At 53.0% G+C, this 115,343-nt stretch carries 104 protein-coding genes and 1 tRNA gene (2 of these 105 running past the window's edge); 52 read left to right on the plus strand and 53 right to left on the minus strand.

Translation table 11 applies throughout. The features are described from left to right. Window positions 1-834, plus strand: partial view of a PA0069 family radical SAM protein gene (locus EDD53_RS02135; RefSeq protein WP_123791550.1) — the 3' portion only. The gene continues 270 nt to the left of window position 1, outside the view; 834 of the gene's 1,104 nt are visible here — the last part of the coding sequence; its start codon lies off the left edge, out of view; the stop codon is at window positions 832-834. A gap of 52 nt (window positions 835-886) precedes the next feature. Here the strand turns inward: EDD53_RS02135 and bmt are convergent, their stop codons facing one another. Next, the gene (gene bmt, locus EDD53_RS02140) at window positions 887-1,897 is read right to left on the minus strand and encodes a betaine--homocysteine S-methyltransferase (RefSeq protein WP_123791551.1); all 1,011 of its coding nucleotides are present in this window, start codon (window positions 1,895-1,897) and stop codon (window positions 887-889) included. A 189-nt stretch (window positions 1,898-2,086) separates the two neighbouring features. Then, window positions 2,087-4,150, minus strand: coding sequence for a phosphatidylglycerol lysyltransferase domain-containing protein (locus EDD53_RS02145; RefSeq protein ID WP_123791552.1), 2,064 nt, complete (start codon window positions 4,148-4,150; stop codon window positions 2,087-2,089). An 80-nt stretch (window positions 4,151-4,230) separates the two neighbouring features. On the opposite strand from EDD53_RS02145, the gene EDD53_RS14760 reads away from it, so the two are divergent. Continuing rightward, window positions 4,231-4,404 carry a hypothetical protein gene (locus EDD53_RS14760; RefSeq protein WP_170162660.1) on the plus strand — a complete coding sequence of 58 codons (174 nt, stop codon included), beginning with the start codon at window positions 4,231-4,233 and terminating at the stop codon, window positions 4,402-4,404. An 8-nt stretch (window positions 4,405-4,412) separates the two neighbouring features. Here the strand turns inward: EDD53_RS14760 and EDD53_RS02150 are convergent, their stop codons facing one another. Beyond that, on the minus strand, window positions 4,413-4,715 hold the full coding sequence (locus EDD53_RS02150) for a DUF1476 domain-containing protein (protein ID WP_123791553.1): 303 nt from the start codon (window positions 4,713-4,715) through the stop codon (window positions 4,413-4,415). 268 nt (window positions 4,716-4,983) lie between these two features. On the opposite strand from EDD53_RS02150, the gene purC reads away from it, so the two are divergent. The 6 genes from purC to EDD53_RS02180 all read left to right on the plus strand — a co-directional run bounded on the left by purC (window position 4,984) and on the right by EDD53_RS02180 (window position 10,811). Then, window positions 4,984-5,742: a phosphoribosylaminoimidazolesuccinocarboxamide synthase gene (gene purC, locus EDD53_RS02155; protein WP_123792363.1), complete on the plus strand. Its 759-nt coding sequence runs from the start codon at window positions 4,984-4,986 to the stop codon at window positions 5,740-5,742. Window positions 5,743-5,809: 67 nt separating this feature from the next. Continuing rightward, a complete protein-coding gene (gene purS, locus EDD53_RS02160; protein WP_123791554.1) occupies window positions 5,810-6,040 on the plus strand; it encodes a phosphoribosylformylglycinamidine synthase subunit PurS in 231 nt (76 codons plus the stop codon). A gap of 32 nt (window positions 6,041-6,072) precedes the next feature. Then, window positions 6,073-6,741 (plus strand): phosphoribosylformylglycinamidine synthase subunit PurQ, encoded by a 669-nt coding sequence (gene purQ, locus EDD53_RS02165; RefSeq protein ID WP_123791555.1) that lies wholly within the window; start codon window positions 6,073-6,075, stop codon window positions 6,739-6,741. A gap of 171 nt (window positions 6,742-6,912) precedes the next feature. Next, window positions 6,913-8,682, plus strand: a complete 1,770-nt coding sequence (locus EDD53_RS02170) for a sensor histidine kinase (protein WP_123791556.1) — start codon at window positions 6,913-6,915, stop codon at window positions 8,680-8,682. Window positions 8,683-8,782: 100 nt separating this feature from the next. Then, entirely contained in the window at window positions 8,783-10,120 is a 1,338-nt protein-coding gene (locus EDD53_RS02175) for a sigma-54-dependent transcriptional regulator (protein WP_123791557.1), read from the plus strand. Further along, entirely contained in the window at window positions 10,113-10,811 is a 699-nt protein-coding gene (locus EDD53_RS02180; RefSeq protein WP_123791558.1) for an HAD family hydrolase, read from the plus strand. Before EDD53_RS02175 ends, EDD53_RS02180 begins: the two co-directional genes overlap by 8 nt. Before the next feature lie 106 nt (window positions 10,812-10,917). Here EDD53_RS02180 and EDD53_RS02185 read toward each other — a convergent pair whose 3' ends face one another. Further along, window positions 10,918-12,135 (minus strand): glycerophosphodiester phosphodiesterase family protein, encoded by a 1,218-nt coding sequence (locus EDD53_RS02185; protein ID WP_123791559.1) that lies wholly within the window; start codon window positions 12,133-12,135, stop codon window positions 10,918-10,920. A gap of 669 nt (window positions 12,136-12,804) precedes the next feature. Here EDD53_RS02185 and EDD53_RS02190 point away from each other — a divergent pair. From EDD53_RS02190 to EDD53_RS02230, 9 genes are all read left to right on the plus strand, one after another. Next, the gene (locus tag EDD53_RS02190) at window positions 12,805-15,921 is read left to right on the plus strand and encodes a ribonuclease E/G (RefSeq protein ID WP_123791560.1); all 3,117 of its coding nucleotides are present in this window, start codon (window positions 12,805-12,807) and stop codon (window positions 15,919-15,921) included. Window positions 15,922-16,097: 176 nt separating this feature from the next. Then, window positions 16,098-16,847: a cytochrome c biogenesis CcdA family protein gene (locus EDD53_RS02195; RefSeq protein ID WP_123791561.1), complete on the plus strand. Its 750-nt coding sequence runs from the start codon at window positions 16,098-16,100 to the stop codon at window positions 16,845-16,847. A gap of 69 nt (window positions 16,848-16,916) precedes the next feature. After that, entirely contained in the window at window positions 16,917-18,152 is a 1,236-nt protein-coding gene (locus EDD53_RS02200; protein WP_123791562.1) for a SoxR reducing system RseC family protein, read from the plus strand. Beyond that, the gene (locus EDD53_RS02205; RefSeq protein ID WP_123791563.1) at window positions 18,149-19,516 is read left to right on the plus strand and encodes a cytochrome P450; all 1,368 of its coding nucleotides are present in this window, start codon (window positions 18,149-18,151) and stop codon (window positions 19,514-19,516) included. Before EDD53_RS02200 ends, EDD53_RS02205 begins: the two co-directional genes overlap by 4 nt. A gap of 146 nt (window positions 19,517-19,662) precedes the next feature. Further along, on the plus strand, window positions 19,663-20,694 hold the full coding sequence (locus EDD53_RS02210; protein WP_123791564.1) for a cysteine synthase A: 1,032 nt from the start codon (window positions 19,663-19,665) through the stop codon (window positions 20,692-20,694). Continuing rightward, window positions 20,694-23,159: a DUF3772 domain-containing protein gene (locus EDD53_RS02215; RefSeq protein WP_123791565.1), complete on the plus strand. Its 2,466-nt coding sequence runs from the start codon at window positions 20,694-20,696 to the stop codon at window positions 23,157-23,159. Before EDD53_RS02210 ends, EDD53_RS02215 begins: the two co-directional genes overlap by 1 nt. Continuing rightward, complete coding sequence (locus EDD53_RS02220; RefSeq protein ID WP_123791566.1) at window positions 23,156-23,872, plus strand: alanyl-tRNA editing protein; 717 nt, start codon at window positions 23,156-23,158, stop codon at window positions 23,870-23,872. The genes EDD53_RS02215 and EDD53_RS02220 overlap by 4 nt, the downstream gene beginning before the upstream one ends. A gap of 104 nt (window positions 23,873-23,976) precedes the next feature. Continuing rightward, window positions 23,977-24,066: transfer RNA gene (locus EDD53_RS02225), tRNA-Ser, on the plus strand. A gap of 540 nt (window positions 24,067-24,606) precedes the next feature. Beyond that, on the plus strand, window positions 24,607-26,637 hold the full coding sequence (locus tag EDD53_RS02230) for a TonB-dependent receptor domain-containing protein (RefSeq protein ID WP_246002156.1): 2,031 nt from the start codon (window positions 24,607-24,609) through the stop codon (window positions 26,635-26,637). A gap of 269 nt (window positions 26,638-26,906) precedes the next feature. Here the strand turns inward: EDD53_RS02230 and EDD53_RS02235 are convergent, their stop codons facing one another. The 13 genes from EDD53_RS02235 to EDD53_RS02295 all read right to left on the minus strand — a co-directional run bounded on the left by EDD53_RS02235 (window position 26,907) and on the right by EDD53_RS02295 (window position 42,161). Further along, window positions 26,907-27,761: a TonB family protein gene (locus EDD53_RS02235; RefSeq protein WP_123791567.1), complete on the minus strand. Its 855-nt coding sequence runs from the start codon at window positions 27,759-27,761 to the stop codon at window positions 26,907-26,909. Continuing rightward, window positions 27,758-28,156: an ExbD/TolR family protein gene (locus tag EDD53_RS02240; protein ID WP_123791568.1), complete on the minus strand. Its 399-nt coding sequence runs from the start codon at window positions 28,154-28,156 to the stop codon at window positions 27,758-27,760. The genes EDD53_RS02235 and EDD53_RS02240 overlap by 4 nt, the downstream gene beginning before the upstream one ends. Window positions 28,157-28,158: 2 nt before the next feature. Further along, window positions 28,159-28,536, minus strand: coding sequence for an ExbD/TolR family protein (locus tag EDD53_RS02245; protein WP_123791569.1), 378 nt, complete (start codon window positions 28,534-28,536; stop codon window positions 28,159-28,161). Then, the gene (locus EDD53_RS02250) at window positions 28,536-29,486 is read right to left on the minus strand and encodes a MotA/TolQ/ExbB proton channel family protein (RefSeq protein ID WP_123791570.1); all 951 of its coding nucleotides are present in this window, start codon (window positions 29,484-29,486) and stop codon (window positions 28,536-28,538) included. Before EDD53_RS02250 ends, EDD53_RS02245 begins: the two co-directional genes overlap by 1 nt. A gap of 420 nt (window positions 29,487-29,906) precedes the next feature. Further along, window positions 29,907-30,113, minus strand: a complete 207-nt coding sequence (locus EDD53_RS02255; RefSeq protein ID WP_123791571.1) for a formate dehydrogenase subunit delta — start codon at window positions 30,111-30,113, stop codon at window positions 29,907-29,909. Beyond that, window positions 30,103-30,978, minus strand: coding sequence for a formate dehydrogenase accessory sulfurtransferase FdhD (fdhD, locus tag EDD53_RS02260; protein WP_123791572.1), 876 nt, complete (start codon window positions 30,976-30,978; stop codon window positions 30,103-30,105). The genes EDD53_RS02255 and fdhD overlap by 11 nt, the downstream gene beginning before the upstream one ends. After that, window positions 30,929-33,823 (minus strand): formate dehydrogenase subunit alpha, encoded by a 2,895-nt coding sequence (gene fdhF, locus EDD53_RS02265; protein ID WP_123791573.1) that lies wholly within the window; start codon window positions 33,821-33,823, stop codon window positions 30,929-30,931. Before fdhF ends, fdhD begins: the two co-directional genes overlap by 50 nt. After that, window positions 33,820-35,340 carry a formate dehydrogenase beta subunit gene (locus EDD53_RS02270; RefSeq protein WP_123791574.1) on the minus strand — a complete coding sequence of 507 codons (1,521 nt, stop codon included), beginning with the start codon at window positions 35,338-35,340 and terminating at the stop codon, window positions 33,820-33,822. Before EDD53_RS02270 ends, fdhF begins: the two co-directional genes overlap by 4 nt. Beyond that, window positions 35,337-35,813, minus strand: coding sequence for a formate dehydrogenase subunit gamma (locus tag EDD53_RS02275; RefSeq protein ID WP_123791575.1), 477 nt, complete (start codon window positions 35,811-35,813; stop codon window positions 35,337-35,339). Before EDD53_RS02275 ends, EDD53_RS02270 begins: the two co-directional genes overlap by 4 nt. Window positions 35,814-35,900: 87 nt before the next feature. Continuing rightward, window positions 35,901-36,788 (minus strand): LysR family transcriptional regulator, encoded by an 888-nt coding sequence (locus tag EDD53_RS02280; RefSeq protein WP_123791576.1) that lies wholly within the window; start codon window positions 36,786-36,788, stop codon window positions 35,901-35,903. 96 nt (window positions 36,789-36,884) lie between these two features. Beyond that, a complete protein-coding gene (locus EDD53_RS02285; RefSeq protein WP_123791577.1) occupies window positions 36,885-38,606 on the minus strand; it encodes an OFA family MFS transporter in 1,722 nt (573 codons plus the stop codon). Window positions 38,607-38,861: 255 nt separating this feature from the next. Continuing rightward, window positions 38,862-40,808, minus strand: coding sequence for a sensor histidine kinase (locus EDD53_RS02290; RefSeq protein ID WP_123791578.1), 1,947 nt, complete (start codon window positions 40,806-40,808; stop codon window positions 38,862-38,864). Between the two features lie 3 nt (window positions 40,809-40,811). Further along, window positions 40,812-42,161 carry a sigma-54-dependent transcriptional regulator gene (locus EDD53_RS02295; protein WP_123791579.1) on the minus strand — a complete coding sequence of 450 codons (1,350 nt, stop codon included), beginning with the start codon at window positions 42,159-42,161 and terminating at the stop codon, window positions 40,812-40,814. A 349-nt stretch (window positions 42,162-42,510) separates the two neighbouring features. Here EDD53_RS02295 and dctP point away from each other — a divergent pair, with 349 nt between their 5' ends. The 4 genes from dctP (at window position 42,511) to EDD53_RS02315 (ending at window position 46,622) form a co-directional block, all read left to right on the plus strand. Continuing rightward, the gene (gene dctP / locus EDD53_RS02300) at window positions 42,511-43,497 is read left to right on the plus strand and encodes a TRAP transporter substrate-binding protein DctP (protein WP_123791580.1); all 987 of its coding nucleotides are present in this window, start codon (window positions 42,511-42,513) and stop codon (window positions 43,495-43,497) included. A 69-nt stretch (window positions 43,498-43,566) separates the two neighbouring features. Next, window positions 43,567-44,115: a TRAP transporter small permease gene (locus EDD53_RS02305; protein ID WP_123791581.1), complete on the plus strand. Its 549-nt coding sequence runs from the start codon at window positions 43,567-43,569 to the stop codon at window positions 44,113-44,115. Next, window positions 44,115-45,431 carry a TRAP transporter large permease gene (locus EDD53_RS02310; RefSeq protein WP_123791582.1) on the plus strand — a complete coding sequence of 439 codons (1,317 nt, stop codon included), beginning with the start codon at window positions 44,115-44,117 and terminating at the stop codon, window positions 45,429-45,431. Before EDD53_RS02305 ends, EDD53_RS02310 begins: the two co-directional genes overlap by 1 nt. A 177-nt stretch (window positions 45,432-45,608) precedes the next feature. Next, the gene (locus tag EDD53_RS02315) at window positions 45,609-46,622 is read left to right on the plus strand and encodes an aldose epimerase family protein (protein ID WP_123791583.1); all 1,014 of its coding nucleotides are present in this window, start codon (window positions 45,609-45,611) and stop codon (window positions 46,620-46,622) included. A 56-nt stretch (window positions 46,623-46,678) separates the two neighbouring features. Here the strand turns inward: EDD53_RS02315 and EDD53_RS02320 are convergent, their stop codons facing one another. From EDD53_RS02320 to EDD53_RS02345, 6 genes are all read right to left on the minus strand, one after another. Next, window positions 46,679-48,211, minus strand: coding sequence for a tryptophan halogenase family protein (locus tag EDD53_RS02320; RefSeq protein ID WP_170162661.1), 1,533 nt, complete (start codon window positions 48,209-48,211; stop codon window positions 46,679-46,681). A 16-nt stretch (window positions 48,212-48,227) separates the two neighbouring features. After that, on the minus strand, window positions 48,228-49,586 hold the full coding sequence (melA, locus tag EDD53_RS02325; RefSeq protein WP_123791585.1) for an alpha-glucosidase/alpha-galactosidase: 1,359 nt from the start codon (window positions 49,584-49,586) through the stop codon (window positions 48,228-48,230). A gap of 89 nt (window positions 49,587-49,675) precedes the next feature. Beyond that, window positions 49,676-51,286 carry an ABC transporter ATP-binding protein gene (locus EDD53_RS02330; RefSeq protein ID WP_211331574.1) on the minus strand — a complete coding sequence of 537 codons (1,611 nt, stop codon included), beginning with the start codon at window positions 51,284-51,286 and terminating at the stop codon, window positions 49,676-49,678. Beyond that, a complete protein-coding gene (locus EDD53_RS02335) occupies window positions 51,279-52,424 on the minus strand; it encodes an ABC transporter permease (protein WP_211331575.1) in 1,146 nt (381 codons plus the stop codon). The genes EDD53_RS02330 and EDD53_RS02335 overlap by 8 nt, the downstream gene beginning before the upstream one ends. An 11-nt stretch (window positions 52,425-52,435) precedes the next feature. Continuing rightward, the gene (locus EDD53_RS02340; protein ID WP_123791587.1) at window positions 52,436-53,449 is read right to left on the minus strand and encodes an ABC transporter permease; all 1,014 of its coding nucleotides are present in this window, start codon (window positions 53,447-53,449) and stop codon (window positions 52,436-52,438) included. 78 nt (window positions 53,450-53,527) lie between these two features. Next, window positions 53,528-55,540, minus strand: coding sequence for an ABC transporter substrate-binding protein (locus EDD53_RS02345; protein WP_211331576.1), 2,013 nt, complete (start codon window positions 55,538-55,540; stop codon window positions 53,528-53,530). A 191-nt stretch (window positions 55,541-55,731) separates the two neighbouring features. Here EDD53_RS02345 and EDD53_RS02350 point away from each other — a divergent pair, with 191 nt between their 5' ends. Next, the gene (locus EDD53_RS02350; RefSeq protein ID WP_123791588.1) at window positions 55,732-56,595 is read left to right on the plus strand and encodes a helix-turn-helix domain-containing protein; all 864 of its coding nucleotides are present in this window, start codon (window positions 55,732-55,734) and stop codon (window positions 56,593-56,595) included. A gap of 6 nt (window positions 56,596-56,601) precedes the next feature. Here the strand turns inward: EDD53_RS02350 and EDD53_RS02355 are convergent, their stop codons facing one another. The 6 genes from EDD53_RS02355 to EDD53_RS02380 are packed head-to-tail and all read right to left on the minus strand — an operon-like array spanning window position 56,602 to window position 62,206. Then, window positions 56,602-58,506, minus strand: a complete 1,905-nt coding sequence (locus tag EDD53_RS02355) for a beta-galactosidase (protein ID WP_123791589.1) — start codon at window positions 58,504-58,506, stop codon at window positions 56,602-56,604. Beyond that, window positions 58,503-59,432 carry an SMP-30/gluconolactonase/LRE family protein gene (locus EDD53_RS02360; RefSeq protein ID WP_123791590.1) on the minus strand — a complete coding sequence of 310 codons (930 nt, stop codon included), beginning with the start codon at window positions 59,430-59,432 and terminating at the stop codon, window positions 58,503-58,505. The genes EDD53_RS02355 and EDD53_RS02360 overlap by 4 nt, the downstream gene beginning before the upstream one ends. After that, complete coding sequence (locus EDD53_RS02365) at window positions 59,429-60,037, minus strand: 2-dehydro-3-deoxy-6-phosphogalactonate aldolase (protein ID WP_123791591.1); 609 nt, start codon at window positions 60,035-60,037, stop codon at window positions 59,429-59,431. The genes EDD53_RS02360 and EDD53_RS02365 overlap by 4 nt, the downstream gene beginning before the upstream one ends. Then, complete coding sequence (locus EDD53_RS02370) at window positions 60,034-60,948, minus strand: 2-dehydro-3-deoxygalactonokinase (protein WP_123791592.1); 915 nt, start codon at window positions 60,946-60,948, stop codon at window positions 60,034-60,036. The genes EDD53_RS02365 and EDD53_RS02370 overlap by 4 nt, the downstream gene beginning before the upstream one ends. After that, complete coding sequence (locus EDD53_RS02375) at window positions 60,945-61,712, minus strand: SDR family NAD(P)-dependent oxidoreductase (RefSeq protein ID WP_123791593.1); 768 nt, start codon at window positions 61,710-61,712, stop codon at window positions 60,945-60,947. Before EDD53_RS02375 ends, EDD53_RS02370 begins: the two co-directional genes overlap by 4 nt. Beyond that, window positions 61,712-62,206 carry an IlvD/Edd family dehydratase gene (locus tag EDD53_RS02380; RefSeq protein ID WP_246002159.1) on the minus strand — a complete coding sequence of 165 codons (495 nt, stop codon included), beginning with the start codon at window positions 62,204-62,206 and terminating at the stop codon, window positions 61,712-61,714. The genes EDD53_RS02375 and EDD53_RS02380 overlap by 1 nt, the downstream gene beginning before the upstream one ends. Before the next feature lie 439 nt (window positions 62,207-62,645). Between EDD53_RS02380 and EDD53_RS02385 the strand changes: the two genes are divergently transcribed. After that, on the plus strand, window positions 62,646-63,440 hold the full coding sequence (locus EDD53_RS02385; RefSeq protein WP_123791594.1) for an IclR family transcriptional regulator: 795 nt from the start codon (window positions 62,646-62,648) through the stop codon (window positions 63,438-63,440). A gap of 52 nt (window positions 63,441-63,492) precedes the next feature. On the opposite strand, the gene EDD53_RS02390 is transcribed toward EDD53_RS02385, so the two are convergent. The 11 genes from EDD53_RS02390 to EDD53_RS02440 all read right to left on the minus strand — a co-directional run bounded on the left by EDD53_RS02390 (window position 63,493) and on the right by EDD53_RS02440 (window position 73,267). After that, complete coding sequence (locus tag EDD53_RS02390) at window positions 63,493-64,278, minus strand: alpha/beta hydrolase (protein WP_123791595.1); 786 nt, start codon at window positions 64,276-64,278, stop codon at window positions 63,493-63,495. A 13-nt stretch (window positions 64,279-64,291) separates the two neighbouring features. Beyond that, window positions 64,292-64,909 carry a TetR/AcrR family transcriptional regulator gene (locus EDD53_RS02395; RefSeq protein ID WP_123791596.1) on the minus strand — a complete coding sequence of 206 codons (618 nt, stop codon included), beginning with the start codon at window positions 64,907-64,909 and terminating at the stop codon, window positions 64,292-64,294. After that, complete coding sequence (gene ppk2, locus EDD53_RS02400) at window positions 64,909-65,793, minus strand: polyphosphate kinase 2 (protein WP_123791597.1); 885 nt, start codon at window positions 65,791-65,793, stop codon at window positions 64,909-64,911. The genes EDD53_RS02395 and ppk2 overlap by 1 nt, the downstream gene beginning before the upstream one ends. A gap of 156 nt (window positions 65,794-65,949) precedes the next feature. After that, on the minus strand, window positions 65,950-66,912 hold the full coding sequence (locus tag EDD53_RS02405; RefSeq protein WP_170162662.1) for an alpha/beta fold hydrolase: 963 nt from the start codon (window positions 66,910-66,912) through the stop codon (window positions 65,950-65,952). Continuing rightward, window positions 66,887-67,810 carry a homoserine O-succinyltransferase gene (locus EDD53_RS02410; protein WP_123791599.1) on the minus strand — a complete coding sequence of 308 codons (924 nt, stop codon included), beginning with the start codon at window positions 67,808-67,810 and terminating at the stop codon, window positions 66,887-66,889. Before EDD53_RS02410 ends, EDD53_RS02405 begins: the two co-directional genes overlap by 26 nt. 101 nt (window positions 67,811-67,911) lie before the next feature. Continuing rightward, the gene (locus EDD53_RS02415; protein WP_123791600.1) at window positions 67,912-68,766 is read right to left on the minus strand and encodes an ATPase; all 855 of its coding nucleotides are present in this window, start codon (window positions 68,764-68,766) and stop codon (window positions 67,912-67,914) included. A gap of 70 nt (window positions 68,767-68,836) precedes the next feature. Continuing rightward, window positions 68,837-69,751 carry a DMT family transporter gene (locus EDD53_RS02420; protein ID WP_123791601.1) on the minus strand — a complete coding sequence of 305 codons (915 nt, stop codon included), beginning with the start codon at window positions 69,749-69,751 and terminating at the stop codon, window positions 68,837-68,839. A 146-nt stretch (window positions 69,752-69,897) separates the two neighbouring features. Then, window positions 69,898-70,791: a DMT family transporter gene (locus EDD53_RS02425; protein ID WP_123791602.1), complete on the minus strand. Its 894-nt coding sequence runs from the start codon at window positions 70,789-70,791 to the stop codon at window positions 69,898-69,900. Continuing rightward, window positions 70,788-71,066, minus strand: a complete 279-nt coding sequence (locus EDD53_RS02430; protein WP_123791603.1) for a putative quinol monooxygenase — start codon at window positions 71,064-71,066, stop codon at window positions 70,788-70,790. The genes EDD53_RS02425 and EDD53_RS02430 overlap by 4 nt, the downstream gene beginning before the upstream one ends. A 157-nt stretch (window positions 71,067-71,223) precedes the next feature. Further along, on the minus strand, window positions 71,224-72,786 hold the full coding sequence (gene guaA / locus EDD53_RS02435) for a glutamine-hydrolyzing GMP synthase (RefSeq protein WP_123791604.1): 1,563 nt from the start codon (window positions 72,784-72,786) through the stop codon (window positions 71,224-71,226). Between the two features lie 187 nt (window positions 72,787-72,973). Beyond that, entirely contained in the window at window positions 72,974-73,267 is a 294-nt protein-coding gene (locus EDD53_RS02440) for a DUF6477 family protein (protein WP_123791605.1), read from the minus strand. Window positions 73,268-73,638: 371 nt separating this feature from the next. On the opposite strand from EDD53_RS02440, the gene EDD53_RS02445 reads away from it, so the two are divergent. Next, entirely contained in the window at window positions 73,639-74,799 is a 1,161-nt protein-coding gene (locus tag EDD53_RS02445) for a DUF6456 domain-containing protein (protein ID WP_123792367.1), read from the plus strand. Between the two features lie 80 nt (window positions 74,800-74,879). Here EDD53_RS02445 and EDD53_RS14715 read toward each other — a convergent pair whose 3' ends face one another. Both EDD53_RS14715 and EDD53_RS02450 read right to left on the minus strand, forming a co-directional pair. Further along, complete coding sequence (locus tag EDD53_RS14715) at window positions 74,880-75,221, minus strand: hypothetical protein (RefSeq protein WP_148087091.1); 342 nt, start codon at window positions 75,219-75,221, stop codon at window positions 74,880-74,882. Between the two features lie 110 nt (window positions 75,222-75,331). Then, window positions 75,332-75,877, minus strand: a complete 546-nt coding sequence (locus EDD53_RS02450; RefSeq protein WP_123791606.1) for a peroxiredoxin — start codon at window positions 75,875-75,877, stop codon at window positions 75,332-75,334. Between the two features lie 238 nt (window positions 75,878-76,115). Between EDD53_RS02450 and lipA the strand changes: the two genes are divergently transcribed. Both lipA and EDD53_RS02460 read left to right on the plus strand, forming a co-directional pair. Further along, window positions 76,116-77,069: a lipoyl synthase gene (lipA, locus tag EDD53_RS02455; RefSeq protein ID WP_123791607.1), complete on the plus strand. Its 954-nt coding sequence runs from the start codon at window positions 76,116-76,118 to the stop codon at window positions 77,067-77,069. 105 nt (window positions 77,070-77,174) lie between these two features. Beyond that, the gene (locus EDD53_RS02460; RefSeq protein WP_123791608.1) at window positions 77,175-78,311 is read left to right on the plus strand and encodes a THUMP domain-containing class I SAM-dependent RNA methyltransferase; all 1,137 of its coding nucleotides are present in this window, start codon (window positions 77,175-77,177) and stop codon (window positions 78,309-78,311) included. 4 nt (window positions 78,312-78,315) lie between these two features. Here the strand turns inward: EDD53_RS02460 and EDD53_RS02465 are convergent, their stop codons facing one another. Together EDD53_RS02465 and EDD53_RS02470 are read right to left on the minus strand one after the other, a co-directional pair. After that, a complete protein-coding gene (locus EDD53_RS02465) occupies window positions 78,316-79,206 on the minus strand; it encodes a c-type cytochrome (protein ID WP_123791609.1) in 891 nt (296 codons plus the stop codon). Between the two features lie 95 nt (window positions 79,207-79,301). Next, a complete protein-coding gene (locus tag EDD53_RS02470; protein ID WP_123791610.1) occupies window positions 79,302-79,484 on the minus strand; it encodes a hypothetical protein in 183 nt (60 codons plus the stop codon). A gap of 170 nt (window positions 79,485-79,654) precedes the next feature. Here EDD53_RS02470 and EDD53_RS02475 point away from each other — a divergent pair, with 170 nt between their 5' ends. Further along, window positions 79,655-80,101, plus strand: coding sequence for a type II toxin-antitoxin system RatA family toxin (locus tag EDD53_RS02475; protein WP_123791611.1), 447 nt, complete (start codon window positions 79,655-79,657; stop codon window positions 80,099-80,101). Between the two features lie 97 nt (window positions 80,102-80,198). Here the strand turns inward: EDD53_RS02475 and EDD53_RS02480 are convergent, their stop codons facing one another. The 4 genes from EDD53_RS02480 to EDD53_RS02495 form a co-directional block, all read right to left on the minus strand. Next, window positions 80,199-81,380, minus strand: a complete 1,182-nt coding sequence (locus tag EDD53_RS02480; RefSeq protein WP_123791612.1) for an ammonium transporter — start codon at window positions 81,378-81,380, stop codon at window positions 80,199-80,201. A gap of 168 nt (window positions 81,381-81,548) precedes the next feature. Continuing rightward, on the minus strand, window positions 81,549-82,058 hold the full coding sequence (locus EDD53_RS02485; protein WP_123792368.1) for a CinA family protein: 510 nt from the start codon (window positions 82,056-82,058) through the stop codon (window positions 81,549-81,551). A gap of 5 nt (window positions 82,059-82,063) precedes the next feature. Beyond that, the gene (locus tag EDD53_RS02490; protein WP_123791613.1) at window positions 82,064-82,573 is read right to left on the minus strand and encodes a phosphatidylglycerophosphatase A family protein; all 510 of its coding nucleotides are present in this window, start codon (window positions 82,571-82,573) and stop codon (window positions 82,064-82,066) included. Between the two features lie 15 nt (window positions 82,574-82,588). After that, window positions 82,589-83,749 (minus strand): bifunctional 2-C-methyl-D-erythritol 4-phosphate cytidylyltransferase/2-C-methyl-D-erythritol 2,4-cyclodiphosphate synthase, encoded by a 1,161-nt coding sequence (locus tag EDD53_RS02495; RefSeq protein ID WP_123791614.1) that lies wholly within the window; start codon window positions 83,747-83,749, stop codon window positions 82,589-82,591. A gap of 167 nt (window positions 83,750-83,916) precedes the next feature. Between EDD53_RS02495 and dusB the strand changes: the two genes are divergently transcribed. The 9 genes from dusB (at window position 83,917) to hflX (ending at window position 96,036) form a co-directional block, all read left to right on the plus strand. Continuing rightward, on the plus strand, window positions 83,917-84,897 hold the full coding sequence (gene dusB / locus EDD53_RS02500) for a tRNA dihydrouridine synthase DusB (RefSeq protein ID WP_123791615.1): 981 nt from the start codon (window positions 83,917-83,919) through the stop codon (window positions 84,895-84,897). Further along, window positions 84,894-85,979, plus strand: a complete 1,086-nt coding sequence (locus tag EDD53_RS02505; protein ID WP_123791616.1) for a two-component system sensor histidine kinase NtrB — start codon at window positions 84,894-84,896, stop codon at window positions 85,977-85,979. The genes dusB and EDD53_RS02505 overlap by 4 nt, the downstream gene beginning before the upstream one ends. Window positions 85,980-86,054: 75 nt before the next feature. After that, window positions 86,055-87,425, plus strand: a complete 1,371-nt coding sequence (locus tag EDD53_RS02510; protein ID WP_123791617.1) for a response regulator — start codon at window positions 86,055-86,057, stop codon at window positions 87,423-87,425. Window positions 87,426-87,582: 157 nt separating this feature from the next. Next, window positions 87,583-89,805 (plus strand): sensor histidine kinase NtrY-like, encoded by a 2,223-nt coding sequence (locus tag EDD53_RS02515; protein WP_123792369.1) that lies wholly within the window; start codon window positions 87,583-87,585, stop codon window positions 89,803-89,805. A 14-nt stretch (window positions 89,806-89,819) separates the two neighbouring features. Continuing rightward, window positions 89,820-91,223, plus strand: a complete 1,404-nt coding sequence (ntrX, locus tag EDD53_RS02520; RefSeq protein WP_123791618.1) for a nitrogen assimilation response regulator NtrX — start codon at window positions 89,820-89,822, stop codon at window positions 91,221-91,223. Between the two features lie 157 nt (window positions 91,224-91,380). Next, complete coding sequence (gene trkA, locus EDD53_RS02525; RefSeq protein ID WP_123791619.1) at window positions 91,381-92,757, plus strand: Trk system potassium transporter TrkA; 1,377 nt, start codon at window positions 91,381-91,383, stop codon at window positions 92,755-92,757. A 17-nt stretch (window positions 92,758-92,774) separates the two neighbouring features. Beyond that, a complete protein-coding gene (locus tag EDD53_RS02530) occupies window positions 92,775-94,328 on the plus strand; it encodes a TrkH family potassium uptake protein (RefSeq protein ID WP_246002160.1) in 1,554 nt (517 codons plus the stop codon). A 181-nt stretch (window positions 94,329-94,509) separates the two neighbouring features. Further along, complete coding sequence (hfq, locus tag EDD53_RS02535) at window positions 94,510-94,743, plus strand: RNA chaperone Hfq (protein WP_123791621.1); 234 nt, start codon at window positions 94,510-94,512, stop codon at window positions 94,741-94,743. Window positions 94,744-94,767: 24 nt separating this feature from the next. Further along, on the plus strand, window positions 94,768-96,036 hold the full coding sequence (hflX, locus tag EDD53_RS02540; RefSeq protein ID WP_246002162.1) for a GTPase HflX: 1,269 nt from the start codon (window positions 94,768-94,770) through the stop codon (window positions 96,034-96,036). 68 nt (window positions 96,037-96,104) lie between these two features. Here hflX and EDD53_RS02545 read toward each other — a convergent pair whose 3' ends face one another. From EDD53_RS02545 to EDD53_RS02555, 3 genes are read right to left on the minus strand one after another with little or no spacing between them, the layout of a single operon-like run. Continuing rightward, entirely contained in the window at window positions 96,105-96,404 is a 300-nt protein-coding gene (locus EDD53_RS02545; protein ID WP_123791623.1) for a hypothetical protein, read from the minus strand. A gap of 1 nt (window position 96,405) precedes the next feature. After that, window positions 96,406-97,431, minus strand: coding sequence for a zinc transporter ZntB (locus tag EDD53_RS02550; RefSeq protein ID WP_123791624.1), 1,026 nt, complete (start codon window positions 97,429-97,431; stop codon window positions 96,406-96,408). A gap of 34 nt (window positions 97,432-97,465) precedes the next feature. Then, on the minus strand, window positions 97,466-99,946 hold the full coding sequence (locus EDD53_RS02555; RefSeq protein ID WP_123791625.1) for a penicillin acylase family protein: 2,481 nt from the start codon (window positions 99,944-99,946) through the stop codon (window positions 97,466-97,468). A gap of 93 nt (window positions 99,947-100,039) precedes the next feature. Here EDD53_RS02555 and EDD53_RS02560 point away from each other — a divergent pair, with 93 nt between their 5' ends. From EDD53_RS02560 to EDD53_RS02610, 11 genes are all read left to right on the plus strand, one after another. Continuing rightward, window positions 100,040-100,912 (plus strand): NAD(P)-dependent oxidoreductase, encoded by an 873-nt coding sequence (locus tag EDD53_RS02560; protein ID WP_123791626.1) that lies wholly within the window; start codon window positions 100,040-100,042, stop codon window positions 100,910-100,912. A 64-nt stretch (window positions 100,913-100,976) separates the two neighbouring features. Then, window positions 100,977-101,417, plus strand: coding sequence for a tellurite resistance TerB family protein (locus EDD53_RS02565; protein ID WP_123791627.1), 441 nt, complete (start codon window positions 100,977-100,979; stop codon window positions 101,415-101,417). A gap of 121 nt (window positions 101,418-101,538) precedes the next feature. Continuing rightward, entirely contained in the window at window positions 101,539-102,243 is a 705-nt protein-coding gene (locus EDD53_RS02570; RefSeq protein WP_123791628.1) for an RlmE family RNA methyltransferase, read from the plus strand. A gap of 14 nt (window positions 102,244-102,257) precedes the next feature. Continuing rightward, entirely contained in the window at window positions 102,258-103,355 is a 1,098-nt protein-coding gene (locus EDD53_RS02575; RefSeq protein ID WP_123791629.1) for a hypothetical protein, read from the plus strand. A 70-nt stretch (window positions 103,356-103,425) separates the two neighbouring features. Continuing rightward, window positions 103,426-104,295, plus strand: a complete 870-nt coding sequence (locus EDD53_RS02580; RefSeq protein ID WP_170162663.1) for a DUF2059 domain-containing protein — start codon at window positions 103,426-103,428, stop codon at window positions 104,293-104,295. 297 nt (window positions 104,296-104,592) lie between these two features. Further along, complete coding sequence (locus tag EDD53_RS02585) at window positions 104,593-105,252, plus strand: 50S ribosomal protein L21 (protein ID WP_123791631.1); 660 nt, start codon at window positions 104,593-104,595, stop codon at window positions 105,250-105,252. Window positions 105,253-105,274: 22 nt separating this feature from the next. Beyond that, window positions 105,275-105,544 (plus strand): 50S ribosomal protein L27, encoded by a 270-nt coding sequence (gene rpmA, locus EDD53_RS02590; protein ID WP_123791632.1) that lies wholly within the window; start codon window positions 105,275-105,277, stop codon window positions 105,542-105,544. A 194-nt stretch (window positions 105,545-105,738) separates the two neighbouring features. Further along, window positions 105,739-106,296 (plus strand): GNAT family N-acetyltransferase, encoded by a 558-nt coding sequence (locus EDD53_RS02595; protein ID WP_123791633.1) that lies wholly within the window; start codon window positions 105,739-105,741, stop codon window positions 106,294-106,296. Between the two features lie 185 nt (window positions 106,297-106,481). Further along, window positions 106,482-107,528, plus strand: a complete 1,047-nt coding sequence (gene obgE, locus EDD53_RS02600; RefSeq protein WP_123791634.1) for a GTPase ObgE — start codon at window positions 106,482-106,484, stop codon at window positions 107,526-107,528. Then, on the plus strand, window positions 107,516-108,616 hold the full coding sequence (proB, locus tag EDD53_RS02605) for a glutamate 5-kinase (RefSeq protein WP_123791635.1): 1,101 nt from the start codon (window positions 107,516-107,518) through the stop codon (window positions 108,614-108,616). The genes obgE and proB overlap by 13 nt, the downstream gene beginning before the upstream one ends. After that, window positions 108,613-109,878, plus strand: coding sequence for a glutamate-5-semialdehyde dehydrogenase (locus EDD53_RS02610; protein ID WP_123791636.1), 1,266 nt, complete (start codon window positions 108,613-108,615; stop codon window positions 109,876-109,878). The genes proB and EDD53_RS02610 overlap by 4 nt, the downstream gene beginning before the upstream one ends. Before the next feature lie 76 nt (window positions 109,879-109,954). Here EDD53_RS02610 and EDD53_RS02615 read toward each other — a convergent pair whose 3' ends face one another. Next, window positions 109,955-110,554, minus strand: a complete 600-nt coding sequence (locus tag EDD53_RS02615) for a histidine phosphotransferase family protein (RefSeq protein ID WP_123791637.1) — start codon at window positions 110,552-110,554, stop codon at window positions 109,955-109,957. Between the two features lie 36 nt (window positions 110,555-110,590). On the opposite strand from EDD53_RS02615, the gene EDD53_RS02620 reads away from it, so the two are divergent. From EDD53_RS02620 to olsA, 3 genes are all read left to right on the plus strand, one after another. Next, window positions 110,591-110,770, plus strand: coding sequence for a DUF3553 domain-containing protein (locus EDD53_RS02620; RefSeq protein ID WP_123791638.1), 180 nt, complete (start codon window positions 110,591-110,593; stop codon window positions 110,768-110,770). A 208-nt stretch (window positions 110,771-110,978) separates the two neighbouring features. Beyond that, window positions 110,979-111,758 (plus strand): L-ornithine N(alpha)-acyltransferase, encoded by a 780-nt coding sequence (gene olsB, locus EDD53_RS02625; RefSeq protein WP_123791639.1) that lies wholly within the window; start codon window positions 110,979-110,981, stop codon window positions 111,756-111,758. Then, window positions 111,755-112,594: a lyso-ornithine lipid O-acyltransferase gene (gene olsA / locus EDD53_RS02630; protein ID WP_170162664.1), complete on the plus strand. Its 840-nt coding sequence runs from the start codon at window positions 111,755-111,757 to the stop codon at window positions 112,592-112,594. Before olsB ends, olsA begins: the two co-directional genes overlap by 4 nt. Before the next feature lie 47 nt (window positions 112,595-112,641). On the opposite strand, the gene EDD53_RS02635 is transcribed toward olsA, so the two are convergent. Next, window positions 112,642-113,271, minus strand: a complete 630-nt coding sequence (locus EDD53_RS02635) for a thiamine phosphate synthase (protein WP_123791640.1) — start codon at window positions 113,269-113,271, stop codon at window positions 112,642-112,644. Between the two features lie 156 nt (window positions 113,272-113,427). Here EDD53_RS02635 and EDD53_RS02640 point away from each other — a divergent pair, with 156 nt between their 5' ends. Both EDD53_RS02640 and ctaA read left to right on the plus strand, forming a co-directional pair. After that, on the plus strand, window positions 113,428-114,204 hold the full coding sequence (locus tag EDD53_RS02640) for an RNA methyltransferase (protein ID WP_246002164.1): 777 nt from the start codon (window positions 113,428-113,430) through the stop codon (window positions 114,202-114,204). A gap of 198 nt (window positions 114,205-114,402) precedes the next feature. Beyond that, window positions 114,403-115,343, plus strand: partial view of a heme A synthase gene (gene ctaA, locus EDD53_RS02645; RefSeq protein ID WP_123791641.1) — the 5' portion only. Its footprint extends 214 nt past the window's final position; the window shows 941 of its 1,155 coding nt (coding positions 1-941); the start codon lies at window positions 114,403-114,405; its stop codon lies beyond the right edge, outside the window.

The following is a 115,343-nucleotide window of genomic DNA, read 5'->3' on the forward strand; positions in this document are numbered from 1 at the left end:
AGCTATTGCTTTGCGCGACCGACTCATGCCTATTTGGGGCTGTCTGCAGGGCTTGATTTCGAGACGCATCTGACACGCAAAAAGGGCGCTGCCGATGTTTTGGCGCGCGAATTGTCGGCGCGGTCTTATAGTGCGCAGCCCATCGCGATTGGCACAAACACCGATCCCTACCAACCGATCGAAAAACGTGACCGCGTGATGCGAGATATTTTGCAAGTCTTGAGTGACCATAATCACCCAGTTTCCATCACCACCAAAGGCACTTTGATCGAACGCGATATCGACCTTTTGCGCCCCATGGCACAAAAAGGTCTGGCCCATGTGGGGATTTCTGTCACCACTTTGGGATCGGGTCTGTCGCGTCAATTGGAACCGCGCGCCCCTGCGCCTGCACGGCGTTTGAAAACCATCCGCATGCTGAGTGACGCTGGAATCCCTGTGCGCGCCATGGTCGCCCCCGTTATTCCTGCTTTGACCGATCACGAACTCGAAGCCATTGTTGCGGCCTGCGCGCAAAACGGGGCCAAATCTGCGACCTATATTATGTTGCGTCTGCCACTCGAAGTTGCGCCTTTGTTTCAAGACTGGCTGCACAGCCATGTGCCTGATCGGGCGGCGCGGGTGATGAAGCGCGTGCGTGAATTGAACGGCGGCAAAGACTACAACTCTGATTTCGCCACCCGCATGAAAGGCAAGGGGGAGTGGGCTGATCTGATGGCGCAGCGTTTTGCGCTTGCGCTGAGCCGCAACAATTTGACCACGGACTTGCCACGGCTGCGCTGCGACATGTTTCGCGTGCCCGCCAAGGCTGGCGACCAATTGTCGTTGTTCTGACGATGCGGTGCTGCGCGACCAAGACAGGGCCATGACGCGGTTCTCCGATGCTTTAACGGCGACGACGCGAGGATCGATCGCGTTTTGGACCTTTGTCATCTGTGCCGTCTGAAGGCGATGAAAATCCGCCCAGTTTTTCTACGATGGCTTCCAAGGTCGGGCGCGCATTTTTAGGACGCGTTTCCAAAGCTTCGCGCATGGCACGCAGGTGTTCGGGGGTGGTGCCGCAACAGCCGCCAATGATCTGCGCGCCTGCATCGCGTGCCAGACAGGCATAATCGGCCATCAATTCTGGTGTGCCATCATAGTGGATGTGGCCTTCGTGATATTTCGGGATGCCCGCGTTGCCTTTGGCGATGATCGGACGGCCCGTTGCTTGGGCGGAAAATCCCAAAACTGTACGCAACAAATCTGATGAGCCCACACCACAATTCGCGCCGTAAGCCACGGGCGGGTTTTCGATTTTCTCAACCAAGTTTGCCAATTCTGACGATGTGACGCCCATCATTGTGCGCCCAGCTGTGTCGAAAGACATGGTGCCTGCCCATGGCATACCTGCCAAACGCGCGCCTTCTGCTGCGGCACGGTATTCTTCGGGGGCTGAAATTGTTTCGATCCAAAGCACATCAGCGCCACCTGCTTTTAGACCTTCGGCTTGTTCGTGGAACATTTCGACCGCATCGGAAAATGTCAAAGTGCCAGTGGGTTCCATGATGTCGCCTGTTGGCCCAACGGAGCCTGCGACCACAACGGTGCGACCAGCTTTGTCAGCCACATTGCGACCGATTTCGGCAGCAGCTTTGTTGAGTTCATGGACACGCGATTGCGAGTCGTGCAGTTTTAATCGTGATGCATTGCCACCAAACGAATTGGTAAGAAAAATATCAGAACCAGCGTTCACCGCGCCTTCGTAAAGCTTTACGATGTTTTCAGGCTTGTCGACATTCCACAGTTCAGGGGCGTCGCCAGACTGCAACCCCATGTTAAACAAGGCTGTGCCCGTTGCGCCATCAGTTAAAAGCCAGTCACGTTCGTTAAGAAGTCGCGTCAATGCGTCTGTCATGGGTCTATCCGGTCATTTGGGCTGCGATTAAAACGCAGGCGAGAAGGGGCGCACAGCTTAGGGCGGCACCCGCATGATTTTGCAAGGGTTTGCCAGATGTAAGCCTGTGAAGCAAATTTATTCAGATCATAAAGATTATGAATTTCGCACAGCAATGACCTTGGGCAAGAAAAAGCCTCTGTGCGACGACTATTTTCTGCTTTTGCGATGAAACAAGCGCAAGGTGCCATGGGTCGCAAATTTGCTGGCGCGCATTGAATTGCCACGCGGCGCACGGGGCGGGGCGGTGACGCGGCGCAAAATATCCATCGCCCCCACCACAAGGGCAAGACCGGACGGGGCGACCATATACAAGGTTTCCCAATTCGGGCCAAAGGCGGATTTAAATTGCTTCAAGCCCTGAGCGCCTGATTTTTGCAAAAACTTCTTGCGAATAGTGGATATAATATAGTTTGAATCCTTGCCAGCCCAAGGCACTGCGGCCAAGGACAAGCGGGGACAGCCATAGGCCGCGGCCGCTTCAATCGCTGCGACGATCAGCATTTGGATTGTGCCATCTGGTGCCTGTTGCGTGTTGCGCATCAGATCAAGGGTCATTTCAGTGCGCGTCTCGTGCAGGGTAATAAAGGCAACCAATACATCGTCTTGATAGGCCAAGAAAACGCGCTGGCAGGTGATGTAATCACGATCATAGGTCCCCATTGAAAATCCACGTTCGCCCCCCCGCAAACTGCGCCATTCTTTGGCCACGTGATCCATGTCATCCAGCGGCAACACGCGTCCGCCTTCTTTTATGCTGATCCCAGCATCTTGGGCTTTGCGCAGGACGCGGCGCAATTGGCGGCGTTTTGAGCCCTCGACCGTAAATTCGGCAGGAACAACCCATGCTTCATCTGCTGTGGGAACCACTTTCCAGCCAGATTTGCGCGCAAACCCAGCCATACGCGCCCCGCATTTATATATGACGGGCATGCGGTATTTGGCACGCGCGGCTTGGGATAAGGCTTTCAAAACAGCGTTATATCGCGTTTTGGGCACCAAAGGGTCAGACAAAACAACCAAGGATTGGCCAATCGGGGCCGCCAGCGCTAGATGTTGACCTGATGTGGCGGTGAGCAAAGAAAAATCCCGTGTGCGCAAAAGATTGGTTTCGGCGCGCGGGGCGGAAAACAGCTGCACTTCAAGCTGCGGAGTGAGATAGGGGGAGTCCTTCGTTTTGGTGATCTGAGCTTCTTTCGACAGGTTGCAGCGATATGGGCCAATCAAAAGGATCACGGCAGAGAGCGCCGCAGGAAACGCGTAATACACAATGCGGTATGCCACGACAGCGCCCAAAAGGGGTTCGAGAGGCACAGTGGGCAAAAGCGATGCAAGCATGGCCTCAAACGGGCCGATGCCCCCTGGCGTGGCACCGACAAGGCCCGCGCCCAAAGCAAAAAGATAGGCAGAAATCAACTGGCTGGCAGCAATATCAATTTGGGGGGGCAGCAAAATATATAACGTCGCGCCCGCAAGGATGGTGTCAATCGCGGCCAAAAGCACAACCGTACCCATGGTGCGCAAAGATGGCCAAGGCAGGCGCGCCATGAAAGCAGGGGGAAAGACAGAAATGGCAGCCATGCCGCCCGCAAGTGCGATGGCGAGAATGGCAAGGGGTTTGACCCATGGAATATCGGGGTGCAAAAGCAAAACTGCCGCAGCAGAGACCACCGCCCAGCCTGCCAAAAACGACAAGGCGACCGCTCCAGACAGGCGCGCCGCCTGCCACAGGGTCAATTCAGGTAACATACGCCAACGGATAAGTGTGCCTGTTAAGGCGCCAAAGCCCAATGATTGCGATAAGCCGATGGCCGCAATGCCTGAACGGCGCGCAGATCGGCGTGAAATGCCTGTGCCCAGTTGCGCGTGTAAAACGCTGTCATATTTGCCCACAGCCCAAAAACTGCCAGCCGTGGCCAAACCCGCCAAAACCCATTGACGCGGCGTGACATTAGAAACGGTCGCAAGGATCGCTGAGACATCTAAATTGGCGACTTTATCCCATAAAAGCCACGCAATGAGCAGGGTCATCGCAAGGGGAAGAACCTGTTTGATCGCAAGGGTGTTGAGGCCCGTGGATTTTTCGGGGGTGTCCTGAGGCGGTATTTTGGCCGAGGTTTCAGGATCGGTAGATGTAATGACACTGTGGCGCATAAGGGCGATAGGGACCTTTGAGGCAGGCGCGAGGGGCGCTTTGCGGGAATTTAAGGTCATTGTTTAGGTCCTAGGTGCCAATATAGGGTTAATTGTCGTGTTATTTGTACACTGATGGGGGGCCGCAGGGGGCAAACCTCTTGATTTGGGTAATTCCATTTGGGGCTTTTACTCATATAGAGGCCGAATGGATTTTAGAAACCTCTGTGCATGAAAAAGCTGTGCATGAAAAAGCCGACAAACTGCACAGGGGCAGATCGTCGGCGGCTTGCGTCACAGGGCGTACGTCACAGGGCGTGCGTCACGATGCCTAGGCAGCGTTTTAGCCTTTGGCGAGCTGACCTTTGGCGACGATCAAGCATTCAGAACGTTTTGCGCGCACAGTTGCTTCGTCAGATTTATCGCCCAAGTCTGCGACCACTTTGCGGATCACATCGTCATGGCCTGCTTCTTCGAAGTCAGATTTGATCACTTCTAAAGCATATGCATCTGCGTCTTTGCCCATCAAAGCGGCTGCCCAGTGGCCCAACAATTTATTGGCGCGCGCTTCGGCTTTGAATTGCATTTCTTCGTCATGAGCGAATTTGTTTTCGAATGCGGATTCGCGTTCATCAAATGCAGACATGGGGTATCCTCCAATATATGTTTGATCTAGATATGACGCCCCGCGCGCTGAGCTTCAAGGGCGAATGATCTCTCCTGTGCAATATGCGGGGCGCAATCTGGGTGCAAACCCTGTGAAATGACGCTTGGTCTTTTAAATATGACGTTTCGGTTACAGAATTGAGCTTGGCGGGGGCGCTGATCTTGCTTGGGCGTCTCGCTTGCCCTAAAGAGCGGGTTAAAGAGGCTGGATGAATGATTCCCAGCCCCCATATCTGTTTGGAGATCCCATGGCGCGTGGTAAAAAAATCTACGAAGGCAAAGCAAAGACACTTTATGAGGGTCCAGAGCCGGGAACATTGATCCAGTATTTCAAAGATGATGCCACCGCTTTTAATGCGGAAAAGAAAGCTATCGTGGATGGCAAAGGTGTTTTGAACAACCGTCTGTCTGAATTCTTCATGGAAGGATTGAACAGTATCGGCGTGCCGAACCACTTTATCAAACGTCTGAATATGCGTGAGCAATTGATCCGTCAGTGCGAAATCGTGCCTTTGGAAGTGATCGTGCGCAATTATGCAGCGGGCTCTATGTCCAAACGCTTGGGCATCGAAGAGGGCACACAATTGCCACGCCCTATTATCGAATTTTCCTACAAAGACGATGATCTTGGCGATCCTTTGGTGCCTGAAGAATACATCATCGCCTTTGGTTGGGCATCGCAGCAAGAAATGGATGATATCGTCGCCCTTGCGTTGCGTGTGAACGATTACCTGTCTGGCGTTATGTACGGCGTTGGCATCAAACTGATTGATTTCAAAATCGAAATCGGTCGTGTTTTCGAAGGTGATTTCATGCGCTTGATCGTGGCGGATGAAATTTCACCCGACAGTTGCCGTTTGTGGGATATCGAGTCTGGCCAAAAACTGGACAAAGATGTGTTCCGCCGCGATCTGGGCAATTTGACCGACGCCTACACAGAAGTGGCGCGTCGTTTGGGCGTTTTGCCAACCAATGGTCCTGCTGCGGCCAATTCCGTGATTAACTAAAACGCGATACCCTGCGTTTATTTAAGATTTGCAAAGACTTAAACGTCGAAAGAAAGGCCCGATCGCTATGAAAGCCCGTGTAAATGTAATGCTGAAAAACGGTGTTTTGGACCCACAAGGGGCGGCCGTGCGCCACGCGCTTGGCGCGATGGGGTTCGAGGGCGTCAACGATGTGCGTCAAGGTAAAGTGATCGAATTGGATGTGGCTGATGGCACAACCGAAGAAAGCATCAAGCAAATGTGCGAAAAGCTTTTGGCCAATACGGTGATTGAAAGCTACACAATCGAGCTGGCGTAAGCCCAACCTTTTGACGATCTAAGGAGTGCGCTATGAAAGCTGCTGTTCTTGTCTTCCCTGGCTCAAACTGTGACCGCGACATGGCTGTTGCTTTGCGCAAGTCGGGGGCCGATGTCACCATGGTGTGGCACAAAGAAACGTCTTTGCCTGAGGGTTTGGATGTTGTCGGTGTTCCTGGTGGATTTTCTTACGGCGATTACCTGCGCTGTGGTGCGATTGCGGCCAATTCGCCGATCACCCGCGCTTTGAAGGCGCATGTTGAGCGCGGCGGATATGCTTTCGGCATCTGTAACGGTTTCCAAGTTTTGACCGAAGCGGGCCTATTGCCGGGCGCATTGCTACGCAACGCTGGCTTGAAATACATCTGCAAAACCACGCCTTTGGAAGTTGCGACCACCAATAGCGCCTATACCGCCGATTACACCTTAGGTCAGACCATTGGTGTGCCAATCGCCCATCACGATGGCAATTTTACCGCCGATGAAGCGACTTTGGATCTGCTTGAGGCCGAGGATCGCGTGGCCTTCCGTTACGGTGACAATCCAAACGGCTCTGCGCGCAATATTGCGGGCATCTTGTCGGAAAACCGTCGCGTGCTTGGCATGATGCCACACCCAGAGCGCGCTTTTGAAGCGGCCCATGGCAATGAAGACGGCAAAGCGTTCTTTTCTTCCTTGGTTTCTGCTGTCGTCCCTGCCTAAGGCAAGGGTTTGATTTTGTTTCGGTCTTTCTAAAGACCCTTGATGAAGCGCTGCCTGTTTGGGGGGCGCTTTTTTCATATCTGCCTTTCATAAGCTACATTCCGCGTAAGGGGGGAGGGCGGCTGTATCTGTGCTTGAGAGCACGTCATAAGCGGCGTAAACTGCGCCTATATGCTCAGTCGAGAAACGCCTCTTCCTGCTCCTCCCCCATCCCGTATCAGCACGCTGACATGGGGAGGAAGATTTGTACTTATTGGCTATTTTCTCTTAGCGATTTCAGTGATTTGGGTGACGAACGTCTTTTTGACTGAACGCTACACTGTCCAAACGCGCAACCGCGCTGAAGTGCGCCAAGCTTTGTATTCGGGCAACCTTTTGTCAGAAATTCAGCGCAATTCCATCGTGCCGATATTGCTGTCACGCGATCCTGTTTTGGTCAGCGCCCTCAATACCGATGACTATGCGCAAACTTCACAGCATTTGATTTCTTACATCGAAGAAATCGGCGCGGCTGCGATTTTGCTTTTGGATGAATCGGGCCGTGTGGTCGCGGCCACTGATAGGTCCTTGCTTGGAACAAACCGCCGCCAAGCCAATAGTTTTATTGATGCGCTTCGCTCGAGTGAAACGATATTTAACACCACGCAGCTGGACACGGGCGGCTATCAGTTCACTTATAGTCGCAAAATCGAAGTGGGCGGCGCGCTGGCGGGTGTTATCGTGGTGCAGGTGGATTTGGCCAAGTTTGAACAAAGCTGGGCGGGCATTTCTGATGCTGTGATCGTGGTGAACTCGCAAGATCAGATCATTTTGTCCACCGAGCCGCGCTGGCGCTCTAAGACCGAAAGAGAAGCCCTGACGGTCACGGATGCGCCCACGGCGATTGAACGCGCGTTGCGCGTGACGACAGATTGGAACAACGATCCAGGCGAGACCTATTTGGGCGGCGAAGCTGTGATGCGGTTGGAAAATCGTATACCGTTTCGCGGCTGGCGCATGGCGTCTTTCACCACCTACAGCTCTGTGCGTGAAAAAGTGAACGGCGTTTTGGCCTTGGAAATCATGGGATTTGCCATTCTTTTGGCGGGCGTTTTTTACCTGACATCGCGGCGCGCCTTGTCGCGGGCGGGATTATTCCAACAAGAGTCGGCAGGGCTTCGCCAATTGAACGCGGCCTTGCAGCGTGAAATCGCCGAACGTAAACGGGCTGAAAAAAGCTTGGAAGTGGCCGAACAAACCTTGTTGCAATCGTCAAAGCTGGCAGTTTTGGGCGAAATGTCGGCAGCTGTATCGCATGAGTTAAACCAGCCTCTTGCTGCGATGAAAACCTATCTCGCAGGGGCCAAGCTTTTGCTGCAACGGAAACGCCCTGATGAAGCGCTGGCCTCTTTCGGGCGTATCGACGATTTGATCGACCGCATGGGGGCGATTACGCGCCAGTTGAAATCCTATGCCCGCAAAGGCGCGGACACGTTAGAACCCATAGATATAAGGGATTGCGTGGCGTCAGCCCTGTCGATGATGGAACCGCAGTTGCGCCATTTGTCCGTTGAAATCACCCGCAGTCTGCCGATGGAACCTGTGGTGGTTCAGGGGGATCGGGTGCGGTTGGAACAGGTGCTTGTAAACCTGCTGCGCAATGCTTTTGACGCCTCGAAAAACGTGGCTGATCCGCAGATCGATATTCTGGTCTCTGGCGGGGATTACGCCTCGGTTATCGTGCGCGATAATGGCGAAGGGATTGCCGATCACGACAATCTGTTTGAGCCGTTTCACACCACCAAGGCCCCTGGCGAAGGGGTCGGTTTGGGGCTTGCGATCTCATCTGGGATCGTCAACGAATTGGGCGGACGCTTGACAGCCCGCAATTGGAGCAAAGGGGGGGCTGAATTTGAAATGATCCTTCCTATATCTCAACAGACCGATGTTGCAGCGCAATAAGACAAGCGCTGCAAGATGTGGCATAAAGCAACCGCGCAAGCGGAGCTGACAGTAAGTTTATTTGGGTGAGACCCGCAAAAGAAAGACCGAGGAGAAACTCATGGCCACAGCAATGAAAATCGCGATTGTCGACGATGAGCAAGATATGCGGCAATCCATCAGCCAGTGGTTGGCTTTGTCTGGCTTTGACACCGAAACATTTGCCAGCGCTGAAGAGGCGCTTAAAGCGCTCAGCCCCGATTATCCTGGTGCGATTATCAGCGACATCAAAATGCCGGGCATGGACGGTATGCAGTTTTTGCGCAAATTGATGAGTGTCGATTCAGGTCTACCCGTGATCATGATCACGGGGCACGGCGATGTGCCCATGGCGGTCGAAGCCATGCGGGTTGGGGCTTTTGATTTTCTGGAAAAGCCATTTAACCCTGATCGCATGACGGAACTTGCGAAAAAGGCCACAAATGCGCGCCGCTTGACCTTGGACAATCGTGCTTTGCGCCGCGAATTGTCTGATGGCACGGGGATCATGAAAAAGCTGATCGGCGCCTCACCTGTGATGGAACGCTTGCGCGAGGACATCTTGGATCTCGGCCAAGCCGATGGTCATGTGTTGATTGAAGGCGAAACAGGCACAGGGAAAACTTTGGTCGCCCATGCGCTGCATGCGGTTGGCGGGCGTGCCAGCAAGAAATTCGTGACGTTTTCATGTGCGGGGCGCGAAGAACATGAATTGGCCAAACGCCTGTTCGGCCCTGATCCCGACGGGCAAATCATGCCTTTGATCGAAGAAGCGCGCGGCGGTACTTTGGTGTTGGAAGACATCGAAGCCTTGCCTGTAGATCTGCAAGCGCGGCTTTTGTCGTGGATGGATGATCAAGGCACACCGCCTGAAACCCGCGTTGTGGCAATCTGTAACCTGCAAGAGCAGGGCAAAACCTGTGAGTCCACTCTGCGCCCCGATCTGTATTTCCGCTTGGCTGCAATGAAAATCACCCTGCCGCCCCTGCGCGCGCGAGGCGAAGATATTTTGCTATTGTTCACACATTTGTCGCAGCAGTTTTCCGAAGAATATGGCTGCGACACCCGCGAAGTTTCAGCCCAAGAGGCGGCGCAATTGCTACAAGCCCCTTGGCCGGGAAATATTCGCCAATTGATCAATGTGGCCGAACGCGCTGTGCTGCAAAACCGTCGTGGCTCTGGGTCAATCGCGTCTTTGTTGTTGTCTGAGGGTGACGACGTTGAACAGCAAACCATGACGACTGAAGGCAAGCCGTTGAAAGAATACGTCGAAGCTTTTGAGCGGATGTTGATCGACAATACGATGCGCCGCCACAAAGGTTCTATCGTCTCTGTGATGGAAGAACTGTGTTTGCCGCGTCGGACTTTGAACGAAAAAATGGCGAAATATAGCCTGCAAAGGTCGGATTACCTTGGATAATAGCGATTTTCAGCCTCGCCCGCCCAAGGGGTTCCTTTTCGATATGGATGGGTTGTTGCTGGATACAGAACGGCTGGGTCTAAAACTGTTTTTGCAGATTTGCGGTGGTCTTGATATCGCGGCAGATGCGGCTGAAGCGCAGTTTTTGGACCTGATCGGCGGATCGCGCAGCGTCAATAGTGCAAAAATCGAACGGTTTTTAAAAGGGCGGTTGGACCCCGACGGGTTTGAACGCGCATGGATCGACGGCAAAGACCAGATGTTGCAAGACAATGTGCCTTTGCGCCCCTATGTGCGCGAAGTGATTTCGGGCTTGGCGGCGCAAGGGGCAAAGATGGCTGTGGTCACATCCACCATAGGGTCTGTAGCGCGCTCCGAATTGGAAAAAGCCGACTTGCTGCGCCATTTTCAATGTGTGATCGCAGGCGATGAGGTCACTGCCAATAAACCTGATCCAGCGCCTTACCTGCAGGGCGCTGCGGCTTTGGGGTTTGATCCATCGGAATGCGCCGCATTCGAAGACAGCGATACAGGCATCACAGCCGCCATGCGGGCAGGGTGCCAAGCGGTGCAAATCCCAGACCTACGTGCCCCTGATGTGGCTTTGCCAGATCTAGGGCAAAAGATCGCAGCAGATTTACGTCAAGCTGTCGCTCTTTTCGGATTTCAGGTTCAAACCGAAACGGTTTAGACAACATAGGTCACTGTGCTTCGAAGCAGGGCAAAAGCGCATGGAAAAACGGGGCCTTTCGTCTAAGACCCCGTTTCCCTTTTTTGAACCAGATTTTGCGGCAGGCTTAGTTGAGACCCATGCAAGAGGCGTAGTAAGTGACCGTTGCAGGCCAATCAGAGAACACGCCCTTGACGCCAGCATCTTGTGCCAAAGCATCCAAGATTTCAAAGTAATCGCCATCTGTATTCACAGCATCGGTGACGGATTGAAAATACCAGCCGCCACCATTTGCCAAGGGGCCAGAGCGTTCCAGCGACCAAGTGATCAAATCAAGACCCGCCTCTTTCGCGGCTTTGGCATAGTTTGACGCAACGATGTCATCGCCCTCGGCCACGACCAACATGTTCATGGACGGCGCAAGATTGTTTACACCAGCGGCTTTCAGGCTGGCGAAATCTTGGTCCCAAGTGCTTTCGTCTTGCGGGTCAAACCCGTCGATTGGTTCGACAAGGTACACGGCATTGGCGCCAAAGTCTGGTTCTGCTTTGATCCAGTAGAGCACATCATCCAAGTCGAAAGACTGCGCAAAAACATCAGAGGCAGGGATGCCTGCGTCTTTATATTCGTTGATCAGCTTTTGGGCGTAATCTTCTTGAGTGAAGCCATCAAAAGGCATCTCAACGCTGGGGCTTTTCAATTCAGGTGTGAATTTCGCGCCCAAGGATTTGAACAGCTCAATCGAGTCTTTATGCGACAAAAGCGTGCCTTTTGTGGCGTAAAGGTCGGTGCGGAAGGCGGCTGTCGCATTCATATAGTCTTCGACTGTGGTTGCATCGGCATTGCCCGCATCCATCTTGCCGTTCAAGCTGTGGTATTCAGCCAAAGTGATGTCAGATGTGCGGCATTCGACCTGCGCTTTTTCATCCCCCATTGCGGGGGAAAACGGCGTGGTGCATTTCGCGCCCAAATCTGTGGCCAAAATGTTTGTTGTGGTGTGCAAATCATTTTGCGCGTGACGGCAGACCAATTCTTTGTCTGCTGTGAAAGCCACATCACATTCCATGATGCCTGCGCCCATCAAAGCGCCAGCGCGGTTGGCTTGTTCTGTGTGTTCAGGAAACATCAAAGGCGCACCGCGGTGCGCGATGGAAAAATCTGTGCGCACAGGTTCCATAGAGGCGCAGGCTTGTAATGCGTCTTTCAGAGGGCTCTCATCCATCATCGAAATCAAATAAGCAGGGCGTGGGCCCAATTCGATGCGCGCATCGTTGCTGTCTGCAGCAAAGGCTGGATAAGTCGCAGCGCAGGTAAGCAGTGTAATTCCAAGAGGAATGCGTTTCATAGCGGTGTCCTGTCTAACAGATTGACGATAAGATAAGCTGCTTCATCGTAGAGCTTCATGACATTGGCACAACAAATTTTTGACCGTTTGGTAACATAGCGAAAACTTCAACCCTCTCTATCTGCGGCGCAGGGGCAGGGTGCAAAGATTTCGAAGGGCTAACTTTTTGAGCAGGCACAACAATAACAAGCGCCGCTTTGCGCCAAACACGCGCGGCAGTTGAAATTCAATGTTGTAAAAAATTCCCAGCGGCTCTACTGATAGGGGATGCACTGGTTTTATCCGCATTGCGAATGGAACCGTGTTTAACAGATTCGCTGCAAACAAGCGTTGGGCAGGGCACCGATACAACGGCGTGCCGCCCGCTTGCACAGCAGACCGATAGCGTCGCGGGAATGACAAAACCACGCGACAGAGTAACGCCCAAACGCCACAACATGGCTATGGGATTTTGAATGGGTGCCGCACGGATTTGGTTAACGCCAAACTGATTGATGAGTACCAAGAAAGAAACGCGATGCAACGCGCAGAGGCAAAATTTGAGCTGAATGAGGGCGCCAGCGCCCCCGCTTTCTTGCCCGCACATGCCATCGCCCCCAACAATCACCCTCAAATTTGCTCGCCCACCTTAAACAGGGACGGGCCAATTGCGGGTGTTGAAAGATTACAATGGCTAAAAAGATGCTTATCGATGCCACCCACGCGGAAGAAACACGCGTAGTAGTGGTAGATGGAAACAAAGTTGAGGAATTTGACTTTGAATCCGAAAACAAACGCCAGCTAGCTGGCAATATATACCTCGCACGCGTCACGCGGGTTGAACCTTCGCTACAAGCGGCCTTTATCGATTACGGTGGAAACCGCCACGGCTTCTTGGCGTTTTCAGAAATTCACCCCGATTATTACCAGATTCCCATCGCTGACCGCGAAGCTTTGCTGGCCGAAGAATTGGCCGATGCCAAAGCGCAAGAAGAAGAAGACGAAAAGCCAAAACGCAGCCGCCGTCGTGGACGCTCACGCTCACGCAGCCAAGCTGAAGACACGAAATCAACAGATGCTGTGGCCACTGCTGAAGCGGAAATCGACAGCGCGGCTGATGAAGCTTCGACGCCTGAAGCGACTGTTTCGGGCATGGATGTCGTTGAACCTGAAAGCAGCCCTGCGGATGCCCTGATCGAAGAGGCGCAAAGCGATACGTCTTCTGAGGCGGCTATTGCGGCGGACCCTGTTGCGGCTGAGGAAGCTGAAGCGCCATCTGAGACACCAAAAGTCGCGGAAGACGCTGCAAAAGCGGAGGACGTTCAGTCAGATAGCACCGAGTCTGATGAAGCAAAAATCACAGATGACCAGCCTGCTGATGATCAAGGTGATCAAGGTGACGCGGTAGACTCAAATGATGACGACGCGAATGACGACGATGATGACGACGACGATGATGAGGCCGAAACGGCCGCAGAAAAAGACGACAGCATCGAAAACGTCGCTGATGATGACAGCCAAGAAGATATTCGTCCGCGCCGCAAACCACGTGCGCGCCGCTACAAGATTCAAGAAGTTATCAAAGTCCGCCAAATCCTATTGATCCAAGTGGTCAAAGAAGAGCGCGGCAACAAAGGCGCGGCCCTGACCACTTACCTGTCTTTGGCGGGTCGTTACTGTGTTTTGATGCCAAATACCGCACGCGGTGGTGGCATTTCACGCAAGATCACCAATATCGCTGACCGCAAAAAGCTAAAAGAAATCGCCACAGAAATGGATGTGCCACAAGGCGCAGGCCTGATCGTGCGCACAGCGGGCGCGCAGCGCACCAAGACCGAAATCAAACGCGATTACGATTACTTGAAACGTATGTGGGAACAGATCCGCGAATTGACGCTGAAATCTGTGGCCCCTGCGAAGATCTATGAAGAAGGCGACCTGATCAAACGCTCTATCCGTGATCTCTATTCAAAAGAGATCGACGAGGTGATTGTCGAAGGTGATGCGGGCTACCGCACCGCCAAAGACTTTATGCGGATGATCATGCCGACCCATGCGAAAAACGTCACGAACTACCGTGAAAACTTGCCTTTGTTTGCCCGCTATCAAGTGGAAAGCTACCTTGGGTCCATGTTCAACCCGACCGTTCAGTTGAAATCTGGCGGCTATGTTGTGATCGAAGTGACCGAGGCTTTGGTCTCTGTGGATGTGAACTCTGGTCGTTCGACCAAAGAGGGTTCAATCGAAGACACAGCTTTGAAAACCAACTTGGAAGCGGCCGAAGAAGTGGCACGCCAAGCGCGTTTGCGTGACCTTGCAGGCTTGATCGTGATCGACTTTATCGACATGGAAGAGCGCCGCAACAACACGGCCGTTGAAAAGCGTCTCAAAGACAAGCTGAAAACAGATCGCGCCCGCATCCAAGTGGGTCGTATTTCTGGCTTTGGCCTGTTGGAAATGTCGCGCCAACGTCTGCGTCCGGGTATGCTCGAGGCCACAACTCAGCCTTGTCACCACTGTCACGGCACGGGTCTGATCCGTTCTGACGACAATATGGCCTTGACCATTTTGCGCCAGCTCGAAGAAGAAGGCACCCGTCGTCGGTCGCGCGAAGTCTTGTTGAAAGCGCCCGTTGCGATCATCAACTACTTGGTGAATATGAAGCGCGAAAAGATTGCTCAGATCGAAGCACGCTACGGCATGGCCGTGCGTATGGAAGCTGACATGCATATGATTTCGCCTGATTTTACCATCGAAAAATTCAAAACCGCCACGCGTGTGATCCAAGAGGTGCAATCCAATGTTGTCTCAGCCTCGGCTGCGATGATGGATGAAATGGATGCGGAAGCTGATGCAGCAGCGATTGCAGCAGCAACCTCTGAGGTGACTGAAGATCAGTCCACTGACAGCCCTGCACCCACATCTGACGAGGGCGAAGAGCAGCCTAAAAAGCGTCGTCGTCGTCGCCGTCGTCGTCGCAAGTCTAGCGATCAGAATGAAGGGCAAGACAACGGGTCAGAAGAAAACGGGTCAGAAGAAAACGCGCCCAAGGATGCGGCTGACGCCACTGAGGATGCGTCAGACAAACCCGCCGAGGCGGCTGAGACAGGCGAAACTGAGGGGGATACAACCGCAGAAAAGCCCAAGCGCACGCGTACCCGCAGGTCACGTAGCAGCCGCAAAACGGCAGCCGCTGATGTCAGCGAAACCGATGCATCCGAGACAGCACCAGCCGATGCGGTGACTGGCGAGGCTTCTGAGGTGGCTTCTGACGTGGCAGAAACACCTGAACCTGTCGCTGAAAAGCCAAAGCGCACACGCACGCGTCGCAAAAAGTCTGAGGTTGCGCCAACAGATGGGCCGACAGATGCGCCAGCCGAAAGCGCGACGGATGACGCTGCACCAACTGAGGTTGCGGATGATGCTGTGGCCGAAAAGCCCAAACGCAAACGCCGCAAAAAGGCCGATGTTGAAGCTGTAGCGGCCGAAGCGGCTGAGGCAGAACAGCCAAAGCCCAAGCGCAAGCGCCGCACAAAAGCTGAAATCGAGGCTGATAAAGCAGCGAAAGCAGCCGCAGCCGCGCAGGCTGAAACGCCAAAAGACATAAGCGTTGAACCAGCGCCTGCCGCAACTCAAGTTGAAGCAAGTGCTGACGTTGCAGTCAAAGAGGCGCCCAAAGTTGAAGCGCCGAAAGCCGAAGCACAGGTCGATACACCAGAGCCTGAGATCGCAACAGCGCAAGCCTCCACGGCACAGCCAGAGGCACCAGCAAAACCCAAACGCAAAGGGTGGTGGAGCTTAAGCTAAGCTTTCATCCCGTTTCAAAGATTGAAAAGGCGGTTCCTAAATCCTTAGGGATCGCCTTTTTGTTTTATCTGTCACGGGCCGGCCCCGCGATTGTTACGCGGCAACCACATGAAAGTGACCGCGTGTTTGCCCTGCGCGACTTTCCAATAGGGCAGGTTTCATGGCATGAGTTTCATATGTTTGGAATCGACCTCTTTGATGCGACTTTGCTGCCTGCCATGCTGATTGCCTTGGCAGCAGGTATGGCGTCTTTTATCAGTCCCTGTGTCTTGCCGATTGTGCCGCCTTATTTGGCCTATATGTCGGGTATTTCCATGAGCGAATTGACGGATGAGCGCGGAAGCCGCAAGGCCATTTTTCCTGCTTTGATGTTTGTGCTGGGCCTGTCCACCGTCTTTTTGCTTTTGGGATTTACTGCATCGTTTTTGGGCAGTTTTTTCTTGCAAAATCAGGTGCTTTTAAGTCGTATTTCAGGTGTGGTGATTGTCATACTCGGCCTGCATTTTCTATCGGTCTTCCGCATTCCTATTCTTGACCGAGAGGCGCGATTGGATGCGGGCGATAAGGGCGGTAGTGCCTTTGGCGCTTATGTCTTGGGGTTGGCCTTTGCCTTTGGTTGGACACCCTGTATCGGCCCTCAACTTGGCGCGATCTTGTCGATTGCGGCCACGGACGGATCGGTTGGGCGGGGCACGACTTTGTTGGGGGTCTATGCCATCGGTTTGGGGGTGCCTTTCTTGCTCTCTGCCATTTTCATCACGCGCGCTGTGACCGTGATGAACCGTTTGAAGCGCCACATGGGATTGATCGAAAAAATCATGGGTGCCTTGCTGGTTTTCGTCGGTTTGATGCTTTTGACGGGCGCATTTTCGCGCCTGAGCTACTGGTTGTTGGAAAGTTTTCCAGCCCTTGCAACCGTCGGCTAGGTCACTAGGACTTGCGCAGCTGCAAAGGTCGCGTACTCTAGGGCAAAAGACCGCCAGCGGATGGATGAAATGACCAGTGACAAGAGTGATGCAGTGACGCGGCGCCGTGTGTTCTACATTCCGGGCTATGATCCTATTCCGCCGCGCCGTTACCGCGAATTATACCGTAAAGAAGGCGCGAAACAGGCCGAGGTTTCTGGCTATGACTTAACACTCAGCCCAAAGTCAGGACCGCGTTTTGGCTGGCAGGTGGTTAGTCAGATCGACGGGCAAGACTGCCATAGCGAAATTGATGTATTGGTCTGGTCTGACATTGTGCAATCCAGCATGGATGCAGGGATTTTCCAGACCTATTTGATCTTACTGCGCACTGCGTGGATCTACATTTCGACAGGGGCTTTGCGCGGGTTGATGAAACTGCGCCGTGGGCCTGTATTGGCAGCACTTTATCCTGTTGCGATCTTACTGGTGCAGCTTTTTATCGCTGTTTTGCTGGCTTGGGGGCTATTTGCACTGCTGGGATTGATATCCCAAACGCTCGTGTTTCAGGGCATTTCAGGTCTAGCGGCGCTGGCTTTGGGCTATGGTGTTTTACGCTGGTTTAAAAAGAAAGACGGCAAGTTTTTCGCCTATTACCTAATGCATGACTACGGGTTTTCCGCCCGATGGCGCGGGGCAGAGCCGCCTGAGTTATTGGAAAGATTAAAAGAGTTTCAAACTGATATTGCCCAAGCTTTGACCGAAGACTGGGACGAGGTCTTGGTCGTCGGCCATTCTTCTGGCGCGCATTTAGGGGTGTCGGTTTTGGCTGATTTGATCCGTTCGGGTGAGGTGCCAGAACACAGATCTGATCGGGGGCCAAAGCTGGCGTTTCTCACCCTTGGTCAAGTGGTGCCGATGGTCAGCTTTTTGCCCGAAGCCAAGCGTCTGCGCCGTGATTTGGCTTTTTTAAGCGCGCGTAACGACCTGTTTTGGCTGGATGTTTCTGCGCCTGGCGATCCTTGTTCTTTTGCGCTTTGCGATCCGATCAAAGTATCGGGCGTAGCGCCTATCGATCAAAAGTGGCCTTTGGTGATTTCTGCCGCCTTCACCCAAAGTCTTTCGCCTGAAGTCTGGGCCAAATTAAAGCGTCGTTTTTTCCGTCTGCATTTTCAATACCTTTGCGCCTTTGATCGTCCGATGGGCTATGATTATTTTAAAATTACGGCTGGAAATCAATATCTTGCAAGTGCATTTAAAGGTTATGCGCCAACGCCAAGCCGCATTGATACCCCCGCCAATCCCCATAAAGAGATGGCCGAATGATTGCCCCCAAACCAAAATCGCGGCCTGATAAAACCAGTCTGCGCGGCTATGTGAAACTGTTTCGCAAAGACATTTTATCGGCGCAGCCTGCCAAATTATACCGCGCTTGGATGGCCGAATTTCGCACGCCATTTTTCAGGTCATATCTGGTCAATCAACCTGATTTGATCAAGCGGGTGCTAAATGAGCGCCCAATGGATTTTCCAAAATCCGCACGTATCGCCGAAGGTTTGATCCCTTTGCTGGGGGAAGGATCGGTGTTTTTGACCAATGGCGAGGCGTGGAAGCGCCAGCGCCGCATCATTGATCCCGCGTTCGAGGGCGGGCGTTTGCGCGACACATTCGATGCTATGGTGGCGTCTGGGCAGATGGCCGTGGCGCGCCTTGACGCTGCAGCAGGGCCAAAAGCTGCGCCGATTGATTTGGAACCCCATACATCGCATGCGGCCGCAGATGTGATTTTTCGCACATTATTTTCAATCCCGATTGAGCATGAAATTGCGCGCGATGTATTTGCGCAATTCCAAGATCACCAGCGCGAACAGCCGATTTTGAACATCGCGGCTTTCATCCCATTGCCCAAATGGATGCCGCGGTTTCACAGCAAGCGCACCAAGCAGACGGCCAAAAGCATTCGCGCCTTGATCCGTAAATTGACCGAAGATCGGATGCGCGAGATCAAGGCTGGGACTGCGCCGAATGATTTGGCGACGAAAATCATGACCACGCCTGACCCAGAAACAGGGCAGGTGTTCTCAGCTGAGGAAATGGTCGATCAAGTGGCGATTTTCTTTTTGGCGGGGCATGAAACATCAGCCTCTGCGCTGGCTTGGGGCTTGTGGCTTTTGGCGGCCAACCCCGATGCGCAAGCGCGCGTGGCAGCAGAAGGCGCTGCCTTGGGGGATGCCCCGCAGTTTTCCGACCTCTCCAAGCTGCGTTACACAAAAGACGTGTTTCGCGAGACCCTGCGGCTCTATCCGCCTGTGCCGATGATGGTGCGTGAAACCACATGCCCAGAACATTTTCGCGCGCGCGACATTCCCAAAGGCAGTCAGATCGTGCTGTCGCCTTGGCATGTGCAGCGCCACGAACGGTTTTGGGATGATCCCGATGTGTTTGATCCTGAGCGCTTTAAAACCGAGAACGGCAAACAATGCCTGCGCGATGCCTATATTCCCTTTTCGTCAGGACCACGTGTTTGCACAGGGGCGGGCTTTGCCATGGTCGAAGGGCCGTTGATTTTGGCCATGATTGCGGCCAAATATCAGATGCGTGTCGTCGATGAGAAACGCCCTGTGCCCGTTGCACATTTAACCGTAAGATCACGGGATGGAATTTGGCTGCAATTGGAAAAACGCGCTTAGGATTTCGTTTGCGCTGTCTTATCGTTTGTTCTGATAGGGCTTTGATTTGCGAAACAACGTCCTTGAATGGTCTCACAAGGCTTGAGTGTGGGGAACCTTCGTTCTACACATCGGTCTAAACAAGAATTTAAAAGGAGCGCCCAGACATGCGCGTGAACCAAGATCTCATCGACACAATCGGCAACACGCCATTGATCCGCTTGAAAGGCCCGTCTGAGGCCACAGGCTGTGAGATTTTGGGCAAGGCCGAGTTCATGAACCCAGGCCAATCCGTGAAAGATCGCGCTGCGCTTTACATCATCAAAGATGCGATGGCCAAAGGTCTGTTGAAACCTGGCGGTACGATTGTCGAAGGCACCGCAGGCAACACAGGCATCGGTCTTGCGCTTGTGGGCTCTGCTTTGGGGTTTCGCACGGTGATCGTGATCCCTGAGACGCAAAGCCAAGAGAAAAAAGACATGCTGCGCTTGGCAGGGGCCGAGCTGGTGCAAGTGCCAGCCGCGCCTTACAAGAACCCAAACAACTACGTGCGCTATTCAGGTCGCTTGGCCGAACAGCTTGCCCGCGAAACCAATGAGGGTGTGATCTGGGCCAACCAGTTTGACAATGTGGCCAATCGCCAAGCCCATATCGAAACCACTGGCCCTGAGATTTGGGATCAAACAGACGGAAAAGTCGACGGCTTTATCTGTGCTGTAGGTTCTGGCGGCACAATGGCGGGTGTTGGCATGGCCTTGCAGCCCAAAGGTGTCAAGATCGGTCTGGCCGATCCTATGGGGGCTGCGCTTCACAGCTATTACACCACGGGCGAATTGAAATCGGAAGGCGGGTCGATCACAGAAGGGATCGGGCAGGGCCGTATCACGGCCAACCTAGAGGGGTTTAAACCCGATATGTCTTTCCAAGTGCCCGACGAAGAAGCGCTGCCAGTTGTCTTTGATCTTTTGGAACACGAGGGTCTGTGCCTCGGTGGATCATCAGGTGTGAACGTGGCGGGAGCAATGAAAATGGCACGCGAAATGGGGCCTGGTCATACGATCGTCACCATTTTGTGTGATTACGGCACGCGCTACCAATCCAAATTGTTCAATCCTGAATTCTTGAAAGAAAAGGGATTGCCAGTGCCAAAATGGCTCGACAGTGGCCCCCGCCCTCTGCCTGACGTCTACGAGGTATAATGCGCCAATTTTTTCTGACTTTTTGTCTTGTCCTGTCCCTATGTTTGCCACTGTCAGCATGGGGGCAAGATGCTGGCGCGCCTGATTATAAAGCTTGGGAAGACATCGCCAGTGCCACCGAACAATCCTTGCAAGATGGCGCACCTGATGATGCCGCATTAGAAAATGTTCGCAGTGATTTGGTTGAGTGGCGGTCGCAGTTCTTGGGGGCTCAATCTGCCAATTCGGCCCGTATCGATACATTGCGCGCGCAGATTTCCAGCCTTGGCCCCGAACCTGCCGAGGGTGAAGAAGAGCCTGAAAACATTGCAGAGCGTCGCAAGGAATTGGCCACGCAGTTGGAACTTGCTTTGGCGCCTGTGCGCAATGCCGAAGAGTCCTTTACACGCGCTGATGGTTTGATCGGCGAAATTGACCGTATTTTGATCGCACGCCAAACCGATGCCTTGATGGAATTGGGGCCAACCCCCTTGAATCCTGTCGACTGGCCGCAAGCGATTGCTGATCTGACCCAAACAGGGCTGACCGCTTGGTATGTGGTGATCGAAAACACCCGCGACCCCCGTGCGCAGGCCACGTTAAAAGCAAATGCCGCCACTATTTTCGGGCTGATCTTATTGGGCCTATTGCTTTTGGTGCGCGGGCGGTCTGTGTCGCTTTTTGTGACGGGCAAGATTAAATCATGGGTGCGCGGCAAAGCGGGGCGCGCGGTCTCTGATTTTATCAGCTCTATCGGTCAGGTTATTTTGCCCACCGCTGGACTTTTCGCACTGACAGAAGCGGCAAAGGTATCGGGGCTCTTGGGGGAACGCGGTGTCGCGATATTCGATGCGCTGCCCACCATCGGCCTGTGTTATTTCATTGCGCGCTGGCTGTCTGGCCAAGCTCTGTTTGACAGCGAAACATCCGATGCGGTCTTTGATTTGACCCCATTGCAAACCCGCGAAGCCAGTGGGCATTTGGGCTTTATGGCCGTGATGTATGGTATCAATCTTTTGCTGGCGAAACTTGCGGTGATAGATGGCTATGCGCCTGAAACTTTGAATGTTTTGCGCTATCCTTTGGTGGTGATCTCAGCCCTATCCTTGTTTCGTTTGGCGCTGATATTTGCCGCTGTTGATCGCGCACAGCAAGACGACGTAGACGTGATTGACGGCTCAAGCCCTACGTTTGGCTTTGTTACCTTGGTGACCAACACGGCCGTTAAAATCATGCGCGTGGCCGCGCCTTTGGCCATTATCTTGGGCGCTATTGGCTATATGTCAGCAGCCTCTGGGATCGTGTTTCCCTTTGTTTTGACGCTGTGGCTTTTGGCGCTTTTGCTGGTTTTATCGCGCTTTGTCTCTGATCTTTACAATGCCATCGCGCGGAATGAAGACGGCCAAACTGACGGGTTGATCCCTGTTTTGGTGTCCATTGTTTTGGTGGCCTGTTCCTTGCCGATTTTTGCGCTCATCTGGGGCGCGCGCGTTGAGCAGTTGTGGGAAATCTGGGCCCGCGTCAAACAAGGTGTGCCTTTGGGCGATGCGCAACTGTCGATCACCAATGTTCTGACTTTCTTGATCGTTTTCGCCATTGGCTTTGGCATGACGCGGCTTTTGAAAACGGCTTTGTCCTCGACCATTTTGCCCAAAACCAAAATCGATAAAGGCGGTCAAACCGCCATCGTGTCGGGCACGGGCTATGTTGGCATTTTCTTGGCGGCCATCTTTGCCATCATGGCCGCTGGGATTGATCTATCGGCCTTGGCACTTGTTGCGGGCGCGCTTTCTGTTGGGATCGGTTTTGGTCTGCAAAACATTGTTCAGAACTTTGTCTCAGGTATCATCTTGTTGATCGAACGCCCCGTGTCAGAAGGGGATTGGATCGAAGTGGGGGGGCAAATGGGCTTTGTGCGCAATATTTCCGTGCGCTCCACGCGGGTTGAAACCTTTGACCGTACTGATGTGATTGTCCCCAACGCTGACCTGATTTCCAACTCAGTCACCAACTACACGCGCGGCAATTCTTTGGGGCGTGTGACGCTGAAAGTGGGCGTGGCTTACGGCACAGATACACGTAAGGTCGAAGGCCTGTTACGGGACATTATCTCTGCACAACCTGGTGTGGTAAAGTCGATTGATCCGCAGGTCTTGTTCATGGGCTTTGGCGCGGACGCGCTTGATTTCGAAGTCCGCGCGATCTTGTATGACGTGAAAACATTGCTGAAAGTGACCAGCGATGTGAACCACGAAATCGCACAGAAATTCAGCGCTGAAGGCATTGAGATTCCCTTTGCTCAGCGCGATATCTGGTTGCGAAACCCCGAAGCCTTGCGCGGTGATACACCGCCCAAAGCGCCAAGTCAGCCACAAGAAAAAACCGCCCCTGAAATCACTTCACAAGACAACCAAGCAGAGATCCCGATTGAAGATCAGATCACCGTGGATGTGCCCGAAGTTGATGCCGATGGAGACATGACATGACCCAAGCCCTGTTTCGCGACGATGCCTATACCCAAGACGCAAATGGGGTGATCACCGCACATACGCCTGAGGGTGGCTTGATTTTGGATGCGTCGATTTTCTATCCCACGGGCGGCGGTCAACCTGGCGATAGCGGGCGTTTGGAATGGGCAGGCGGTGCGATTAGTATCGCCACTGCGCTCAAAGGCGATGGAGATGATATCATCCTTGTCCCCTCAGAACCCGCGGCCTTGCCCGCTGTTGGCACGCAAGTCGTGCAGCGCCTTGATTGGGGCCGCCGTCATAGACACATGCGTATTCACACCGCCTTGCACCTCTTGTCTGTGGTTATCCCTATGCCAGTAACAGGCGGCTCTATCGGGGCCGATAAGGGCCGATTGGATTTTGCCATGGATACGCCACCAGAAGATAAACAAGCGCTGGAAGAGGCTTTAAATGCGCTGATTGAGCAGGATTTGCCGGTGACCGATCAATGGATTTCAGACGAAGTCCTTTTGGCCGATCCTTCCATCGTCAAAACCATGTCCGTCATGCCGCCGATGGGGCAGGGCCGAGTGCGTTTGGTGCGAATTGGGGATGATGTGACGCAGGTTGATTTGCAACCCTGCGGTGGCACTCATGTGGCACGCACATCTGAAATTGGCCGTATCCGCTTTGGCAAGATCGAGAAAAAGGGGCGTATGAACCGCCGCGTTGCCATTCATTTGGACTAAGATAGGTCTTTTTGAGCCCACAAATCGCAAGCTGCGGAAAATATTCATTTTGTCGCGTTTGAGGGCTTGTTCCCGTCAAAACACTTCGTTAGAAACCCGCCAACGGACAGGTGGCCGAGTGGTCGAAGGCGCACGCCTGGAAAGTGTGTAGGCGGGAGACCGTCTCCAGGGTTCGAATCCCTGTCTGTCCGCCACTTACCCTTTAGACATTTGCTGTAATTTCCCTCTCGGGTGTCTTTATTGACGACCCGATGCAAGTGTTTGCGCTATGGATCTGGGGGCTCACAGGCATTTGGAGTATTCCGTTTGGCGCGCGGGGAAGGCCAGATTTGCATGCTCAGCGCAGAATGTCTTAGCTGAATTGCCCCTAGCATTACATGTGGTGAAAGGCGCGGCAGGAAACTGCGGCAGGGGCACAAATGATGCGCGTCGGAAACTGGGGTGTTGGGCTTTGAAATAGGCGTGAGTAACAGCTTTGTGAATGGATCTGGTGTATTTCCTGAGTGTTTTAATAGGATTACGGATTGCCAGTAAAAAAGATGAAGACTATGGTCCGTCACGCCAGCTAAACGCAAGCCTTACAGTCTAAACAAAATACAGTTCCACCACGCTTGCGATAGCAATTTAACAGGTTTCACTCAGGTCGTTTGGTAATGATTGCCGTGGTGGAACTGTCGTTTTTTCTTGGTTTTCGTGTGGGTTACAGGACTTAAACTCAACGGAGCCTCCCTCTCATGGCCAGATTATCGACAGTTCTTTACACAACGCTTTTGACCACACTTCCCGTCGCGCTTTTGGCGCAGGATATGACCTTTGATGAAGATGTCATGATGCTGGATGAAATCACAGTTTCAACCGCCTCAGGTATTGCCACGACAGTGCAAGACGCGCCTGCTTCGATCACGGTGATCGATCAAGAGATGTTAGCACAAGAGGGCGCGCGCGATCTCAATGACGTCTTGCGCCAAGTGCCTGGTTTGAACCTGACACGGGGCAATGATGGCACATCAAGTGTGTCTTTTCGTGGCATTTCATCCAACCGCACCCTGACGCTTGTTGATGGCAAACGGGTGAGCACGGGCAAAAGCTTTGCGCGGCATTATCAAGGTGACTTGAATGTTGTGCCAATTGACGCAATCGAACGTGTTGAAATTGTACGAGGGCCGATGTCGACGCTTTACGGGTCAGATGCCATGGGCGGGGTGATCAATATCATCACCAAAGAGGCACCTGGCGTTTGGTCTGGCTCTGTCTCCACGAATTTCGGCTTTGGCGAAGAGGCCACAACGGGCGATAGCCGTCAGGTTTCAGGCTATCTCAGCGGTCCTTTGAGCGAGACTGTGGATGTGGAACTTTGGGCTAAAAAATCCGAACGCGACGCGCCTGATGCTTTTACTTACACTGATGAAAACGATGTAGATCAAGAGGTCTACGGGTCTGAGGGATCAAACTCCGACGAGCTTGGCGCAAGGCTGAGCTGGCGCCCCAACGGCGAAATCGAATGGGGGCTTGAGGCGACCGCAGGACATGAAAACTATCTGGCTGCCGACGGGGGCGATGACACGACCAAGATCACCCGCGATAGTGTTGCATTAACCAATGAATGGCTGCTGGGGAACGGCAGTCTGTCCAGCTATTTGCGCAAAGAAACATCTTCAAATGCGGCATGGTCGGGGACCGAATGGAATGATCCGATCGAATATGACACGCTGACATTCGAGACAAGATTCAGCGCGGAAACGGCTGTGAATGGCCGCAGCTTGGCTTATACTTTGGGCGGCACATTGGCCAAAGATGAACTTGTAGACCCTGCGACCAACCGTGATGGCGCTTTGATCGCGGGCGAGGTTGTCACAGGCGCGCTTTATGCAGAAGGGCGCTATGATATTTCTGATCGCCTGACTGTGACGGGCGGTTTGCGCTATGATCACCACGAAAACTTTGGCGACCATTTCACGCCACGCCTTTACGCCAATTACGATTTGGGCAGCGGTTACATGTTGAAAGCAGGCTATGCGCAGGCTTTTGTCGCCCCCGATTTGCGGACTTTGAATCCCGATTACAAAATGTCGTCGCGGGGCAATGGCTGTAAACCTTATCCTGGCCCCTGTGTGATTTACGGCAACCCCGATATCGAACCTGAAACCTCAGACAATTACGAAATCGGCGTGAACTACCAAGGCGGTGTGTTGGATTGGGAACTGACAGCCTTTTACAACGATATCACCAATATGATCGGCGCACGCAAAACAGGTGAAACCGATGCAGGCAGTGGATTTGATGTCTTCGAGCGCACCAATCTGGAAAGCGGGACGACTGCAGGGATCGAAGGTGGTCTATCGTGGGAGGTCTCTGACACTCTAACATGGACCAATTCCTTCACCTTTTTGGCGAAATCCGAATTCCGCTACGAAGGATTGGATCATGCCTTCCCCATGGCCACAACGCCGAAACTGAACATCACGACAGGTGCCAATTGGCGCGCCACGGACCGTTTTTCACTCTCGGGCAGCGCGACCTATGTGGGCAAACAGGTCGGCTATATCACCGAAGGCGAGCTTAGCGATGAAGAAGCACAGGCCGTCCCAGCAGGTCAAAACAGCGATCCATATGTTTTGGTCGATGTTGCTGCCTCATTTAACCTCACGGACAATGCAAAATTAAACCTCGGGATCGACAATCTATTCGACCAACAACCTGCAGATGACACATCTTACCGTGAAAATGGGCGTCTGTTTTCAATCGGCCTGACGACCACATTCTGATCCGATCGCTATATCAATCATAGCTCAGGCGTAGATCATCCTTTGCGCCTGAACACATAAAATAAACGCGGCAGGCTTTGATCTTGCCGCGTTTTGCGTTTGGGCCATGGATAGGCAAATAGGTCAAACTGCTGCACTCAGGGGTCTTAAATGCAGGGCAACTGGGCCTGTGACACTTGAGTTTTCGACAGGCAAAATCCAAATCCTAACAATTTGGGGCAAAAGCGGGGGCAGGGTGCCACCACCCGCAGTCCAAAATGTAAGACGCTTTATTGAAAAGCAATCGGCAAGTTAAATGTATAGCTTGCCTCTGTCAGGCCTTTGGGGGCTGAAGGCATTTTGCCTGCGCGTGATACAGCTTGCAAAGCGGCGTCATCCAATGCGGCAATGCCTGATGATCCGCTCACTTGGGCCGCTGTAATTGTCCCTGAGCGCGCCACTGTGATGCGCAGGGTTGTGCGACCTGTCTTGGAGGCCCCATGTGGCGCGCGCTTTTTGCGATTGATCCGTGACCGAATTTGCGCGCCCCATTGAGCCATCAGGCTTGCCTGTTGCGATTTACTGAGGCTTGCGGCCGATGATTTTCCCGCTGTGCCAGCCGCTTGCCCGCCACCGCTGCCAGATGCCTTTTGTGCGTTTTGCCCCTGTGATGCTTTGCCTGTCTGGGTTGCATCAGGGGCGCTTGGCGCAGATTTGACGACGGGTTTCGGTTTTACAGCGGGTTTCGGCTTTGGTCTGGCTTTTGGCGCGATTTTCGGAACAGGTTGCGGCGCAGGTGCATCAACCACAGGGGGTTGGGGCGTGGACGTGGTCATATCAGGCAAAGCCACAGCCGCCGATTGGGACGGGGCCAGATCGGGCATCGCAGTTGGCGTCACCACAGGTGCTGCGTCTTGTGGTGGCGCAATCTGCGAAAGCGGCGCAACTGTTTGCGTCACTTCTACGGGTTTTTCCCAATCTGCGACCATCTGTTCGATCTGTGCGTTCGCAGCCTGCAAGCTCATCAAAGACGCGCCTTCATTACCTGCTGCTTCGGCCCCGTCGGTCGGCGCTTTGGTCAAAAATCCTAAGTGCAATGCGACGGCAAGACCGCCAAAGATTAAAGGTTCAAAAACACGTTTCATTTTGCTGCGACCACCAAAGATACATTGCTTAATCCTGCCGCGGCGAGAGATTTCAAAACCGCAGCGACACGTGCAGCACTTGTCTGGGCATCTGCGCGCAGTTGTGGGGCAAAGGCTGTTGTCTCTGTCTGGCCTGCGACTGCGGCTGCGAATGCCGCCAAAGCGGCTTCATCCATGTGGTCTTCAAACCCAAGCACGCCGTCTTTTGAGACATACAGAATTGGCGTGCTTTGCGCGTTGTCTTGGGCCTGCCCTAAAGGCGGGCTGACCTCAAAGGGTTCAGGGGTGACAAGCGTTGATGTCATGAGGAAAAAGATCAGCAGCAAAAACACCACATTGATCATTGGCACAATGGATTCAGCACGGGGCTTTTGCGGGGAAGGCGCGAAGTTCATAGTCATTCAATCAGCACAATATTGGTATAATCCGCTGCTGCCAAAGCTTCGTGCACGGAAATGACATGCTGTAAATTGGCGTCCTCAAGGCCGCGCAACACGATCGCATCTGACGGATTTTCTGTAAGTTTTGCAAGCTCTTGGATGATCTGCGCTAGGCTCATAGGGGTCTTGTTGAGGCGCAGTTCGTTGGGGGTGACATCTATCAGGCGTGGTGCGCCCGTATATGTCCCGCCGCCCCCCGCCAAAGGCAAGGGAATAACCATGTCTGTGCCAAAACGTGAGGCCAGCATGAAAAACACCAGCAGTAAAAACACCACATCGATCATTGGCGTAAGGCTTGGCCTGCGGCGGGGTCTTTCGGTGAAACCAAGATCCATCACTCAGCTGCCATTTTTGCTTGGGCTTCAGTCTGCGCAGGTTGCGGCAGATCAGCGATGAAAATGCGGGCCGATAGATCTTCTAAATCTGCACGCAGAGCGTTGATGATGGCCTCAAACCACGTCAATGCAGCTGATGCGGGGATGGCCACGGCCATACCTGCGGCTGTGGTCAGCAAAGCTTCCCAAATACCGCCAGCCAAGAGGGCAGGATCTGCTTGGCTGCCCGCCGCTTGCAGCGCTTGAAAGGCAGAAATCATGCCCAAAACTGTGCCGAGCAGACCCAACAGGGGCGCAATCGTTGCGATCAATTCTAAGGCGCGCAGCCCTGATGAGGCTTGTCCCAACAGACCTTTCGCGACCCGTGTGGTTTCTTCGCGGGCGTTTTCATCTGATAGGTTCATGCGCGCCTTTAGGGCTGCTGTGGTCAGCTGTGCGCGAAAACTGCGGCGGCGTGATACGAGATCAATCGCGCCTTGCACTTCGCCCTTTTCCCACAGCGCAACGGCCTGCACTGACGTGTTACGCGACCATGCGCCGATCAGGATAAAACGCCATGTTTTCCATAAGATAAGCGCCACTGTTGCAACAGATAAAGCGGTGATGGCCCAAATAGATGGACCGCCTTGCCGTAAAAAATCCACAGCGCGATTTTTGGCTGGCGTCACTGTGTTTTCTGCGGTTTCAGTCGCTTCGACGTCAGCGGGGCGCGTTTCAGAACCTGTAGCTGTAACTGTATCTATAGCTGGCGGCGCGGGGCTGACGGACTGCGCTGTGGTCGTGGCAGTTTGCTCTGTGGGGGCATCTTTGAGTGCAGTGCTCTGTCCACCATCTTGCCCATGGGCCGTCTGCGCGCCTGAAAGCATTTGAAAGGCGGCCAGTGTCAAAACCAAAGCGAAGCTGGCTGAAGCTTTTCGAACTGTGGCGGTAAATGTATATGGGGATGTCATCGCGCTAAGCCTTTGTCGAAGAATAATATTTCGACTGTGCTATGAATGTCGATTAATTTTGTCAAGTATATCTTGACTGATTTAGTAGGGATAAGGGCTCTATACGCCACCGCTCACAGCTTTGTGTTCATGCGTGCGACTTTTGACAGAAGTCCTCGGGGCGTCGTTGCCCGTGTTTCACGACAACAGCCCGAGCAACGCATTGTGTCATGCGTGCGCGAAAGAAATTTTCCCAGCCTTCAGGACAGGATGAAAATTGGATCCAAATAGGTGTAAAAACGGCCTGTCGTCGTAATTTTTCGACGAAACACAGCCGATTTTCAGGCGCGGCGCAGGGCGTTGTGATGGCGCTTTAGGCCGCGCATACTACGCGGCGCGATGTTAGATCTGTCCAAAGGGAAAACGCAGTCTTGGACGCGCTTAGGCCATCATCTTAGTCGCCGCGATGACTTCTGGGTCCAATCCCGCCCCGCCATCTGCAACATAGTCGCGCAATTGTTGCCGCATGCGCGGTTCCCAAAAATCAGTGATATGTTCGAGTGTTTTCACCGCAGGATCAATGCCAGGTTGTGTTCTGAAAAACGCGGCGATTTGGTTGCCCATTCTGATCATTTTATCAGGTGCCATCAGGGGTGTCCTCTTTGATACGAGTGGGATGAGAATAGATGTCAAAGCCGCCTTGGCGCGCAAAAGCGGCAAGGGTAATGCGCGCGCTTTGCGCCACGCGGACAGCTTGCGCGGTGGGGGCGGAAACGGCAATCAGGGCAGGGACGCCCGCAAGGGCGCATTTTTGCACCAGATCGACAGAAATCCGCGAGGTCATCACGACAGCGCCAGATGTCGGGTCGATGCCCCCGCGCAGCAAAGCCCCGATCAGCTTGTCGAGCGCATTGTGGCGGCCCACGTCTTCGCGTGCCAAAATGATGCCCTGCGCGGGAACAAGAAACCCCGCCGCATGGGTGGCATGTGTTTGGTCGTGTAGGTTCTGATGGGATCGCAAATCATCAGTCGCGCTTGCCACTTCGGCGCGGGTGATGCGAAACGCGTCAAGATCAAGCTGCGGCAAGTCGCGCATCGCCTGCTCTATGCTGTCAATACCGCACAGCCCGCAGCCCACTGGGCCCGCCATGCTGCGCCGTCTGGCGGCAAGCATTTCGGCGCGGTCCTCCGCCAACCACATCTGGACTTCGATCCCTTGGTCATGTGAGACCACTTCGATGTTTTCGATCTGGCTGAATTCGGTGATCGCCCCTTCGGTCAGCGCAAACCCGTAAGCGAAATCTTCAATATTGCAAGGCGTTGCCATCATCACAGCTTGGGTGGAGCCATTGAAAACGATGGCGACTGGTGTTTCTTCGGGCAAGGTCCGATGAATTTCCAGCGCGCCATCCTTTTGGTGTGACCAGCCCAAAGTGCTGACTGTCGGGGCAATTTTCACGGCCTTATTCCGCAGCGGAGACAATGCGGCGCGCTTTTGACGCTTGGGCTGCATAGTCTTCTTGCCAGTCTGTCGGCCCGTTTGAGGGGCTGATCTGCACCGCTGTCACCTTGTATTCTGGGCAATTGGTGGCCCAATCCGAGTAATCGGTTGTGATGACATTGGCCTGCGTATCGGGGTGGTGGAAGGTGGTATAGACCACGCCTGGGCTGACGCGATCCGTCACAGTGGCGCGCAGTGTAGTTTCACCCGACCGCGAGGCAAGTTTGACCCAATCGCCATCCTTCAGCCCACGATTTTCGGCATCATGTGGATGGATTTCCAGCAGATCTTCCTCATGCCAGACCACATTGTCGGTGCGGCGTGTTTGCGCGCCGACGTTATACTGCGACAAGATGCGCCCTGTGGTCAGCAAAAGCGGAAAGCGCGGGCCAGTTTTCTCGTCGGTGGCCACATATTCGGTGACGATGAAGCGCCCTTTGCCGCGCACAAAGCCGTCGACATGCATCAGCGGCGTGCCGTCTGGGTGGTCTTCGTTACACGGCCATTGCACGCTGCCTTTTTCTTCCAAAAGTGCATAATCAACACCTGCAAAACTTGGGGTTGTGGCGGCGATTTCTTCCATGATTTCAGCAGGATGTGTGTAGGTCCAGTCTGCGCCCATAGCATTGGCCAAAAGCTGGGTCACTTCCCAATCCGCATAGCCATTGCGCGGCGCCATCACTTTGCGCACGCGGTTTATGCGGCGCTCGGCATTGGTGAATGTGCCGTCTTTTTCCAAGAAGGTCGAACCAGGCAAGAAAACATGCGCGTAATTCGCTGTTTCATTTAAGAACAGGTCATGCACGATCACGCAGTCCATCGCGGCCAAACCTGCGGCGACATGTTTGGTATCTGGGTCAGATTGTAAGATGTCTTCGCCTTGGCAATACAATCCTTTAAAGGTGCCATGCACGGCTGCATCCAGCATATTGGGAATGCGCAGGCCAGGTTCTGGATCGATATCGACCCCCCATGCTTCTTTAAACAGGTCGCGGACCTCGGGGTTTTTGACATGACGATAGCCTGGCAACTCGTGCGGGAAGGACCCCATATCACAAGAGCCTTGCACGTTGTTTTGACCGCGCAACGGGTTCACGCCCACGCCTTTGCGGCCAATATTGCCTGTGAGCATCGCCAAATTGGCAATGGCCATAACAGTAGTTGAGCCTTGCGAATGTTCTGTGACGCCGAGCCCGTAATAGATCGCGCCATTGCCACCTGCGGCAAATGTGCGCGCGGCGGCGCGCAGATCGGATGCGGGCACACCTGTCAGCATTTCGTTTGCTTCAGGGCTATGACGGGGATCGCTGACAAATTCGGCATAGGTTTGGAATTCGTCCCAATCGCAGCGCTCGCGGATAAACGCCTCATCCATCAAGCCTTCTGTGACGATCACATGGGCCAGTGCCGTGACGACCGCCACGTTTGTGCCTGGACGCAGGGGGAGGTGGTGGGCGGCTTCGATATGCGCCGATTTCACCAGATCAATCCTGCGCGGATCAATGACGATCAGCTTTGCCCCAGCGCGCAGGCGTTTTTTCAGACGGCTGGCAAAAACAGGGTGCCCGTCGGTGGGGTTGGCGCCGATCACGACAACCACATCTGTATGCTCGACTGAATCGAAATCCTGCGTGCCCGCAGAGGTGCCAAAGGTCTGGCCAAGCCCGTAGCCCGTGGGCGAATGGCAGACCCGCGCACAGGTGTCGGTGTTGTTATTGCCAAACACCGCACGGGTGAGTTTTTGCACCAAAAAGGTTTCTTCATTGGTGCAGCGGCTTGATGTGATGACGCCGATTGATTTCTTGCCGTAGGTGTCTTGCAGGCCGCGCATCCGTTTGGCCGCGAAACTCAACGCCTCGTCCCATGACACTTCGCGCCACGGGTCTTCGATCTTGTCGCGGATCATCGGATTGAGAATGCGATCTTTGTGGCTGGCATAGCCGTAGGCAAAGCGCCCTTTGACGCAAGAATGACCGCGGTTGGCCTTGCCGTGCTTGTAGGGCACCATGCGCACCAATTGATCGCCCTGCATTTCCGCCTTGAACGAACAGCCAACGCCGCAATAGGCGCAGGTGGTCACAACGGATTTATCTGGCGTGCCCATTTCAATAATCGATTTTTCTTGCAGCGTGGCCGTTGGGCAGGCCTGAACACAGGCCCCGCAAGATACACAGTCAGAGGTCAGGAAACTGTCGTCCGCTGCACCCGCAGAAACGCGACTGTCAAACCCGCGTCCAGATATGGTCAAAGCAAATGTGCCTTGGACCTCTTCACAGGCGCGCACACAGCGGTTGCAGACGATACATTTTGACGGATCATAGGTGAAATAGGGATTGCTGTCGTCTTTGGCAATCCATTCGGGATTGGCTTCGCCAGAGGTGTTGCGCGTGGCAAAGTGGTTTGCCAACTCTTTGTTTTCAGGGGCTTTGTAACGCACATCGCGCAGGCCAACTGCGCCCGCCATATCTTGCAATTCGCAATCGCCATTGGCCGAACATGTCAGACAATCCAGCGGGTGATCCGAGATATACAACTCCATCACGCCTTTGCGAATTTTGCGGACCTTTTCGGATTGGGTGCGCACGACCATGCCTTCGGCAACGGGGGTGGTGCAAGAGGCAGGAACACCGCGGCGTCCTTCGATTTCAACGGCGCAGAGGCGACATGATCCAAAGGCTTCAAGATTGTCAGAGGCGCAGAGTTTCGGCACTTTGATGCCTGCCTCTGCGGCCGCGCGCATGACACTGGTGCCCTCGGGCACGGTCACGTCAAAACCGTCGATGATCAAGGATACTGGCGCGCCCTCTTTGGCGGGGGTGCCCATGTCAGTGTCGTCGGGAATGATGAAATCTTTCATTCGGCAGCCTCCTTGGTCTGAGAAAACGCGTCAGGGAAATGGGTCACGGCAGACATGACGGGCAAGGGGGTGAACCCGCCCAGCGCACATAAAGACCCGTCTTTCATGGTTTCGCAAAGGTCCGCCAGCAAGGGCAAAGCCTCCATGTCGCCTTGGGCAATTCTATCAATCGTTTCGACACCGCGCACAGCGCCGATGCGGCAAGGCGTGCATTTTCCGCAGCTTTCCACCGCGCAAAATTCCATCGCAAACCGTGCCATGCCCAGCATATCGGTCGTATCATCAAAGACGACCAGCCCCGCGTGACCGAGCAGCCCGCCTTGGCTGTCGAGTTCTTCATAGCCGAGTTTGGCATCGAATTTCGACACGGGCAGGTAGCTGCCCAAAGGTCCGCCGATCTGCACCGCTTTCACAGGACGCCCAGACAAAGTGCCGCCGCCCAGATCATTCACCACCTCATCAAGGCCAATGCCAAAGGCGGTTTCAAACAATCCACCGCGTGCGACATTGCCCGCGATCTGTAAGGTCACAGTGCCGCGCGACCGCCCCAAGCCGAAATCTGCATAGTGCTGCGCGCCCTTTTCGAAAATGACAGGGACCGTGGCCAGACTGATCACGTTGTTCACCACAGTGGGGCGGCCTAGAAATCCTTCTAGGGCGGGCAGGGGTGGTTTGGCGCGCACAACACCGCGCTTGCCTTCGAGTGAATTGAGCAGAGATGTTTCTTCGCCGCAGACATAAGCGCCAGCGCCCATGCGAATTTCCATATCAAAAGCACGACCCGCGCCAAGCACATCAGCCCCAAGCACACCAGCTTTGCGGGCGATATCAACGGCTTTGCGCATCACGTTGATGGCGTCAGGATATTCAGAGCGCAGGTAAACATAGCCTTTGGTCGCCCCAACACCCAGCCCCGCGATGGCCATGCCTTCGATCAGGGTAAAAGGGTCGCCTTCCATGATCATACGGTCGGCAAAGGTGCCGCTGTCGCCCTCATCGGCGTTGCAAACGATGTATTTTTGCGGCGCGTCCGCATCATGGACTGTTTGCCATTTGATCCCTGTGGGAAAGCCCGCGCCACCACGCCCGCGCAGACCTGAGGCTTTGACCTCATCGGTGATTTCTTGGCCTGTCAGGGATAAGGCGCGTTTCAAACCCGCCAGACCGCCGTGGGCCTGATAGTCGTCCAGCGACAGCGGGTCTATGATACCAACACGGGCAAAGGTCAGCCGTGTTTGGCGTTTCATCCAATCAAGCGCCTCGACGGGGCCGAGGGCTTTGTCACTGCTGCCATCCAAAATGGCGGCTGCATCGGCGGGTGTGGCAGGGCCAAAGCCGTGACGCACACCGTCAATTTCGACCTCGACCAAAGGTTCAAGCCAGATCATGCCGCGCGTTCCCGTACGGGTGATGTCGATCTCGATGCCTTTGTCTTTTGCGACCGCAAGCAGGGCCTCTACGACCTCATCTGCGCCAACGGCTTTGGCTGCGCTATCCATAGGGACGGTGATTTTCATGCGCCAGCCTCCGAAATGATGCTGTCCATGCGCGTGTCATCCACGCGGCCAATGACCTTATCGCCGATCATGACCGCTGGCGCACAGGCGCATAGGCCAAGGCAATACACAGGCTCAATTGTGACCGCGCCATTGGGCGTTGTGCCGTGCCAATCCAGCCCAAGTTTGGCCAGCGTTTTTTCGGCCAAAGCTTTACCGCCCACAGACTGACAGGCTTCTGCGCGGCAGATTTTCAATACATGGCGCCCTTGTGGGGCTGTTTGGAAATCGTGATAAAAGCTGATCACCCCATGCAATTCAGCGCGGGTGATGTTCAATGCCTCGGCAATCGGGGCATGTGCTTGGGACGGGACAAAGCCAAACGCGTCTTGCAAGGCGTGCAAAATCGGCAGCAACGGTCCCTCTAAGTCTGTGTGGCTGCTGATGATGCGGCCTATTTGGGCGCTATCAATAGTGGCTTCGGGCGTTGGCATTTTGTCTCCTCCTGATCTTAATTATTTGAAACACTTAGAGCTTTGCAGATCAATAATGCTTTTGCGTTGGGTGATCGCGTTTCTCGATCAATCGGGTTTTGTCAGGATTTTGGCCTCGGTCAGCAAGGCAGCAAGAACGGGTGATCGCGGATCTCTATGGGGAAGAACCAAGCCCACGGGATGCTTTGACACGCTTCCTTCAAGTTGCACCAGCGCCAGATTTTTGCCGACAGTTAGAAATTCTGCCATGTCCTTTGGCAAGATCGTCATGCAATTGCCCGCCGCGACATTGGCCACCAAGGCGATCGTCGAATTGGATTCGATACAGGGCCGCGCAGTGACACCGTTTTGGGCCAAAAGCTGGTCGATGATGCGACGGTTTTGCATATCGGGCGTCAGCAAGGCCAAAGGTGCATCGTTTAGGTCGGCCCATTTCATATGGGTGTTTTGGGCAAAGGGAGAGGATTGCGCACAGACAACCGTATAGCTTTCTTCGTACAAAGGCGCTGTATCGACCCTGCCCATGGGTTCGTTCTCAAGATAAGAAATGCCCGCATCGACTTCAAAATCATCCAACATCTGAAGGATTTCGCGGGATGTGCGGGACAATAGCGTGAACCTGACGTTGGGGTGCTTGTTTGAAAACGCAGAACACAGTCGCGCCGCCCATGTTTGTGCGGTCGGGATCACCGCGATGCGCACCTCGCCTGAGAGGCCTTTGTGTCCCATGCGCATTTCATCGCGCAAATGCTTTGTGTCCCGCAAAATCCGTTTTGCCCATGTCAGCGCAGATTGCCCTTCGGGTGTCAGGCCGCCATAGCGCGATCCACGGTGCACCAGTTGCACGCCAAGCTGATCTTCAAGCTGTTTGATACCGCCAGACAGGGTGGGCTGTGCAATATTCAAGCTCTCAGCGGCGCGACCAAAGTGGCCTTCACGCGCAAGCGCTACGAACATTTCAAGCTTGTCTAACATGATTTGGCTTTCCTACGGTTTATGACCCTTCAAACAAAGATCCCGATGACGAGATAAAGAGCGGGGGCAGTACGCGCCACCCCCGCTCGGTGTTCTCTATTCCCCAGGAACGGCTTGCATGTCTGGTTCTTCATGGTGGTGGTGTGCTTTTACAGGGCGCATCCACAGGTTCGCAAAGAATGCCACCACCAAAAGCGCCGCCATACAGTACATCGTTGTATTGTATAGAGATGGTGTCGGGTCAATGGTACCGCCTGGGGCGATTTCCATCAATCGGGCAATTGTGACAGTTTTGGCCGCGACCAATTGATCAAGCTGCGCGAGGGGCGCTCCGAATTTTTCCGCAAAGGCTGCGGGATCAACTTTCGCAGACAGGTCTTGGATCGCGGCTGTCACCGACATTTGGCGCAGAGATGTAATCGCCAATGGTCCCAGCACACCTGCAAGCGACCAAGCCGTCAGCAAACGCCCATGAATGCCGCCTACATGCATGGTGCCAAACATATCCGCGAGATATGCTGGAATGGTGGCAAAGCCGCCGCCATACATCGAGAAAATGATCATCGTCGCGACGTAGAAACCGATCAGATAGATGATCGAAGGGTTGGTTGCCACAGCAGAGGCAAAGAAGGGGATCGAGAGATACAATAAGGTGCCCAGAACGAAAAAGCACATGTAAGTCGCTTTGCGTCCGATATAGTCCGAGGTTGACGCCCAAAAGAAACGCCCGACCATATTAAAGACTGAAATCATCAAAACATAAGTTGAGGCGAAAGCGGCAGTGGCGACAAGCGGCATGACCGAGCCAAAGATTTCCGACATCATGGTTTTGGCCACCCCGATCACGCCGATACCCGCGGTCACATTCAGGCACAGCATAAGCCAAAGCTGCCAGAACTGCGGTGTTTTGAGGGCTTGATCAATATGCACGCTGTTTTGCGACACCATGCCAGAGGTCACTGTTTTGGGTTCCCATCCTTCAGGTTTCCAGTCTGGTGCAGGCACACGGTATTGAAAGGCCGCGAGCACCATAACGATGAAATAGACAATACCGAGCGTCAAAAACGTTTGCGATGCGCCCGTGTCGCCTGTGCCGATCACATATAATCCAGCTTGCCCGCCAAAATCTGCGGCTTGTGCGGCTGAGGCGATCACAACTTCGACTTGACCCGCTGCGGTTTCGGCAAAAACCCGACCGTTTTCGACAACAGTTGTCACTGCATCTTGCGCGCCAAGAAATTCAGGGGCTTTTGCATAAAGGCCAAGCAACCAGCCCTTGATGGGCGCCGCAATCATCGCGCCGCCGCCAAAGCCCATGATCGCCATACCTGTCGCCATACCGCGCCGATCAGGGAACCAGCGCAAAAGCGTGGACACAGGCGAGACATATCCAAGGCCCAAACCGCAGCCGCCAAAGACCCCGTAGCCCAGATAGACCATCCAAAGTTGATGAGATGAGATGCCGATTGACCCTAAAACAAAGCCGCCGCCCCACAGGAAGGCTGCAACAACGCCCACCATGCGGGGGCCGACCTCTTCTAGCCATTTGCCTGCGAAAGCCGCAGCAAGGCCCAAGCATACGATGGCAACAGAAAAGATCCAGACGACGGAACTGAGGCTCCAGTCATCAGCGCTGGCGGACACAACGCCGAGTTCGCGTGTCAAAGCCAGATTGAAGACAGACCACGCATAGACCGACCCGATACACAGGTGGATGGCGATGGATGCTGGCGGCACGCGCCAACGATTATAGCCGGGCTCGGCAATGATGTGACTTTTGTGTAAAAAAGCGAGCGGACCGCTTGCGGTGTTTTTCATGGATTTTCCTCCCTAGAGCACACTGACTGCAAGCTCCTCCTAAGTTTGCGCAGCGGCATGCATTGGCATGCAGGGTAAGGAAAGACAGATTGGGGGAAGGGCTGTCAACTTATTTAGTGTTATATATCAATAGCTTGTATGGAATTTATGTCCGTATATGTGGTCCGAGTTGTACCTTTGTGGGCTGTTTTGTCCCGTATCGCACCCGCGATGCGGCTGATCTGGGACATTTTGTCCAAATAGAGCATTTTGAACTTATTTTCCCACAGGCAAGAAAACTGTGAAGGTACTGCCTTGGCCTAGGGTGGACTCTACAGCAATGCGCCCACCGATACGACTCACAAGCTGTTGACTGATGGACAGGCCCAAGCCCGTGCCTTGTGCTTGTTTTGTTGTATAGAAGGGATCAAAAATGCGGCGGCGTATATCGGGCGCAATCCCTGTGCCCGTGTCAGTGACACAAATCATGACACCGCCCGCGCAGTCACGGGTTGCGATGCTTAACTTGCCGCCAGCGGGCATTGCATGGACCGCATTCAAGATCAGATTGACAACAACCTGCTGCAGCTCTGTGCGTGACATCTTTACTTGCAAAGCGCTATCGGCTGACAGAGTGCTTGTGATGCCAGCACTGGTGATTTGATGTTGCGTCAGCACGATGCAGTCTTGCACCACTTCGGACGGGTTGATCAGGTTTTCTGACCCTGAATATTCCTCTGGGCGGGCGAACTGCAACAATTTCGATACGATCACCCCGATGCGGTACAGTTGATCGTCTATCAGGCGAAATTCATAATCCACTTCATTCGCTTTGTCCCCCAAGGTGCTGCGCGCAAGGTCGAGATTACCTTGGATCACAGCCACAGGATTGTTGATTTCATGGGCAACAGACGCCGTGATTTCGCCCACGGCGGCCAGTTTTTCCGACATGATCAGCCGCTCGGTGGTGCGTTCCAGCCGATGATTGGCTTGGCGCAGATCGCGGGTGCGGTCTTCGACCTTGGTCTCAAGGCTCTTGGCCCAGTCGCGCAATTCGCGGTCCCGCTCTTGCAGTTGATCCAAGAGATCATCGAAATGGCCAGCGACCTGCGCAATTTCGCCGCCGTCTTTTGGCGGGTTATTCCGCGCTGTCATATCGCCCGCTTCGACCCGTGCGATGGTCTTGGTCATGCCCTCCAACGGGCGAAAAATATGCGAGGCCCAGCGCAAAAACAGCGGTACTGATAAAAGCGCGATCAGGATAAAGGCCGCGACAAGCAAAATGATAGATGTGGTTTTGGCTTGGCGAAACGGTGTTTCCAAAAAACCGACATAGAGCATGCCAACACGGTTTCCAAAGCTGTCTACAATCGGCTCATATGCGGAAATATACCAATCATCGACCACAAAGGCGCGGTCCAGCCAAGTTTGACCTTTGTCCAAAACAAGCGCGCGCACCTCAGCCGAGACGCGCGTGCCAAGGGCGCGCTGGTTTTCAAACAGACGCACATTGGTTGAGATGCGCACGTCATCCAAAAACAGCGTGGCGGTGCCTTGGCTGCCCTCTGGCAGGCTTTGTTCGCGGTATACCAGCGCGTTGATCGTATCGATGAATTCAAGATTGCGGTTTAGCAAAACCCCGCCCACCAGTGCGGCCCGCGTGCCATCGGGCAAGGCCAACGGCGCGGCAGATTGAATGATCATGCCGCGGGTTTCTTGGGTGCGATCCGTGGGGGCTGCGGCGCGGGTTGGCATCAAGGGGATTTCTGCACGCGCGGCAAGTCCCGATGAGAGCGCATCCAGTTCGCTGCTGTCCAAAACATCAACCGCGCTGTGCCATTGGCCGTCTAAAGCTGAGGCGATGACGGGCAGGCGCCTTTGCGCGGGCGTGTCTGTCGCGATGCGCAAAAAATCAAGGCCAAGGCGCAGGCGTTCTTGGTCTAGGAATGCGGCTTGTGTTTTGGATGTCAGAGCCTTTTCAAGATCGACCGACCGCGCGACAGCATCAATGCGTTCGCCCGACATTTCAATAAGTCTTGCCAGATATTGGTCGGCGATAATCAGGTCGCCGTTGACTTTGTTCACCAGCAAATCGTCGACTTTGCCTTCCCAACGCCACAGCGTGCTGCCCAAAAGCACAGGCAGCAAAACCAGCATCGGCAAAAGCGCGATCACCAGCAATCGCACGCGTACAGAGCGCAAAAGATCCAAGGCGCGTGACATGGCCTATATGCCCCAAGCGGCGCATTTGCGATCAATCGTCTTGCGCGAAATGCCAAGCTGACGCGCGGCCTCTGATCTGTTGCCGTTCAGCGCCTCAAGGGCACCCAGTATCGCGCGCCGTTCTGTTTCTTCCAGCGGTGTGATTTTGCACATGGGTTCTGATGGGTCCAAGCTTTCGATCGGATATCGCCCGAAAATCAATGATCTTTCGACAAAATTATGCAGTTCGCGGATGTTGCCAGGCCAGTCATAGCGCAGCAGTGCCGCACGCACGGTCGAAGACATTTCGAGCTGCGGTAAATTAAGCGCCGCAGAGATTTCTGTTTGAAACAGATCTGCTAAATCCAACAGATCCGTGTCACGTTCTTTCAAAGGGGGCATGGGCAGTTCGACGACATTGATGCGAAACAAAAGATCTTCGCGAAACGCGCCTTTTGCCACCGCTTGGGTCAGGGATTTGGTGGTGGAAATCACAAAACGCAAATCCAACTGCACATCGCGGGTGGTGCCTATGGGGCGGATGATGCCGTTTTCCAAGACACGTAAAAGCGCAGTCTGCGCATTGGCGCTCAGTTCGGTGACATCATCCAAAAACACAGTCCCGCCCGAAGCTGAAGCCAGCAGTCCTTCGCGTTCTGTTTGCGCGCTGGGAAAAGCCCCCGCCGCATGACCAAACAATTCATATTCGATCATGTCTGAGGGAATTGCGCCGCATTGAATCGACACAAAAGGGGCGTTGGCGCGCGGTGAATGGTTGTGGATGTGGCGTGCGGCGACTTCTTTGCCCGACCCACATGCGCCTGTGATCAAAATGGGTGTCGACAGGGGCGCGACGCGTTCTAGCGTCTCACGCAGGTCAGAAATAATCGCCGATTTTCCGATCAATTCTCGACGGCGGTTTCCAGCAGAGGCCGTTTCAAGTTCGCGTTTGAGCAGAAAGTTTTCGCGCTTGAGTTTTGCGACATCCAAACTGCGCCGTAGGGCATTCATAATCTGGTTTGATCGGAATGGCTTTATCAGAAAATCCGAAACGCCCGCCCGCATCGCATCAATCGCGGTTTGCAGATCGGCATAGGCGGTGATCATAATGATATCGGTGATACCACCTTTGTCACGCTGGGTCTGAAGCCATTCAAGCCCTTTTTGGCCAGGCATAATGTTATCGAGCACCATCACATCATATTGTTTTTGCGATAACAGCTTTTCGGCAGTTTGTGCATCGGGGGCTTCATCGACCCTTGCGCAAATGGGTTTAAGCGTTTTGACCAGAAAGTGCCGCATGCCGGGTTCGTCATCTACAATTAAAATGCGGGCGGTCTTTAACGGCTCGTTTTCTTCAACCTCAGTTTGCATTTGGTGCCTCCCAACACGTTTACGCTGATGAGTATGTCTTTTATGGTGTTAGAAACAACTGCATCTTTGCCCAAGGGCTGTGCGGCAAGTGACGCAAGGTCAAAGACAACCGCATCAGGCAGGCATATGCGAAATGTTGTGCCCCCTAAAACGTCACGACAGGCGAGATAAAGCGAAGCCTTGATTGGATAGAAGATCACCTGTTGAATGCGGAGTAAATAGGGGGAAGACTCTAACTGGGACGCAAGAAATTAATTCTTGTATACAGAATTGTTGACCTGAAGTGCAGTAAGGGCAACCATGCAGCATTGCCGACTTGTGGAGAATCGGCTCACTAAGGGAGGAAACTATGAAAAAGAATTTGATGATGACGGCCGCAATGGCCCTGTCCATGGGACTGGGATCAATGGCACAGGCGGAAGAATTGCGCTTGTCTCACCAATGGTCGACCAGTGATATTCGTCACCAAGTCGCACAGATGGTCGCCGATGGCGTCGCAGCTGCTGACGTGGATTTGGACATTAAAATCTTTGGTTCCAGTTCGCTTTTTAAGGCCCGCGAACAGTATCGCCCACTCAGCCGTGGTTTGCTTGATATGACTGTTTTGCCGCTCAGCTATGCAGGCGGTCAGCAACCTGCCTTCAACCTAACCTTGATGCCTGGCCTTGTGCGCAATCACGATCACGCAGCGCGTCTGAGCGCCTCACCGTTCATGAAAGAACTTGAAGCGCGCATGGCCGACGATGATGTCATGGTCTTGGTTCATGGCTATCTGGCGGGCGGTTTTGTTGGGGCTGACGGCTGTATCACTTCGCCTGATGATGTCGAAGGTCTACAGATCCGCGCGGCGGGCAAAGCCTTTGAACAGATGCTGGCGGGGGCAGGGGCTTCGATCACATCTATGTCCTCATCTGAGATCTATAGCGCGATGCAAACGGGCATTTTGAACGCGGCCAATACGTCTTCATCGTCATTTGTATCCTATCGGATTTACGAACAAGCAGCCTGTTATACCCCCGCAGGCGATGTGGCGCTTTGGTTCATGTATCAGCCGCTTTTGATGAACAAGTCGACATTTGAAGGCCTAAACGAAGACCAACAAGACGCACTTTTGGCCGCAGCGGCCGAAGCGCAGGCCTTTTACCTAGAAGAAGCAAAGTTGGAAGATGCTGCCTCTGAACAGGTCTTCCGTGATGCTGGTGTTGAAATCGCGCGCATGTCGCCAGAAGATTTCGAAGCATGGCGCGCTTTGGCACAAGAGACATCCTATAAGGCATTTGTCGAAGACCTGCCTGACGGTCAAGCGCTGCTCGATATGGCCCTTGCTGTCGAATGATCAATGAGGGCGGCTTGGCAGATCAGCCAGCCGCCCCAACTTCGTAAAAATTCTGAAAGGATTGCTCATATGGCAACCAAAAATTCAGCGGGTGTCGCGCAGACGGGCGGCAATCCGTTTTTGCACGCAGTTGCCGCGATTTCGACATTGGCAGGCTGGTGTTCCGCCGCAATGATCGTGGCCGCTGTCGCTATTACATGCCAAATGATTTTCATCCGATTTGTGCTTAACGGGTCAACGATTTGGCAAACAGAGGCCGTGATTTATCTGGCGATCGCATCAACATTGATTGGTTTGGCCTATGTGCAAAGATTGCGCGGCCATGTGAATGTCGATCTTGTGCCTCTGCTTTTGCCTGCGCGTGGGCGCTATATTCTATGTGTGATCACCCTAACGTTGTCTATCGTGATGGTGGGGGTTTTGTTGTTCCACGGCTATGAATACTGGCACCTTACATTTGAACGAAACTGGAAATCGGATACGGTTTGGGGCGTAAGATTGTGGATACCCTACCTTGCTTTGCCAGTCGGTTTTGCGCTGCTTATGCTGCAACTTATCGCGGATCTTGTCGCAGTCGTCCTTAAAATCGATAAACCTTTTGGCTTGGAGGACTTATAATGGATCCGCTTTTGCTTGGCGCATTTGTCGCTATTTCTACCATTCTTGTGTTGTTCTCTGGGGTCTCTGTTGCCATCGGTTTGGTGATTGTTTCCGCAGGCTTTTTGCTGATCTTCGACGGTGCGCGGTCCTTAGAGCTTTTGCCTGAAATTCTGTTTGGAAAGCTCGATAACTTTGCGCTGCTTGCGATCCCGATGTTTATCATCATGGGCTCGTCGATTGCATCAACGCGCGCGGGCGCAGACCTATATGAGGCGCTGGAACGCTGGTTGACCCGTGTGCCAGGAGGTTTGGTGATTTCAAATCTGGGCGCCTGCGCATTGTTTGCGGCCATGTCTGGGTCCAGTCCTGCGACCTGTGCTGCGATCGGTAAAATGGGCATCCCTGAGATGCGCAAACGCGGTTATCCTGACGGTGTCGCGGCGGGGTCCATCGCGGCAGGTGGCACTTTGGGGATTTTGATCCCACCTTCTGTGACGATGATCGTCTACGGTATCGCCACTGAGACCTCGATTGGGCGTTTGTTTTTGGCTGGTGTTATGCCAGGTCTATTGCTTGTTGCGCTGTTTATGGCGTGGTCTTTGTATTCCACTTGGAAATCTGGCGACAAACAGCTTTTGAACGTTGGCAGCTACAGCTGGAAAGAAAAGTTCGAAATTCTGCCCAGAGTTTTGCCTTTCCTCGCCATCATCGTTGGGGTGCTTTACGCCATGTACGGCGGTATCGCGACCCCTTCGGAAACTGCGGCTGTTGGGGCTTTGCTGTGTCTTTTGATTGCGATGGTCATCTATAAGCTTTGGAACCCGAAAGACCTATGGGTTGTGCTGCGCGACAGCACCAAAGAAAGCGTTATGATCTTGTTTATCATCGCAGCGGCAGGGGTGTTTTCATACATGCTGTCAAGCCTGTTCATCACCCAAGCCATTGCCGAATGGATCGGCACGCTGGATGTAAACCGTTGGATTCTAATGTGCTTTGTCATGTTGTTCTTGCTGGTTGCTGGGTTTTTCCTACCCCCAGTTGCTGTGATTTTGATGGCCGCGCCGATCTTGCTGCCGATCATTACTGCCGCTGGCTTTGATCCCATTTGGTTCGCTGTGGTTTTGACCATCAACATGGAAATCGGCCTGATCTCGCCGCCTGTGGGGCTGAACCTATATGTGATCAACGGCATCGCGCCTGATATTTCGCTTAAGACCATCCTCAAGGGATCTATGCCCTTTGTGGCTTGTATGGTCATCGCGATCGTCTTGCTGTGTTTTTTCCCGAGCATTGCGACATGGCTTCCTGATGTGGTTATGGGCGCTGCCATCTAAGGCGCTTTCGAAAAAAATGGGCGTTCCCAAACAGGGGGCGCCCGTGTAAACATTTCTGCTAGCACTATCCCCCTGTCATCTGGCACGCACGGCGTTTCCTGTCGCATAAAGTGTTGGAAATCATACAAAACCCAGATCAATGATTGACCTCGTCTCGCAGAGATCAATAGTGAGACTATGGAAAATAATATATCTAAATTCGGCGAAATGCCTGACGGCGAAACCGTTCATTGCATTGCTTTGTCAGGCGGTGGCTTGAAGGCGCGCATCCTAACCTATGGGGCCACGGTTCAAGATTTGCGACTGGAGGGTGTGGACCATCCTTTGGTCTTGGGGGCGCCGACACTTGCGCCCTATTTTGGGCCTTTCACCTATTTCGGCGCCTTGGTAGGGCGGTTTGCCAATCGCATCGCACAGGGGCGGTTTTCCCTTGATGGCACTGACTATCAGATCACACGAAAAACGGGCGACATACAGGCCTTGCATGGAGGTGAGACGGGCACGGGGCAGCGCAATTGGACCATCGCAGATGTTTCGACCTCGCATGTTTGCCTGCGTCTTGTTTTGGCGGATGGAGATATGGGATTTCCAGGTGAATTGACTGTTTTATGCGATATCCGATTAACGCAGGCAGGGGGGCTGAGTTTTGATATCTCGGCCACGACCACCCAAGCCACGCCCTGTTCCTTTGCCCATCACAGCTATTTCAACCTTGATGATAGCCCAGAGATTTCGGATCACAGCTTACAGGTGGATGCCGCGCATTACCTGCCTGTGGATGATGGTCAAATCCCCACTGGCGAAATCAAACCTGTGGCTGGGACAAAGTTCGATTTTCAAACCGCTGAGACCATCGGCCAGCGCGGTCTTGATCACAATTTTTGCCTGACGACCAAGCCTGTGCCCAGAAAAACCATTCGTGATGTTGCCATTTTGACGGGCAAAACCTCGGGTGTGTCCATGCGGGTCGCAACGGATCAGCCTGGCTTGCAAGTCTATGATGCCGCAGGGTTTCCCAAGTCAGGCCTTTCTGGCTTAGAGGGGCGCCGTTACGGACCATTCGCGGGGCTGGCGCTCGAAACACAGGCTTGGCCCGATGCGCCCAATCACCCGCAGTTTCCAAATGCGGTTTTGCGCAGCGATGAAACATATCGTCATCATGTCAGCTATCACTTTAGCAAAGCGCGCTAAGCTGTCATCTATGGCTGTCTTGGCCTGTGAGAACGGGCGGATTGTCGGCGCCCGATCTAAAGCTGGGTTAAATATGCACGGTGCCCAAGGGCGCGCAGGGCCGCTGATTTAAATTCGCGGTCAAGCTGCATAAGGGTTTTGCGCGCCTGCGCTTTAAGGCGGGGATGGTTTGCGAAGACCTGTTTGGCACAGGCCGCGGGCAACTTCCCAAGCCCCGCCAAAACAGGGGCGTAAAGCTGTTCTTCCACATGTGGCAGGTTGCCTGCGAAGGGTTGGAAGTCAGCGCGGGTGACCGGATGGGCCTGCCAATGGCGCAGCTGCGCCTGTGTCTGGCCTGTAAGACCGCTGTGGGTCATATCGGTCCAAAACGCTGTATCGGTTCTTCCGCCTGCGTAGTGTAAATTGATAAATTGTGCAAAATCATTAACTTGTCTGGCGACTGTCATGTTATACTTGATGCGCGCCTGTGCCGCTTTCGGGCCCAATAGGGTATCGAATGAGAGGCGGGTCAAGATCAAGGTTTGCACCAAACTGCCATGAATTGATGTGGCTTCCAGCGGTTCAAGAAAGCTTTGCGCCAAGCCGATCGCGACACAGTTGTTGACCCATGCGTGGTTCAATCTGCCTGGCTCGATTGACAAAACCCCACGGGGTTCAATCGGTTTGCCAAGCTTTGTTTCAATCTCGGCCTGTGCCGCGTCTGGAGTTATATGGGCATCGCTGAAAACATAGCCGCAGCCCATGCGGTCTTGGACAGGGATAGCCCAGATCCAGCCTGCATCCACGGCCTGCGCTGTGGTGTATGGGGCGATGTCTTTGTTTGGGTCGTGCTCCATCCAAAAGGGCATGGCGCGATTGAGCGGCAGAAACTTTCCGTAAGAGGTCCAGCCCGCTTGCAATTCGCCGATAATAGCCCGCCGAAAGCCTGTGCAATCGATAACAAAATCGACGGGCAAGGCCGCACCATCTGTCATGATCAAATCCGTTATATTCCCTGTGCTGGAGGCACGTTTTAGCCCTGCGACTTGCGCGCGTATGTGGTCAATGTTCTTGGCTTTGCGTGCCAAGAAAGCGCCAAGGCGCGCTTGGTCGAAATGATATGCGTGGTGAAAAGGGCTCAGCGCAATCGGGTCACCAGTAGCACTGCGCGCAAAGGGGGATTTACGCGCGCGCATCAAAGCGGTGAACAGATGCGCGTCAGCCAGTGATTTTCCTGAAGCGATGCGGGCGTGGTGCAACCAGTTTGCTGGCAGGCCCGCAGGGACAGGGCCGAGCGCATTGGGATCATCAATAGGCCCAAAGAAGTGCTTTCCACCTGCGCGCCAGCCTTTGTGATGGATGCCAAATTTAAATGTGGCTCCCGTTTCGCGCAAAAATTCACTTTCATCTATACCAAGATCCAAGAGAACTTGGCGAAACACCGATGTCGATCCTTCGCCCACCCCCACGGTCGGGATGTCGGGTGCTTCAATGACCGAAAACCGAATGGTTTGTCCCGCCTTTTCGGCGGCCCGCTTTAAAACGAGGGCCGCCAACCAACCTGCGGTGCCGCCCCCGACGATTGCGATGTGTTTAGCGTTTTTGTCCATGGGCAAAGTTAGCAAATCATTTGGACACTTGCGCCCATTTTGGCAACCAATCGCCATGAGCTTGGCGCAGACGGTCCACCATAGCCCAGATTTGATCCAGATCGAGTTCTGCGCCTGTGTGCGGATCCATCATGGCGGCGTGATAGATGTACTGAGGGTCTTGCGTCATCAGCGCTTCGACCACGAGCCCTTGCACGGTGACGTTGGATTGCATGATCGCTGTGAGCTGCGGGGGCAGGGTGCCGACGGCCGTGGGCTGCACGCCATTGGCATCGACCAAACAGGGCACTTCGACAGCACAGCCTTGGGGGAGATTGTCGATCAAACCGAAGTTTGGCACATTGCCATAGATCACAGAGGGCGTGCCAGTCCAGATCGAGTTCACAATCTCTGAGGCGTATTCGTGGCTTTCTTTGATTTCAATCGTGTCGGATGTGTTCAACCTTTCGCGTTCTTCTTCCCAATTCGCGATCTGTTCGACACAACGCTTTGGATATTCATCCAGCGGAATTTGGAACTTTTCGAGTATGTCTTCGCGGCCCTCTTTGATGAACCACGGCGTGTATTCCGCAAAGTGTTCAGAGCTTTCGGTCAAGAAATATCCAACCTTGGTCATCATCTCATATCGCACGATGTTCGGGCAACGCGGGTTGTGATCGTTTGGCTTTGGTAGGGTGCCATTGGCATAGCCCGCCAAAAGATCAGGGTAGAGATCACGGTAACTGCCATCAGGCAGTCTTTGCTCGAATTTTAGCATAAAGGCGATGTGATTGATGCCTGCGCATTCGTAGCGAATGTTACTCACTGGAATGTCCAGATCATGCGCCAGTTCTTTTGCTGTACCTTGAACAGAATGACATAGGCCAACCTGTTTGATGGTTGGATATTTGCGTGCAATCGCCCATGTGTTGATCGCCATTGGGTTGACGTATTGCATCAGGGTTGCCTCAGGGCAGAGCTCTAGCATATCCTCACAGATCGACCACAAATGTTGCACAGTGCGCAGCCCGCGCATAATGCCGCCGACACCCAAAGTGTCAGCAATGGTTTGGTTCAGCCCAAATTCTTTTGGCACCTCAAAGTCGGTTTTCGTACAGGGATCAAAGCCTCCAATTTGAAAGGCGACAAAAACGAAATCAGCCCCATCGAGTGCCTCACGTTGATTGGTATGGGGGGTAATCTTTGCACCAACACCCAAGGTCGAAACCATTTTTTCTGCAACGGCTTGCGATTCTGATAAGCGGGTTTCATTGATATCCATCAAGGCAATATGCGCTTGTGTAAGCGCGTCACGTTGCAAAATGTCGCCCACAATGTTGCGCATAAATACGGTGGAGCCAGCGCCGATAAAGGCAATTTTCGGTGAATGGGTCATCAAGTTTATTCCTTAAGAAGTCTTCTATTCTACTTTACGCAAGACTGCGTGCTGGCGCGTTTCGCTTTGGTCGCAAATGTTCCGGAAAATCACGCTAAGACGTTAAAGGCTGCATCAACCAGTCGGCGCGTGTAGGGCGTTTGGGGATCGGTTAAAACCTGCTCTGTCGGGCCTGTTTCAACCACTTTCCCATGCTGCATCACGATCACATTGTGACACAGGGCACGCACCACTTTTAGGTCGTGGCTGATAAAGACATAGCTGAGATCGCGCTTGCGTCTGAGGTCGCGCAACAGGTCAATGATCTGGGCTTGGATCGACAAATCCAGTGCTGATGTCGGTTCATCTAGCAAGATAAATTCGGGTGATAAAACAATCGCGCGGGCGATCGCCAAGCGCTGTCTTTGCCCACCAGAAAACTCATGCGCAAAGCGATCCAGCGCCGAATGGGGCATATGCACATCGTCTAATGCTTGGCGCAATAAGGCGTCGCGCTCCGCAGAGTTGCCGCCTATATTGTTGACAATTAATCCTTCTTCCAAAATCTGGCGAATGATCATGCGCGGGTTTAGCGAGGAAAACGGGTCTTGAAACACCACCTGCATCCGCGTGCGGTAGGGCTGTAACTCTTTGCGCGATAAGTGATCAACGCGGTCGCCTTGAAAGGTTATTTCACCCTTTTGATAATGCCCCAGTCGGATCATCGCCATGCCCAACGTGGTTTTCCCAGATCCGCTTTCGCCGACAATACCTAAGGTTTCTCCCTTGTGGATCGTGGCTGATATATTGTCGACCGCTTTGAGTTCTTTCAGTTTTGGATTGAAAAAACCACCAGATTTCAGCAAGAAACTGATCGACATATCGCTACACGATAAAACGGGTTCAGCAGTTTCGGGCAGGGGGTCGGGATGCCCTTTGGGGTCTGAATTGATCAAATGTTGGGTGTAGGGATGTCGCGGATTGTCAAACACCTCTTGTGTGTCGCCACGTTCAACAACCTCGCCTTGGCGCATGACCACAACCTTGTCTGACACTTTGGACACCACGGTCAAATCATGGGTGATCAAGATAACGGCCATGCCATGTTTTTTCTGCAGGTCTTTGAGCAAGGATAAGATCTCGGCCTGCACCGTCACATCCAAGGCTGTCGTCGGCTCATCCGCAATCAAAAGATCTGGGGTATTGGCCAAGGCCATGGCAATCATCACGCGCTGGCGTTGTCCGCCTGACATTTCATGCGGATATTGACTAAATCGCGTTTCAGGGTCAGGCAATTGCACCTCGTCAAGCAGGCGTATGACTTCGCGTTTAAGATCGGCTTTGCTTATTTTACGGTGCGCCGTAATGATTTCGCCGACCTGATCGCCGATTTTATAAACAGGGTTCAGACTGGTCAGCGGTTCTTGAAAAATCATCGCGATGCGCCGCCCGCGGATGTCTTGCAATTGCAGATCTGACCATTCGGAAATGTCATCCCCGTCAAACAAGATTTTGGTGTCCTCACCGACACGCGCATTTGACGCCAACATCCCCATAATAGCGCGTGCTGTCACGGATTTTCCCGATCCACTTTCGCCCACCACGGCCAAGGTTTCGCCCCTTGCGACACTGAAACTGACGTTTTTCACCGCATCAATTTGACCCGCCACTGTGTGGAAAGAAATTTTGGCGTTTTCAACGCTTAAAATAGGATCAGTCATGTGAATAAGGGTCCATTGCATCGCGCAGGCCATCGCCAAGTGCGTTAAAGGCCAGAACAGAAAGAATAATCATGCCAACGGGGGCCAAAAGCCACGGCGCTGAGGCCAGCGATTGAAAGTCGCGCACGGCGTTGAGCATCACCCCCCAAGAGACCATGGGCTGTTGAATGCCGACCCCCAAGAAAGATAAAAAGCTTTCGAGCAAGATCACTTCGGGCAGAACATAAGTGGCCCAAACAATGATATGCGATGACATGTTGGGAATGATGTGACGCCCGATGATACGTTTATCGCTGGCCCCAACCGCCACGGCGGCGCGCACAAATTCGACCGACCGAATAGCGATCACCTTGCCGCGCAATTCGCGCGCCAGATCGGCCCATTTCAGCACAACAACAATGGCCGCAAACATCACGAAGGTCAGCATAGGATCGGCGCGTCGCGGCAAGACCGCAACCAAAGCAAGGTATAAGGGCAGGTCGGGAAAGGATTTCACAAATTCGATCACACGTTGAATGACCGTATCCGTACGCCCACCCAAGTAACCAGAGGTGACGCCCACAAGCGTTCCGATCACACAGGCCATGCCCATGACAATCATGCCCATCAACAGCGTGATACGGCTGCCGTATAACATGCGGCTAAACACATCGCGCCCAAGCCCATCAGTGCCCAAAAAATGCACGGGCGCACCCTTCGCACCGCCGATGAAATGGGTGGTGAAATTCATACCTAAAAACTGATACTCTGGGCCCTGCACAAACAGCGCCAAATCAACCCGTTTTTCAGGGCTTGGTTGAAAGGTGATCTCATAGGTTACAGGGTGCATTTCTTCGGCAAAGCCTAAGACATAGGGGCGCGTCAGGCCGCCATCTTGGGCAATAAAACGCGGCATTTGCGGTGGCGTGTAGATTGCAGAGCGGTCTTTGGTTGCGGGTGTATAGGGCGCAAGAAAAGGCGCACAAAGGGCTGTGAAAATAATGGCACAACAGATGATTGCGCCGATGACGCCCGTTCGATTACGCGCAAATCTTTTGCGCACCAATTGCCAATATGACAGGGAGGGCCCTGTGGCGACTTCTGCATTCATTTCGAAATCATGAGCATGCGAAGCGGGATCGGTGATGTGATCTGACATATGGATGCTCCTTAAAATGTGGCTTTGCGCACGCGTGGGTCAAGCAGGGCCAGCGCGATATCAGCCAGCAGATTGCCAACCACCATCAAGACAGCCACCAGCAAGAAAATCGCGGCAACAACATACATATCGCGTTCACCAACAGAGTTGATGATCAGCGGACCAAGCGTGGGAATGCCCAAAACGATGGCGATCTCAAGTTCGCCTTTGATCATGTAATCAAAGCGTGCACCCATGTTCATAATCACAGGATGCAGCGCATTTGGCACAGCGTGTTTGTACAAGATTTTGCGCCGAGACAGACCTTTGGCACGGGCTGTTTCGATATATTGCGCGTTCATGACATCCAGCAAATTGCCGCGCATCATGCGGGTCGTATAGGCTTGACCTGCCCAGATCGAAATCAACAAAATGGGCCAGACATGCAAAAATAAGTCCCACAACTTGGCAAATGACATGCCCTCTTGTACTTGGAATTCCGCTGAATAGAGCGCACCCAAATAGGGTGAATGCCAAACAAAAGCTATAAAATACAATAGGATAAGAGCGATAACAAATTTAGGGATCACGATGCCGATGAAAGCAACAAAAGTGGCAAGCTTATCGCCCCATTTGTATTGATTGGTGGCCGCATAGATGCCCAGAAAAACGCCAATCGCCTGCCCGACAACCAAAGTCACCAAAGCGATACCGATAGAGCGCCACAGGCGCAGGCCGATCACATCGGCCACAGGGCGCGATTGCGAAAAGGATTGACCAAAATCGCCGCTGATGACGATGTTTTTGATCCATAGCCAGTATTGCACATACAAAGGTTGATCGAGACCAAGCTGGGATCGCAATTCCATCGCGCGCGGCATCAAGCTTTCACGGGTTTGACCTGTTTGAGCCATGGTGATGCCCAACCAACGATCAACATAATCGCCTGGAACCGCATTGATAATTAGAAATGTCGCAATGGAAATCCCGATCAAAAGAGGGATCGTCACAACGATACGGCGTAGAATAAAGAGGACAAACCTCATTCGAGCCACCTTTGATTATAAAGTGAAGTGTCTAAAAGGCGCGGCAGTTTAATGGCCGCCGCGCCCATTCCTGTCGCTTTAGTATTCAGCAACAGTTCCCGGGAGGATTTCATCAACCTGTAGATCACTGGGCGTCCACAGGCGTTCGCGCATCACGCTGTCTTCAGCCCATTCATACATGAACACAGGGGTTCCAGGATGCGCATTGCGCACACGCTTATTGACGAGCAAAGCCGCAGGAACCTGAACCGTGCCGACGTAGTAGACGTTTTCGGTCATAAGTTTTTGCATGTCTTTGGCCAATTGCGCGCGTTCTGTTGCATCATTGCTGGCGTTGAACTTATTGTATGCTGTTTCCAATTCCACCTCAAAATCAAGGCGTTCGCCACCTTTGTTGAAGTGCGGGCAATTGGTGCCAGCGGGGAAGCTTTCACAGGCTTCACGTGTTGGCAAAATCACCGGCAAACGTGTGATCATCGCAGTATATGTGCCGCCAGTTCGATTTGTGTCCAAAGAGGTGCCGTCGCCCGTACGGGTTTGCAGACGAATGCCAACTTCTTCCAGTTGAGAGGCCACAGCTTCAAGCTGTTTCACATCCGCATTGCGTTCGCCTTCGACCATGACGTCGATAATGATGTCATCGCCACCATTTGGCAGGTTGCGAATGCCATTGCCATCGGTGTCTGCCAGACCAAGCCCATCCAGCAATGTGGCGGCTTTGGATTGATCGTAAGCTTGAAACACAGATGACTCGGCATCGTAATAGGGCGAACCTGTCGCAAAGCCTGCCACGTAAGGATAGGCGAATGGACCACGGGCCACAGATTGACCGATTGCATCACGATCTAGCGCATGTGACATCGCCACACGGAAGTCTTTTTCGCGGAAAAGGCTGCGCAGGGCCAGTTCGAAATCGTCTTCTGCGGCTGTTGTGTCAAAATTGAACATCAAACGCCATGACAAAACACGCGGACCGAAGTTGGCCACAACGGGGCTGTCTTCGTCTTGCGATTGTTTCAAAGCCTCCACAAAGTTACCGGGATCTTCCATGTTGGAAAAGTCGCCCGTGCCTGCAACAGCCTGCGTTGTGCGGTCGCTCCAAGTGGATAATTTGAAGTGCATTTCGTTATAATAGGGCAGCTGTTGACCGCTTTCATCCACCTTAAAATAATATGGATTGCGACGCATGATCACCAATTCATCGGGGCGGTGTACTGTTGGAACCCATGCGCCCAAAACAACCGCTGGCGTTTCGTCATTTGGCATGGAGCCTGTGTAGCTCTCATATGTTGCCGCATCGTTGTAAGACGGGTGGTTGGATTTCAAAATATGGCTTGGGCCAGGGCAGCCTTGGATATAGGCCAGACCTTCAAGCACGTTTTCACTTTGCGGTTCAGCGAAGGTGAATTTGAACGTGTAATCGTCGATCACTTCCATTGTGGTGCCAGTGCCGCCAAAGGAATCCGCTGGCATACGTGAGGCGACGTTTTCGTTTTGAACGTTGTCCTCCCACCAAAAGCGCACGTCTTCGACATCAAAAGCATCACCATCAGACCATTTTACGCCCTGCATCAAATGCATCGTGACAGTTTTGCGATCTTCGCTCCACTCCCATGACTGCGCGAGGTTCGGTAGCGGGCCTGTTTGTTCTTCGGCTTTCACCTGCCAACGTGGGCCTTGGCGCACAAGGCATTCTTGCATCGCCATATTGATGCCACCCCAGCCTTGGTGCTGACCTGCCATCCAGTTCCAGCCTTCAGGACGACCACCGATCACATGGCGAAACACGCCGCCATATTCACCAATACCATCTGACATGGCACCCGTTTTCATAATGATCGGCTCTTTGGGTAAACGATCTGCAACCGCAGGCAATTTCCCAGCCTCAACCAGCTCTGTCAGGAATGGTGCCTCTGAATAGCTATCAAGCGCGCCGTAATCGAAAATATCTGCTTTACCTATCAGGTCGTAGTCTAATCCTGATAGGCTTTTTTCGACAGGCATCATATCTGCGAAAGCAGGTGCGACGATGGCTGATAGCAGTGCAGTTGCCCCCATCAAGCCGCAAGTGCTTTTGAGTTTCTTATACATATTGTCTCCTCCCATGACACAATTATATGTGGATCCATTCAATCGTTTGCCGCGATGTCTGTCTTCCGAGTTTACGGGGATGCTTTCCGGAAAATCACTGTGAGCTTGCTTTGCAAGGTTGAAAGTCACTAGGATTGTGGCAGGCGCCGCAGAGGTGACATTTTTGGCGTAGTTCTTGAAAAGGGTTTGATATGTCAGCAGAATTTTCAGGCAAAGCCTTGGTCGATGTCGTATCATACGGGGAAAACGTATTTTTAGAACATCACCAACCCGAAGGCACATCAGATCCCTATCATACGCACCCGTCGATCGAAATAAACTACCTGCGTGGGTGCGACATGACCTATTCGTTTTCTGGCGAAGAGGTGACCATTGTGCGCGACCGTTTATGTGTATTCTGGGCGGCCTATCCGCACCGCCCTGTTTCGGTGACGGGCAAGGGCACGATCACCAATGCTTATGTGTCTTTAAAACAGTTTTTGGATTGGCCTTTGTCAACCAAATTTGTCGATCAGGTGCTATCAGGGGCGCTGCTTTGCGCCAAAACGGAAAAGAATTATGACCAGTCTTTGATGTCGCGTTGGGCACGTGAGGCAGGGGAAATGGATCCGCACTGGCAACGTTTGCACCGCCAAGAAATTCATGCGCGTGTGGCGCGTTTGGATTTGGAAGGATGGGATGTCATCGCCAATCCACGGTCAGCCACGCGCCATAGTGGGATGGGCGGCAATGCCGTGACACATTTTGACAAAATGCTGCGCTTTATCGCCCATAACGCGTTTGATCCGATATCAGTGCAAGATGTGGCGGAGTCTGCGGGAATTTCGCGCAATTACGCGATTGAACTGTTCCGAAAAATGCTGGGCGTGACGGTGAAAGCCTATATCATCGATCTTAGAATTCACCACGCAAAGATGATGTTGGCGGATACAAACGAAAAAATTCTGTCGGTGGCATTTGACTGTGGCTTCACCTCTTTGTCGTCATTTTATGAGGCTTTCAGCAAATCTTGTGGGCAGTCGCCCGCAGCCTACCGCCGCGAGCGTCAAGGTTAAATAGACTTAGGGTTTAAGATCAAGGCGCAGCACACCCGCTGCAGGTAGGATGCCAAACTCGGTCTCAACGGGTGCGTTTGTGTGATTAAACCAGAAGTCTTCGGTCGCAGTGCGCCGCGTGCGAATGCCATCGGGCAGGGCGCGGATCTCGAGGCCTGCGCGCGCGCAGAGCACAGCGATCACCCTGTCGAGCCCTTCCTGATCCAACCAAGCCCCGCAATAAAACAGACGGTCAGAACCGACCAAAACAGGTGTTTCGCCGCTGGTTAGGACAGCTTTTGCCGTGCCTTCCAATTCTTCGCGGTACAATATCACTTGACCACCGCCCTCTATCGCGATCGGGCAATCTGGGCGCAGGCTTTCGACCCGCGCGACTGTGATGTCCAAGTTTGGCACATTTGGCGGTAAGGGTGTTGGCACTTCAAAGTCCCGCGTACGCGCGCCTGTACGTGGGCCAAGTTGCACCACAGCATCGCTTGCGCAAAGTGCTTTGGTCAAATCTGTGTCCATGTGCATCAGGCCTGGCGCCAGAACAAGCTTATATCCTGAAAATTCCCGAGTGGAGGCGGGGAGGATATCCACGCTCAACCCCGCTCGGCGCAGCGCGCGGTAGTGTTGAAACACAAGCTCAAAATAATCCAACTCTGCCCCATGGGGTTGCACGGACCATGCCCAAGCAGCGTCATAATCAAAGATCAACGCAATGGGGGCTTGTACGGGTTGCACATCAGGGGCTTTTGCCAATTCGGCGGCGACTTGTGCCACTTCTTGCATCGCGGGCGCATCTTGGTAATCCGAGCGCTGTAGCCCTGCGTGCATCTGTTCTTGGGCGAAATGGGCCTGGCGCCAACGGAAATAACACACGGCCTCTGCGCCATGTGCAAAGGCTTCCCAACTCCAAAGACGCACCATGCCAGAAAGGGGCGCAGGGTTATAGGGGGCCCAGTTCACAGGACCAGGCTGCTGTTCCATAATCCACCACCGCCCACGGCCGACTGCGCGGTACAGATCATGATGAAAGGCCTGAAAATCAGGATCGCCTTGACGCGCAAAGGCACGTTTATGGGCTGGCTCAGCCGTGACGCGATCCTCTAGAAAGCCCAAAGGATAACTGTCCCATGTGGCGATTTCCATATCTTCGTTCAGTTTGAAATGATCGAAATCGGTCGTGCGTCCCATGTAGTTATGCGACACAGGCGCAGATGAATGGGCTTTGATTGCTTCCACTTGCATTTGATTAAAAGCAACAACTTGATCTGAGCTGAACCGATGAAAGGCCATGGAATGGGCGAAATTGGGTACAGTGACAGTCAAATTCGGTAAGTCAATTTCATCAAATGACTGGTAGTTCATGGACCAAAACACATTGCCCCAAGCCGCGTTCAACGCTTCAATCGAGGCGTAGCGTTCACTGAGCCATCGTTGAAATGCGCCGCGGGCCGCATCTGAATAGGATATGGTTGTGTCGTGGCAGCCATATTCATTATCTGTTTGCCATGCGCCCACATATGGGTTTTGTCCATAGCGTTTTGCCATCAATCGTGTGATACGCTGACTTTCTTTGCGGTAACCTAAGTGAGAAAAGCAATAGTGGCGTCTGGATCCAAATTTGCGTGGGCGTCCTTCGGCATCAAGGGCCAACATATCGGGGTGGCGGTCTAGCATCCAACGCGGCGGGGTGGCGGTTGGCGTGCCTAGCACAACTTTTAAACCCGCGCGGCCCAAGGTTTCAATCGCACGGTCTAACCAGCCCCATTGCAAATCCTCTGGGTTTGGTTCGATTTGACCCCAAGAAAATTCCCCGATGCGCACCCAAGTCAGACCCAGTTCGGCCATGCGTTTTGCGTCATTGGCCCAAGTGTCTTCTGGCCAGTGTTCAGGATAATAACAGGTTCCTAGGGTGCGTTTCATTTTGGGCTGCCTTGTGTTGTATCCCCTTGCTTTGCGTCCTCAGGGGGGACGATAAAGCTGTCGCGATCTGAAGATATGTGGGGCGCTGTGACATGAACTTGATGTTCGCGCTGGCCTGTAAACTGGGTTGGGAACTTATATGTTTTGCCCGCCATAGGGTCATTGCTGACCCCTTCGGCGGCTGTGGTGACAAAAAGTGTTGTCAGATCGTCACCGCCAAAGGCAGGGCAGGTGACCTGCGTGGTCGGCAGTTGGATAGCCTCGCGAAAGGTGCCGTCTGGGCTGTAACAGGCCACGCGACCTGCGCCCCATTGGGCATTCCAAAAATTACCTTGGGCATCCACAACGGCACCATCTGGGCCGAAGTCCTGATCGCTTAAATCTATAAACACGACGGGGTCGCCTTTTGGCCATCCGTCAAGATCCAGCGCTTGCCGCAAGATCCGCCCTTTGGCCGTATCGGTGAAATAGGCCTGTTGCCCATCAGGGGCAAAGCAGATGGCGTTTGAAATTGTGATATCGGCATAAAGCTGACGTATCTGGCCATTATAATAGCGGTAAATCGCGCCTGCGTTTGGTTCTGCTTTGATGCCCATCGTGCCAATCCAAAACCCGCCAAAAGGGTCAGCGCGCCCATCATTGGAGCGATTTAAAGGTTTGTCAGATTCTAGATCGGCGCGCTTTTCACATCGGCCTGTGTCGATATGAAACTGCCAAAGCGCCGTGGCGCTGGCGATCAAAAGATGATCGTGATCTATCCAGCCCGCCGCTGACACATGTTCATCAAAGTGCCAACTGCGTTCTGTTTCACCTATGGTGGTGAAAAGGCGTTTGCCCAAAATATCAAACCAAAAAAACTGCCCGCGCAAAGGGTGCCACAGTGCGCCTTCGCCCAAGGTGCAAGCTCTGTGAGACAAGACAGTCATGATCCAAAGGCCGCGTCATAGGCTGCGACAACTTCCAAAGCTTTCGCGCTTACTTCATCAGCCGTCCAGCCAGGTTTGTAGATACTGGACCCTAACCCGAACCCTGTGATGCCCGCCGCATGCCATGCGGCAAAATCCGAAGGCCCGACACCGCCCACCGCATAGGCTTTGGTCTGGGGCGGCAAGACGGCATTTATGGCGGAAAACCCATCTAGGCCCAGCTTGAAGGCGGGAAATAGTTTGATCCCATCTGCACCTGCGCGCAGAGCTGAGAAGGCTTCTGTTGGTGTTAAAACACCCGGATAAGACGCCATGTTATGGGCTTTTGTCGCTTTGATCACCGCTGGATTGCAATCGGGTGAGACAACCATATCTGCGCCGATTTGGGCAAGCCTCTCCACATCTGCCACGGTCAAAACGGTGCCCGCGCCAATCTTGGCATCTGTGCCTGCGTGGTTGATCATCTGTTCGATGGTTTCAAACGGATTGGGTGAATTGAGCGGCACTTCGATTTTGCTGATGCCTGCGCTTATCAGGGCATCGGTGATGTCCAAAGCTTCATGGGTCTGAATGCCGCGCAAAATTGCAATGATTTCTCGGCTCATGTTGCAGCCCTTTCTTGTGCTAGATAGGCCGCAATAAGGCCCGCGAGCGTCATGGTTTCTGCATCGACGCTGCGCGCTGCGACGCCTTGTGATATGAGTGCTGTTTCATAGATTGCGGCCAAAGATGACGCGCCAATGATGACGATGTTTTGCTCCAGCCAATACGGTTTTGCCGCCGCCAGTTCTGCCCCGATCAACAGAGCAGACAATCGCGCGCGCGCCGCAGCAGGGGGCAAATCATCCAGCAGGCTTTCAGCGCGCAGGCCAAACAGCTTTGCGGCCAAATCCGAAGGGCGGGACAGGGTGTCATTGAGGCCTGACACAAAGCTTTCTTGATCCCAATCTGTACCGATGGAATGGCGCAAAACAGAGTTTTGGCTGAGCAAAGCAAAGAGTTCGCCCGTCATAAAGGTGCGAAAGCTTACAATTTCGCCCGCGCTGATATGCGCCCATTTGGAATGGGTGCCTGGAAGGCAGATGACACCGTCAAAATCGGGTTCCTGAGCCAGAAATCCCGCGATCTGCGTTTCTTCGCCGCGCATAACATCTGCAGGGCTGTTTTGTTTTACCCCTGATAGGATATGCACCTGAAACCTGTCTGTGTGAAAGGCTGTGGCGCTTTTCACATCATTCGGGATGCAGGGCACAGCGGCGTATGGCGCTTCTGCCCAGCCTTGTTTTGCGCCAGCCATGCCACAAATGAAGGTAGGGATGGGGGCGTCTTGCGCAAAGAGATCACCAATTAAATTTGCCAGTGTCGGGGCAAATTGATCTTGCGTTAAACGGCTCATGCCTCTGTCACTGTCACGCCGCGCAATTACAGTTTTTCCCGCGCCCATGGCCCAAGCGCGCAGATGGGTTGTGCCCCAATCTACGGCCAACCAAGTGGCGTTGTGATCTGCTTGGGTCATCCCGTCACCACCACACCGCCATCAACGACCACGGACTGACCTGTCATCATGCGGCTGGCATTTGAGGTTAAAAACTGCGCCGAGGCAACGATATCGTCGGGGGCAAGATGATCCTTTAGACATTGGCGGTCCAAATGTGCTGCAAGGGAGGCTGGATCAGCCCACATATCAAGTTGTTTTTGCGTCAAAACCCAACCGGGGGCCAAAGCGTTGACGCGAATTTTATCGGGGCCAAATTCTCGCGCCAAGGAGCGTGTGAGACCATTTATACCTGAATTCGCGGCGGTATAGGCGGGGTAGCCTGTGTCGCCAAACATGTAGCTGATCGAGGTAAAGTTCACAATTGCCCCGCCGCCTGCTGCGCGCATGCCTTCGATGACGGATTGGCAGGCAAAGAAATAGGCTTTTAGGTTGATGGCTTGTGACCAGTCCCAAAAGGCTTCGTCGACGGTAAGTGTGTCGTGGCGTTGATCATTGGCCGCGTTATTGATGAGCGCAGTGATCGGCCCATGGGCTTTGGCCCCTTGGGCAATCGCGGCTTTTAGGGCTTGGATATCGGTAATATCACATTGGATAAACAGGGGTTTATTGCCTATTTCGGCTTCCATTTGATCAACAAAATCAGAGGCATCAGAGCGCCCGACAAATGCGACTTTCGCGCCTTGTTGCAAAAATCCTTTCGTCAGGGCTGCGCCAATTCCTGAACCGCCGCCTGTGATGAAAACGGATTTTTCCTTGAGATCATGAAAGGTGACGTCGTTCATCAGTGGCTCTCCCGTGTGTCAAGGCGGGTGTCTTTGCCGACAAGAAAATCGAGATCCGCGCCCTGTTCTGCATGTAAAACTGTGTCGATATAAAGTTTGGCGTCGCCGCGTGTGTAGGGCGCGGGGTCTGGCGTCCAGTTTGCGCGGCGCTGTTCAAGTTCGGCGTCCTTCACCAGTAGATCAAGCTGGCCATGTGAGGCACTGACCCGAATGCGATCGCCAGTTTGGACCAAGCCAAGCGTGCCGCCAGCTTGGCTTTCAGGCGAGACATGAAAAATAACCGTACCATATGCCGTGCCTGACATGCGCCCGTCAGAAATGCGGATCATATCGCGCACCCCTTCGCGCACAAGTTTCGCAGGGATCGGCATATTGCCAACCTCTGGCATGCGAGGATAGCCTTTGGGGCCGAGGCCTTTGAGCACAAAAATTGAATCTGCTGTGACAGGCAAATCATCGCGGTCGATATTGGCTTTAAGGTCTTCGTCGACCATTTCAACAAGGTCATATCGCCTGCGCGCAGGGCTTCGGAGAACTTCCAAACGCCGCGTTTGACGCCTTCGGCCGGATCGCTCAGGCCAGAATTGCAGGGGGGCAGTTCTGACCATGTATTGCAAATCCCGATGATGGGGCGGCCATCAAAAGCGTGGTCTGGAAACCCTTGATTTTTCATCCATGACCGATGGATAAAACCGTCTTTGTCATGCGTTTCATACCAATGGGCGCTGCGGCGTATTTTCGTCATGGTGTTTTCTTTCGCTTTCGCGCGTCTTTGACCTTTTGAGATAGCCGTGACCCTTTGAGTGAGCCGTGGTGCAAAGAATGCTTGTCTCAAATAGTGAAACCAGTTATCAATTATTGAAACTATGAGGCGGCGATACCCATCATGTCAACTGTTTCCTGACACTCACGGATCGCAGTCGGAGAAAATGAATGACGGATCACAAGACAGACATACAGATCACAGACGGCACTGTCGGCAAAGCGTTACATGTGTTGGATATGGTTGCCGAACAGATGCGCCCCCTAAGGTTCAACGAAATTTTGAAGCGCAGCCCTTACCCCAAAGCGACCCTATATAGGTTGCTGCAAACCCTGACAAATCAGGGGCTTTTATCATACGACGCTGGGATGCAGACCTACAAACCCGGCATGAGGTTGGTGCGATTGGCCCATGCTGCGTGGCGCCAAAGCTCGCTTGCCCCTGTGGCGCGGCCTTACTTGGATGACCTGTCCAGAGCGCTTGGGGAAACAATCCATCTGGCGCAATTGGATCGGGGGCAGGTGGTTTATGTGGATAAACGCAATGCCCAAGATCCGATTGAGATGTTCTCACAGGCGGGCAAAGTCGGGCCAGGCTATTGTACAGGGGTTGGCAAGGCCATGATGGCGTTTCTCTCACCTGATGCCCAAAACGAAGCCATTCGGTATCAATCGTTTTATGCCCATACAGATCATACTCTGACCAGTGATACGGCATTGCGCGCCGAACTGGCGCAGATTCACGACAGGGGGATCGCCTATGACCGCGAAGAACATGAAGTGGGGATCGTTTGCATCGCCGCGCCGATCTTGACCGCTCAGGGCCGCATGTTAGGCGCCATCTCCATCACTGTGCCAAGCCGTGATGAAGGATTAAAAAGGTTGGAAACCTTCCGTCCCGCTATTTTGACCACAGCTGGCCACATTGGTAAAGCGGCAGAAAATTGGGAGTTTCCAAGCCTTTAAACGCTTGTGTTCATCTTGCGTTTTGCCGAGTGCTGTGCCAGAAAAACTGGTTTTAAAGGCTTGCCTTGATAAACTCTGCAATCGGCTGGTCTAAATCAGGCGCTTTGCCTGTGCCAATCAGCGTATTGACCTGACTGTGCGAATATTGCGGCCGTGCCAGACCGCTGGCTGTATTTCCCTTATTCTTAAGCGCGTTGATGAAATGACGGTTCACGTGGTCACGGGCCGCGCCTGCGGTCCAGATCGCCATGACGCGCGGAGCTGGGCTTTGAAATGTTTGCATCGGCGACAAAGCATCCCATTGGCTTGCATCAGGAAAGGCATTGGTGATGACCCTTGGCAAGCTGCCGCCAAGCGCTCTATAGTAGCTGCCGATGTCGATCAGCCCGTCATTGCTGATCACGCCAGCCACCTGTGGCGCGCGTCCTGTGATCAAGGCCATCAAAGCCAGATGCGCGCCTGCGGAATGGCCAAGCGCCACGGTTTTGCTAAGATCTATGCCAATCTGGGGCAGGGCTTGAAAGGCTGTGGTCACAGCGTCAATCTGTGTCGGCACATCAGCACGCGGTAATTTAGGGTAATCTAGAGTGACGAAATTCAGGCCTAGGCTGTGGGCAAAATCGCGTTTTTTGCCGTAGAGCTTGCGCGATCCAACGCGCCAGCCGCCACCATGGACATAGACCAGCGTACCTTTGGCATCGTCTATCGCAAACAGATCAAGCTTGGCTGGACCGTAATCAAATGTCTGACGCGGGTGTGATTGCGCGAAAGCTGCTGCGCCAGTGACCACAAATGGGGTCGCTAAAAGTGATGTCACAAATCCGCGTCGGCTGAGCATGATCGGTCCTTATCTATTCATCTGCTGGAATAAGCCCCAGACCCCTTAGATATATGCCGATCCCTGTCTCCAACAAGTCCTCGGGGGGAAATGGACTTTTGGTTCCGGGCGAATTGCGGGCAAAAAGTTCGACAACACCGTGGCTCATTGCCCAAATATGAGCGGAAAACATTTGCGCAGGGGGGCGTCTGTCCGCTGGAATGTGTTCAGATAATTTGGCCGCTGATTTTTCCAAAACACCCAAAGCCCGCGAGGACACTTTGTACAGTTCGGGCGTACGCTGGATGGAAATACCGCTTTCAAACATCGCCACATAATGTCCTGGATATTTGCGCGCAAAGGCCAAATACGCCCGCCCTGTGGCTTCAAATGCGGCCCGATCAGAGGGCTGGCCCGTCTCGTAAGCATATTCCAAAAGGTCTGCAAAAACCGCATAGCCTTGTTGAGCGATTTCGGCGATCAAATCTTCGCGACCTTCAAAATGACGGTACACAGCCGCAGGGGTCACACCTGCGGTTTTCGCGGCTTCAGAGAGGGTAAACCCCGTTGGCCCTTTGGCTTCGATTAAGGTCAAAGCCGCATCGACCAGCGCTTGGCGTAGGTTGCCGTGATGATAGCCGCGTTTTGCCATTAAGCGTCTGATCCCGTGTCAAGCATCTCAGGGCCACCTGTGATCTTTGCATCGGGAGCGTGGATCACTTTAGCATCTTTGCCCGCATAGTCGATTTGGTTCAAAACGGTGCGGATCACATTCAAGCGGGCGCGGTACTTATCGTCTGAGCGCACCACGGTCCAAGGCGCGACATCCGTGTGGCTGCGGGCCAGTGTTTCGGTGATCGCATCTGTATATGCGTCCCATTTCGACAGGCCTTTGACATCAATGCCAGACAATTTCCATTGCTTTAGCGGATCTTTTTCGCGCGCAAGAAAACGGCGCAACTGTTCTGCGCGTCCCACGTTGAGCCAGATTTTAAAGACCTGAATACCCTCATCCACCAGCATTTGTTCAAACGCTGGGACTTGGTTGAAGAAATGCGTTCTTTGATCATCGGTGCAAAAGCCAAAGACTTTTTCGACAACGCCGCGATTATACCAAGAACGATCAAATAAAACGATCTCACCTTTGCTTGGCAAGTGTTTGATATAGCGCTGAAAATACCATTCTCCAGATTCGCGTCCTGTGGGCTTTGCAAGTGCCACCACACGCGCAGAACGCGGGTTTAGGTTTTCGCGAAACCGCTTGATGGTGCCGCCTTTACCAGCTGCGTCACGCCCCTCAAAGACCACGACAATGCGTTTACCTGTGGCGGTGACATCATGCAGCATTTTCACCAATTCGCGCTGAATGTCTTTGATTTCGTCTTCGTAATCAGACTTTTTCATCCAAGTATCATAGGGGTAGCTGTCAGACAGGATGTCTTTTTTATCAGCTTTTTCAATGGCTTTTCGGATGTGTTTTGGGGCCTCAGTTTCAAAAAACTTCGATATGCCCCCATCAAAGGGTAGATCTGTCATAGCCTGCCTCGCGTTGGTCTTTGGGGCAATATGGGGCGTTTATCGTTGCTGTGCAATGCGACTGGTCTTTTATCGGTCAGTTTAATCGGGTTTCGCGCTTCGTCGAGTGACGCGCGTGCCGCCGCGCTTAGTCGAGTGACGCGCGTGCCGCCGCACTTAGTCGAGTGACGCGCGTGCCGCCGCGCGATGTATCGCTTGTTCCACCTCATCCACTGCAACATGATGCGGCATATGACCAATTCCGCCAAGTTCGGTCAAACGGTTCACTTGCATCCGATTGTCCAAAGGAATGGCGTGGATCAGATTTGGCACCGTGGTGTCGGCTGTCCCATGCAGGCTTTCCACTGGAATGCCGATGGTGGGGTAGCGCAGGGCCATTTCGACGATTTGCGGTTTGATCGCGACCCTTTGGCGCGCATTTAATTGCGCTGTTTCTGGACGCAATGACATAAGCGGCTGAAAGGCATCAATATAGCCATCAGGGGCGGATTGCGGTGCAAAAACATCATCAATCTGGCTGGCAATATAGCTTTTGGGCACAAAGGCGCAGATCAACCAAGCCAAAGCAGGGCCAACCACAGGCGTGGTCATAACGCGGTAGAGCGGTGCTACAGGGCCTTCCCATTCATGCGAGGGGCTTGAGACCAAAACCAAGGCAGACAGGCTTTCAGGCGCATCCAGCGCCATGCGCAACGCAACAGCGCCACCGTAAGATTGACCCAAGACGATAGGTTTTCGCGCATCAAGCGCAAAGACAGCTTCGCGGATCGCGCGCGCTTGCGACAGTAAATCTTCGCCATGTTCCAGCATCGGAGAATGGCCAAAACCAGGACGGTCGACAACATAAACGCGAAATTCGTCTTCGATCTCAGGCAAAAGCGAGTAGGTCATGTCATAGGTCGACCCAGACATACCGTGGATCAAGATCAAAGGCTGTGCGCGCGCAGGCCCGTAGGTTTCCACATGCACTGTGGCCCCACCTTTGCCCGTCACCATTTGGCCGCGCATCGGGGCAAGCTTTTCTGCCTGCCTGATCCGTTTGGTGGCGATGACACCTGTAACAACCACCAGTAAGATTAGGCCGATGAAAATGCTAAGTACCAATGTTTTTTGCTTCATAATGAGTGGTTTGGTAGATTTCGTTGATCCAGTTTCCGTAGAGCAAATGGGCATGTGATCGCCAACGGTTTGGCGGGCGTGCGGTCATATCATCATTGGGGTAATAGTTGCGTGGCAGTAGTATCGGTTTGCCTGCTTCTTTATCTCGGATCAGTTCACCATGTAGCGTGTCGGTGTCATATTCAAAGTGGTTAAAGATATACAATGCGCGATGTGCGGGATCTTGCACCAAACAGGGCCCCGTTTCATCCGAGCCAAGCAAAGGCACAAGATCTGGCTTGGCTTCAATTTCAGACATACGCATTTCAGTCCAGCGGCTCACAGGAATATAGCATTCATCTGAAAATCCGCGCAGGTAAGGCGATGCAGGCGCAAGGTTGTTTTGACGAAATAGACCAAAGGCTTTGTCTTTTAGGATGTGTTTTTTTACCCCGTGAAAATAGTTGATCATAGCCATCCCGCCCCAGCATACGCCAAAAGTGGAATGCACATGGGTTTGTGTCCAGTCGAAGACCTGTTTTAATTCATCCCAATAGGTCACATCATCGAAAGGCAGATGTTCAATCGGCGCGCCTGTGATGATCAGCCCGTCAAATTTTTCGCCCGAGGCTTTGACCTCGGCAAACGAACGATAGAACTGTTCCATATGTTCGGCTGCGGTGTTTTTGGTTTGATGTTCACTCATGCGGATCAATTGGAAATCGATCTGCAAAGGGGTGGCCCCGATCAAACGGGCGAATTGGTTTTCCGTTTGGATTTTCTTGGGCATCAAGTTCAGTAAAGCAATCCGCAAGGGGCGGATTTCTTGGGTTTGCGCCCGCCCAAGTCCCATGACCATAACGCCCTCAGTTGACAAAACGTCAAAGGCGGGGAGTGTTTCTGGCAAGGTAATGGGCATTATATCGCGGCTTTCATGGTTTAGGTGATCATTAGGCGGTATTACTTAATCTTCGGTGACTTTCGGATCAAGTCTGAGACATGGCGAGGGTCTTGGCTCGACTACCCCAAGGCCTGCGAAATTACATCGCAAAAGGCCTGTGGTGTTGTGGCTTTGGCGACGTCTTCTGCTCGGATGGTCACCCCCCATTTGTCTGCCATCGCTTGATAGCGGGGTTGGCGATGCGCCAAAGCGCGCGCATAGGTGTAGCGAATAAAGTCATCAGGATTGACGGCATCAGGTGATATTGATTTTTCAACCAAATACTCATCCCAAATCGCATCCAAAAACGCAGGTTGATAGGCCATCGGTTTCGGAGCTCGATCAAAGCGGCGTACCAGTTCTTCTGTGTGCTCGTCTGACCCTTTGATCCAGACCAACAGCGCTTGTTGCGACAGGGGGGTCAAAATCGGATCATTCGGATCGTCTGCATCCACCCATTCGCAAATAGACCCACCAGTGTCGCAGATGAAATGGGGGTAGTTATACAGGCTTTGGGCGCGGTCTATAAAATGCTCAGTATCCATCAATGCCGCGATTTCTGCGGCGCGAAACTGGTTTTGACGGGCTTTGTACTCTTCGATCGGCAAGCCGCCTTTGTCTGGATCTCCTGGCTTTCCCAAGAAATGCGACACAGGGGCAAGGTTGTTGAACGAGACATTCGATTTGATGAAAATACTGTCTGACAGCAATTGTTCACGCAAAACAGGCACTTTCATGGCCTCAGCTTTCAGATTGTCGTCAATGGCCTCGCCCAAGTGGCGGGTGGCAATCCTGTAGTCGACGGAATAGTGATACCAGTCACCTGTATCACGCAACATATTGGAAACATGTGTCTTTCCCAGACCCGACATGCCGAAAAGAATGATTTTCTTTTGGCTGTTCTCAGCCCATGCTTGCCCTGCTGTCTTACTCATCTCACGTCCCTTATCTCTCTTGCCTTTGGGTGGCATGGACTGAAGATAAGGGCAAGTGTTTTTGCGGGATCTAAAAGCGTGCTTTTGCCATGCGCAGCAAGCGCCCATCGATGATCAAAAGCCCACAGGCGATAAAGATAAAGCCGATATATGCGGCCAAGGGCAAAGCCTCGCCCAGCACAATCGCGCCCAAAACGACAGACACAGGGGCCACCACCAAGGTGCAAAGCGTGGCATTGCCAGACCCTGCTGATTTGATCACCGAGAACAAAATCAGGTAAGCTAAGCCCGTGGAAATCAAGGATACATAAGCCCATGCGCCCAATGTGGTGGGGGTGAAGCTGGCAAAATCAGGCAGGCCGTGCATGTAAATTGCCACAGGGATCATCCAGACTGCTGCTCCTGAAATCATGCCCGCTGCTGAAATTTCCAATCTGATCCCCGTTAAATGCATCCGCGCCATCGCGGCCCCGATTGCATAGCACAGGCAAGATCCCAATAACGCAAGTTGTCCTGCTGAGGTCAGATCAAAGCTGTGAAAAGCGTCTAGACCGATCACAGTGGCCACACCAAAGAACCCACATAAAACGCCAACCGCTTTGCGCAAGCCAAGGCGCTCATCTGCAAAGATCAAGGCGGCGACAACAGGGCCCAAAACGGCCGTAAAGGCGTTAAGAATACCTGCCAAACCTGAGGGAATATATTGCTGCCCCCAAGTGATCAAACCAAAGGGCATGGCCACATTGATCAATCCGATTAACAAAAAGCTGATCCAAATACGAGCGCCCTTGGGGATTTTAAACCCACGGATAAAGACATAAGCCCACAGCGCCAATGCGCCCCCTGAGACGCGCAGCGCCACCAAGGTTTCCACAGGCATTTGGCGCAGCATCAGTTCAATTGATAAAAACGACCCGCCCCAAAAAATCCCCATGGTTGCCAGACCAATCCATGCGCTGCGTGTCAGTACTTTTTGCGGTGCCATTTTTCGTCCTTTGAAATTCTGTGTGACACTGGCGCGGGGGTGGTGAATTAGCAAACCGAATCTTGTGCGAAGAGTCATCACAAAAACTGATGATTCAAATGCATAGACGCGACATACGACAAGGGGATTTTGCGGTTTATGCGTCGCTAGCGCGGCAGGCGGTGTCTGGCGCGATTTTCATATAATATATTGATATAGTTAGATGAAAAAATAACGAATGCGCCGATAAAGACATAGATATCGATCTGTTCATTGTAGAAAAACATCCCGATGACAGCGATCAAAGGCAAGCGCATAAAATCAATCGGTGTCACCACAGAGGCGGGGGCCAAAGACAGCGCTTTTGACAGGCAAAAATGAGCGCCAAGACCCGCGAAACACACGGCACAAATCCACGGCCAAGCTTGGTCTTGGGGCCAGCGTATTTCACCATCAAATCCCGCACAAATGATCCCCATAACAAGTTGCATCATTGACAGGTAAAACAGGATCGAAAGCAAAGTGACATGTGCCGTTTGCGTCAGTTTCTTGGTGAACAAAGCCGAGCCTGCAAAGCCAACCGCACAGGCCAATGCGGCCAGCAATCCGATTGATAAACCCGCTGAACCAAATGGGCGCGCCACGATCAAAATACCGATAAAACCGCAGAGAAAGGACACAGCGCGGGCAGGGGTAATGCGTTCGCCAAATACAATCGCGGCCCCCAAGCCAACCAAGATAGGATAGATAAATTCAAGGGCAAAAAGCTGTGCCAATGGAATAAGGGTAAGGGCCAAAAGCCATAGGTTTTGACCCGCGAAATGAAACAGATTGCGCCCCAAATGCAAATGTAATGCCTTGGGTTCTAGGTCTTTCACCTGACGCGTTGCATAAGCGATGATCACTGTGGTGATCACGCCAATGGCCGAGCGGTAGGTCATGATTTCAAAGGTATCCAGCCCGTTTGACACTTGACGGCCGGACACAGCCAGAGCCGAAAACCCGAACACCGCGCCCAGCATCCAAAGGGCGGCACTCAGGGGATTTTGGCCTTGGGTCATGCTTGGACCTTTTGAAAATCGCGCGCCATATGGGAGGTCACGCGGCCCCAGTCCGATGTGCGCGTGCGCTCTTGGTGGGCTTCAAAGGCCGCTTCGGATCGGAAAACTTCGCTGACGTGAAATGTGCGCGGGTCTAGGTCGTCTTGCCAAAGTTCAAAGGTCAGGCAGCCCGCTTCGGCCTGCGACAAACGGATGTGTTTCGCCATCATCGACAGAACGTCTTCGATTTCGTTTTGCGCACAGCGCATCGTACCTGTCAGTAGTATTTTTCCCATGGCATGTTGCTAAGCATCTTAGGGCTTTGCTGCAAATGATTTCATCTTTCAATTTTGCCCATGGGCTGAGCAAAATTTCGAAGGATGGCCATGTCATAGAAAAGGGCGCCTCGCATTTGAGACGCCCTTTTACCTATCAGAAATTGAGACAGAAGCCTTATTCCAGCTCGATTGTTCCTGGTGGTTTTGATGTTAGGTCGTAGAACACGCGGTTCACGCCCTTCACTTCATTGATGATGCGCGTCATCGTTTCGCCCATAAACTCATGCGTAAACGGGTATGTATCGGCGGTCATACCGTCGACCGAAGTGACCGCGCGGATGGCGACTGCATAGTCATACGTGCGGCCATCGCCCATCACGCCCACAGTTTTCATCGGCAAAATCGCGGCAAAAGCCTGCCAGATTTCATCGTACAATCCGTGCTTGCGGATTTGATCGATATAAACCGCATCAGCCTGCTGCAAAATCGCCAGTTTTTCGCGGGTGATCTCACCTGGGCAGCGAATCGCAAGACCAGGACCAGGGAAGGGGTGACGCCCGATAAAGCTTTGCGGCAGACCCAGTTCCAGACCCAGCGCGCGCACTTCGTCTTTGAACAATTCGCGCAAAGGTTCGACCAGTTTCAGACCCATCTTTTCTGGCAAGCCGCCCACATTGTGATGCGATTTGATGGTCACACTTGGGCCACCAGAGAAGGACACAGATTCGATGACATCAGGGTACAAGGTGCCCTGCGCCAAGAATTCCGCGCCTTCGATTTCATTGGCGTATTTTTGGAACACATCAATGAAAAGCTTGCCGATGGTTTTGCGTTTCACTTCGGGGTCAGAGACGCCTTCAAGTTCGCCCAAAAACAGATCGGATTCGTCAGCATGGATCAGTTTGATATTGTAGTTGTCGCGGAACATTTTCACGACTTCTTCGGCCTCATTGAGGCGCAAAAGCCCGTGATCGACAAAGACACAGGTCAATTGGTCGCCGATGGCTTCGTGCAAAAGGATCGCAGTGACAGAAGAATCCACACCGCCTGACAGACCACAGATCACCTGTTTGTCGCCAACCTGTTCGCGGATTGCCGCAATCGCTTGGTCTTTATAGCCCGCCATGGTCCAGTCGCCTGTAAATCCAGCGATTTTGACGAAGTTCTCATAGAATTTTGCGCCGTTTGGCGTGTGGTGCACTTCTGGGTGGAATTGCACAGCATAGAAATGACGGCTCGCATCCGCAGTGATTGCATAAGGCGCATTCGGAGATGTGCCGTAAACTTCAAATCCAGGTGCAATTTGCGAGACGTGATCGCCGTGCGACATCCAGACCTGTTCTTTGTCATTGGCAAACCAACCATCCAAAAGATCAAGTTTATGAGCATTCGGTGTCACAAAAGCGCGGCCAAATTCGGCTGTGCCATGGCCACTTTGCACCTTGCCGCCAAGCTGTTCCATCATGGTTTGCTGGCCATAGCAGATCCCCAAAACAGGCACACCCATTTCGAACACCGATTGCGGTGCGCGGGGTGATCCTTCACGGGTCACGCTGTCAGGGCCACCAGATAAGATAACGGCTTTTGGCGCGAAATCGGCCAGAAATGCATCCGTTACATTCTGATAGGGGTGAATTTCGCAATAGACGCTAAGTTCACGCAGGCGACGCGCAATAAGCTGCGTCACTTGAGAACCAAAGTCTATAATGAGGAGGCGGTCATGGGATATGCTGGTCATATCCAGCGTTTAAGACGCTCAGTGGTTTGAGGCAAGATGATTTGATTACTCAAGGCGCTGTTTTGGCCGAGATTTTGCATTTAGCGCCCCTTGGTCGTGCTTTCCCCGCAAAAAAGACAGGCAGGATGGCACAGATTGAGGGGCGCGATGCGGCGGTGTTACAGGGAATGTGCTGTGTCTGATCTGTCTAGACCGATTGTGGACCACGGGGCAGCAGGCGCGCTTCGGCCATAAGGGCAATCAAGATTTCCACATGACGCACGACATTATATGCTGCATCGCCGTTTTTGCGCGTTGTCTCAAAGGCAGCTTCTTTTTCGATCAAATCATCAATCACCTTGCTGCTTTGCAAATTGGCTGCGCTGCCCATCACACGTTTTAGATCACGCGACCGATTGTAGTCATTTACGCCAAAGCGGGCTGCGCGGATCAATAGGCGTGGGCGACGTAATGTGGCGAGTAGGGTGTTGATATCAGTCATAGGTCTCTCCGAGTTTTAAGAGGCGCCGATTGGCGTCATGAGCGGCGATTAGGCCGGATGAAGAGAGATAAGCACACCCTAGGGTTGTGTTGCGTATTGTTTCCATTTTGCGAACGGTGGATTCCCGTAACCTTTAAGAATTGTGGCGAAATCTGGGCTTAGCCGCGGCAAATTCGCGTCAATTAACGTTTGAGTAACCAAAACAACCCAAGATTGTATCTAGAATCGAAACAACAATTACTTTTAAGGGCTATTGTTTCCATAGCGTAGGTATTCTGGAGCAATACTTATTCAATTTTGGAAACAATGGCTGCGGGGTTTGAAAGGAAAAAATCGTGGACCAAACTAAATTTACACATGAATCGGGCAATATGTTTCCCGATTGGGTCCCGCAAGACGCAAAACGCTATCTTGATCATACGGAACGCGGCCTGACGATACGCGCGCTCGCACGACGCGGCGGATGTGCGCCCTCTACAGTCATGCGTCAAGTGCGCAAAATCGAATTGAAGCGCGATGACCCCTTAATTGATGAAGCGCTAAGCAATCTTAGCCAATGCGCGGCCGATCTGAGCCAGCGCTGCGCCGAACAGGCGCAATCAGCACCACGCCCAAAGGATACCACTCACATGAATAAGTCGACTGACCATACCCCCAACACTTCAACTGACGGTGCAAATGACGCACTGTCTTCTGGGGCTTTGGTGCCCCCGACGGATGCGACAATCGAGTTTGAAGCCCGCCGCATTTTGCGCAGGTTGAGTGAACCAGGCGCCTGTTTGGCGGTGGCTCAAGATATGGAAAAAGCGGTTGTTGTGCGTGATTTGCCAGGCGGGCGCACCGCTCGCACTGCGGTTTTGGATCGGCCAATCGCTCAGGCGATGGCGCTTAAAGATTGGATCACAGCACAAGAAAAGGGTAAAATCACGCGCTACACGATCACATCCGCAGGGCGCGCAGCCTTGAAAATGTTGATTGCAGCCGATGAAACAGCGCGCGCTGGTTTTGCCGAAGCGCCCGCAGGGTTTGGTCATCAAGGCACCGCTTGGCCTGTGCCCAGTGGCTTAAACCCCGAGGCAGAAAAGCAAAAGCGGGTACGCTATAATGCGGCCGAAAGTCCTGTTATGACCCTGTCGCGCCGTCGGGATAAAGATGGCGAGATGTTTCTTCCTCCAGAACTTGTGGGGGCTGCTGAACGTCTGCGCGAAGATTTTGAGCTTGCGCAAATGGATGCGGGCGCCGCACAGGATTGGGAACAGTATTTGACCTCTGGCGCTGTTCCTGAGACGGCGAAGGACACGGCGGGCTACGGCCCTCAGGCTGCAAAGGCACGTGTTGTTGCGGCTTTGGTTGATCTTGGGCCTGGCCTTGGGGATGTGGCGCTGCGCTGCTGTTGCTATCTTGAAGGCATGGAAAATGCGGAAAAGAACCTTGGGTGGTCTGCGCGCTCAGGCAAAGTGGTTTTGCGGATCGCTTTGCAACGCCTCAAGCGTCATTTCGATCAAGCGGGCTATTCCAATCTGATCGGTTAAGCCGCTCTTTGAGCTGTGATGTCAGGTGCCTTCCGCCTGACACAGAAGGCCCTCGCTTTAGGCGGGGGCTTTTTTAGGTTTTAGACGGACACCACAGCAGCCCAGATTTGGTGTTCTGTAAAAACGCCACCGATCCAAGAAGTGGTCGCAAAGATCCAAATCCCGACAAGCAGGGACAGCCTTTTTTGTGGGGCGGTTTTGTAAATAAGTAGGATTATCAAAGCAGTGCTTGGGAAAAGTGGGGTTAGACAGGTGCTCAAAAGCATGTTGAATAAATAATTATCCCAGTTGGCGTATTCTGGTGTGCGCACATGCATACTAAGACCAATGGCCACGGCCGCCGTACACCAGCCATACAGACTCCCAAACGCGACATGGTCGCCTTTACTGCGTGCGGTTTTTTTAAACTGAATCTTGTTCATCGCAATAGATGTAATAACGGATTGGAATTATTGCAATCTGTGGGCGACATCAGCATAACAAAGCCCGCAGTCTTTCAACTGCGGGCTCTGTGAAATCAAAATAGGGCCGCTTAGGCTGCTTTTTGTTTCGCGTCTTTGAGATACGCCAAAACAGTTTCAGGAGAAGACACGCCATATGGGTCTTCGCCGTGGTTGTCGGACAGGCCTGGTTCTTCGAACCAAGCTTCTACAACGCCGTCTTTGACAACGGCCGCGTAGCGCCATGAGCGAACACCAAAGCCCAAGTTGTCTTTGTGGACAAGCATGCCCATGCGGCGCGTAAATTCGCCAGATCCATCAGGGATCACGCCCACGTTTTTAAGGTCCTGAGATTGCGCCCATTTGTTCATAACGAATGAGTCGTTCACGGACATGCAGTAGATTGCGTCAATGCCTTCGGCTTGGAAATCAGCAAAGCCGTTTTCAAAACCAGGCAACTGGTATGTGGAACATGTTGGTGTGAAAGCACCTGGAAGCGAGAACAAGACAACGCGTTTGCCTGCGAAGTAATCTTCGGTTGTTTTGTCTTCCCATTTGAACGGGTTGTCACCGCCAATGGATTCGTCGCGCACGCGGGTTTTAAACGTTACGTTTGGAAGCTTTTTACCAGTTTGCATTGTCTTACTCCTGAGTCTGTTTGTTTGCAGCCCAATGGGAGGATCGGGCCGCGTGAACCATTTCATGGCGCAGCTCTTAGAAGGATTCCAGCTTGGGTTCAATATTGCATGACATGACAGTTTCGTAACGCGGGATACGGGGTTGAGCAGGGCACATAGCAGCCGCCCACGCTTGGCCCTTGCCCTGTGGGTTTGACAAGATATAACAGGCCAACAGATTTAAAAGGGGGATCTTCCCGTGCGCGATCTTAAAATTCCAGCTCAGCGACACCCTGAAAAGCAAAAGCGGGCTGACAATGCGCAGCCTAAAAAGCCTGAATGGATTCGCGTGAAAGCGCCGACATCGGCAGGCTATAAAGAAACGCGTGATATCATGCGCGAAAACAAACTGGTCACAGTCTGCGAAGAAGCGGGCTGTCCAAACGTGGGCGAATGTTGGTCGCAAGGCCACGCCACCATGATGATTATGGGCGAAGTCTGCACCCGCGCTTGTACATTTTGCAACATCGCGACAGGCAAACCGCCTGAGGCTTTGGACGTATTCGAACCTGGCCGTGTCGCGGATGCGGTGCAAAAACTGGGCCTAAACCACGTGGTGATCACTTCGGTAGATCGTGATGACATCGAAGATGGCGGTGCAGAACATTTCGCCATGACAATTCGTGCCATTCGCAAAAAATCTCCGAACACCACGATCGAAATCCTGACGCCCGACTTTATTCGTTGTGATCCCAAAGTGTTAGAAGTGGTCGTTGAAGCGCGCCCTGACGTGTTCAATCACAATCTAGAAACCGTGCCTGGCCTCTATCCAGAAGTGCGCCCTGGTGCGCGGTATTTCCACTCTTTGCGGTTGCTTCAGCGCGTCAAAGAACTTGACCCCACGATGTTTACCAAATCTGGCATCATGGTCGGTTTGGGCGAAGACAAACAATCTGTCACCCAAGTGATGGAAGATATGCGGGCTGCTGACATCGATTTTGTCACCATAGGACAATATTTGCAGCCAACGCCAAAGCACCACGCCGTTGACCGCTTTGTAACGCCTGAAGAATTCGCGACTTATGAAAAAACCGCTTATAACAAGGGCTTTTTGATGGTGTCAGCAACGCCTTTGACGCGCTCTAGCTATCACGCGGGGGATGATTTTGCCCGTTTGCGCGATGCGCGTTTGAAAAAATTCGGCTCTGCTTAAAGCGGCGCGATAGACTGATTGGAACCAGCGGGGGCGCCTCGCTGGTTTTCTTTTGCCATACTCAAGGCGCGCCATGCCCTTGGATTTCCCCTTTGTGAGGCTTTCATGACTGCATCTTTTGACATTTTTCTAGCAACGGTTCCGGGGCTTGAGCATGTGCTGCTGAATGAAGTTATTGAGGCGGGGTTTCAAAATCCTGTGGCAACTGGCGGCGGCGTGACGATCCAAGGATCGTGGCATGATGTTTGGCGTGCAAACCTGACCCTGCGCGGGGCTTCAAAAGTTTTGGCGCGCATCGGTGAATTTCGCGCCTTTCACTTGGCCCAGCTTGATAAACGCAGCCGCAAATTTCCTTGGGCTGATATTTTGGGCCAAGATGTGATCGACAATGATCTGGCCATCAAAGTAGAAGTAAACACCAATAAAAAATCGAAAATCTATCACGCAGGCGCGGCTGTCGAGCGCATTGAGCGTGCGATCCACGAAGAGTTCGGCGCGAAAATTGCCCAAGGGTTGGAAAATGCCGATATCGTTTTTAAGGTGCGTATCGATGACAATAATGTGCAGTTTTCTATAGATACATCGGGCGAAGGTTTGCACAAGCGCGGGCACAAACAGGCCATGGGCAAGGCGCCAATGCGCGAAACCATGGCCGCGTCTTTCTTGCGCGCTTGCGGCTATAGCGGCAATGAACCTGTGCTCGATCCCATGTGTGGATCAGGCACATTTTTGATCGAAGCTGCTGAAATATCACGTAATTTTATGGCTGGTCGGGCGCGATCTTTCGCTTTTGAAGCACTGGCAAGCTATGATGCTGATGCCGTGCGGGGCATTCGTGAGGCATGGAAAATTCGGGCGAGCGACCAGCGTTTTTACGGATCAGATCGTAATGTAAATGTGATCGGTTTTGCCAAAGACAACGCTGCGCGGGCAGGGGTTTGTGATCTATGTCACTTCGCTCCCACACAAGTTTCAAACCTTGAGCGCCCAGACGGCCCTGCGGGTTTGGTGATCGTGAATCCGCCCTACGGCGCGCGGATCGGGAAAAAGAAAGATCTGTTTGCGCTCTACGGGTCTTTCGGCGATGTGATGCGTGAAAAGTTCAAAGGATGGCGTGTGGGCATGATCACGTCAGACACGCAATTGGCCGAAGCCACACGTTTGCCGTGGAAACCCACCGAAGCACCGATCGCCCATGGCGGGTTGAAAGTGAAGCTGTTTCAAACAGATACCCTGCGCTAGGCGCCTATTGAACAGGTGTCACGCGCTTTAAATAAGCGGCCACAGCTTCGCGATCACTTGGGGCAAGCTGTGCGAAATTCTCAACCACATGGGCCATATGGCCGCCTGCGGAATCGAAATCAGGCGTAAAGCCGCTTTCGAAATAATAGGCGATTTCTTCTTCGGTCCATGTCAAAGTGCCTGGTGTGATATTTGGGATCATACCCCGCCCTGACGGGTTTGGTGCGCCGCCCAAATGTTTGGAATTATCCAATCCACCCAAGGCATTACGTGGTGTATGGCACTCACCGCAATGGGCTAAAGCTTCAACCAAATAACGGCCATTTAGGTCTTCTTCGGTCATGTTGGGGTCTGTGACCACCCAATCTGTTGCATGCGATCCAAACAGCAATTTCCATCCACCCAAACTGCGGCGGATGTTAAAGGGAAAACCGACATCATGGGCTTGGCTTGGTTGATCTGATGCAGGCAGGGTTTGCAGATAGCCATGCAGCGAGACCACATCGCTGGGCGTCATTTTCGCGTAGGATGTATAGGGAAAGGCGGGGTAGTAATGTTGGCCTTCGGGCGATGAGCCATGCAGCAAAGCATTGGCCAAATCCGTGGCCGACCAAGCGCCGATACCTTGGTCTTTGCTGCTAGAAATATTGGGCGCATAGAAGGTCCCAAACTCTGACGGAAAGCTCATGCCGCCCGATAGGCTGTCCGCGGTGCCGTCAACACCTGCGTGGCAAGAGGCACAGCCCGCAGCGGTGTATACAAATTTCCCACGGTCCACATCGGGCGTGATCCCTGCGATCAGAGCGTCATCGATTTTGCGCGGTTCAGTCAAAACCCAAGCCACAGCCGCGCCTAAAATGGCCGTTCCAAAGAGATAGACAAAGGATTTACGCATGATGGCCTCGCAAAATAACGGGTGTTTTTAATAGCCTAGCACAGGATTTTTACGGCGTCTTGACCTGATTTAGGCCGCTTCAAACGGCTGAAAAATCAGCGTGGAATACCGCCGCGCGACAGGCGATCATGCTGCATCCAATCGGGCACGCCGATTGTTTTTTCAATCCCAACCAAGATCAAACAGGCCAAGACAATTGAGAACACCAGCTTGATGCGTTTGGCAGAGGGGGGATTTTGCGACCAACGTTTGGCGCGCACAAGCCACATCGGATTCATGATCTGTCCTTTTTGACGATGCTTGTTATACGTTTATGATCATACCTATGGCACTTGAAATGCGCAATTGTCCACGTGATCTGCGACTTTTACGGCGCTGCGGCATGCTATCCCTTGCAATCTGGGGCCAGACATTGGACATAAGCCGCGTCATTGACGGGAGCACTTAAATGCCGACGCATCGCGAAACAAAGATCATGCCTTATACGGCCCAACAAATGTACGATTTGGTGGGGGATGTGCAAAGCTATCCGAAATTTTTGCCGTGGAATGCCGCAGCCCGCATCAGATCGCGTGACCAGTTTGAAGATCACGAAGTGATGCTGGCCGATTTGGTGATTTCTTTTAAAGTGTTTCGCGAAAAATTTGGCTCCAAAGTTGTGCTTTGGCCCGATGATCTTAAGATCGATACCGAATATCTGGATGGACCGTTCAAGTATCTCAAAAGCTGGTGGAAATTCCGCGACCTTGATGAGGGCGGCTGCGAGGTTGAATTTTTCGTCGATTTCGAATTTAAAAACGCCATTTTGCAATCTGTGATCGGCATGGTGTTTAACGAGGCGATGCAGCGGATTGTGCGCGCTTTTGAACGCCGCGCGGCGGAACTTTATAAATAGGTCGCGCCAAAGCCTTGCGCTTGAGGCATTGATCCTGAAAAGGCCATGAAAAAAGGCGAGGATAAGACCCCGCCTTTTGGTGTTTTATAGCATTGGTTTACGAATTGTGGTCGTAAGCACTTTCGCCGTGCTGTGCCAAATCCAGACCTTGATGTTCAGTTTCTTCATCCACACGCAAAGATGTAACCATGCTGCAAAGCTTGACCAAAATCACTGTGACAACAAAGGTGAAGACCCCAACGATGGCAAGCGCGCCGAATTGCGCAATCGCATTGGCACCATCGGCAAAGAAAATGATCATGATCGTGCCGAAAATACCGCCGACGCCGTGCACAGCGAAGACATCTAAAGTGTCATCAATCTTCAGCTTGTTGCGGATCACATTGACCATTTCCTGACACAAGACACCTGCAACAGCGCCGATGATCAGGGCAGCTACAGGGCCGACAAAACCAGCGGCAGGCGTGATAGATGCAAGCCCCGCAATCGTCCCTGTGACGATGCCCACAAGTGACGCTTTGCCGTATTTGATCTTTTCCCAAAGCGCCCAAGTCACAGATGCTGTGGCCGCAGAAATATGCGTGACTGTGATCGCCATCGCCGCGCCACCATCTGCCGCAAGCTGTGATCCGCCATTAAAGCCAAACCAACCAACCCAAAGCATCCCAGCGCCGATCATAACGTAACCTGGATTATGCGGAGGTTTGTTGTCGACCTTGCGACGTCCCAGCATGACCGCGATGATCAAAGCCGCAATGCCAGCCGTTTCATGCACCACGATGCCGCCTGCGAAATCCATCGTGCCTGTGTCGCCAAATATGCCACCATCAGCCAAGAACCCGCCGCCCCAAATCCAATGGGTCACAGGCGCGTAGCACAGCAACATCCACAAAGATGAGAACAAGATCACAAAGTTAAAGTTGATGCGCTCCACATAAGCGCCGACGATAAGCGCAGGGGTGATGATCGCAAATGTCATCTGAAAGGCAAAGAACAGCACTTCAGGAATGGTGCCAGACACAGAGTCAGCCGTGACGCCGTTTAAAAAGGCCTTGCCCAAACCGCCCCACAAAGGCCCGCCATCGCCAAAGGCAATGGAATAACCAAAGGCAAGCCAAAGAATGCTCATCACACTGGCAATCGCATAGACATGCATGAAAACGCTCAACACGTTGCGGGCACGTACCAGCCCACCGTAAAACAGTGCCAAGCCTGGCAATGACATAAACAAGACCAGCGCAGTTGCGGTCATGATCCAGGCAGTATCAGCTCCGACCATTTTCCCCTCCTCAGGATTAATTTTTTCGCACTGTGGCGCGTAAAGCGGCTTTTATGCGATTGGGAAAGGGGCGTTTGCTGAAGAAATGCGATTAAATATAGGGCAATTGGCTGATTGATAGCCAAATAGGCGCAATCTGCGTTGCTTGTCTAAAAATGAGGCGAAAAACTAACGGGTTGCGATTTTGTCGCCTTCTAGCGCATCCAAAAGCCAGCTTAATGCGGTATCAACCGTTTTGGCGCGCACTTCGCTGCGCCCGATGGCGCCGAATTCTACAGTTTTCACCGAGACTTCAATCTCGCCAGATGCACTGATTTTGGCCAGCCCGAAACACACGCGGCCAACAGGTTTGAATTCTGATCCGCCAGGGCCTGCAATTCCTGTGACAGAGACACAGAGATGCGCTTGTGAGTGTTGCACTGCGCCGCGTGCCATTTCACCTGCGACCTGTTCGGATACGGCGCCTGTGGCCTCAAGTGTTTGCGCTGAGACGCCCAGCATGTCGATTTTAGCGGCATTGGAATAAGTGATAAAGCCGCGGTCCACCACGTCGGAGGATCCTGCGATATCTGTCAATGCAGCTATGATACCACCGCCAGTACAGCTTTCAGCGGTGGCGATGCGCAGACCTTGCGCACGTGCCGCACTTAGCACCTGTTTTGCGCGTTGGGCCGTCATCTGGGTCACATCAAAACCCCATGCGCAAGCCCCGCCAAGATCACAACACAGATCGCAGCCATAATGCCTGCAATCACATCATCCAACATGACGCCGACAGCGTCACCACGCGCATCCGCTTTGCCAACTGGGCCAGGTTTCCAGATGTCGAACAGGCGAAACAGAATAAAGCCCGCCAAATATCCAGGCCAAAGGGCCGCACTTTCAACGCCCATCATTTGCGCACCAAAGGCCACGGGCCACAGGGCAATCCACTGGCCTGCGACCTCATCGATCACAATTTCAGACGGGTCATGTTCATCGCTGCCAAGGGTCGCACCAGCCGTCATGATCCGCGTGGCCCAAAGCCCTGCAATACAGACAACGACAGTTGCAAAAGCCACCAAACCAAAACCGCCAGCTTCATTGAGGGCCCAAAACACAGGGATGGCCGCAGCTGATCCCCATGTGCCGGGGGCGGGGGTGAGAAAACCGATACGGGCAAAGGTGCCGACGAGTTCTGCGAGGTCTTTCATGGGCTGTCTTTATCCTTACGTTTTTATCAAAGTAGCGGTGGCGATTGAGGCGATACCTTCTTCGCGCCCTGTAAAACCAAGGCGCTCTGATGTGGTGGCCTTGACCGAAATACGGTCAAGATCGACGCTCATAATGTCTGCAAGTGCGGCGCGCATCGCATCTGCATGGGGACCGATTTTAGGCTGCTCGCAGATCAAAGTGACATCGCAATTGGCAAGATTAAAGCCCTTTTTGCGGGCGAGATCAATTGCATGGCGCAAAAAGATATGGCTGGCAGCGCCTTTCCATTGCATGTCTGAGGGGGGGAAATGCCGCCCGATATCACCTTCGGCCAAAGCACCATAAATGGCATCGGTCAGGGCGTGCATGCCGACATCTGCATCAGAATGTCCTTGTAAGGTCTTGGTATGTGGGACTTTTACGCCGCAAAGCCAGACATGGTCGCCCGCGCCAAACCGATGTACATCATAACCGTTTCCAAGACGAATATCCATTTGCGTTTTATCCTTATCAGGGGGGATTGCTGCGCGAAGTGCGGCTTCTGCGCGGTCGAAATCTTGCGCATGTGTGATTTTAAAATTGCGTTCATCGCCCATGGTGATCGTGACGCTATGGCCTGCGGCGCGCGCGACTTCAACATCATCGGCGGCTGTGCCTGAAAAGGCGCGATGCGCCTGCAAGATCAGATTAAAGTCAAACCCTTGCGGTGTTTGTGCGCGCCAAAGCCCTGTGCGATCCTCTGTGCCATCCACATGGGTGTCACCGCGCCAAAGCGCATCGGTAACGGGCAGGGCTGGCGCACAGGCTGGGTTGGTTTGAAGGATAGATTTGACAGCTGCAATCGTTTTGTGAGGCACCAAAGCGCGGGCCGCGTCATGGATCAAGACATGGGTGACACCACTGTGCTGCATCGCTTCGAGACCTGCTTGCACTGACTGTGAACGTGTCGCGCCGCCGAGAACGGGCGTCACATCTTGCAGGCTTGCGATCAAATCTGTGTCTTCTACGTGATGCACGATATAAATCACGTCAACACTGCCGCGAAAGGCGCGGATGGTGTGGTCAATCACCCTTGGGCAGCTTGGGTCTTGACCCAGCTTGCGCCATTGTTTGGGTGTATCTCCGCCTGCGCGGGTGCCGCGCCCTGCGGCGACGATCAGTGCTGCTGTTTTCATAAAGTCGTGAATAATCCTTGCGCGCCTATGTTGCAATGCGCCTGCGATGCGATCTGTTTGATTAAATTTTAGGCACGTTATGCTTTTAGGTGTTTTTTTACGCGCTAGGCTTTGCGACTCTTTGATTGACTTGTTAGTCAGGTATCAACTGCACAAGGATTAATCACTTGCCCATTCGATTGGCAGACATAACTTTGGACCCGCCGATTTTCCTTGCCCCCATGGCGGGGATCACGGATTTGCCGTTTCGCGATTTGGTCGCCTCTTTTGGTGCGGGCCTTGTTGTGTCTGAAATGGTGGCGAGCCATGACATGTTAAATGACAGGCCTGGATCGCGCGAAAAAGCTGAACTTGGCTTCGGCGTTGAAAACACAGCTGTGCAATTGGCAGGGCGTGAAGCGCATTGGATGGGCGAGGCGGCCAAGATGGTCGCAGCCAATGGTGCGCGGATCATCGACATTAATATGGGCTGCCCTGCGAAAAAAGTTGTGAGCGGCTATTCTGGCTCCGCTTTGATGCGGGATCTGGATCATGCCTTGACCCTGATCGAAGCTGTGGTGGCCGCAGTTGATATTCCTGTGACGCTGAAAACCCGTTTGGGTTGGGATGATGCCTTGCTGAATGCGCCAGATTTGGCGCGACGGGCGGAAAATGCTGGCATTCAAATGATCACAATCCATGGGCGCACGCGGTGTCAAATGTACAAAGGCAGTGCCGATTGGGCCGCCATTCGGGGCGTGAAAGATGCCGTGAATATCCCAGTGATTGCCAATGGCGATATCACAACGCCTGAAAAAGCCGATCAGGCTTTGGCGCAATCTGGGGCTGATGGCGTGATGATCGGGCGCGGCGCACAAGGCCGCCCTTGGGTTTTGGCGCAGATCGCGGCCAATATCACAGGCGCAACAGCCCCCAAAGCCCCAACGGGGCAGGCATTTTGCGATATGGTGAGTGCGCATTTTGAGGCGGGATTGTCATTTTACGGCGCTGAACTGGGTGGGCGTGTGATGCGCAAACATTTGGGGTGGTACATGGACACAGCCGAAACTCCACTTGAGCTGCGCAAACAGGTTTTGACCCAAAAAGACCCCCGAAAAGTGTTTGATTTTCTTCCCGATGCTTTGGCAACGACAGGAGTGGCGGCATGACTGCGACCTCATTTGAAACTTTATGGCCTTCCTTGCCTGTGCCTTCGGTTATCGTAGGTGCAGATGATACCATTTGCGAATTGAATTCGGCGGCTGAGGACTTTCTAAACGCTTCTGCCAAATCCATGCGCGGTGTGCCCGTCTTGGATAAGTTGGCCATTGATGCCCCTTTGGAAGAAGCCTTTGACCGTGTGCGCCGCGATGATGCGCCCATGTTCATCAATAATGTCGATGTGTCAGGCGGCAACGCTGCGCCTGTGCAATGCAACATCCAGATCGCGCCTTTGTCTGGCCTGCCGGGCTATATGCTTTTGTTGATGGAGCCGCGCCAGATTGCAGACCGTTTGGGGCGGTCTCATTCGGTGAAATCGTCAGCGCGCTCTGCCATCGGTATGGCGGAAATGCTGGCGCATGAGATTAAAAACCCTTTGGCTGGCATTACGGGCGCAGCACAATTGCTGTCTATGGGCCTGTCGGCCGAAGACCAAGAATTGACAGATTTGATTGTCGAAGAAAGTCGCCGCATCGTGGCCTTGCTGGAACAGGTTGAACAATTTGGCAACCTGCGCCCCCCTGCAAAACGTGCGATCAATGTGCATGATTTGATTGATCGCGCGCGCAAATCGGCGCAACTGTCTTATGGCGCTTCGATGAAATTTATCGAATCCTTCGATCCGTCTTTGCCGCCCACTTATGTGGATGGCGACCAGTTTATGCAGGTCTTATTGAACCTGTTTAAAAACGCCTGTGAAGCAGCAGGAAAAGACGGTGGTACAATCCAGATTCGCACCTTTTATGATCTATCGCTGCGTCTGAGACGCAAAGACGGATCCGGCGGGGCTTTGCCTTTACAAGTCGAGATCATGGATGACGGGCCTGGCCTGCCGCCTGAAATCGCTTCTGATATATTCGAACCTTTCGTGTCTGGGCGTGAAAACGGCACAGGGCTGGGCTTGGCCTTGGTGTCGAAAATTATTTCCGACCACGAAGGCTGGATTTCAGTTGAGTCGGTCGCAGGTAAAACCGTGTTCCGTATTTCACTGCCCGTGGCCCCCCGCGAGGCAATGCAGGCCAATTCATAGGCATACCCCAGCGGTGTGACCCAGTAGATATGACGACCCCGCGAAACATCGCGGACCACTAAGGAGACTTAAGACATGGACGGCACTATATTAGTTGCAGATGACGACCGCACCATTCGGACTGTTTTGACGCAGGCGCTGACCCGTGCGGGGTGCAAAGTGCATGCAACATCTTCATTAGTGACTTTGATGCGCTGGGTCGAAGAAGGCAAAGGCGATCTGGTGATTTCAGATGTGATGATGCCTGATGGCAATGGCTTGGAAGCTTTGCCTAAAATCGCCCAAGAGCGCCCCGGACTGCCTGTCATCGTTATTTCTGCGCAAAATACCATTATGACCGCGATCCAAGCTGCCGAAGCTGAGGCTTTTGACTATCTCCCAAAACCTTTCGATTTGCCTGACTTGATGAAACGTGCGGCAAAGGCGCTTGAAGTCAAACGCCGCGCCAATCCTGCGCCATCCACCGCAAAAGCGCCCAGCGATATTCAAGACGACCTGCCTTTGGTGGGGCGTACGCCTGCGATGCAAAACCTTTACCGTCTTGTGGCGCGCGTGATGAATACCGATCTGCCTGTGTTGATCACAGGCGAAAGCGGCACAGGGAAATCCCTGATTGCCCGTGCAATTCATGATTTTTCAGATAGGCGCTCTTTGCCCTTCGTGGTGGTGACAGCCAATGATTTGGAAGCTATGGAAGGCCCAGCTTCAGTCATTTCACGTGCGAAAAACGGATCAATCTTGTTTGATGAGGTTGGGGATCTGGATGAAGATGCCCAAGCGCGCATCGTGCGGATGCTGGATAGTTTTACCGATCATTCGCCACGCATCATGTCCACATCACAAGCCGATTTAAGCGCCAAGATGGAAAGCGGCGCCTTTCGCCAAGATCTGTTCTATCGTCTCGGCGGGGTCAATCTGGCCGTGCCCAGTCTGCGGGAACGGGTCGATGATATCACGCTTTTGGCCGATTATTTCTTTGGCAAAGCGGAACGTGACGGCATGGCCTTGCGCCGCTTCACGCCTGAGGCTCTGGAATTGGTGCGCACATACAGTTGGCCAGGCAATGTGCGTCAACTGGAAAACACAATCCGCCGTTTGATCGTCACGGCCCCTGAAGAAGACATCACTTTGGCAGAGGTCGAATTGGTCCTAGGCAATCAGCCCGCTGTTGAACCCACGCAAGGCGGGGGCGGTGATAAACTCTCTGCCTCTGTGGCCAAACACCTGCGTCGCTACTTTGATTTACATGGTGGGGCCTTGCCTCCGCATGGGCTGTATCAGCGGATTTTGAAAGAAGTCGAAGCTCCGTTGATTGAAATCGCCTTGGACGCTGTCGGTGGAAATCAGGCTAAATGTGCTGATCTTCTTGGGATCAACCGCAATACCTTGCGTAAAAAGATATCAGACCTCGATATTCAAGTGACACGCCGCCGTAAATTGATGTAAAACAGCCACACCCCCGTGTCGGATAAGGGACAGTGACAGAATCGCATCACTGTTGCTGGTCTGCCTGCCATGGGGGACAAGGGTAACCTTGCTTGGGTGTTTTTCTTCGGGGGATGGTTTGCGTAAGCCAATAGCAAGATCCAGCTTTAACAAACTGATGCGGTTACGCCGCCTTAGGCAATTGCAAAATTGGACCACCCTGTTTTTATTCGTAGCAGGGCCGATATTGGCGATAGCGACCTTTGTTGTGATCGGTCCGTTGGATCAAATCACATCAACCTCAGGATTGCGCGCCGTGCTTTTGGCGGACTTGATTTATGTGATCTTGGTCGCGGGTTTGATCGCCCAACGCATTGTGAAGATCGTCGCAGCGCGGCGGGCGCATTCTGCTGGATCACAGTTGCATTTACGTCTTACAGGCGTCTTTGTGTTGCTGGCGCTTATTCCCACTGTCACTGTGGCCGTTTTCGCAGTTGTAACACTGAATTTCGGGCTTGAGGGCTGGTTTTCAGACCGCGTGCGCAACGTTGTTGGATCTTCACTGTCCGCAGCAGAAGCCTATGAGGGCGAGCACCGCGATGGTCTGTCCGCTGACACGCGCAGCTTGGCAAATTATATCGTTGAACGGCGTAGGTCCGTCACGATTTTACCCGATGGAGCGTTGCGCGAAGTCCTAAATACAGGGCAGGGCCTGATCCAGCGGGGGCTACGCGAAGCCTTTGTGATCGACAAAACAGGCACCATTCGCGCGCGCGGTGAGCGGTCTTACCTGTTCGATTATGAGCCGCCAAATGCGCGCCAACTCGCCCGCGCTGAGGTGGGTGAATTGGTTTTGATAGATGATTGGGATGCCAATGAAAGCCGCGCTTTGCTGCGCCTATCTGGCTTTGCTGATCGATATTTGTATGTGACGCGCGATGTGGATGGGGCGATTTTAAACCTTTTGGATGAAACCCAAGAAACCATCGCGCTCTACAATCAGCTTGAAAATGACCGTGGTCGTCTTTTGTTCGAATTCGGTTTGATTTATTTGGGCTTTGCTTTGATATTGATCTTGGCGGCCACATGGGTGGGCTTGCGCTTTTCCGAAGGTCTTGCGCGCCCGATCGGCCGATTGGTTGAGGCTTCAAACCGCGTGAAAAACGGCGATTTGACCGCCCGTGTTGCAGAGGAGGCCACCGAAGATGAGGTTGCTGTTCTGGGGCGGGTTTTCAACCAAATGACCGAAGAATTAAACGTGCAGCGTGATACATTGTTGGAACGCAGCGCGCATATCGAAACGCGGCGCAGGCTGTTTGATTCCGTGCTGGGATCCGTCACCGCAGGGGTGATCGCGCTTGATCCTGATGGTCATATTTCGCTGTTGAACCCATCGGCCGAGGGGCTTTTATCGGTCGTTTCAAACGATGTGATCGATGTGCCTTTGAGTGTTGCTGTGCCAGAATTCGGCCCATTGTTTGAAACCTTGCAAGAACAGGGGCGCGAAGTGGTACAAGACGAATTGCGCCTGATCCGCCCGCAGGCGCAAGAAAATCTTTTGGTGCGGATCGCCCAAAGGCGGGATGTGGACGGCGTTCTCGAAGGCTATGTTGTGGCCTTTGATGACGTGACGGATCTGGTCAGCGCGCAGCGCATGGCCGCTTGGGGCGATGTGGCGCGCCGCATTGCCCATGAAATCAAAAACCCTTTGACGCCGATCCAGCTTTCTGCCGAACGTATTTCGCGCAAATTCGGTAAAGGCATGAGCGAAGATGACCGCGCGGCCTTGGATCAATATACATCCGTGATCGTGCGCCAAACGGGGGATTTACGGCGCATCGTTGATGAATTTTCCAAATTCGCCCGTATGCCAACCCCTGAGCTGCGCGAATTGGATCTGGTAGAATTGGTCCAAGGGGCTGTCTTGTTGCAGCGTAACGCGCAGATGGGCGTGCGTATCGACACCCAGATTGATGTGCCCAAGGCCATCGTTGATGTGGATGGCACTATGATTGGCCAAGCCCTTACAAATTTGATTAAGAATGCAGGTGAAGCTATTGAAAGCTTGGATAAAAACGATCTTTCAAAAGAGTATGACCCCCGTATTCTTGTGACCATGTCGCGTGCAGATGATCAGGTCGTGATCACCATCACAGACAACGGCATTGGTTTGCCAAAAGACCGCGCGCGGTTGTTTGAACCCTATGTCACCACGCGCGATAAAGGCACGGGGCTGGGCCTGCCGATCGTGAAAAAGATCATTGATGAACATGGGGGCAGCTTAACCTTAAGCGATGGTGAGCCGCTGGATTCCTCGGGGCGCGTTGGCGCTTGCGCTACTGTGCGATTAGATCTAGCTGTTCCTAAACTAAACCAATTAAAACAAAAACTTGCAGTGTAAGAGTGGAGTAAACGATGTCTGATATTTTGATTGTTGATGATGAACAGGACATTCGCGAGCTGATTGGCGACATATTGAAAGATGAAGGCTATGAAACCCGTCTTGCGGCCAATTCAGATGGGTGCATGGCTGAAATCGCTGCCTCTGTTCCATCACTGATGGTTTTGGATATTTGGTTAAAAGACAGCCACATGGATGGGATCGATATTCTAAAACATGTGAAACGCGAACATCCAGAAGTGCCGATCATCATCATCTCTGGTCATGGCAATATCGAAATCGCTGTCGCTGCCATCAAACAAGGTGCCTATGACTTTATCGAAAAGCCGTTCAATATTGATCAGTTGATGGTCGTTGTCGGTCGTGCGATGGAAACGTCGCGCTTGCGTCAAGAAAACTCTGCGCTGCGCCGCAAAGATGGCGGCGAAGTCGATATGATCGGCAGTTCCGCGGCCTTTAAACAGCTTAAATCCAATCTGGAAAAAGTCACCAAGTCTAACGGGCGTGTCATGCTCACGGGGCCTGCGGGTGTGGGCAAAGAAGTGGCCGCGCGCTATATTCACAGCCACTCTGATCGCGGGGCTTTCCCGTTTGTTTCCGTCAGTGCAGCGACAATCGAACCTGACCGCATGGAAGAGGTGCTGTTCGGGCGCGAAAGTTCAGAGCAGGGCATCGAAAAAGGTCTGTTGGAAGAAGCCAGCGGCGGGGTGATCTATTTTGATGAAGTGGCGGATATGCCTGCGGGCACTCAGTCCAAAATTTTGCGGGTCTTAGTGGATCAACGATTTACCCGCGTGGGTGGTTCCGAAAAGATCACGGTTGATCTGCGTGTGATTTCATCCACCAGCCGCGATTTGGAAACCGAAATTGCCGCAGGAAACTTTCGCGAAGAACTTTACCACCGTTTAAATGTGGTGCCGATTGAAGTGCCTGCTTTGGAAAAACGCCGCGAAGACATCCCTGTTTTGGCCGAAGCCTTTATTGCGCAGTTCAACAAAACCCAAGGCTTGCCCCTGCGCAAATTGACCGACGACGCGGTGGCAATGCTGCAAACTTTGGCATGGCCTGGAAATGTGCGCCAATTGAAAAACGTGATCGAACGGGTCTTGATTTTGGGCGAAGGCACAGCCGCGATCACAGCCGATGAGTTGCCAGAGCAGGCAGAAAAAGGCGAAGATGACGGACGTTCTATCTTGTCGCCAAGCATCGCAACCTTGCCCCTGCGTGAGGCGCGTGAACTGTTTGAACGCGAATATTTATTGACACAAATCAACAGGTTTGGTGGAAATATTTCGCGTACAGCGTCGTTCGTCGGCATGGAGCGGTCTGCTTTGCATCGCAAATTAAAATCCTTGGGCGTGGTCACAGGTCATAAATCGGGCGGCCGCGTGGCCTATATCCCCGAAGACGTTGAGTAAGGCGCTTTGACCACGGGTTCCTGTGTGAAATCATATCTGCGGGGACCGTTGAGGCGTTGACCGCATCTGATTTACGTGTAACCCAAAGTCATAAGGCGATTGCCTTGGGATGAATGTGTGGGCCTCATAAGGGGCTTGGATCAATAAGGGATGATCGATGAAAGTCATCATTTGTGGCGCGGGCCAAGTCGGCTGGCAGATTGCACGGCAATTGTCTGGCGAGAAAAACGATGTGACAGTTGTGGACAATAATCCCGATCTGGTGCGGCGTGCCACCGATACCTTGGATGTGCAAGGGGTCGAAGGCTTTGCCTCATACCCCGATATCCTTGATAAAGCGGGCGCACGTGATGCAGATATGATCATCGCGGCCACCCATTCAGACGAGGTCAACATGGTCACCTGTCAGGTGGCGCATTCGGTTTTCAACGTGCCGCGTAAAATCGCGCGCTTGCGGGCGCAATCCTATTTGACGGCGATTTACTCTGATCTTTATCGCCGCGATCACATGCCGATTGATGTGGTGATTTCACCTGAAAAAGAAGTGGCCGAAGCTGCGCTGCGCCGTCTTGCTGCACCCGCAGCTTTTGATACCCAAGCGTTTTTCGGCGGATCTGCCCAGCTTTTGGGGATCTCTTTGTCTGAACATTGCCCTGTTTTAAATACGTCTTTGCGCGAGCTAACCGATCTGTTTTCAACGCTGCGCGCCATTGTGGTGGGCGTGCGCCGCGAGGGCGTTTTGTTTTCCCCCGATGCAGACGATCAGTTGTTTGCAGGCGATGATATTTACATTTTTACCCATTCCAAAGACGTGACGCGCACGCTGGAAATTTTCGGCAAAACCAACCGCAAACAAGAACGTGTTGTCATTTTGGGCGGCGGCAATGTGGGTCTGGGCGTGGCCAAAGCGCTGGAACAGCGTACAGAACGTGTGCGCGCTAAAGTGATCGAAAAGAACCGCAAAATCGCTGAAAAAGCCGCAGACTCGCTTGAGCGCACCATCGTTTTGCACGGCGATGCCTTGGATGCCGAGGTCTTGAGCGAAGCAGGTATTTCCCGCGCCGATGCGGTGCTTTGTGTGACCGATGACGATAAGGTCAATATGCTCTCGGCCGTGCGCGCCAAACAGGCGGGCTGTACGATGGCGATCTGTCTGGTCAATGATCCGTCTTTGGTGCCCGTTCTGACAGCCCTTGATATCGACGCCCATATCAATCCGCGTGCCACCACCGTATCTTCGATTTTGCGCCACATCCGCCACGGGCGCGTGCGCAATGTCTATTCCATCGGCGACGGTGAGGCCGAGGTGATCGAAGCACAGGTGCTGTCCACATCGCCTTTGTCTGGGCACCGTATTCGCGACATTGCTTTCCCCGAAGGCGTGCTTGTGGGGGCGGTCATGCATGGCGATAAATTCATTAAACCCACCAGCGAGACCCGCATCGAAGAAGGCGATGTTTTGACCCTCTTCTGTCTGGCAAAAGATGTGCCTGAAGTGGAACGCTTGCTGCAAGTTTCGATTGATTATTTCTAATGAACCGCTTTTCGCGCATGCCATTTTTTGTTCAGCTGATGCTGATCTGCGCAGGGGCAATGATGGTGCCTGCGATTTATGGCGCTGCCGTGCAACAAAATGCGGAATCGCGTGCCTTCTTTTATTCGGGCATTCTGCTTGCCTCTTTTGCCTGCTTCATCGCCATCGCGAGATTTCGTGGCGAAGACACAGTAGACCGCGATACCAAACGCGACCGTGATCGCGAAGGGCGCAATCAGCTTTTGGTACTTGTGGCCGCCTATACGGTTTTGCCCTTGGCTTTGGCAGTTCCTTTTTCAGAAGCCATTCCCAGCACCACATTCTTCAACACCTATTTCGAAATGGTCTCCGCTTTGACCACCACAGGGGCAACCGTGTTTGATGATCCAGCCCGTTTGCCACGCACAGTGCATCTTTGGATCGCTTTGGTTGGCTGGTTGGGCGGATTTTTCGCATGGGTCACTGCCATTGCTGTACTGGCCCCGTTGAATTTGGGGGGCTTCGAAGTGATTTCAGCGCGCCCAAGATCCACGGGCAATGCCTCCGCATCGCGCACCTCACAAATCGCGCGTGTCGCGGCAGGGCCTGAGCGTTTGTCGCGCTATACGCAGCGGCTTTTCCCTGTGTATTTCGGCCTGACCATCGCTTTGTGGTTTGCGCTTGCTATGGCGGGATCTTCGCCTTTTGTGGCGCTGTGTCATGCGATGTCGACCATGGCCACATCGGGGATTTCCCCCGTAGGTGGGCTGACAGGAGAACACCACAGTCTGGGCGGTGAATTTCTGATTTTTGCGTTTTTGATGCTGGCATTGTCACGCAAAACCTTTGCGGTTGAACAATCCAGTATCGATTTTAAGCCATTGTACCGCGATTCAGAAATGAAAATCGCCGCGGCATTATTGATCGTTTTGCCCACGATTTTGGTCGCGCGTCACTGGATTGCTGCCTATGAAATTGACCCCGCTTCGGTGCAAACTGCGAGCACCATCGTGCAGACAATCCAATCTTGGTGGGGCAGCTTGTTCATGGTTATGTCGTTTCTGACCACTTCTGGCTTCGAAAGCCAATATTGGGACGCCGCAAGACTTTGGTCTGGTTTGCAAGCGCCAGGTGTTTTGTTGTTGGGTTTGGCTGTGTTCGGCGGCGGAGTTGCGACCACTGCGGGGGGCGTGAAATTGCTGCGCCTTTACGCTTTGGTGCGTCACGGTGAGCGCGAAATTGAAAAGATGATATCGCCCAAATCTGTGGGCGGAGCAGGGGCCACAGCGCGCAGATTGCGGCGTCAGGGGGCCTATGTCGCTTGGGTCTATTTCATGTTCTTTGCGCTGACCATCGCGGTCGTTATGATGGGCTTGGCCTTAACGGGGCAGCCCTTTGAACAGGCCGCTGTCTTTACTGTATCCGCGCTGACCACCACGGGGCCTTTGGCGCAATTTGCAGCCGAAACCGCCTATAGTTATGCAGGGTTAAGCGACGCAGCCAAGGCCATTTTAGCCGCGACGATGGTTTTGGGGCGTTTGGAAATGTTGGCGATCGTCGCATTGTTTAACCCTGATTTTTGGCGCAAGTAGTCAGGGATATCGCGCAAATGCGCGCCAAATCGTATTTATTGCGACGAATTAGGAACATGTTCGCGATTTCAGTGCGTTGAAATCTTGACATTTCCTGCAACATGCTGCGAACGTGGCGCCAAGTAGCTGCACCATTCGAGAGGCAGTCCGCAACAAAAGCGCAAGAAAAAAGGCAAAAAACATGGCCGCCGATAAGCAAAACCTGCAAGACGCATTCCTAAACAATGTGCGCAAAGCCAAAGTTCCCGTAACGATTTTTTTGATTAACGGTGTGAAACTTCAAGGTGTTATCACTTGGTTCGATAATTTCTGCATGCTTTTGCGCCGTGATGGTCAATCTCAGCTTGTGTACAAACATGCGATTTCGACAATCATGCCATCAACACCTATCAGCCTCTACGACGGCGACGAGTAAAAATTGCAAGAACATGACACGCCGTTGACACGCGCTTGGGTGATCCATCCGGACATCCAAGCCAACCGTAATCGCCGTGACCCGCAGGCAGGCTTGCAAGAAGCTGTGTCTTTGGCGGCGGCTTTGCCGAATTTGGATGTCATCGGCACTGAAATCGTGCGTTTACCAAAATTGCAGCCTGGACATCTGTTTGGAAAAGGTAAGATCCAAGAACTCAAAGAGCGCATTTCTGAAAATGAAATAGACTTGGTTCTGATTGATGGCCCTGTGAGCCCCGTCCAACAACGCAATCTTGAAAAGGAATGGAAGGTAAAACTTCTAGACCGTACGGGCCTGATTTTGGAAATCTTTTCCGATCGTGCCCGCACGCGCGAGGGTGTGTTGCAGGTCGAATTGGCGGCCTTGGGCTATCAGCGCACGCGTCTGGTGCGCGCTTGGACCCACTTGGAACGCCAACGTGGTGGTTTGGGCTTTGTCGGCGGTCCGGGTGAAACCCAGATCGAGGCCGATAGACGCGCCATTGATGACCACATGAACAGGTTGCGCAAACAGCTTGAAAAGGTTGTGAAAACACGTGAATTGCACCGCGCAAGCCGTGCAAAAATCCCGTTCCCGATTGTCGCTTTGGTGGGCTATACCAACGCTGGCAAATCGACCTTTTTCAACAAGGTCACTGGCGCGGATGTCTTTGTCAAAGACATGTTGTTTGCCACGCTTGATCCGACGATGCGATCTGTTGTTTTAGAAGCGCCGCAAGGGGGCACAGACCGCGAAATCATCATGTCCGACACGGTTGGTTTTATTTCCAGCTTACCGACACAGCTTGTGGCCTCGTTCCGTGCGACTTTGGAAGAAGTGCTAGACGCGGATTTGATCATTCACGTTCGCGATATTGCCCATGAGAAAACCCATGAACAAGCCGTGGATGTGCGTACGATTTTGAACGATCTGGGCATCAAAGAAGATGCGCCCATGTTTGAGGTCTGGAATAAGATCGACCTGCTTGATGATGAGGCCCGAGATGCGCGGCTTGCGCGTGCGGCGGCTGAGGATGATAAATTCGCAATTTCAGCCATTACAGGCGAGGGGATTCCCGAACTTTTGGCGGCGATCTCTGGCTTTTTCGAAGAAGAAAAAATCAAACGCGACTTTGTGATCCCATACGCAGAGGGCAAAAAACGCGCTTGGTTGTTTGAACAGGGTATTTTGGAAGCAGAAGAAGCAACAGAAGAAGGCTATGCCGTCACCGTGTTGTGGACACCGCGCCAAGAAAAAGAATACCGCGAAATGTAAGTCTGGCTGATGTCAGTGTTTGGGGGCAGGCGCAAAACCGCGCCCCCAAGCCAACCACTCTTGCAGAGCTATCCCCAACCCGAACGCCAAATCCAAGTGCAAGCGCCAATAAACCCTGCCAAGGCCAAGCCGATAATGGCGTGGCCTACAAACATTTGACCATAGGTATCTGCGGCCAGTTCGGTGCCTTCCGTGATCCAACGGATCAGAAAAAAGCGACTTGATGTACCGATTGAGCCGCCAGAGCGAATGTCATAGCCCCAATAGGCGATGAAGCCGAACAAAAGCCCTAATGAAATGAAGGCGCTGCTGTTATATCTCAGTTTTTCAAAGGCGAGGCTGAGGGCAGAAGGCTTTGACTTATTCACGTTATTTTCCAAACATGCCCATGCGTTTAAAGAGCCAGATTTGTCCAATGCTGACCATGACCAATACAACGCAAACAACAGCAAAGCCCCAAGCATTATTTGCCAAGGGAATTCCGCCGACATTGACGCCTAAAAGCCCCGTCAAAAGGCCCAAAGGCAAAAATATTGCGGCAACGATAGACAGTAAAAGCATTTGACTGTTCATGGTTTCGGCGCGGCGATCCATGATCTGATCTTGCACAATCTGCGCACGGTCACGAATGGCATCCAGTTCTTCGGCCAAGCGCGTCACACGATCAGCAGCCTCGCGCAGGCGACTGCGATCTTGGTCTTTCAACCATGACAAGTCTTCGATTTCCAAGGTTGATAATGCATCGCGTTGTGGAAACATATAGCGGCGCAAAGTGGTGGCAGAATGGCGCAGAACTGCCAATTTGCGACGCACTGATTGCAAAGTGCTGCTATCGATCAATTCGTCTTCCAGACTGTCGATCGCTTCATTCAACTCAGCCACAATCGGTTCCGCGCGATCAGACAAGCGCAGCGCCAGTTTCGCGATTAAATCGCCAGGCGTCTCGGGCGCTTTGCCACGCGCCATAGAGTCAAAGAGGTCTCCGATGGCTTTCAATGGGCGTTTCCAAACGCCGATGATCACTTTGCCTTCAATCCAAAAGCGCGCTGAAATCATGTCTTCTGGGGCGGCCCCTTCATTAAGATTGACGCCGCGCAGGTTCAAGATCACGCCATCACCATGCACAGTACAGCGCGGCCGCGTTTCGGATGCGGTGAGCGCGTCAAAGACGAAACTGTCCAGATTGAACAGGGCCAACTCTGCATGTGTCGTCGTTTGATCTGCATCTGCGCTATGGGGCGCTGAATGCACCCAAGCAAAGCAAAACCCATCCGCGCCTAAGGTCGCACTGCCTTCTGCAAAGTCCTGCAGATCAGCGCTGCGCGATCCGCCATGCCCATCTAAGGCAAAGAGTTGCGCTTTGGGCGCGGCAGTCCGAGAGGCAATTGAAGGCATGGGTCAATCCCTATGTTGAAGTTTCAGTCAGGCTTTAGTCTTCGGGCAAAATCGTGGTGATCCCGACGCCTGCAGCACGCGCCAAGCTGGGATCAAGGGTCATAGGCACATATTCACCACGCCGCCACAATTCGCCCAAATCATCATAGTGACGCGACAAGGGGTGGCCCGATTGACCTGTTGCTGTGATAAAGACCGAACTGTCCGGATCGGCAAAATCATAAACCCCGCGGTAGGCTGCACCATGCACATTTGCATAGGGCGCATCGGCTTTGCCAGAGGTCACGCCGCGCATCAGGGTGTTATCGCCCCCAGAGGTGGATTGGCGAATGTTCACGATCCATTTCAAAAAGGGCACATCCCCCAAAACGGGATGTTTGTGCTCGGCCATATGCGCATCGCCCCAGCGCAGGGATTCAAGCGCTGTTCCGTAGGTTTCGCCCACGGCCAAAAGCGCATCATCCAAAGAGAGCCGCGCAATATCAGAACAGGTTTCCGTGCTGGCAGATTGCAGAACATCACACCAAACAGAAGCCCCGCCTATATCGCGAAACACCCGTTCGATAAACAAAGGTTCCACATGGGTAAAAGCGCGCGCCAAAGGCCCCAATTCATCACGGATCAAACGATCTTGCAAAGCCCGCATCCATGCAGAATAGATCAGCGGTTCGGGCAGATGTTCGTTCATTTCGCCGTTCCATTCGGCTAAAAGTTCAAGGGCGCGTTGGCGTTGACGTTCGGGGGTGCCCTCTGGTGCGGCTTCTCCCGTGAACCACAGATCAGCGGCCACAAGCGGCAAAAGGGCGCGCGCAGAATAGGAAACGATGTCGTTTTGCGCCTCTATAAAGCTTTCGCGTGTGTGCACTTCGCGGCTTTGCATCAGGCCTTTCCAGCGTTGAATGCGCTGCGTATCGCCCCAGTGATAGGACAGGTGATTGGGAAAGGCTTCGTTGGTGGTTTTATTGTTGGTATTGCCGACAATTCCCGTTTCATCGGGGGCGGCCAGTGGCAAAGAGGCGTAGTCGCGTACCCCTTGCCAGCGGTTTGCCTCGACCCAGCCCTGCGAAGGAATGCGGCCTTGGCTTTGGTGATTGATATCACGCAAAGGTGCTCGGCCGATGGTTTTTTGCGCCACACGATCAGGGTCTGCTAACGTCAGGTTTAAAGCGGGGGCCACGAAATCTTGCCCAGCCTCAAGGCCTTCATCGACAGAATTGGCTTGCATCAAAGCGTAAAGGGCTGACATTGACGTGTCATCAGCTGCGAGGGCTGTCCAAGCCACAGACATCAAGAACCCCGTGGGCGTGACCGTGTTCAAGTTAAACGCAGTTTGCGGCAGCACTGGTCCGTTTTCGGTCCAGCGAAGGGTCACAGTTTCGGGGGCTGCGTCTTTGATGCGAATAATAGACGATTTTATGCGCATCTTTTTGAACCCCTCAGGGGTCATGACTTGGGTGCTGTCTTCTGGGTTAATCTGTTCGATGTAAAGGTCCGCATCATCCGTGTAAGCCGATGTGATCCCCCAAGCCAAACTGTCTTTGCGCCCCGCAACGATAAAGGGGATGCCTGGAATAGTCGCCCCGATTGTGCCACCCGTGCGCAGACCCAGATGCGCCAAATACCATGCACCAGGCGCGGTGAAGCCAAGATGCGGATCATTGGCCATCAAAGACGCGCCAGAAGCAGAGCGCGCAGGGGCGGCAGCCCAAACATTAGATGCCCCCCCAAAAGGCGCAGGTTGAAGACCTGCCATGGCGTAATTTTCGGACATCTGGCTTGTGCCTTGCGCAAGCTTATTCGGTAGATCGCTGTCTTTGGGCAAGATTTGCGCATAGTCTTTCAACATCGTGCTGACACTTCCAGGCGCATCAGGCAGCAAATCGCGCAGGCGTTCCTTTGGCAACAAAAGCGAGGTGCGCGCGCGCGTGACTTCGGTGGAAATATGATCGGATTGGCGCAGAGCAACCAGTTTCAGCAAGGCCAGAGAATCTTCGGCACGCCAATAGGCAATTTCTGAGGGAAATAGGAAAAACTCGGGCGCACCGCGTCCCATTGATCCTTTGTTGATTTCACCGATCCACGCATTCACACCGCGTGCATATGCGTCAAGCGCTGCACGGGTTTGTGGCGTTTGAACTGCGATCGAGCTCTCAGCAGCGTCATAAATCGCCAAGCTTCGCATCAATTTATCAGTGTTTTTGGTCCGCGGACCAAACAGTTCTGACAGCTTTCCTTGCGCAGTGCGCCGCAACAGCATCATTTGAAACAAGCGGTCTTGGGCATGGGCAAAGCCTATGCCGTAAAACACATCTTCGTCGGTACTGGCAAAAATATGCGGCACATTGGCCGTATCGCGTGCTATTTCAATCGGCCCCGACAGGCCTTTGGTTGTAAATGTTGCATTGTAATCGGGCAGGGACCGCGTGCCTAAGTAATAAGCCAAGTAGCCGATCATCAATGTGATAATCAAAATGCCTATAACAAGGCGAAACAACCATTTAAAATAGACTGCCATGGACAAATAGAACCTGCTTTATGTTGACGAATGCGCCCTAAGCGTTAGGACTTATTGTGGCGTTAAACCACACTTACTCAAAGGAAAAAAGCCATGGCGCGCGTAGCATTTCTAGGTCTTGGGGTTATGGGTGGCCCGATGGCAGGTCATCTGGCAAAAAATGGCCAATCGGTGACTGTTTACAACCGCACCTATGCCAAGGCTTTGGACTGGGCCGAAACTCACAAGGGCCAATCTGCCGCAACTCCACGCGAGGCGGCACAAGGCGCGCAATTCGTGATGGCATGTGTGGGCAATGATGATGATCTGCGCTCTGTCTGTTTGGGCGATGATGGCGCGTTTTCTGGCATGCAGACAGGTGCGATTTTTGTCGATCACACGACGGTTTCAGCCAAAGTAACGCGTGAATTGGCTGAGATCGCGGCACAAAAGGGCATCGGCTATGTGGATGCGCCTGTCTCTGGCGGTCAGGCTGGCGCTGAAAACGGCGTGCTTTCTGTCATGTGTGGTGGCTCCGAGGCCGATTTTACGGCAGCTGAACCCGCGATGCAGGCTTATGGAAAAATCATCAAACGCTTAGGCAATGTGGGTGCGGGCCAAACAGCAAAGATGTGCAACCAAATCGCCATCGCAGGCTTGGTCCAAGGCCTGTCAGAGGCGCTGCATTTGGCGGAAAAATCTGGCCTTGACGGCGAAGCCTTGGTTGATGTGATTTCTGGTGGCGCCGCTGGCAGTTGGCAGATGGTCAACCGTCACAAAACCATGCTGGCAGACGACTATGACCACGGCTTTGCTGTGGATTGGATGCGCAAAGATTTGGCGATCTGTCTGGAAGCGGGCGATGATGTGGGGGCCAGCCTGCCAGTGACCGCTTTGGTCGATCAGTTTTACAAAGATGTGCAAAAAATGGGGGGCGGACGTTGGGACACCTCAAGTTTGATGAAACGCTTGAAGTCTTTTGATTAAGGCTATGTTATAAAACAGATGTGCCGCGGGCGGATCTGCCGTTTTTGATTGATTGGATGCATGTATGCTAGAAACGCTTTTGTCATTTTTGGGAAAACCCCCTGAGTACCACACGCCTTTACCAGAAGCAGACGCACGTCACGCCATGGGGGCATTGATGGTGCGCGCTGCAAAGGCGGACAGCGTGTTTCGATTGGAAGAAATTCAGGTCATAGATGAAGTCTTGGCTGCGCGCTATGATTTGAACCCTGTAGAGGCTGCAAAAATGCGCGCTTCTTGTCAGTTGTTGGAAAGCGAAATGCCAGACACGGTTGAGATGACGGATATTTTGAAATCCTCCGTTTCAATCGCCGAACGTGAGGCCACGGTCGCTGCACTTTGGGCGGTCGTCTATGCCGATGGCGTCAAAAAAGAACCTGAAGAACAGTTGTTGCGCGAAATCGAGCGCGCCTTGGGTATTTCAAAAGCGCGTGCGCAAGAGTTGAAACAAGCTGCCAAAGGCTAGGGCATTTTGCAGCTTTGGACGGTTTGACCACATCTGTTTTTACGCCCTTTGAGGCAAAAGCCTGCATTCCAATCCCCGTTGGTTAGTGGTATGGCAGGGACAAAGACGGAAAGTTGACATCATGGCTGAAAAGAAATCATCGGGGCGCGGCGTGCGCGACCTGCGCGTAAAAGTTAAATCAGCACGGGGGCGCAAGCTGTCTTCGACCCTTTGGCTTGAGCGTCAGTTGAATGATCCATATGTAAAACGGGCGCAAACTGAAGGCTATCGCGGGCGCGCGGCTTACAAAATCTTGGAACTCGACGACAAATTCCGCTTTCTCGTGCCGGGTGCGCGGGTGGTCGATCTGGGCTGTGCGCCTGGAGGCTGGTGTCAGGTGGCCGTAAAGCGGGTCAATTCTTTGGGTGAAAAATCTGGCAAACGCATTGGCTATGTTTTGGGCGTCGATTTGCAAGAAGTCGAACCTATTGCGGGGGCTGAAATTCACCAGCTTGATTTCATGGAAGATGACGCGGATATCAAAACCAAGAAATGGCTGGGCGGTGCAGCTGATGTTGTGATGTCCGATATGGCTGCCAAAGCATCGGGTCACAAACAAACCGACCACAACCGCATTATGGCCTTATGCGAAGCCGCTGCCTATTTCGCTTTTGATGTTTTGGATGAGGGCGGTACTTTTGTGGCCAAGGTTTTGGCTGGGGGCGCTGAGGGGGATTTGCAAAAGATCCTCAAGCAGCGTTTTACCAAAGTGGTGCATGTGAAACCGCCGTCATCGCGCTCTGACAGTTCTGAAAAATTTGTTGTGGCAACAGGCTTTAAGGGCTGACCATGTCGGGGTCTATGACCTTATCTGCAGGCGATGTATCCGTTAGATTTAATCCGCTTGTGGGGGCTATAAGTGCCGTTCACATGGCGGGGCAGTCGATTTTACATCAGGCCCATTGGGTTGGCACAGCTTTAGCCGATTGTGCAGACGCACCTGTGGATGCACATCTGTCTGGCGATTTCTTTTGCGCGCCTTTCGGCGGATCAGGCCTGTCAGATATCCCGCCGCATGGTTGGCCTGCCAATACCCCTTGGTCGATCACTCATACCAGCGAAACCCCGCAAGCCGCGCAGCTTAGCGCTAAGTTACAGCGCGATGTTTTTGGCGCAAGGCTGACCAAGACCGTCCAGTTGATTTCGGGCCACTCAGCGGTATATCAAACGCATCACATTTCAGGCGGGCAGGGGCATTTGACCTTTGCGCATCACCCGATGGTACATGTAGCGCAGGGATGCCACATAGGGTTTTCGCGCAAGCTTTGTGCTATAACGCCCGATAATCCACTCGAACCTCAGCACAGGTTGGCCTATCCCGCACGCAGCACCGATTTGGCGCGCTTTCCCAGCAAAGACGGTGGCAACGTAGATTTGCATCACTACCCGTTTCAAGACGCGGATGAAGTCACAGCACAAAAGGCGCAAGGCCATGAAGATTTCGTCACGCTGGTTGAGGCGCCTGAGGCCGCAATCGGTTGGACGGCCGTGACGCGCAGGGCTGAAAAAGACATCGTGATCTTTTTGAAAGACCCGAAAGTCGCCCCAGTGACAATGCTATGGCACTCGAATGGCGGGCGCGCTTATGCCCCTTGGAATGGACAGCACAAATCTGTCTTAGGGGTCGAAGATGGATGTTGCGCAGGGGCTTCAACCTTGGCCGATGCAGCAAAAGACAATGCCATTGCGCGTGAAAATATAGCGACCCATATTCACTTGGCGCCGACGAAGACCACAGTCATGCGCCATGCTATTTTGCGCGTGGCCCGCCCCGAACACTGGCAGTCTGTCGCGGATATTGTGCCAAGTGGTGATAGCTTGCGATTGATTTCAGGCGATGGGGCGCAGTTGGATGTGGCATTTGATTGCGGTTTTTTCCCACATTCATCATCACGATAGTGTCACAGCACTTGCACATCTTTGCAGCTTGATTACCTATTATATACAAATCTTGTATAGACGGTGTCCTATGGCTTATCTTAATTTTTCAGTTCTTAAATCTATCGCTTCAGGTCCCGTTTTGCGCGCTATGCTTTTGGCACCCGTGGCATTGGTTTTCAGCCTGTCATCTGCAGTGTCTGCCCCTGTTGATCGGCTGATGGATCTCATGAAATTCCGCGATGTTATCGCAGTGCTCTCCGAAGAGGGGCGCAGCATGTCTGACGATATCTCGGATGAAGAATTGGGCATACCCCGCGCGGCTTGGGACGAAATGATGACGCGTCTTTATGACGAAGAACGTCTGGAAGTCGCGTTTCGCGGGGCTTTGGTTGACGCCTTTGGTGATGCCGATCTGGGGCCTGCTGTCGCGTTTTTTGAAACGGATTTGGGGCAAGAAATTGCTGAACTGGAACTTAATGCGCGCCGTGCCATCGGCGACGAAGCTGTCTTGCAGGCCGCAGGCGACCTTTGGGCTGAACTCGATCCCTCAAGTGAGCGCAGCAGTTTGATTGAAAGCTATGTAAATACGAATGATCTGATCGAAATGAATATCATTGGGTCGCTCAATTCGGACATGGCCTATTATCGCGGGTTTAATGCGCAAGCCCTCGACGGGATGGGCGTTGATGAGGCAACAATCATGCGCGAAGTTTGGGCTGGCGAACCCGAAGCGCGGGCGCGTGTGACCGAATGGGTTTACGGGTTTTCCGCTTTGGCCTATCAGCCGCTGTCCGATGAAGATTTTGCAACCTATGTCGATTTCGGAAAAAGCGAGACAGGCCAAACGCTAAATCTAGCTATGTTTGCCGCCTTCGATAGTGTCTATGCCGATCTTGCACGCGGTTTGGGCGCTGGCACAGCTGTTTTGGCACAAAGCTCTGCTGGTCAGGACTTATAAGACGGCCCATTTGCGCGGGTCTTGGCGCTCTACATGGGTTTATTGGTGAATTGCTCCAGTCAGTGCTTGACTTTAAGGCCACGATTCTTGATATACGCGCCACTTGGCGTGCTATAAGTGCGACCGAGGGCTATTGTTTTGGATAAACCCAATCGTAGATTGGCATAAAACAATGGTGTTTAGAAAATCTCGTCCCCAAAAGTGGGACGCGCTGTTCGCGGTAACAAACGCTGGCGCAGATGGGCATACCATTTGCAAAGGGACCAAAGAACGCGGGTATATTGAAAGGACGACTGCATGTTCGCAGTTCTGAAAACTGGCGGTAAGCAATACAAAGTACAAAGCGGTGACGTTTTGCGTGTAGAAAAGCTTGCTGTCTCAGCTGGTGAAAAAATCCAGTTCAACGAGATTCTTATGGTTGGCTCCACTGTGGGCGCACCATTGGTTGATGGCGCAGCTGTACAAGCTGAAGTGATCGACCAAATCAAAGGCGAAAAGCTTATCAACTTCGTTAAGCGTCGTCGTAAGCACTCTTCGAAACGCACCAAGGGCCACCGTCAGCAACTTACTTTGCTACGTATTACTGACATCTTGGAAAAAGGTGCAGACGCATCTGGCGTTAAAGCTGCTGTTGGCGCAAGCTTGGCACGTAAAGAAGCACATGTTGCAGCTTACGGTTCTGGCGATGCTGCTCTTAAGGCTGCTGCGAAAAAAGCCGCGGCTCCAAAAGCTGCCGCAAAAGCTGCACCAGCAGCTGCTGGGTCTGACGATTTGAAACAATTGTCTGGTGTTGGTCCTGCTTTGGAGAAAAAACTCCACGCTGCAGGTGTAACATCTTTCGCTCAAATCGCAGCTTGGACAGAGGCTGACGCCGAAGCATTCGGTGAAAAGTTGTCTTTCAAAGGCCGCATCGAGCGCGAAGGCTGGATTGATCAAGCCAAAGCTTTGGCGAAATAAGTAGAGTTTAGGAGAGCACACCATGGCACATAAAAAAGCAGGCGGTTCGTCCCGCAACGGTCGCGACTCAGCTGGTCGTCGTCTCGGCGTTAAACTCTACGGTGGTCAGGCTGCAATCGCAGGCAACATCATCGTGCGTCAGCGCGGCACGAAGTTCTACCCAGGCGAAGGCGTTGGCCTTGGCAAGGATCACACAATCTTCGCAACAGTCGAAGGCAATGTGAAATTCCACAAGGGTCTCAAAAACCGCACCTTCATTTCCGTGCTTCCAGTGGCAGAGGCCGCTGAATAAGCCGACCTTGATGGTTTACAATTCAAGGGATCGGCCTTCGGGTCGGTCCCTTTTTTTGTCCTAACGTCTGCTCGCAAACTTAAAGGGCGACGTTCGATATTTAGAATTTTTGTGTATGCGGTATGTCATTCAAGCCGCGCCGGCCCCCTTGGGAGGGGGTGGCCGTAGTCACTTACTCTTCGAGGAGGAGAGATATGAAATTGGATCATACGATTGAGCGTGATAACGCCAATGTTCAAGCCACAATAGCGGCAGAACGCTTTGTTCTGCGTGCACCGAAAACATCGGATGTAGGGCTTTTGTCGCTTTACGCCAGCGATAAACGTGTGGCCCATGCTGCGCGGTCTTTGCCGCACCCTTTGCCGCCAGGCGCAACAGAAGCCTTCATTGCCCGCTCGCTTGACCCGAAAGTGGCATTGCATACCTATATCATAGATGGCGCGGCCGCTGGCCTGTCTGAAGTCATGGGTGTGATGCAGTTGAAACCCCTTGAGCGCGATCAATCTGAAGTCAGCTTTTGGGTTGCGCCCTCATTTTGGGGCACAGGTATCGCGTCATCTGCACTCAAAGCTTTGGTGGCGGCAAACCCTTTGGGTGACAAAACGCTCTTTGCTGAAATTTTCCAAGACAACCAAGCTTCAGCGCGCGTTGTGACAAACGCGGGATTCGAATATCTGGGTGACGCCGAAACCTTTAGCGTGGCGCGTGGCGCGCGCGTGCCAACATGGACTTATGTCTGTAAATTAAGCTGATTTCCGCTGGAAAAGAGGCCGCCGATACAGGTCTGGCGGCCTCTTAACCCCTGTGGTGATTGATAAAAAGCAAGAAAGCGTGTCTTTACGCGTTTTCACTCTTACGCCGACCGCGTCGGGCGCGCATAAGGTTGATTGAATTTGCTAAACAGGCAGGATATGCCTCGGTCTGAAAGGATCACCACATGAAGTTTCTCGATCTTTGTAAAGTTTACATTCGCTCAGGCTCAGGCGGCAACGGCTGTGTCTCGTTTCGGCGCGAGAAATATATCGAATACGGTGGTCCCAATGGTGGCGATGGCGGGAAAGGTGGCAATGTCATCATCGAAGCTGTCGACGGTTTGAACACGTTGATCGATTTTCGCTACCAACAGCATTTCTTTGCCCAAAATGGCCAAGGCGGCATGGGCAGCAATCGTACAGGTAAAGACGGAAACGATATTTACCTGCGCGTGCCTGCGGGCACTGAAATTCTAGACGAAGACCAAGAAACCGTCCTGTATGACGTGACAGAGGTTGGCCAAAAAATCATTCTTGCCAAAGGCGGCAATGGTGGTTGGGGCAACCTTCACTTTAAGTCTTCAACAAACCAAGCCCCACGTACCGCCAACCCCGGCCAAGATGGTATCGACCGCACGATTTGGTTGCGCCTGAAATTGATCGCCGATGCGGGGCTTTTGGGTATGCCCAATGCGGGTAAATCCACGTTTCTGTCCGTGACGTCTAACGCACGTCCCAAAGTGGCAGATTATCCTTTTACGACGATGCACCCCAATCTTGGGGTTGTTGGGATCGACAACTCTGAATTCGTTGTTGCTGATATCCCCGGCCTGATCGAGGGCGCATCTGAAGGACGTGGTCTTGGGGATCTCTTCTTGGGTCATGTGGAACGTTGTGCTGTGTTGCTCCATCTTGTGGATGGCACATCAGACGACGTGGCCGCCGACTATGAAGTGATCGTCAACGAGATTTCTAACTACACTGAAGAACTTGGCGATAAGCCGCGGATTACCGTGCTCAACAAAGTTGACAGCCTAAGTGAAGATGAGATCGCTGAGAAAAAGTCAGCGTTAGAAAAGGCTTCTGGTGGCCGTGTTTACACAATGTCGGGCGTGAGCCGCGACGGGGTGGATACAGTCTTGCGCGCTTTAAAAGCAGAAATATCAATGGATCGCCTGCGGACGAAAAAAGCCAGCGGAGGCGATGAGGAAGAGACATCGTGGCGACCTTAACTCAAGCTAAACGAGTTGTTGTTAAAATCGGATCAGCCCTTTTGGTTGAAAATGGAGCGTTACGCACAGAATGGTTAACCAGTCTGGCGGATGACGTTGCTATGCTCAAAGCGCGGGGCATGGATGTAATCTTGGTTTCATCGGGTTCTATCGCTTTGGGACGCGGCATGTTGAATTTGCCGCTCACAGAACTGCCTTTGGAACAATCACAAGCCTGTGCTTCGGTCGGGCAGGTGCGATTAGCGCATGCCTACCGCGAAGCATTGATGCCCCATGGCATCATGACATCGCAGGTCTTGCTGACGCTAGATGACAGTAGTGACCGTCGCAGATATTTGAATTCACGTGCCACCTTGGAAGCTTTGATTTCTTTGGGTGTCGTGCCGATTGTGAATGAAAACGACACAATCGCAACTGATGAAATTCGCTATGGCGACAACGATCGTTTGGCCGCACAGATTGCGGTCACGGTCGGCGCGGATCAGTTGGTTCTTTTATCCGATATCGACGGTTTGTATACATCCAACCCAAAGACAGATCCTTCGGCCCGTCACTTGCCGCAGGTCACAGAAATCACGCCTGAAATCGAAGCGATGGCAGGGGATCCTGTGTCTGGACTGTCAAAAGGCGGGATGAAAACCAAAATTTTGGCGGCGAAAACAGCGACCGTGGGTGGCTGTGCTATGGCCATTACGCAAGGGGCGATTGCCAACCCATTGGCTGCACTTTTGAACGGGGCGCAGGCCACTTGGTTTATCCCCTACGACAACCCTGAAAATGCACGTAAAAACTGGATCTGTGCGATGAAACCGAAAGGGACTGTCACTGTCGATGCTGGTGCTGCGCGCGCTTTGGCACAGGGGAATTCTCTGTTGCCTGCAGGTGTTGTAAGCACAACAGGTGACTTTGGTCGCGGCGACCCCGTGACGATTTTTGGGCCTGATCACATACAAGTCGGCTTTGGTCTTATTCGCTACACAGCAGAAGAAACGAATGCGATCAAAGGCGCACAATCACAAGATATACAAGCGATCCTTGGCTATTCAGGCCGATCTGCTTTGATTCATAGGGATGATATGGTGCTATGAGCGATACATTGAATATTACCGACCTCATGCAAGACATCGGCAAACGCGCCAAAGCGGCCGCCGCTGAACTGGCTTATGCTTCAGCCGAACGGAAACACGCGGCCTTGATAGGTGCTGCAGAAGCGATTTGGAAACGCCGTGCCGAGATCGTTGACGCCAATGAAAAAGACATGCAATTTGGCCGCGACAAAGGGCTGACATCTGCGATGTTGGATCGTTTGATGCTAGACGAAGACCGCATTCGCGGCATCGTTGACGCCCTGCGCACCATTGCTGAACAAAAAGATCCTGTGGGTGATGTTATTGCCGAATGGGATATGCCATCTGGCTTGCATATCAAACGCACACGTACGCCCTTGGGCGTCATCGGCGTGATCTATGAATCGCGCCCGAATGTGACCGCAGATGCAGGCGCTTTGTGCCTGAAAGCGGGCAATGCGGTGATTTTGCGCGGTGGCTCTGAGAGCTTTCATTCCTCTGGCGTGATCCATGAATGTTTGGTTGATGGTTTGGTGTCAGCGGGTCTGCCCGCAGATGCGATCCAGCGTATTCCCACCCGTGACCGTGCGGCTGTGCGCGAACTTTTGACTATGACCGATTATGTCGATGTCATTGTGCCCCGTGGCGGCAAAGGGCTGGTTGGCTTGGTTCAACGCGAAGCCCGCGTGCCTGTTTTTGCCCATCTCGAAGGCATTGTTCATGTGTTTATGGATGCTTCAAGTGACGCGAAAAAGGCGATGGATGTTGTCATCAACGCCAAAACCCGTCGCACTGGGATTTGTGGTGCTGCCGAATGTTTGCTTATTCACAAAGACTTAGTTGATACTCTTGGGACTGATGTGGTCAAAGCTTTGATCGACGCGGGCATTGAAGTGCGCGGCGATGAGACCTTGCAAGCAATCGAGGGTGTTGTTCCTGCGACCCAAGACGACTGGGGGCATGAGTACGCCGATAGCATCATCGCGGCCAAGGTTGTTGACGATATTGATGGGGCGATTGCGCATATTCATCAATATTCTTCATCGCATACGGATTGCATTATTTCCGAAACCGATGCCAATGTGGCCAAGTTTTTTGAGCGTATTGATAGTGCGATTTTGATGCATAACTCATCGACACAATTCGCCGATGGTGGTGAATTTGGTATGGGTGGCGAAATCGGGATCGCGACAGGTAAAATGCATGCGCGTGGACCTGTGGGGGCAGAACAATTGACTTCGTTCAAATATCTCGTGACCTCAAATGGCGCGACGCGCGGCTAGGTCTGCAATTGAAATAGCCAAAATAGAATGGCGCGTCCTTATGCGGGGCGCGCCATTTTGCACAAATTTCGCCTTTTTAGGCCATCAGGCGCAACGCCCCAGCGTCGTCTTGGCTGCAAATTCGCCGCCCTAATAAGTCGGCTTGAAGCGGGGCCAAGATGAATTGTACTTCATTGGGTTTCAATCCATCTGGCGTGGAAACAGCGCCTAAGCGTGCCCAAAGTTCAGGTGAAGGGTCCAAGCGGTCAGAGCGTGCCGTGACTTGCAATTGGCCATTTTCACTGCTGATTTGAATTGCGCCACCACGGGGCAGAGCAGTTTCGATACACATCACCATGAGGCAAGCAAGCTTGACTTCATCGCGCAACATATCTGTTGTTGGCTGCCAGTCATATGTTTGGCGCGGTGTTTCTAGACCTTTGAGAATGCTCACCATCTCTTGGCGACCTGTCATTTGACCCTGTGATGCCATCCCAAAGGCGATGCGGAAAAACTTTACCCGCGCATTTGCATTGTCCACACTTTCCGAGATAAGGCTGAGTTCGGCACTTGTGTCACCCGCAGACATGGCCAAAAGTTCGACACCATTTGAAATGGCACCGACGGGGCTGATAAGATCGTGGCAAATACGCGAACCGATCATTGCTGCGATGTCGCGGGTCATATCTTTGGTCATTGTGTCTCCTGAGGGGGCGTTAGTAAGGGAATTCGAATGGACAATCTTAATGCGATGTTAGAACCTGGTCAGATCGTGTGCCATCCGCAGCAAAGCGATTGGGGCAAGGGGCAGGTGCAATCGAACATCAATGGTAAGTTGACGGTTATGTTTGAACACATGGGCAAAGTTGTGATCGACAGTCATCGCGTGGCGCTCCTTCCCTTGTTTGAATAGTCTGAATTTGGTTAACGAAAGGTTTCTTTACGGCTGAGCGGCCGCGGGGCCTGTGGTTGATACAGCAAGTGTTGGTGTTTATAGTCGTGAAACTGGCGGCGAATGCAACCCTAAGCTGTATTAATTCTCTGACAATCAGCAGCCGTGTTGCAATGACATGACGAAGCCCGTAGAACCCGCGCAAGGCTCCCAAGTAAAAAGACAAAAAATGAGTGACCTAGATCACAAGTTCGAATTGCGTTTCGCAGTCTCAGCGCAAGACCTGCGGGCTGCACAGCGCTTGCGCTACCGCGTTTTCGTGCAAGAGCTCGGATCAGACGGTCCTATGGTTGATCACGAAGCAGAACTTGAAGCGGACGCTTTTGACCCAAGCTACGACCACCTGATGTTGATAGACAAAGCGCGCTCGGATGATCCATTGGAACAATGTGTCGGGGTGTACCGTTTGCTCACTGGGGATAAAGCCGATCAGCTTGGCGGGTTTTACACCGAAGCCGAATATGATCTGACCAGATTAAAGGCCTCGGGAAAGCGTTTGCTGGAACTTGGGCGATCCTGCGTGGCCCCTGAGTATCGCGGCGGCACAGCGCTCTATCATATGTGGGCTGGACTGGCAAAATACGTGTTTGAGGGCGGTTTTGATGTGCTGTTCGGCGTGGCCTCGTTCCATGGCACGGATCTTAAACAATTGTCCGCGCCATTGTCTTTGTTGCATCATCGCCATCTTGCCCCAGAAAACTTACGCGTGCGCGCCGTTGATGACCAATTTCAACGCATGGATTTGATCACAGAAGACCAGATAGATCGCCGCGCGGCAATGTTGGAGGTGCCAGCTTTGATCAAAGCGTACCTGCGCTTGGGCGGCACAGTGGGCGAGGGGGCTTTTATCGATCATGCCTTTAACACGATTGATGTGTGTTTGATCTTGGATATTGCACAGGTCAGCCCACGCCAAAAAGAAATGTACACCCGCGAGCGTATTCGATGAGCGCCCCATTATGGGACAGTGAAACACCGCTGCCAGCGCCACCTGCCGCGCGGTTTGATATGCTGCGTTTGATCTTGCGCGGGGTGCCGATTGTGGCACTGATCTTGATTTGCCTGCCTTTGATGATGATCCTGCGTGCAATTGAACGACTTTTCTATGGTGCAGGGCGGCCTTGGTCATCCGTATTTCCGCGGTTCGTATCGCGCAGCGCGCTGAGGATCATGGGCATCCCGCTGACCACCATTGGTGCGCCGATGAAACAGCACGGGGCCGTCGTGGCCAATCATTCGACTTGGCTGGATATCTTTTCACTCAATGCCTGCCAGCGGGTGTTCTTTGTCTCGAAAGCCGAAGTTGCCAATTGGCCCGGCATTGGCCTTTTGGCACGTGCAGCAGGAACTGTGTTTATCGCCCGTGATCGCAAAGATGCTGGGCGGCAAAAGGTGGTGTTTGAACAGCGTTTGTTAATGGGCCACAAACTGTTGTTTTTCCCCGAAGGCACATCCACGGATGGGCAGCGGGTTCTGCCTTTTAAACCCACTCTATTTGCGGCCTTTTTTGCACCCGAGTTGATTGACGATCTGTATATCCAACCTGTCACTGTGCGCTATACCGCCCCCGAAGGCGCTGATCCGCGGTTTTACGGCTGGTGGGGGGATATGGATTTTGCGCCCTCTTTGGTCAGCTATCTCAAGGCGCGCAAACAAGGGTCTATTACGGTGACGTTTCACGATCCAATCGCCGTCGCAGCTGTCAAAAACCGTAAGGAGATGGCGCAGATTTGCGAAGATCAAGTGCGTTCAAGCCTGAGCGACAGGTCAAGAATTCAGCCATGAAAAAGGGGGCCATCAGCCCCCAGTGTATTTCAATATGAATTGCGCGCTTAATGCATTGCAGCAATCAAACGGCCCAAAGCAGCACTTGGATCGTCTTGGCCCCAGATCTCATCGCCTATGGCAAAGAAATCGGTATGCGGCGCAAGGGTTTTGATCGTCTCGGCGTCCAAAGCACCCTCGGCGACGACTGGCACTTCGATCATCTGTGACCACCATTCAAACAGCTCCTTTTCGGCCTGCTCGCCTGTGCCCAAAGCATTCGGGCCCGCAGGTCCAAAGGCGATATAATCTGCGCCGATCTCGCCTGCTGTCATGCCGTCATGGCGGGTCGCACCACAATAGGCGCCAACGATTGCGTCTGCGCCCAAGGTTTTACGCACTTCGCGCACAGAACGCGCGCCATCAAGCAAATGAACGCCGTCAAGCCCGTGCTTTTCCGCTAACGCCACGTGGGAATCGATCACAATCGCCACATCTTTCGCATGGCAGATTTCGCGCAGTGCATCGGCTGCGCGGCCCAATTCAACTTCGTCTTTGCTGGCCATAGCCATGCGCACACAGCCGATGTCGTGATCCGCTAGAACTTTTTCCAGCTTGGCAGGAAAGCTGTCCAAATCGAATGCCGCAGGCGTCAAAAGGTAGATTTGTGGCACTTCGGGTTGAGATTGGTCAGACATGGGCGACTCCTTTGGCTTTGGGTCGATATAACGTGTTTGTGGCCCCTGTGAAAGCCTTTGCGCATCACGCTTGGCTTGCGATTTTGTGCGCTTGGCCCTAACACAAGCGAAAGCAGTTTTGCACCAGACGACAACCACCACAAAGGGCCTTTTGTAATGTCAGATACAATGTCAGACGATAGCCAAGATTTTGACGTGACAGGTCCAACCCCGACCTTTGTTTTGGTACGCCCGCAAATGGGTGAAAACATCGGCGGTGCCGCGCGGGCGATGTGGAATTTCGGTCTTGATCGGATGCGTATCGTTGATCCGCGTGATGGCTGGCCCAGCCAAAAAGCCATCGCCATGGCCTCTGGCGCAGGGCGTTTACTGGACGAAGCAGGCATGTATGACACCGTGCCCGATGCTTTGGCCGATTGTGATTTCGTTTTTGCGACCACAGCCCGTATGCGTGATATCACCAAACCAGTGATGTCCCCTGAGCGCGCCATGGAACATGCGCGTGCGATCATCGCCAAAGGCGGCAAGGTCGGGGTGATGTTCGGGCCTGAACGCGCGGGACTGGAAAACGAAGATGTCATCCACGCCAATGCGCTAATAACAGTGCCGATAAATCCAGAGTTTCCATCCCTGAATTTGGCACAATGTGTTTTGCTGACCGCCTATGAATGGCGCCGCCAAACCGCTGATATCATCCCTGAAGTGGTTGAAATGGCGGGCACGGATTGGGCGGGCCATGTGGAAATGGAAAAGATGGGGGATCACTACGAGGAGACGCTCGAACAAGCTGGTTTCTTTTTCCCAGAAGCCAAAGCCGCCAGCATGAAATTGAACCTGCGCAACATGTGGTCGCGTATGCCGATGACCAAAATGGATGTGCAGATGATGCACGGGATCATGCGCCAGATGAAGCGTTGGAAAGATCGCGGATAGCGCACAGACCTTGGCAGGATCACTATTTACGCCGCTGCGGCTCCAAGTCGCGGCGGTTTTTGCCATTTTGGCCCGTTTGAGTGGCCAAAGCAGGCGTTTGATGCCTTGCCCTTCGCCCTTTCGCTGCCTAGTTTCTCACGCAACACAGGCCTGTCCCCTCATCTCGGTGAGGCATTGCTTTTAAAGAGGTTCGCATTCATGGCGCAAAAACCAAACAGCACACGCAGCATTTTCCAAGAGGTCGGCACAGATGAAAAAGCCGTCGCAGCCCCAAAAGGTGGTCTGATCGATACAGGGCGTGCAGGGGCGCGCAAAGGCATCCGCGCTTGGCTGATACTCTTGTTTGCTATGGTGCTTTTGATGATTGCTGTTGGAGGCATGACGCGGCTTACAGATTCAGGTCTGTCGATCACAGAATGGAAACCTGTGACAGGGGCCATGCCGCCCATGTCTGCCGAACATTGGGCATCTGAATTTGAAAAATATCAACAAATTCCAGAGTATAAGCTGCAAAACGAAGGGATGTCCCTGTCAGAATTCAAAACCATCTATTGGTGGGAATGGGGCCATCGCCAACTTGGGCGCACTATTGGGCTTGTGTGGTTTTTGGGCTTTGCAGGCTTTGCTTTGGCGCGAAAAATCCCGACAGGCTGGACCAAAAAACTTTTGTTCATCGGCGCTTTGGGCGGGCTGCAAGGCGCGATTGGCTGGTGGATGGTTGCCTCTGGTTTGACAGGGGATCGTTTGGATGTGGCCTCATACCGATTGGCCACGCATCTGGGGCTGGCCTTTGTTATTTTCGGATTTATCACTTGGTATGTGTTTGAACTTGGCAGGTCGCAAACGGATCTGATGCAGGCGCGGCGTCATAAAGATGCAAAGCTTGTCACCAAGGCCACAGGCATGATGCATCTGGCGTTTTTACAAATCTTGTTGGGTGCTTTGGTTGCGGGCATTGATGCTGGGCGCGGCTTCACAGATTGGCCTTTGATGGGGGGGCAGTTTTTGCCGCCCGATCCCTTGAGCCTGACGCCTGTGTGGCGCAATTTCTTTGAAGATGCAGGGCTTGTGCAATTCATGCACCGTATGATGGGCTATATCTTATTTGCTTACGGCATGTTGGTATGGATTAAGGGACG

The organism is Pacificibacter maritimus, assembly GCF_003814915.1.
Taxonomy (GTDB): domain Bacteria; phylum Pseudomonadota; class Alphaproteobacteria; order Rhodobacterales; family Rhodobacteraceae; genus Celeribacter; species Celeribacter maritimus.

Bases quoted from the DNA above. Each gene is read 5' to 3' on its own strand.
- ntrX (WP_123791618.1), top strand. From the start codon at position 89,820: ATGTCTGATATTTTGATTGTTGATGATGAACAGGACATTCGCGAGCTG.
- EDD53_RS02330 (WP_211331574.1), bottom strand. From the start codon at position 51,286: ATGACTGATCCTATTTTAAGCGTTGAAAACGCCAAAATTTCTTTCCAC.
- EDD53_RS02335 (WP_211331575.1), bottom strand. From the start codon at position 52,424: ATGTCAGATCACATCACCGATCCCGCTTCGCATGCTCATGATTTCGAA.
- EDD53_RS02310 (WP_123791582.1), top strand. From the start codon at position 44,115: ATGGATCCGCTTTTGCTTGGCGCATTTGTCGCTATTTCTACCATTCTT.
- EDD53_RS02410 (WP_123791599.1), bottom strand. From the start codon at position 67,810: ATGCCCATTACCTTGCCAGAAACACTCCCCGCCTTTGACGTTTTGTCA.
- EDD53_RS02475 (WP_123791611.1), top strand. From the start codon at position 79,655: ATGCCGACGCATCGCGAAACAAAGATCATGCCTTATACGGCCCAACAA.
- EDD53_RS14715 (WP_148087091.1), bottom strand. From the start codon at position 75,221: ATGAACAAGATTCAGTTTAAAAAAACCGCACGCAGTAAAGGCGACCAT.
- hfq (WP_123791621.1), top strand. From the start codon at position 94,510: ATGGCCGCCGATAAGCAAAACCTGCAAGACGCATTCCTAAACAATGTG.
- EDD53_RS02515 (WP_123792369.1), top strand. From the start codon at position 87,583: ATGCGGTTACGCCGCCTTAGGCAATTGCAAAATTGGACCACCCTGTTT.
- EDD53_RS02615 (WP_123791637.1), bottom strand. From the start codon at position 110,554: ATGACCAAAGATATGACCCGCGACATCGCAGCAATGATCGGTTCGCGT.
- EDD53_RS02145 (WP_123791552.1), bottom strand. From the start codon at position 4,150: ATGACCTTAAATTCCCGCAAAGCGCCCCTCGCGCCTGCCTCAAAGGTC.
- EDD53_RS02355 (WP_123791589.1), bottom strand. From the start codon at position 58,506: ATGAAACGCACCCTAGGAACCTGTTATTATCCTGAACACTGGCCAGAA.
- fdhD (WP_123791572.1), bottom strand. From the start codon at position 30,978: ATGCAGCCCAAGCGTCAAAAGCGCGCCGCATTGTCTCCGCTGCGGAAT.
- guaA (WP_123791604.1), bottom strand. From the start codon at position 72,786: ATGACCAGCATATCCCATGACCGCCTCCTCATTATAGACTTTGGTTCT.
- EDD53_RS02295 (WP_123791579.1), bottom strand. From the start codon at position 42,161: ATGCAAACTGAGGTTGAAGAAAACGAGCCGTTAAAGACCGCCCGCATT.
- EDD53_RS02490 (WP_123791613.1), bottom strand. From the start codon at position 82,573: ATGAAAGACCTCGCAGAACTCGTCGGCACCTTTGCCCGTATCGGTTTT.
- EDD53_RS02340 (WP_123791587.1), bottom strand. From the start codon at position 53,449: ATGAGGTTTGTCCTCTTTATTCTACGCCGTATCGTTGTGACGATCCCT.
- EDD53_RS02395 (WP_123791596.1), bottom strand. From the start codon at position 64,909: ATGGCAAAACGCGGCTATCATCACGGCAACCTACGCCAAGCGCTGGTC.
- EDD53_RS02480 (WP_123791612.1), bottom strand. From the start codon at position 81,380: ATGGTCGGAGCTGATACTGCCTGGATCATGACCGCAACTGCGCTGGTC.
- EDD53_RS02495 (WP_123791614.1), bottom strand. From the start codon at position 83,749: ATGAAAACAGCAGCACTGATCGTCGCCGCAGGGCGCGGCACCCGCGCA.
- EDD53_RS02390 (WP_123791595.1), bottom strand. From the start codon at position 64,278: ATGCTCAGCCGACGCGGATTTGTGACATCACTTTTAGCGACCCCATTT.
- EDD53_RS02585 (WP_123791631.1), top strand. From the start codon at position 104,593: ATGTTCGCAGTTCTGAAAACTGGCGGTAAGCAATACAAAGTACAAAGC.
- EDD53_RS02425 (WP_123791602.1), bottom strand. From the start codon at position 70,791: ATGACCCAAGGCCAAAATCCCCTGAGTGCCGCCCTTTGGATGCTGGGC.
- EDD53_RS02370 (WP_123791592.1), bottom strand. From the start codon at position 60,948: ATGACCCAAGCAGATCACAACGCCACTTGGTTGGCCGTAGATTGGGGC.
- EDD53_RS02375 (WP_123791593.1), bottom strand. From the start codon at position 61,712: ATGAACGACGTCACCTTTCATGATCTCAAGGAAAAATCCGTTTTCATC.
- EDD53_RS02150 (WP_123791553.1), bottom strand. From the start codon at position 4,715: ATGTCTGCATTTGATGAACGCGAATCCGCATTCGAAAACAAATTCGCT.
- EDD53_RS02580 (WP_170162663.1), top strand. From the start codon at position 103,426: ATGGCTTATCTTAATTTTTCAGTTCTTAAATCTATCGCTTCAGGTCCC.
- EDD53_RS02190 (WP_123791560.1), top strand. From the start codon at position 12,805: ATGGCTAAAAAGATGCTTATCGATGCCACCCACGCGGAAGAAACACGC.
- EDD53_RS02360 (WP_123791590.1), bottom strand. From the start codon at position 59,432: ATGACTGTCTTGTCTCACAGAGCTTGCACCTTGGGCGAAGGCGCACTG.
- EDD53_RS02440 (WP_123791605.1), bottom strand. From the start codon at position 73,267: ATGACTGATATCAACACCCTACTCGCCACATTACGTCGCCCACGCCTA.
- rpmA (WP_123791632.1), top strand. From the start codon at position 105,275: ATGGCACATAAAAAAGCAGGCGGTTCGTCCCGCAACGGTCGCGACTCA.
- olsA (WP_170162664.1), top strand. From the start codon at position 111,755: ATGAGCGCCCCATTATGGGACAGTGAAACACCGCTGCCAGCGCCACCT.
- EDD53_RS02175 (WP_123791557.1), top strand. From the start codon at position 8,783: ATGGCCACAGCAATGAAAATCGCGATTGTCGACGATGAGCAAGATATG.
- EDD53_RS02460 (WP_123791608.1), top strand. From the start codon at position 77,175: ATGACTGCATCTTTTGACATTTTTCTAGCAACGGTTCCGGGGCTTGAG.
- EDD53_RS02280 (WP_123791576.1), bottom strand. From the start codon at position 36,788: ATGTTAGACAAGCTTGAAATGTTCGTAGCGCTTGCGCGTGAAGGCCAC.
- EDD53_RS02505 (WP_123791616.1), top strand. From the start codon at position 84,894: ATGACTGCGACCTCATTTGAAACTTTATGGCCTTCCTTGCCTGTGCCT.
- bmt (WP_123791551.1), bottom strand. From the start codon at position 1,897: ATGACAGACGCATTGACGCGACTTCTTAACGAACGTGACTGGCTTTTA.
- EDD53_RS02610 (WP_123791636.1), top strand. From the start codon at position 108,613: ATGAGCGATACATTGAATATTACCGACCTCATGCAAGACATCGGCAAA.
- EDD53_RS02320 (WP_170162661.1), bottom strand. From the start codon at position 48,211: ATGGACAAAAACGCTAAACACATCGCAATCGTCGGGGGCGGCACCGCA.
- EDD53_RS02510 (WP_123791617.1), top strand. From the start codon at position 86,055: ATGGACGGCACTATATTAGTTGCAGATGACGACCGCACCATTCGGACT.
- purQ (WP_123791555.1), top strand. From the start codon at position 6,073: ATGAAAGCTGCTGTTCTTGTCTTCCCTGGCTCAAACTGTGACCGCGAC.
- EDD53_RS02470 (WP_123791610.1), bottom strand. From the start codon at position 79,484: ATGAATCCGATGTGGCTTGTGCGCGCCAAACGTTGGTCGCAAAATCCC.
- EDD53_RS02565 (WP_123791627.1), top strand. From the start codon at position 100,977: ATGCTAGAAACGCTTTTGTCATTTTTGGGAAAACCCCCTGAGTACCAC.
- EDD53_RS02345 (WP_211331576.1), bottom strand. From the start codon at position 55,540: ATGTATAAGAAACTCAAAAGCACTTGCGGCTTGATGGGGGCAACTGCA.
- obgE (WP_123791634.1), top strand. From the start codon at position 106,482: ATGAAGTTTCTCGATCTTTGTAAAGTTTACATTCGCTCAGGCTCAGGC.
- EDD53_RS02595 (WP_123791633.1), top strand. From the start codon at position 105,739: ATGAAATTGGATCATACGATTGAGCGTGATAACGCCAATGTTCAAGCC.
- EDD53_RS02415 (WP_123791600.1), bottom strand. From the start codon at position 68,766: ATGAGTAAGACAGCAGGGCAAGCATGGGCTGAGAACAGCCAAAAGAAA.
- EDD53_RS02445 (WP_123792367.1), top strand. From the start codon at position 73,639: ATGTTTCCCGATTGGGTCCCGCAAGACGCAAAACGCTATCTTGATCAT.
- EDD53_RS02305 (WP_123791581.1), top strand. From the start codon at position 43,567: ATGGCAACCAAAAATTCAGCGGGTGTCGCGCAGACGGGCGGCAATCCG.
- EDD53_RS02250 (WP_123791570.1), bottom strand. From the start codon at position 29,486: ATGACATCCCCATATACATTTACCGCCACAGTTCGAAAAGCTTCAGCC.
- EDD53_RS02575 (WP_123791629.1), top strand. From the start codon at position 102,258: ATGACCTTATCTGCAGGCGATGTATCCGTTAGATTTAATCCGCTTGTG.
- EDD53_RS02215 (WP_123791565.1), top strand. From the start codon at position 20,694: ATGCGCCAATTTTTTCTGACTTTTTGTCTTGTCCTGTCCCTATGTTTG.
- EDD53_RS02205 (WP_123791563.1), top strand. From the start codon at position 18,149: ATGATTGCCCCCAAACCAAAATCGCGGCCTGATAAAACCAGTCTGCGC.
- EDD53_RS02285 (WP_123791577.1), bottom strand. From the start codon at position 38,606: ATGAAAAACACCGCAAGCGGTCCGCTCGCTTTTTTACACAAAAGTCAC.
- dctP (WP_123791580.1), top strand. From the start codon at position 42,511: ATGAAAAAGAATTTGATGATGACGGCCGCAATGGCCCTGTCCATGGGA.
- EDD53_RS02170 (WP_123791556.1), top strand. From the start codon at position 6,913: ATGCTCAGTCGAGAAACGCCTCTTCCTGCTCCTCCCCCATCCCGTATC.
- EDD53_RS02430 (WP_123791603.1), bottom strand. From the start codon at position 71,066: ATGGGAAAAATACTACTGACAGGTACGATGCGCTGTGCGCAAAACGAA.
- EDD53_RS02255 (WP_123791571.1), bottom strand. From the start codon at position 30,113: ATGGCACCTGATAAAATGATCAGAATGGGCAACCAAATCGCCGCGTTT.
- purC (WP_123792363.1), top strand. From the start codon at position 4,984: ATGGCGCGTGGTAAAAAAATCTACGAAGGCAAAGCAAAGACACTTTAT.
- EDD53_RS02570 (WP_123791628.1), top strand. From the start codon at position 101,539: ATGGCTGAAAAGAAATCATCGGGGCGCGGCGTGCGCGACCTGCGCGTA.
- EDD53_RS02315 (WP_123791583.1), top strand. From the start codon at position 45,609: ATGGAAAATAATATATCTAAATTCGGCGAAATGCCTGACGGCGAAACC.
- EDD53_RS02485 (WP_123792368.1), bottom strand. From the start codon at position 82,058: ATGACGGCCCAACGCGCAAAACAGGTGCTAAGTGCGGCACGTGCGCAA.
- EDD53_RS02550 (WP_123791624.1), bottom strand. From the start codon at position 97,431: ATGCCTTCAATTGCCTCTCGGACTGCCGCGCCCAAAGCGCAACTCTTT.
- EDD53_RS02555 (WP_123791625.1), bottom strand. From the start codon at position 99,946: ATGGCAGTCTATTTTAAATGGTTGTTTCGCCTTGTTATAGGCATTTTG.
- EDD53_RS02405 (WP_170162662.1), bottom strand. From the start codon at position 66,912: ATGAAGCAAAAAACATTGGTACTTAGCATTTTCATCGGCCTAATCTTA.
- EDD53_RS02380 (WP_246002159.1), bottom strand. From the start codon at position 62,206: ATGGTCGACGAAGACCTTAAAGCCAATATCGACCGCGATGATTTGCCT.
- EDD53_RS02530 (WP_246002160.1), top strand. From the start codon at position 92,775: ATGCCATTTTTTGTTCAGCTGATGCTGATCTGCGCAGGGGCAATGATG.
- ppk2 (WP_123791597.1), bottom strand. From the start codon at position 65,793: ATGACAGATCTACCCTTTGATGGGGGCATATCGAAGTTTTTTGAAACT.
- EDD53_RS02220 (WP_123791566.1), top strand. From the start codon at position 23,156: ATGACCCAAGCCCTGTTTCGCGACGATGCCTATACCCAAGACGCAAAT.
- trkA (WP_123791619.1), top strand. From the start codon at position 91,381: ATGAAAGTCATCATTTGTGGCGCGGGCCAAGTCGGCTGGCAGATTGCA.
- EDD53_RS02560 (WP_123791626.1), top strand. From the start codon at position 100,040: ATGGCGCGCGTAGCATTTCTAGGTCTTGGGGTTATGGGTGGCCCGATG.
- EDD53_RS02365 (WP_123791591.1), bottom strand. From the start codon at position 60,037: ATGAGCCGAGAAATCATTGCAATTTTGCGCGGCATTCAGACCCATGAA.
- EDD53_RS02620 (WP_123791638.1), top strand. From the start codon at position 110,591: ATGGACAATCTTAATGCGATGTTAGAACCTGGTCAGATCGTGTGCCAT.
- EDD53_RS02640 (WP_246002164.1), top strand. From the start codon at position 113,428: ATGTCAGATACAATGTCAGACGATAGCCAAGATTTTGACGTGACAGGT.
- EDD53_RS02420 (WP_123791601.1), bottom strand. From the start codon at position 69,751: ATGGCACCGCAAAAAGTACTGACACGCAGCGCATGGATTGGTCTGGCA.
- EDD53_RS02210 (WP_123791564.1), top strand. From the start codon at position 19,663: ATGCGCGTGAACCAAGATCTCATCGACACAATCGGCAACACGCCATTG.
- EDD53_RS02450 (WP_123791606.1), bottom strand. From the start codon at position 75,877: ATGCAAACTGGTAAAAAGCTTCCAAACGTAACGTTTAAAACCCGCGTG.
- EDD53_RS02200 (WP_123791562.1), top strand. From the start codon at position 16,917: ATGACCAGTGACAAGAGTGATGCAGTGACGCGGCGCCGTGTGTTCTAC.
- olsB (WP_123791639.1), top strand. From the start codon at position 110,979: ATGAGTGACCTAGATCACAAGTTCGAATTGCGTTTCGCAGTCTCAGCG.
- EDD53_RS02240 (WP_123791568.1), bottom strand. From the start codon at position 28,156: ATGAACTTCGCGCCTTCCCCGCAAAAGCCCCGTGCTGAATCCATTGTG.
- EDD53_RS02230 (WP_246002156.1), top strand. From the start codon at position 24,607: ATGGCCAGATTATCGACAGTTCTTTACACAACGCTTTTGACCACACTT.
- EDD53_RS02235 (WP_123791567.1), bottom strand. From the start codon at position 27,761: ATGAAACGTGTTTTTGAACCTTTAATCTTTGGCGGTCTTGCCGTCGCA.
- EDD53_RS02635 (WP_123791640.1), bottom strand. From the start codon at position 113,271: ATGTCTGACCAATCTCAACCCGAAGTGCCACAAATCTACCTTTTGACG.
- EDD53_RS02185 (WP_123791559.1), bottom strand. From the start codon at position 12,135: ATGAAACGCATTCCTCTTGGAATTACACTGCTTACCTGCGCTGCGACT.
- fdhF (WP_123791573.1), bottom strand. From the start codon at position 33,823: ATGAAAGATTTCATCATTCCCGACGACACTGACATGGGCACCCCCGCC.
- EDD53_RS02465 (WP_123791609.1), bottom strand. From the start codon at position 79,206: ATGCGTAAATCCTTTGTCTATCTCTTTGGAACGGCCATTTTAGGCGCG.
- EDD53_RS02245 (WP_123791569.1), bottom strand. From the start codon at position 28,536: ATGGATCTTGGTTTCACCGAAAGACCCCGCCGCAGGCCAAGCCTTACG.
- melA (WP_123791585.1), bottom strand. From the start codon at position 49,586: ATGACCCATTCACCGAAAATTGCCTTTATCGGCGCTGGCTCCACCGTA.
- EDD53_RS02195 (WP_123791561.1), top strand. From the start codon at position 16,098: ATGTTTGGAATCGACCTCTTTGATGCGACTTTGCTGCCTGCCATGCTG.
- purS (WP_123791554.1), top strand. From the start codon at position 5,810: ATGAAAGCCCGTGTAAATGTAATGCTGAAAAACGGTGTTTTGGACCCA.
- EDD53_RS02270 (WP_123791574.1), bottom strand. From the start codon at position 35,340: ATGAAAATCACCGTCCCTATGGATAGCGCAGCCAAAGCCGTTGGCGCA.
- EDD53_RS02275 (WP_123791575.1), bottom strand. From the start codon at position 35,813: ATGCCAACGCCCGAAGCCACTATTGATAGCGCCCAAATAGGCCGCATC.
- EDD53_RS02290 (WP_123791578.1), bottom strand. From the start codon at position 40,808: ATGTCACGCGCCTTGGATCTTTTGCGCTCTGTACGCGTGCGATTGCTG.
- EDD53_RS02350 (WP_123791588.1), top strand. From the start codon at position 55,732: ATGTCAGCAGAATTTTCAGGCAAAGCCTTGGTCGATGTCGTATCATAC.
- EDD53_RS02385 (WP_123791594.1), top strand. From the start codon at position 62,646: ATGACGGATCACAAGACAGACATACAGATCACAGACGGCACTGTCGGC.